The sequence below is a fragment of the Mycobacterium simulans genome (assembly GCF_900232995.1).
Taxonomy (GTDB): domain Bacteria; phylum Actinomycetota; class Actinomycetes; order Mycobacteriales; family Mycobacteriaceae; genus Mycobacterium; species Mycobacterium simulans.
This window is the reverse complement of the sequence record NZ_OCVX01000003.1, coordinates 274,295-374,659: the sequence shown is the minus strand read 5'-3', so window position 1 is coordinate 374,659 and position 100,365 is coordinate 274,295. Positions and strand designations below refer to the sequence as shown.

93 protein-coding genes and 13 pseudogenes (1 of these 106 running past the window's edge) are annotated in these 100,365 nt (G+C 65.4%); 48 read left to right on the top strand and 58 right to left on the bottom strand.

The window, feature by feature from the left end; all coding sequences use genetic code 11:
- The 3 genes from MSIMFI_RS02460 to MSIMFI_RS02450 all read right to left on the bottom strand — a co-directional run.
- Window positions 1-404, bottom strand: a 404-nt coding sequence (locus MSIMFI_RS02460; RefSeq protein ID WP_191495992.1) for a PE family protein, incomplete at its 3' end; no start/stop codon positions are given.
- 529 nt (window positions 405-933) lie between these two features.
- Window positions 934-1,224, bottom strand: coding sequence for a WXG100 family type VII secretion target (locus tag MSIMFI_RS02455; protein WP_186241535.1), 291 nt, complete (start codon window positions 1,222-1,224; stop codon window positions 934-936).
- Window positions 1,217-1,528 carry a WXG100 family type VII secretion target gene (locus MSIMFI_RS02450; RefSeq protein ID WP_186241536.1) on the bottom strand — a complete coding sequence of 104 codons (312 nt, stop codon included), beginning with the start codon at window positions 1,526-1,528 and terminating at the stop codon, window positions 1,217-1,219. The genes MSIMFI_RS02455 and MSIMFI_RS02450 overlap by 8 nt, the downstream gene beginning before the upstream one ends.
- Window positions 1,529-1,597: 69 nt before the next feature.
- Here MSIMFI_RS02450 and MSIMFI_RS02445 point away from each other — a divergent pair, with 69 nt between their 5' ends.
- The 7 genes from MSIMFI_RS02445 (at window position 1,598) to MSIMFI_RS02415 (ending at window position 7,896) form a co-directional block, all read left to right on the top strand.
- On the top strand, window positions 1,598-1,879 hold the full coding sequence (locus tag MSIMFI_RS02445; protein WP_191495991.1) for a glutaredoxin family protein: 282 nt from the start codon (window positions 1,598-1,600) through the stop codon (window positions 1,877-1,879).
- Between the two features lie 78 nt (window positions 1,880-1,957).
- On the top strand, window positions 1,958-3,325 hold the full coding sequence (locus tag MSIMFI_RS02440; RefSeq protein ID WP_191495990.1) for a glutamyl-tRNA reductase: 1,368 nt from the start codon (window positions 1,958-1,960) through the stop codon (window positions 3,323-3,325).
- A 13-nt stretch (window positions 3,326-3,338) separates the two neighbouring features.
- Window positions 3,339-4,289: a hydroxymethylbilane synthase gene (hemC, locus tag MSIMFI_RS02435; protein WP_191497990.1), complete on the top strand. Its 951-nt coding sequence runs from the start codon at window positions 3,339-3,341 to the stop codon at window positions 4,287-4,289.
- A gap of 22 nt (window positions 4,290-4,311) precedes the next feature.
- Window positions 4,312-6,000, top strand: coding sequence for a bifunctional uroporphyrinogen-III C-methyltransferase/uroporphyrinogen-III synthase (locus MSIMFI_RS02430; protein WP_191497989.1), 1,689 nt, complete (start codon window positions 4,312-4,314; stop codon window positions 5,998-6,000).
- Window positions 6,001-6,092: 92 nt separating this feature from the next.
- Window positions 6,093-7,082: a porphobilinogen synthase gene (gene hemB, locus MSIMFI_RS02425; RefSeq protein ID WP_191495989.1), complete on the top strand. Its 990-nt coding sequence runs from the start codon at window positions 6,093-6,095 to the stop codon at window positions 7,080-7,082.
- Between the two features lie 11 nt (window positions 7,083-7,093).
- Window positions 7,094-7,651: a DUF3093 domain-containing protein gene (locus MSIMFI_RS02420; RefSeq protein WP_191495988.1), complete on the top strand. Its 558-nt coding sequence runs from the start codon at window positions 7,094-7,096 to the stop codon at window positions 7,649-7,651.
- Complete coding sequence (locus tag MSIMFI_RS02415) at window positions 7,648-7,896, top strand: hypothetical protein (RefSeq protein WP_191495987.1); 249 nt, start codon at window positions 7,648-7,650, stop codon at window positions 7,894-7,896. Before MSIMFI_RS02420 ends, MSIMFI_RS02415 begins: the two co-directional genes overlap by 4 nt.
- On the opposite strand, the gene MSIMFI_RS02410 is transcribed toward MSIMFI_RS02415, so the two are convergent.
- Window positions 7,880-8,341 carry an STAS domain-containing protein gene (locus MSIMFI_RS02410; RefSeq protein WP_191495986.1) on the bottom strand — a complete coding sequence of 154 codons (462 nt, stop codon included), beginning with the start codon at window positions 8,339-8,341 and terminating at the stop codon, window positions 7,880-7,882. The genes MSIMFI_RS02415 and MSIMFI_RS02410 overlap by 17 nt on opposite strands.
- Window positions 8,342-8,622: 281 nt before the next feature.
- On the opposite strand from MSIMFI_RS02410, the gene MSIMFI_RS02405 reads away from it, so the two are divergent.
- Together MSIMFI_RS02405 and MSIMFI_RS02400 are read left to right on the top strand one after the other, a co-directional pair.
- Window positions 8,623-9,855 carry an acyltransferase family protein gene (locus MSIMFI_RS02405; RefSeq protein ID WP_191495985.1) on the top strand — a complete coding sequence of 411 codons (1,233 nt, stop codon included), beginning with the start codon at window positions 8,623-8,625 and terminating at the stop codon, window positions 9,853-9,855.
- A 134-nt stretch (window positions 9,856-9,989) separates the two neighbouring features.
- A complete protein-coding gene (locus MSIMFI_RS02400) occupies window positions 9,990-10,694 on the top strand; it encodes an Rv0518 family GDSL lipase (protein ID WP_191497988.1) in 705 nt (234 codons plus the stop codon).
- Between the two features lie 239 nt (window positions 10,695-10,933).
- On the opposite strand, the gene MSIMFI_RS02390 is transcribed toward MSIMFI_RS02400, so the two are convergent.
- Window positions 10,934-13,084, bottom strand: a complete 2,151-nt coding sequence (locus MSIMFI_RS02390; protein ID WP_396819318.1) for an acyltransferase family protein — start codon at window positions 13,082-13,084, stop codon at window positions 10,934-10,936.
- A complete protein-coding gene (locus MSIMFI_RS02385) occupies window positions 13,081-13,914 on the bottom strand; it encodes an alpha/beta hydrolase (protein ID WP_191497986.1) in 834 nt (277 codons plus the stop codon). The genes MSIMFI_RS02390 and MSIMFI_RS02385 overlap by 4 nt, the downstream gene beginning before the upstream one ends.
- 255 nt (window positions 13,915-14,169) lie before the next feature.
- On the opposite strand from MSIMFI_RS02385, the gene MSIMFI_RS02380 reads away from it, so the two are divergent.
- Window positions 14,170-14,913: a class I SAM-dependent methyltransferase gene (locus tag MSIMFI_RS02380; RefSeq protein WP_191495984.1), complete on the top strand. Its 744-nt coding sequence runs from the start codon at window positions 14,170-14,172 to the stop codon at window positions 14,911-14,913.
- A gap of 8 nt (window positions 14,914-14,921) precedes the next feature.
- On the opposite strand, the gene MSIMFI_RS02375 is transcribed toward MSIMFI_RS02380, so the two are convergent.
- A complete protein-coding gene (locus MSIMFI_RS02375; protein ID WP_191495983.1) occupies window positions 14,922-16,571 on the bottom strand; it encodes a PPE family protein in 1,650 nt (549 codons plus the stop codon).
- A 214-nt stretch (window positions 16,572-16,785) separates the two neighbouring features.
- Here MSIMFI_RS02375 and MSIMFI_RS02370 point away from each other — a divergent pair, with 214 nt between their 5' ends.
- Complete coding sequence (locus MSIMFI_RS02370) at window positions 16,786-18,204, top strand: amino acid permease (RefSeq protein WP_191497985.1); 1,419 nt, start codon at window positions 16,786-16,788, stop codon at window positions 18,202-18,204.
- 207 nt (window positions 18,205-18,411) lie between these two features.
- Window positions 18,412-18,639, top strand: a pseudogene (locus MSIMFI_RS02365) (DUF427 domain-containing protein); the annotation flags it as partial.
- A 17-nt stretch (window positions 18,640-18,656) separates the two neighbouring features.
- Here the strand turns inward: MSIMFI_RS02365 and MSIMFI_RS02360 are convergent.
- The 4 genes and pseudogenes from MSIMFI_RS02360 to MSIMFI_RS02345 all read right to left on the bottom strand — a co-directional run.
- Window positions 18,657-19,901, bottom strand: a pseudogene (locus MSIMFI_RS02360) (MFS transporter); the annotation flags it as partial.
- Window positions 19,902-19,978: 77 nt separating this feature from the next.
- A pseudogene (locus MSIMFI_RS02355) lies at window positions 19,979-20,687 on the bottom strand (transglutaminase domain-containing protein).
- Between the two features lie 44 nt (window positions 20,688-20,731).
- Entirely contained in the window at window positions 20,732-21,388 is a 657-nt protein-coding gene (locus MSIMFI_RS02350; protein ID WP_191497984.1) for an ArsR/SmtB family transcription factor, read from the bottom strand.
- Window positions 21,389-21,548: 160 nt separating this feature from the next.
- Window positions 21,549-21,956 carry a class I SAM-dependent methyltransferase gene (locus MSIMFI_RS02345; RefSeq protein ID WP_191495980.1) on the bottom strand — a complete coding sequence of 136 codons (408 nt, stop codon included), beginning with the start codon at window positions 21,954-21,956 and terminating at the stop codon, window positions 21,549-21,551.
- A gap of 86 nt (window positions 21,957-22,042) precedes the next feature.
- On the opposite strand from MSIMFI_RS02345, the gene nrtS reads away from it, so the two are divergent.
- The 7 genes and pseudogenes from nrtS to MSIMFI_RS02310 all read left to right on the top strand — a co-directional run bounded on the left by nrtS (window position 22,043) and on the right by MSIMFI_RS02310 (window position 27,539).
- Window positions 22,043-22,366, top strand: coding sequence for a nitrate/nitrite transporter NrtS (gene nrtS, locus MSIMFI_RS02340; RefSeq protein ID WP_191495979.1), 324 nt, complete (start codon window positions 22,043-22,045; stop codon window positions 22,364-22,366).
- 178 nt (window positions 22,367-22,544) lie between these two features.
- Window positions 22,545-23,053, top strand: a pseudogene (locus tag MSIMFI_RS02335) (peroxiredoxin-like family protein).
- Window positions 23,050-23,598 carry a protein disulfide oxidoreductase gene (locus MSIMFI_RS02330; RefSeq protein ID WP_191495978.1) on the top strand — a complete coding sequence of 183 codons (549 nt, stop codon included), beginning with the start codon at window positions 23,050-23,052 and terminating at the stop codon, window positions 23,596-23,598. The pseudogene MSIMFI_RS02335 and the gene MSIMFI_RS02330 overlap by 4 nt, the downstream one beginning before the upstream one ends.
- An 88-nt stretch (window positions 23,599-23,686) precedes the next feature.
- Window positions 23,687-24,589 carry an Rv1678 family membrane protein gene (locus tag MSIMFI_RS02325; RefSeq protein WP_191497983.1) on the top strand — a complete coding sequence of 301 codons (903 nt, stop codon included), beginning with the start codon at window positions 23,687-23,689 and terminating at the stop codon, window positions 24,587-24,589.
- Entirely contained in the window at window positions 24,589-25,710 is a 1,122-nt protein-coding gene (gene fadE16, locus MSIMFI_RS02320; RefSeq protein ID WP_191495977.1) for an Rv1679 family acyl-CoA dehydrogenase, read from the top strand. Before MSIMFI_RS02325 ends, fadE16 begins: the two co-directional genes overlap by 1 nt.
- 9 nt (window positions 25,711-25,719) lie before the next feature.
- Complete coding sequence (locus MSIMFI_RS02315) at window positions 25,720-26,544, top strand: Rv1680 family SBP-like protein (protein ID WP_191495976.1); 825 nt, start codon at window positions 25,720-25,722, stop codon at window positions 26,542-26,544.
- Window positions 26,541-27,539: an Rv1681 family radical SAM protein gene (locus MSIMFI_RS02310; RefSeq protein WP_191497982.1), complete on the top strand. Its 999-nt coding sequence runs from the start codon at window positions 26,541-26,543 to the stop codon at window positions 27,537-27,539. Before MSIMFI_RS02315 ends, MSIMFI_RS02310 begins: the two co-directional genes overlap by 4 nt.
- 14 nt (window positions 27,540-27,553) lie before the next feature.
- Here MSIMFI_RS02310 and MSIMFI_RS02305 read toward each other — a convergent pair.
- The 5 genes and pseudogenes from MSIMFI_RS02305 to MSIMFI_RS02290 all read right to left on the bottom strand — a co-directional run.
- Window positions 27,554-27,783, bottom strand: a pseudogene (locus MSIMFI_RS02305) (2-dehydropantoate 2-reductase); the annotation flags it as partial.
- A gap of 72 nt (window positions 27,784-27,855) precedes the next feature.
- Window positions 27,856-28,071 (bottom strand): annotated as a pseudogene (locus tag MSIMFI_RS27705) (mandelate racemase); the annotation flags it as partial.
- 13 nt (window positions 28,072-28,084) lie between these two features.
- The gene (locus tag MSIMFI_RS02300) at window positions 28,085-28,480 is read right to left on the bottom strand and encodes a nitroreductase family deazaflavin-dependent oxidoreductase (protein WP_191495975.1); all 396 of its coding nucleotides are present in this window, start codon (window positions 28,478-28,480) and stop codon (window positions 28,085-28,087) included.
- A 17-nt stretch (window positions 28,481-28,497) separates the two neighbouring features.
- Window positions 28,498-28,809: a glutaredoxin domain-containing protein gene (locus MSIMFI_RS02295; protein ID WP_191495974.1), complete on the bottom strand. Its 312-nt coding sequence runs from the start codon at window positions 28,807-28,809 to the stop codon at window positions 28,498-28,500.
- Window positions 28,810-28,837: 28 nt separating this feature from the next.
- Window positions 28,838-29,413 carry a peroxiredoxin-like family protein gene (locus tag MSIMFI_RS02290; RefSeq protein WP_224770040.1) on the bottom strand — a complete coding sequence of 192 codons (576 nt, stop codon included), beginning with the start codon at window positions 29,411-29,413 and terminating at the stop codon, window positions 28,838-28,840.
- Window positions 29,414-29,516: 103 nt separating this feature from the next.
- On the opposite strand from MSIMFI_RS02290, the gene hemL reads away from it, so the two are divergent.
- The 7 genes from hemL to MSIMFI_RS02255 all read left to right on the top strand — a co-directional run bounded on the left by hemL (window position 29,517) and on the right by MSIMFI_RS02255 (window position 36,973).
- Entirely contained in the window at window positions 29,517-30,893 is a 1,377-nt protein-coding gene (gene hemL / locus MSIMFI_RS02285; protein ID WP_191495973.1) for a glutamate-1-semialdehyde 2,1-aminomutase, read from the top strand.
- The gene (locus MSIMFI_RS02280; RefSeq protein WP_191495972.1) at window positions 30,893-31,501 is read left to right on the top strand and encodes a histidine phosphatase family protein; all 609 of its coding nucleotides are present in this window, start codon (window positions 30,893-30,895) and stop codon (window positions 31,499-31,501) included. Before hemL ends, MSIMFI_RS02280 begins: the two co-directional genes overlap by 1 nt.
- Window positions 31,502-31,580: 79 nt before the next feature.
- A complete protein-coding gene (locus MSIMFI_RS02275) occupies window positions 31,581-32,198 on the top strand; it encodes a TlpA disulfide reductase family protein (protein WP_191497980.1) in 618 nt (205 codons plus the stop codon).
- Entirely contained in the window at window positions 32,195-32,962 is a 768-nt protein-coding gene (locus tag MSIMFI_RS02270; RefSeq protein ID WP_191495971.1) for a cytochrome c biogenesis CcdA family protein, read from the top strand. Before MSIMFI_RS02275 ends, MSIMFI_RS02270 begins: the two co-directional genes overlap by 4 nt.
- Window positions 32,963-33,075: 113 nt before the next feature.
- Window positions 33,076-34,644, top strand: a complete 1,569-nt coding sequence (locus MSIMFI_RS02265) for a cytochrome c biogenesis protein ResB (RefSeq protein WP_191497979.1) — start codon at window positions 33,076-33,078, stop codon at window positions 34,642-34,644.
- Window positions 34,641-35,618: a c-type cytochrome biogenesis protein CcsB gene (ccsB, locus tag MSIMFI_RS02260; protein ID WP_191495970.1), complete on the top strand. Its 978-nt coding sequence runs from the start codon at window positions 34,641-34,643 to the stop codon at window positions 35,616-35,618. Before MSIMFI_RS02265 ends, ccsB begins: the two co-directional genes overlap by 4 nt.
- Before the next feature lie 119 nt (window positions 35,619-35,737).
- Entirely contained in the window at window positions 35,738-36,973 is a 1,236-nt protein-coding gene (locus tag MSIMFI_RS02255; protein ID WP_224770221.1) for a MinD/ParA family ATP-binding protein, read from the top strand.
- A gap of 6 nt (window positions 36,974-36,979) precedes the next feature.
- Here MSIMFI_RS02255 and MSIMFI_RS02250 read toward each other — a convergent pair whose 3' ends face one another.
- Window positions 36,980-37,138, bottom strand: a complete 159-nt coding sequence (locus tag MSIMFI_RS02250) for a hypothetical protein (protein ID WP_186241558.1) — start codon at window positions 37,136-37,138, stop codon at window positions 36,980-36,982.
- Window positions 37,139-37,184: 46 nt separating this feature from the next.
- Between MSIMFI_RS02250 and MSIMFI_RS02245 the strand changes: the two genes are divergently transcribed.
- Window positions 37,185-37,505, top strand: a complete 321-nt coding sequence (locus MSIMFI_RS02245; RefSeq protein ID WP_186241559.1) for a DUF4229 domain-containing protein — start codon at window positions 37,185-37,187, stop codon at window positions 37,503-37,505.
- Here MSIMFI_RS02245 and MSIMFI_RS02240 read toward each other — a convergent pair.
- Both MSIMFI_RS02240 and MSIMFI_RS02235 read right to left on the bottom strand, forming a co-directional pair.
- On the bottom strand, window positions 37,502-38,509 hold the full coding sequence (locus MSIMFI_RS02240; protein WP_191495968.1) for a beta-ketoacyl-ACP synthase III: 1,008 nt from the start codon (window positions 38,507-38,509) through the stop codon (window positions 37,502-37,504). The genes MSIMFI_RS02245 and MSIMFI_RS02240 overlap by 4 nt on opposite strands.
- A 48-nt stretch (window positions 38,510-38,557) precedes the next feature.
- The gene (locus tag MSIMFI_RS02235) at window positions 38,558-39,442 is read right to left on the bottom strand and encodes a 1,4-dihydroxy-2-naphthoate polyprenyltransferase (RefSeq protein WP_191495967.1); all 885 of its coding nucleotides are present in this window, start codon (window positions 39,440-39,442) and stop codon (window positions 38,558-38,560) included.
- A gap of 34 nt (window positions 39,443-39,476) precedes the next feature.
- Here MSIMFI_RS02235 and MSIMFI_RS02230 point away from each other — a divergent pair, with 34 nt between their 5' ends.
- On the top strand, window positions 39,477-40,253 hold the full coding sequence (locus MSIMFI_RS02230) for an S-methyl-5'-thioadenosine phosphorylase (RefSeq protein ID WP_263597323.1): 777 nt from the start codon (window positions 39,477-39,479) through the stop codon (window positions 40,251-40,253).
- The gene (locus MSIMFI_RS02225; protein ID WP_191495965.1) at window positions 40,250-41,281 is read left to right on the top strand and encodes an NAD-dependent epimerase/dehydratase family protein; all 1,032 of its coding nucleotides are present in this window, start codon (window positions 40,250-40,252) and stop codon (window positions 41,279-41,281) included. Before MSIMFI_RS02230 ends, MSIMFI_RS02225 begins: the two co-directional genes overlap by 4 nt.
- Here the strand turns inward: MSIMFI_RS02225 and MSIMFI_RS02220 are convergent, their stop codons facing one another.
- The gene (locus MSIMFI_RS02220) at window positions 41,282-42,811 is read right to left on the bottom strand and encodes a DUF7937 domain-containing protein (protein ID WP_224770220.1); all 1,530 of its coding nucleotides are present in this window, start codon (window positions 42,809-42,811) and stop codon (window positions 41,282-41,284) included.
- A 389-nt stretch (window positions 42,812-43,200) separates the two neighbouring features.
- On the opposite strand from MSIMFI_RS02220, the gene MSIMFI_RS02215 reads away from it, so the two are divergent.
- From MSIMFI_RS02215 to MSIMFI_RS02205, 3 genes are read left to right on the top strand one after another with little or no spacing between them, the layout of a single operon-like run.
- Window positions 43,201-45,102, top strand: coding sequence for a hypothetical protein (locus tag MSIMFI_RS02215; protein ID WP_191495964.1), 1,902 nt, complete (start codon window positions 43,201-43,203; stop codon window positions 45,100-45,102).
- Window positions 45,103-45,134: 32 nt separating this feature from the next.
- Window positions 45,135-45,791, top strand: a complete 657-nt coding sequence (locus MSIMFI_RS02210) for a glycosyltransferase family 2 protein (protein ID WP_191495963.1) — start codon at window positions 45,135-45,137, stop codon at window positions 45,789-45,791.
- Window positions 45,788-46,450 (top strand): TIGR04282 family arsenosugar biosynthesis glycosyltransferase, encoded by a 663-nt coding sequence (locus tag MSIMFI_RS02205; protein WP_191495962.1) that lies wholly within the window; start codon window positions 45,788-45,790, stop codon window positions 46,448-46,450. Before MSIMFI_RS02210 ends, MSIMFI_RS02205 begins: the two co-directional genes overlap by 4 nt.
- A 90-nt stretch (window positions 46,451-46,540) precedes the next feature.
- Here the strand turns inward: MSIMFI_RS02205 and MSIMFI_RS02200 are convergent, their stop codons facing one another.
- From MSIMFI_RS02200 to fadD8, 12 genes are all read right to left on the bottom strand, one after another.
- Window positions 46,541-47,791 carry an APC family permease gene (locus MSIMFI_RS02200; protein WP_191495961.1) on the bottom strand — a complete coding sequence of 417 codons (1,251 nt, stop codon included), beginning with the start codon at window positions 47,789-47,791 and terminating at the stop codon, window positions 46,541-46,543.
- 7 nt (window positions 47,792-47,798) lie between these two features.
- Window positions 47,799-49,151: a hypothetical protein gene (locus MSIMFI_RS02195; protein ID WP_191495960.1), complete on the bottom strand. Its 1,353-nt coding sequence runs from the start codon at window positions 49,149-49,151 to the stop codon at window positions 47,799-47,801.
- Window positions 49,152-49,162: 11 nt separating this feature from the next.
- Window positions 49,163-50,227 carry an o-succinylbenzoate--CoA ligase gene (gene menE, locus MSIMFI_RS02190; protein ID WP_263597322.1) on the bottom strand — a complete coding sequence of 355 codons (1,065 nt, stop codon included), beginning with the start codon at window positions 50,225-50,227 and terminating at the stop codon, window positions 49,163-49,165.
- A 92-nt stretch (window positions 50,228-50,319) separates the two neighbouring features.
- Entirely contained in the window at window positions 50,320-50,622 is a 303-nt protein-coding gene (locus tag MSIMFI_RS02185) for a DUF3349 domain-containing protein (protein WP_191495959.1), read from the bottom strand.
- 58 nt (window positions 50,623-50,680) lie between these two features.
- The gene (locus tag MSIMFI_RS02180; protein ID WP_191495958.1) at window positions 50,681-50,971 is read right to left on the bottom strand and encodes a hypothetical protein; all 291 of its coding nucleotides are present in this window, start codon (window positions 50,969-50,971) and stop codon (window positions 50,681-50,683) included.
- Window positions 50,968-52,212 (bottom strand): inorganic phosphate transporter, encoded by a 1,245-nt coding sequence (locus tag MSIMFI_RS02175; protein ID WP_186241570.1) that lies wholly within the window; start codon window positions 52,210-52,212, stop codon window positions 50,968-50,970. The genes MSIMFI_RS02180 and MSIMFI_RS02175 overlap by 4 nt, the downstream gene beginning before the upstream one ends.
- Window positions 52,213-52,331: 119 nt before the next feature.
- Window positions 52,332-52,718, bottom strand: a complete 387-nt coding sequence (locus MSIMFI_RS02170) for a VOC family protein (RefSeq protein WP_191495957.1) — start codon at window positions 52,716-52,718, stop codon at window positions 52,332-52,334.
- Window positions 52,719-52,769: 51 nt separating this feature from the next.
- On the bottom strand, window positions 52,770-53,651 hold the full coding sequence (locus MSIMFI_RS02165; RefSeq protein ID WP_186241572.1) for an SDR family oxidoreductase: 882 nt from the start codon (window positions 53,649-53,651) through the stop codon (window positions 52,770-52,772).
- Window positions 53,652-53,742: 91 nt separating this feature from the next.
- Window positions 53,743-54,645 (bottom strand): 1,4-dihydroxy-2-naphthoyl-CoA synthase, encoded by a 903-nt coding sequence (locus MSIMFI_RS02160; protein ID WP_186241573.1) that lies wholly within the window; start codon window positions 54,643-54,645, stop codon window positions 53,743-53,745.
- On the bottom strand, window positions 54,642-55,334 hold the full coding sequence (locus MSIMFI_RS02155) for a hypothetical protein (RefSeq protein ID WP_191495956.1): 693 nt from the start codon (window positions 55,332-55,334) through the stop codon (window positions 54,642-54,644). The genes MSIMFI_RS02160 and MSIMFI_RS02155 overlap by 4 nt, the downstream gene beginning before the upstream one ends.
- Window positions 55,335-55,339: 5 nt before the next feature.
- Window positions 55,340-55,789, bottom strand: a complete 450-nt coding sequence (locus MSIMFI_RS02150) for a nitroreductase family deazaflavin-dependent oxidoreductase (RefSeq protein ID WP_191495955.1) — start codon at window positions 55,787-55,789, stop codon at window positions 55,340-55,342.
- Window positions 55,790-55,823: 34 nt separating this feature from the next.
- A complete protein-coding gene (gene fadD8 / locus MSIMFI_RS02145; protein ID WP_191495954.1) occupies window positions 55,824-57,431 on the bottom strand; it encodes a fatty-acid--CoA ligase FadD8 in 1,608 nt (535 codons plus the stop codon).
- Window positions 57,432-57,802: 371 nt separating this feature from the next.
- Here fadD8 and MSIMFI_RS02140 point away from each other — a divergent pair.
- Together MSIMFI_RS02140 and MSIMFI_RS02135 are read left to right on the top strand one after the other, a co-directional pair.
- Window positions 57,803-58,104 (top strand): annotated as a pseudogene (locus MSIMFI_RS02140) (PPE domain-containing protein); the annotation flags it as partial.
- A 682-nt stretch (window positions 58,105-58,786) separates the two neighbouring features.
- Window positions 58,787-59,389 carry a TetR/AcrR family transcriptional regulator gene (locus MSIMFI_RS02135; protein ID WP_191495953.1) on the top strand — a complete coding sequence of 201 codons (603 nt, stop codon included), beginning with the start codon at window positions 58,787-58,789 and terminating at the stop codon, window positions 59,387-59,389.
- Between the two features lie 18 nt (window positions 59,390-59,407).
- Here the strand turns inward: MSIMFI_RS02135 and MSIMFI_RS02130 are convergent, their stop codons facing one another.
- The 4 genes from MSIMFI_RS02130 to MSIMFI_RS02115 all read right to left on the bottom strand — a co-directional run bounded on the left by MSIMFI_RS02130 (window position 59,408) and on the right by MSIMFI_RS02115 (window position 63,744).
- Window positions 59,408-60,904: a pyridoxal phosphate-dependent decarboxylase family protein gene (locus tag MSIMFI_RS02130; RefSeq protein ID WP_191495952.1), complete on the bottom strand. Its 1,497-nt coding sequence runs from the start codon at window positions 60,902-60,904 to the stop codon at window positions 59,408-59,410.
- Complete coding sequence (locus tag MSIMFI_RS02125) at window positions 60,901-62,262, bottom strand: aminotransferase class III-fold pyridoxal phosphate-dependent enzyme (protein ID WP_191495951.1); 1,362 nt, start codon at window positions 62,260-62,262, stop codon at window positions 60,901-60,903. Before MSIMFI_RS02125 ends, MSIMFI_RS02130 begins: the two co-directional genes overlap by 4 nt.
- Window positions 62,263-62,264: 2 nt before the next feature.
- Window positions 62,265-62,840, bottom strand: coding sequence for a hypothetical protein (locus MSIMFI_RS02120; protein WP_224770039.1), 576 nt, complete (start codon window positions 62,838-62,840; stop codon window positions 62,265-62,267).
- Window positions 62,841-63,459: 619 nt separating this feature from the next.
- Window positions 63,460-63,744: a hypothetical protein gene (locus MSIMFI_RS02115; protein ID WP_191495950.1), complete on the bottom strand. Its 285-nt coding sequence runs from the start codon at window positions 63,742-63,744 to the stop codon at window positions 63,460-63,462.
- A 261-nt stretch (window positions 63,745-64,005) separates the two neighbouring features.
- Here MSIMFI_RS02115 and MSIMFI_RS02110 point away from each other — a divergent pair.
- A pseudogene (locus MSIMFI_RS02110) lies at window positions 64,006-64,245 on the top strand (IS256 family transposase); the annotation flags it as partial.
- 79 nt (window positions 64,246-64,324) lie between these two features.
- Window positions 64,325-64,885 (top strand): annotated as a pseudogene (locus MSIMFI_RS27700) (PE family protein); the annotation flags it as partial.
- On the opposite strand, the pseudogene MSIMFI_RS02100 reads toward MSIMFI_RS27700, so the two are convergent.
- Both MSIMFI_RS02100 and MSIMFI_RS02095 read right to left on the bottom strand, forming a co-directional pair.
- Window positions 64,832-65,452 (bottom strand): annotated as a pseudogene (locus MSIMFI_RS02100) (PE family protein); the annotation flags it as partial. The pseudogenes MSIMFI_RS27700 and MSIMFI_RS02100 overlap by 54 nt on opposite strands.
- A 114-nt stretch (window positions 65,453-65,566) precedes the next feature.
- Window positions 65,567-66,931, bottom strand: coding sequence for an FAD-binding oxidoreductase (locus tag MSIMFI_RS02095; RefSeq protein ID WP_191495948.1), 1,365 nt, complete (start codon window positions 66,929-66,931; stop codon window positions 65,567-65,569).
- Between the two features lie 135 nt (window positions 66,932-67,066).
- Here MSIMFI_RS02095 and MSIMFI_RS29180 point away from each other — a divergent pair, with 135 nt between their 5' ends.
- Window positions 67,067-69,985 carry a helix-turn-helix transcriptional regulator gene (locus tag MSIMFI_RS29180; RefSeq protein WP_191495947.1) on the top strand — a complete coding sequence of 973 codons (2,919 nt, stop codon included), beginning with the start codon at window positions 67,067-67,069 and terminating at the stop codon, window positions 69,983-69,985.
- 3 nt (window positions 69,986-69,988) lie between these two features.
- Here the strand turns inward: MSIMFI_RS29180 and MSIMFI_RS02085 are convergent, their stop codons facing one another.
- The 4 genes from MSIMFI_RS02085 to MSIMFI_RS02070 all read right to left on the bottom strand — a co-directional run bounded on the left by MSIMFI_RS02085 (window position 69,989) and on the right by MSIMFI_RS02070 (window position 74,277).
- Window positions 69,989-70,258, bottom strand: coding sequence for a DUF4242 domain-containing protein (locus tag MSIMFI_RS02085; RefSeq protein WP_191495946.1), 270 nt, complete (start codon window positions 70,256-70,258; stop codon window positions 69,989-69,991).
- A gap of 152 nt (window positions 70,259-70,410) precedes the next feature.
- The gene (locus MSIMFI_RS02080) at window positions 70,411-71,856 is read right to left on the bottom strand and encodes an amidase (RefSeq protein ID WP_191495945.1); all 1,446 of its coding nucleotides are present in this window, start codon (window positions 71,854-71,856) and stop codon (window positions 70,411-70,413) included.
- A 123-nt stretch (window positions 71,857-71,979) separates the two neighbouring features.
- On the bottom strand, window positions 71,980-72,783 hold the full coding sequence (locus MSIMFI_RS02075; protein ID WP_191495944.1) for a mycofactocin-coupled SDR family oxidoreductase: 804 nt from the start codon (window positions 72,781-72,783) through the stop codon (window positions 71,980-71,982).
- 189 nt (window positions 72,784-72,972) lie between these two features.
- Window positions 72,973-74,277 (bottom strand): hypothetical protein, encoded by a 1,305-nt coding sequence (locus MSIMFI_RS02070; RefSeq protein ID WP_191495943.1) that lies wholly within the window; start codon window positions 74,275-74,277, stop codon window positions 72,973-72,975.
- Between the two features lie 111 nt (window positions 74,278-74,388).
- Between MSIMFI_RS02070 and MSIMFI_RS02065 the strand changes: the two genes are divergently transcribed.
- On the top strand, window positions 74,389-75,348 hold the full coding sequence (locus MSIMFI_RS02065) for a DNA polymerase domain-containing protein (protein WP_191495942.1): 960 nt from the start codon (window positions 74,389-74,391) through the stop codon (window positions 75,346-75,348).
- A gap of 6 nt (window positions 75,349-75,354) precedes the next feature.
- Window positions 75,355-75,567, top strand: a complete 213-nt coding sequence (locus tag MSIMFI_RS02060) for a hypothetical protein (RefSeq protein WP_224770038.1) — start codon at window positions 75,355-75,357, stop codon at window positions 75,565-75,567.
- Between the two features lie 14 nt (window positions 75,568-75,581).
- On the opposite strand, the gene MSIMFI_RS02055 is transcribed toward MSIMFI_RS02060, so the two are convergent.
- Window positions 75,582-76,784, bottom strand: a complete 1,203-nt coding sequence (locus tag MSIMFI_RS02055; RefSeq protein WP_191495941.1) for a cytochrome P450 — start codon at window positions 76,782-76,784, stop codon at window positions 75,582-75,584.
- An 82-nt stretch (window positions 76,785-76,866) separates the two neighbouring features.
- Here MSIMFI_RS02055 and MSIMFI_RS02050 point away from each other — a divergent pair, with 82 nt between their 5' ends.
- Window positions 76,867-77,496: a TetR family transcriptional regulator gene (locus MSIMFI_RS02050; protein WP_191495940.1), complete on the top strand. Its 630-nt coding sequence runs from the start codon at window positions 76,867-76,869 to the stop codon at window positions 77,494-77,496.
- On the opposite strand, the gene MSIMFI_RS02045 is transcribed toward MSIMFI_RS02050, so the two are convergent.
- The gene (locus MSIMFI_RS02045; protein ID WP_191495939.1) at window positions 77,468-77,611 is read right to left on the bottom strand and encodes a hypothetical protein; all 144 of its coding nucleotides are present in this window, start codon (window positions 77,609-77,611) and stop codon (window positions 77,468-77,470) included. The two genes, MSIMFI_RS02050 and MSIMFI_RS02045, sit on opposite strands and share 29 nt — an antisense overlap.
- Before the next feature lie 115 nt (window positions 77,612-77,726).
- Between MSIMFI_RS02045 and MSIMFI_RS02040 the strand changes: the two genes are divergently transcribed.
- The gene (locus tag MSIMFI_RS02040; protein WP_191495938.1) at window positions 77,727-79,097 is read left to right on the top strand and encodes a cytochrome P450; all 1,371 of its coding nucleotides are present in this window, start codon (window positions 77,727-77,729) and stop codon (window positions 79,095-79,097) included.
- Here the strand turns inward: MSIMFI_RS02040 and MSIMFI_RS02035 are convergent.
- Complete coding sequence (locus MSIMFI_RS02035; RefSeq protein ID WP_191495937.1) at window positions 79,094-80,260, bottom strand: FAD-binding domain; 1,167 nt, start codon at window positions 80,258-80,260, stop codon at window positions 79,094-79,096. The two genes, MSIMFI_RS02040 and MSIMFI_RS02035, sit on opposite strands and share 4 nt — an antisense overlap.
- A gap of 93 nt (window positions 80,261-80,353) precedes the next feature.
- Here MSIMFI_RS02035 and MSIMFI_RS02030 point away from each other — a divergent pair.
- Together MSIMFI_RS02030 and MSIMFI_RS02025 are read left to right on the top strand one after the other, a co-directional pair.
- Window positions 80,354-81,658 (top strand): annotated as a pseudogene (locus MSIMFI_RS02030) (TIGR03086 family metal-binding protein).
- Between the two features lie 14 nt (window positions 81,659-81,672).
- Window positions 81,673-82,458: a VOC family protein gene (locus MSIMFI_RS02025; protein WP_191495936.1), complete on the top strand. Its 786-nt coding sequence runs from the start codon at window positions 81,673-81,675 to the stop codon at window positions 82,456-82,458.
- 6 nt (window positions 82,459-82,464) lie between these two features.
- Here the strand turns inward: MSIMFI_RS02025 and MSIMFI_RS27685 are convergent, their stop codons facing one another.
- Both MSIMFI_RS27685 and MSIMFI_RS02020 read right to left on the bottom strand, forming a co-directional pair.
- Complete coding sequence (locus MSIMFI_RS27685; protein WP_224770219.1) at window positions 82,465-82,590, bottom strand: SpoIIAA family protein; 126 nt, start codon at window positions 82,588-82,590, stop codon at window positions 82,465-82,467.
- The gene (locus tag MSIMFI_RS02020; protein ID WP_224770037.1) at window positions 82,533-84,740 is read right to left on the bottom strand and encodes an FUSC family protein; all 2,208 of its coding nucleotides are present in this window, start codon (window positions 84,738-84,740) and stop codon (window positions 82,533-82,535) included. Before MSIMFI_RS02020 ends, MSIMFI_RS27685 begins: the two co-directional genes overlap by 58 nt.
- A 192-nt stretch (window positions 84,741-84,932) precedes the next feature.
- On the opposite strand from MSIMFI_RS02020, the gene MSIMFI_RS02015 reads away from it, so the two are divergent.
- Entirely contained in the window at window positions 84,933-85,688 is a 756-nt protein-coding gene (locus MSIMFI_RS02015; protein ID WP_191495935.1) for a Mut7-C RNAse domain-containing protein, read from the top strand.
- A gap of 10 nt (window positions 85,689-85,698) precedes the next feature.
- Here MSIMFI_RS02015 and MSIMFI_RS02010 read toward each other — a convergent pair whose 3' ends face one another.
- The 5 genes from MSIMFI_RS02010 to MSIMFI_RS01990 form a co-directional block, all read right to left on the bottom strand.
- A complete protein-coding gene (locus MSIMFI_RS02010; RefSeq protein WP_224770036.1) occupies window positions 85,699-87,099 on the bottom strand; it encodes an alpha/beta hydrolase in 1,401 nt (466 codons plus the stop codon).
- Window positions 87,100-87,253: 154 nt separating this feature from the next.
- Window positions 87,254-87,739, bottom strand: coding sequence for a hypothetical protein (locus MSIMFI_RS02005; protein WP_191495934.1), 486 nt, complete (start codon window positions 87,737-87,739; stop codon window positions 87,254-87,256).
- Window positions 87,740-87,771: 32 nt separating this feature from the next.
- Window positions 87,772-89,463, bottom strand: a complete 1,692-nt coding sequence (locus tag MSIMFI_RS02000; RefSeq protein WP_191495933.1) for a thiamine pyrophosphate-binding protein — start codon at window positions 89,461-89,463, stop codon at window positions 87,772-87,774.
- 17 nt (window positions 89,464-89,480) lie between these two features.
- Complete coding sequence (locus tag MSIMFI_RS01995) at window positions 89,481-90,164, bottom strand: LpqN/LpqT family lipoprotein (RefSeq protein ID WP_191495932.1); 684 nt, start codon at window positions 90,162-90,164, stop codon at window positions 89,481-89,483.
- 87 nt (window positions 90,165-90,251) lie between these two features.
- A complete protein-coding gene (locus tag MSIMFI_RS01990) occupies window positions 90,252-92,627 on the bottom strand; it encodes a lysylphosphatidylglycerol synthase transmembrane domain-containing protein (protein WP_191495931.1) in 2,376 nt (791 codons plus the stop codon).
- A 64-nt stretch (window positions 92,628-92,691) separates the two neighbouring features.
- On the opposite strand from MSIMFI_RS01990, the gene MSIMFI_RS01985 reads away from it, so the two are divergent.
- Together MSIMFI_RS01985 and MSIMFI_RS01980 are read left to right on the top strand one after the other, a co-directional pair.
- Entirely contained in the window at window positions 92,692-93,645 is a 954-nt protein-coding gene (locus tag MSIMFI_RS01985; RefSeq protein WP_191495930.1) for a class I SAM-dependent methyltransferase, read from the top strand.
- Between the two features lie 289 nt (window positions 93,646-93,934).
- Window positions 93,935-94,180: pseudogene (locus MSIMFI_RS01980) on the top strand (hypothetical protein); the annotation flags it as partial.
- Window positions 94,181-94,218: 38 nt separating this feature from the next.
- Here MSIMFI_RS01980 and MSIMFI_RS27680 read toward each other — a convergent pair.
- The 3 genes and pseudogenes from MSIMFI_RS27680 to MSIMFI_RS01970 all read right to left on the bottom strand — a co-directional run.
- Window positions 94,219-94,335 (bottom strand): annotated as a pseudogene (locus MSIMFI_RS27680) (FIST signal transduction protein); the annotation flags it as partial.
- A gap of 3 nt (window positions 94,336-94,338) precedes the next feature.
- Complete coding sequence (locus tag MSIMFI_RS01975) at window positions 94,339-95,574, bottom strand: ATP-binding protein (RefSeq protein ID WP_191497973.1); 1,236 nt, start codon at window positions 95,572-95,574, stop codon at window positions 94,339-94,341.
- Between the two features lie 159 nt (window positions 95,575-95,733).
- On the bottom strand, window positions 95,734-96,891 hold the full coding sequence (locus MSIMFI_RS01970) for an FIST signal transduction protein (protein ID WP_191497972.1): 1,158 nt from the start codon (window positions 96,889-96,891) through the stop codon (window positions 95,734-95,736).
- A 236-nt stretch (window positions 96,892-97,127) separates the two neighbouring features.
- On the opposite strand from MSIMFI_RS01970, the gene MSIMFI_RS01965 reads away from it, so the two are divergent.
- The gene (locus MSIMFI_RS01965) at window positions 97,128-97,373 is read left to right on the top strand and encodes a hypothetical protein (protein ID WP_186241621.1); all 246 of its coding nucleotides are present in this window, start codon (window positions 97,128-97,130) and stop codon (window positions 97,371-97,373) included.
- A gap of 90 nt (window positions 97,374-97,463) precedes the next feature.
- On the opposite strand, the gene MSIMFI_RS01960 is transcribed toward MSIMFI_RS01965, so the two are convergent.
- Window positions 97,464-98,723: an MFS transporter gene (locus MSIMFI_RS01960; protein ID WP_191497971.1), complete on the bottom strand. Its 1,260-nt coding sequence runs from the start codon at window positions 98,721-98,723 to the stop codon at window positions 97,464-97,466.
- Window positions 98,724-98,817: 94 nt separating this feature from the next.
- Window positions 98,818-99,027 (bottom strand): hypothetical protein, encoded by a 210-nt coding sequence (locus tag MSIMFI_RS01955; protein ID WP_186241622.1) that lies wholly within the window; start codon window positions 99,025-99,027, stop codon window positions 98,818-98,820.
- Between the two features lie 251 nt (window positions 99,028-99,278).
- Between MSIMFI_RS01955 and MSIMFI_RS01950 the strand changes: the two genes are divergently transcribed.
- Entirely contained in the window at window positions 99,279-99,485 is a 207-nt protein-coding gene (locus tag MSIMFI_RS01950) for a hypothetical protein (protein ID WP_191495929.1), read from the top strand.
- Window positions 99,486-99,721: 236 nt separating this feature from the next.
- Here the strand turns inward: MSIMFI_RS01950 and MSIMFI_RS01945 are convergent, their stop codons facing one another.
- Window positions 99,722-100,365: the 3' portion of a metal-dependent hydrolase family protein gene (locus MSIMFI_RS01945; RefSeq protein ID WP_191495928.1), read on the bottom strand. 643 nt of this gene lie beyond the right edge of the window; 644 of the gene's 1,287 nt are visible here — the last part of the coding sequence; its start codon lies off the right edge, out of view — the gene reads right to left on this strand; it ends in the stop codon at window positions 99,722-99,724.

Sequence of the window (100,365 nt, the reverse complement as noted above, 5' to 3'; positions counted from 1 at the left end):
GCCTGGCCGGTCCCCGGTGCCCCGTTGGTGCCGTCGCCGATCAGTGGGCGGCCCAGCAGCAATTGCGTCGGTGCATTGATCGCACCCAGCACCGCTTGCTCCAGCGCCTGCAGCGGCGAGACGTTGGCCGCTTCAGCGGCCACGTAGGCACTGCCAGCACCGGTCAAGGACTGCACAAACTGGGCATGAAACGCCGTTGCCTGAGCACTGAGCGCTTGATACTGCTGAGCGTGGCTGGAAAATAACGACGCGATCGCCGCCGACACCTCATCACCTGCGGCAGCCATCAATGCAGTCGTCGGGACCGCGGCCGCAGCATTCGCCGCATGCAGCGACGAACCGATACCGGCCACATCCGATGCCACCGCCGTCAGTAATTCCGGCGCGATAACCACGTACGACACTGCCGCCTCCTCAGCCGTTCCATTGACAAATCGAAAAATCGGAAGGTGCACCATCGCCTATCCCGGCGCCGGCACCTTCGAAACCATCACTGCGTGGCTTGCTGCGGCCGATGCCAGGAGTTGATCGCCGGTGGCAACACTGAAAACCTCCTCGCCTCGACCATTCTCGACCATTTTCGACCATTCTCGACCAAGCTCGACCAAGCTCGACCAACGACGTTCATGACAACCCGTTCCTGCCGACCTGCAGTGCTCGTCGAGCGGGTCGTAGCGCACAACGGTACGTAGCGGCCCCCGGCTACTCGTGCGCTTTATCGAACCAATATTGTTTCGTTATCAAACTGTAATAATTACATCCACAAGATTTTGCCCCTTTACAGCTGCTTCGTTATTCAGAGCATTGAGTAGCGCGGATTGGCGGTAGCCAAGCAGGGGCAAGACCGCTGCGCGACTCTCTTAGTTTGAATTTGTTGACCGGTGATTTCGAGGCCGTGGACGGGTAGGCAGCACCGCCAGCGGCGCCATTAGGTCATGACCACATATTCAAATTCGTCGACATCGCGCCGGTGTAGTTGGCATGCGCGGTCGCGCCGACGGTCCGCAACCGAGCCAATGCCTCGCGCATCATCGCCTCGCCCGCGGCCCAGTGCCGATGCGCCTCGGCATGGGCGGCCGCGGCTTCCCCTGACCACGTCGTGTGCAAATTGCTGATCAGAGAGTCGATTTCGGTGAGCATGCTTTCGGCATAGCGTTGAAACTCCGCCATCTGCTGCACCGCATCGGCCAACGCCTCCGGATCCACCCGAAAAGCCTCAGGCATCGCCAACCACTCGCAGCGCTTGCTGCGCTGCCGCTTCGTTCTGGCGGTAACCCACACCGGCCTGAGCCAGCGACTGCGCCAAGATCGACAAGCCCAGCTGCACTTCGTCGGCCCCGCGATGCCACAGCTCCCAGGCTGCGGTGTAGGCGCTTCCCGACGCGCCGCGCCAGCCGCCCAGCATCTCGCCGACCCGGCCGTCAAGCTCCGCCAACCGACTCCGCAAATCCGCCGCACCACCAGCCAGCGCCTCGGCAAAACCATGCATCACCAGCGGGTCTACCCGCAGGTTGTCGTCAGCGGCCACAGCGGCAACCTAGCGGCGGCCCGGCACGGCCGCAATTCACCGGCAGACCGCAACTGCCACACTGGTGCCATGAGCCAATCCCAAGGCCGGCCGCAGGTGGAGCTGTTGACGCGCGACGGGTGCGTGATCTGCCGGCGGGCCCACGCCCGGCTGGCCGAACTGGCCGCTGAGCTGGGCTTTGACCTGTCGACAACCGATGTCGATGGCGCGGCGGCGGCGGGCAACCCTGAACTGCGGGCCGAGTTTGGCGACCGGTTGCCGGTGATCCTGCTTAACGGCCGTGAGCACAGCTATTGGGAGGTCGACGAGGCCCGGCTGCGCGCGGATCTTGCCGGCACCGATATTTGGTAGCCCAGCTGACAAACGTCTACCGTAGACACCAGTTCACTTACTGGGAAAAAGCAAGGGAGCTGGCCAGGTGATGCTGCCGTGAGCGTCTTGCTCTTCGGAGTTTCGCACCGTAGTGCGCCGGTCTCCGTCCTCGAACAACTCAGCATCGAAGAGTCCGATCAAGGCAAGATCGTCGACCGGGTGCTGCAGTCGCCGCTGGTAACCGAGGCCATGGTGCTGTCGACGTGCAACCGGGTTGAGGTCTATGCCGTGGTCGAAGCGTTCCACGGTGGGCTGACGGTAATTGGGCAGGTGCTGTCGGAATACTCCGGTATGTCGATGGGTGACCTGACCAAATACGCCTACGTCCGCTACAGCGAGGCCGCCGTCGAGCACCTGTTCGCGGTGGCCAGCGGCCTGGATTCGGCGGTTGTCGGCGAGCAACAGGTGCTTGGTCAGGTGCGGCGCGCATATGCCAGCGCTGAGGCCAACCACACCGTCGGCCGGGTGCTGCACGAGCTAGCCCAACGGGCGCTGTCGGTCGGCAAGCGGGTGCACTCCGAAACCGCCATCGACGCCGCCGGTGCCTCGGTGGTGTCGGTCGCCCTCGGAATGGCCGACCGCAAATTGGGCGGGCTGGCGGGCAAGTCCGCTGTGGTCGTCGGCGCGGGTGCCATGGGTGCCCTGACGGCAGCACATCTGACCCGCGCCGGCATCGGGGGAATCCAGGTGCTCAATCGGTCGTCGTCCCGGGCGTTGCGGTTGGCGCGCAAGATTCGCGAATCAGGTGTGTCGGCCGAAGCGTTGACGCTGGACCGCTTGCCCGACGCGTTGGCCACCGCCGACGTGGTGGTCAGCTGTACCGGAGCAGTGAGCCCGGTGGTGTCGCTTGCCGACGTGCACCACGGGCTCGCCGCCGCACAACGAGATGAGGCAACTCACCCGCTGGTGATATGTGATCTGGGCATGCCGCGTGACGTCGATCCCGCGGTGGCCGGACTGCCCGGTGTTTGGGTGATCGATGTGGACCGTGTGCAGTATGAGCCGTCCGCTCACGCCGCGGCCGCCGACGTCGACGCGGCGCGCCACATCGTCGCCGCCGAAGTCGCTGCCTACCTGGTAGGACAGCGGATGGCCGAGGTCACCCCGACGGTTACCGCGCTGCGCCAGCGCGCCGCCGATGTGGTCGAAGCGGAGCTGTTGCGCCTGGACAACCGACTACCTGGCTTGGAGAGCGCCGAGCGCGAAGAGGTGGCCCGCACGGTTCGGCGGGTGGTGGACAAGCTGCTGCACGCGCCCACCGTACGGATCAAGCAACTTGCCAGTGCCCCCGGCGGCGACAGCTATGCCGAGGCGCTGCGCGAGCTTTTCGAACTAGACCAGACCGCCGTCGATGCCGTTGCGACTGCCGGTGAATTACCAGTTGTATCAACCGGATTCGACAGCCCGAAGACGTCTGCTGAGTAACTGATTGGCCGACGTGATCCGGATAGGCACTCGGGGCAGCCTGCTGGCTACGACCCAGGCCGCGACCGTGAGAGACGCCCTCATCGCCAACGGTCATCCCGCGGAGCTGGTGACCATCAGCACCGCGGGCGACCGATCGTCGGCGCCGATCGCCGATCTCGGTGTGGGCGTCTTCACCACCGCGCTGCGTGAGGCCATCGAGGATGGCCGCGTCGATGCCGCTGTGCACTCGTACAAGGACTTGCCCACCGCGGCCGACCCGAGGTTCACGGTGGCGGCGATTCCCCCGAGGAATGACCCTCGGGATGCCGTTGTCGCCCGCGACGGGCTGGTCCTCGGCGAATTGCCGCCCGGTTCCGTGGTGGGGACATCCTCGCCGCGGCGGGCAGCACAGCTTAGGGCATTGGGTCTCGGTTTGGAAATCCGCCCCCTACGAGGCAACCTAGATACCAGGTTGAACAGGGTAAGCAGTGGTGATCTAGACGCCATCGTGGTGGCCCGGGCAGGTCTAGCCCGGCTGGGCCGCCTCGATGACGTCACCGAGACGTTGGAGCCGGTACAGATGTTGCCAGCACCGGCCCAAGGCGCGCTCGCGGTCGAATGCCGCGCCGGTGACAGCCGGTTGGCGGCAGTGTTGGCGGAGTTGGACGACGCCGACACGCGAGCGGCCGTCACCGCGGAGCGAGCCTTGCTGGCCGAATTGGAGGCCGGTTGCTCCGCACCGGTGGGCGCGATCGCGGAAGTGGTCGAGTCCATCGATGAGGACGGGCGGGTCTTCGAAGAGCTGTCGCTGCGCGGCTGCGTGGCGGCGCTGGACGGATCCGACGTGATCCGCGCGTCCGGCATCGGCACTTCCGGTCGGGCACGAGAGCTGGGGCTCTCGGTCGCCGCGGAGCTGTTCGAGCTGGGCGCACGGGAGCTGATGCGGGGAGCGCGGCAAGACCCCGCGCGAGGAAGTATTTGAGTGAGACGTGGGAGCGACAATGATGACGCGAGGGCGTAAGCCGAGGCCGGGCCACATCACGTTCGTGGGCTCCGGTCCCGGCGACCCCGGTCTACTGACCACCCGGGCCGCCACGGTCCTGGCGAACGCCGCCTTAGTGTTCACAGACCTTGACGTACCCGAGGCGGTGCTGGCGTTGATCGGCAAGGACCTGCCGCCGGTTTCGGGTCCGGCGCCCGCCGCTGCAGCGGCCGAAAACGGCGACGCGTCGGGGGCATCCTCCGACGGAGAGGGCGCTTGCACGGTGGTGTCGGGTGGCCCTGACATCCGTCCGGCGGTGGGTGACCCCGCCGAAGTCGCCAAGATTCTGACCGCCGAGGCCCGTTCCGGCGTCGACGTCGTGAGACTGGTGGCCGGTGATCCGCTGTCGGTGGACGCGGTGATTAGCGAGGTGAACGCCGTCGCCCGCAGCCACCTGCACATCGAGATCGTGCCCGGCCTGGCCGCCACCAGCGCGGTACCGACCTATGCGGGATTGCCGCTGGGCTCTTCGCACACGGTTGCCGATGTGCGCGGCGCCCCCAAAGACACCGACTGGGAGGCGCTGGCAGCGGCCCCCGGACCGCTGATCCTGCAGGCGACCGCATCGCAGCTGGCCGACGCCGCCCGCACCCTGATCGACCACGAGCTGGCCGAGACAACTCCGTGCGTGGTAACCGCACAAGGGACGACCTGTCAGCAGCGCTCGGTCGAAACCACCCTGCAGGGGCTGACCGACCCAGCCGTCCTGAGCGGCGCCGACCCCGTGGCTGCGGCAAACGGACGCGACCCGCAAACCGGGCCGCTAGTGGTGACCATCGGCAAGACGGTGAGCAGCCGGGCAAAGCTCAACTGGTGGGAGAGCCGGGCGCTGTACGGCTGGACCGTACTGGTGCCGCGCACCAAGGACCAGGCCGGCGAGATGAGCGAACGGCTGACGTCATACGGCGCGCTGCCGGTCGAAGTTCCGACCATCGCCGTCGAGCCGCCGCGCAGCCCGGCGCAGATGGAACGCGCCGTCAAGGGCCTGGTCGACGGTCGATTCCAGTGGGTGGTGTTCACCTCCACCAACGCGGTGCGTGCGGTGTGGGAGAAGTTCGGCGAATTCGGTTTGGATGCCCGCGCATTCTCCGGGGTCAAGATCGCGTGCGTTGGCGAGTCGACGGCAGACCGGGTGCGCGCCTTCGGGATCAGCCCCGAGCTGGTGCCCGCAGGGGAACAGTCGTCGTTGGGTCTGCTGGACGAATTCCCGCCCTATGACAGTGTTTTCGACCCGGTAAACCGGGTTTTGCTGCCGCGCGCCGACATCGCAACCGAGACGCTGGCCGAGGGACTGCGAGATCGGGGCTGGGAGATCGAGGACGTCACCGCATACCGGACCGTGCGGGCGGCTCCGCCGCCGGCGACGACCCGGGAAATGATCAAGACCGGCGGCTTCGACGCGGTGTGCTTCACGTCGAGTTCGACGGTGCGAAACCTGGTCGGCATTGCCGGCAAGCCGCACGCGCGCACCATCATCGCGTGCATCGGCCCCAAGACCGCGGAGACCGCCGCCGAATTCGGGCTTCGGGTGGATGTCCAGCCCGAGACCGCCGCCGTGGGCCCGTTGGTTGACGTGCTGGCCGAACATGCCGCCCGGCTGCGCGCCGAGGGTGCGTTGCCCCCGCCGCGCAAGAAGAGCCGCAGGCGCTAGCTAGTGGCTGCCTACCCCCGTGCGGCGAGCGTGCGTGTTTGTACTCCGACACGCCGTCGGGGCTGGCATTTTGCGCACGCTCGCGGCTACGAATGAGCATGGGTGCCTTCCCGCGGCAGCGACCGCGCCGGCTCCGCTCCACCCCGGCTTTAAGGCGCTTGGTGGCGCAAACCTCTTTGGAGCCTAGGCATTTGGTGCTGCCGATGTTCGTCGCCGACGGGATATCGGAATCGCGACCCATCCCTTCTATGCCAGGCGTGGTGCAGCACACCGTGGATTCGTTACGCAGCGCCGCCGCAGACGCCGTCGCCGCCGGTGTCGGCGGGCTGATGCTCTTCGGTGTGCCGCGCGAGGAAGACAAGGACGCGTCGGGCTCGGCCGGCACCGATCCCGACGGCATCCTCAACGTCGCCCTGCGTAACCTGTCCAAGGATCTCGGCGACGCCACGGTGTTGATGGCGGACACCTGCCTCGACGAGTTCACCGACCACGGGCACTGCGGCGTCCTCGACGCGCGGGGCCGGGTCGATAACGACGCCACTGTCAAGCGCTACGTGGAACTGGCTGTGGCCCAAGCGCAATCCGGGGCACACGTGGTGGGACCGAGCGGGATGATGGATGGCCAGGTTGGCGCCATCCGGGACGGCCTGGACGCCGCCGGTTACATCGATGTGGTGATCCTGGCTTATGCCGCGAAGTTCGCCTCGGCGTTCTACGGACCGTTCCGCGAAGCGGTGAGCTCCAGCCTGTCGGGGGACCGGCGCACATACCAGCAGGAGCCAGGCAACGCCAGGGAGGCAGTGCGCGAGATCGAGCTGGACCTCGACGAGGGCGCCGACATCATCATGGTCAAACCCGCCTTGGGGTACCTCGACGTCGTGGCGGCCGCCGCGGAGGTCTCGTCGGTGCCGGTGGCCGCCTATCAAGTCTCGGGGGAGTACGCGATGATTTGCGCGGCAGCGGCCAACAACTGGATCGACGAGCGTGCCGCGGCGCTGGAGTCGCTGACCAGCATCAGGCGTGCCGGGGCCGACGTCGTGCTCACCTACTGGGCCGCGGATGCGGCAAGCTGGCTGTCATGACGGAGGCTGCGATGAGGCCAGGGGACCCGCCAGCGGGGGACACCAGAACCAAGCCGTTGTTCTACGAATGCGGCGCCAGCTGGTATTGGGTGCTGGCCGGGCCGCTGTCGGCGGTGTCGCTGATTTTCGTCCAGAAATCCAGCGGCGCTCCGGTATCGCTGGTGGTTCCGCTGATCTTTCTGGTGCTGGTGTCGGCGTTCGTCGGACTGCAGGTCAAAGCCGCGCGCATTCACACCTCGGTTGAGCTGACCGAGGACGCCCTACGCCAGGGCACCGAGACCGTCCTGGTGTCCGAAATCGTCAAAGTGTTTCCGGAGCCCGAGAATTCGCTGGCTTCCGGCAAGCCGCTGGCGAGGTGGCAGTCGGCGCGGGCGCTGGGCGAACTGGTCGGGTTACCGCGTGGCCGGGTTGGCATCGGTCTGAAGCTGACCGAGGGGCGCACCGCGCAGGCATGGGCGCGTCGTCATCGCCACCTTCGGGCGGCGCTGATGCCATTGGTCGAGGAGCGGGTCCGCCCCGCATCGGAGGTCGCCGATGTCGCCGATAACGAGGAGGACTCACCGCAGTGATCGCCCGCTACCGAGGGCTAGTTGAGCTTGGCTGCGCCGGTCTCGCGCTGGTCGCCACCGCGATCAGTTGGTTGTACACGCGTAGCACGGTGGTAGTCGCGCCAGTCGTCGACGGGCAGCCGGCCACCACATCGGTGGTCTACCATCCGCAGCAGCTAGTGCTGACCCTGATGCTGGCAACCGTCGCCGGGGTATTCGCGGTGGTGGGGATGACCCGGCTGCGCCGCTCTAGGCCGTCTTCCTGATGAGCGGTAACACCAGCTGACGGCGGCTGGCGATGGCGTCGGCGAGGTTGTGCAGCGCATCGTGTACTGAGCGCGCGGTCGGAAACATGGGCTCGGCTCCGTCGGCTTCCGGGTCACCTAGCCGCTCCATGACCGGAGGACTCGCCACCAACGTCCATTCGACCCCGACGGCGGCACACTCCTCATCGAGCATGTACAGCAGTGAGATACCGGCGGCACCGAAGTGACTCACGTCACTCATGTCGAGGATCACGGGATTACTTCCGAGGACGAAACGCCGAATGTATTCACTGACCCGCTCGACATTGACGGCGTCGACAATTCCTCGGACGGTCACCACGGTTGCTAGGTGGCGGCAGTGAGCCCGAACCTGAGCGCCACTGCAGTCGTATATGCCGTTTCCGTGCCGAGCCATGGCGCTCGACGTGGTGATCGCGATGCTCATGAGCAGCCCCATTCCCCTTGGCGTAACGCCGACCAGACTTGTCGTCAACGGTGCCCGCAAAATCTAAGGAGACCGAAAACCGCGTCTAACTCTTTGCTAAGAAGCGGCTTTGGGGGTGCTCGCGCGCGCGTGAGGCGATTCGGGTGGTGGTGCTGTTAGGCTGCGTTGGCTGCCGGTTGCTATGTCGGGGGGCTTGCAAGAAGGCCAGATTGCCCGGTCAGCCGAACTGATGGTGGACCAAATAGCAGAGCCCGAAACGGGCTGAGCCCGGAAAGAGCATTGTGCGCACCGGAGAAATCAAGGGAGAGATCAAGGCCCTGACCGGACTTCGCATCGTGGCCGCGGTGTGGGTGGTGTTGTTTCACTTCCGGCCGATGTTGGACGATGCGTCGCCCGATTTCCGTGAGGCCCTCGCGCCGGTGCTGAACTGTGGCGCGCAGGGCGTCGACTTGTTCTTCATTCTCAGCGGGTTTGTGCTGACCTGGAACTACCTCGACCGCATGGGCCGGTCGTGGTCGGCGCGCGCCACCCTGCACTTCCTGTGGCTGCGGCTGGCCAGGGTGTGGCCGGTGTACCTGGTCACATTGCACCTCGCCGCGGTGTTGGTGATCCTCACCCTCCACGTCGGTCATGTGCCGCTGCCCGAGGCGAGTCAGCTCACCGCGACCAGCTACATACGCCAGGTCCTGCTGGTGCAGTTGTGGTTTCAGCCGTATTTCGACGGGTCCAGCTGGGATGGGCCGGCCTGGTCGATCAGCGCGGAATGGCTGGCGTACCTGCTCTTCGGTCTGATCGTGCTGGTGATTTTCAGGATGATGCATGCTACGAGGGCGCGGAGCCTGATCTGGCTGGCCATAGCGGCGTCGTTGCCGCCAGTAGTGCTGTTGTTGGCCAGCGGCCAGTTCTACACACCGTGGAGCTGGCTGCCGCGAATTGTGACGCAATTCATCGCGGGCGCGTTGGCCGCTGCCGCCGTGCGCAGGTTGCGGCTGACCGATCGCGCTCGGCGCATCGCCGGGTACTGTTCCGCACTGCTGATCGTCGCCGTTGTGGGAATCCTCTACCTGTTTGACACATATCCGATCACCGGAGTCGTGGACAGCGGGGGAGTGGTTGACGTCCTGTTCGTTCCGTTGGTGATAACGCTGGCGGTCGGGGTGGGCAGCCTGCCCGGGCTGCTGTCGACACGGCTCATGGTTTACGGCGGGGAGATTTCGTTCTGCCTCTACATGGTGCACGAGCTGGTGCATACCGCTTGGGGATGGGCCGTAGCACAATTCGAGCTCACGCCGCATGACAACCCGTGGAAGTGGAATGTCGTTGGTCTGCTCGCGATCGCGGTCGGTGCCGCGATCCTGCTGTATCACTTCGTCGAAGAGCCCGCCCGGCGTTGGATGCGCCGGATGGTCGACGTCAGAGCCGTGGACTCCAGGGCCGAGCCAGCGGAGTCGGGCAATACCAAGCTGCACCAAATCGATGGTGGGCTGGAAGGGGTTTCGGCCCGCGCGGTGTGACCAGCTGCTGGTGTAGATCACACGCGTTGACGGCAATTTCGTGTCGGTTTCCTCGTACGATTCCGTTGATTTGGTTGCCGCCACGTTTCCCGTCAACTGTGGAGCCGTTCACCGTGGAGGTGGTAGTGAGTCGTCTGGCCCGACTTTCCGGGTTCGTCATGGGTCTCACTGTGCTGGCCGGCGTGGTCTTGCAATATCCGCCGCACCCGGGGCGCGTGCGCGGCTACGACGCACTGACCCTGGATTACCGGCTAAACCACGTCGCAGTGATCGGCGACTCCTATACAACCGGCACCGATGAGGGCGGCGTGGGCCCGCAATCATGGACCGCTCGCGCCTGGCAGCGGCTTGATGCGCGGGGCCTGCGGATCGCGGCCGACGTGGCAGCCGAGGGCAGAGCCGGCTACGCCGTGCCCGGTGATCACGGCAGCGTCTTCGAGGATCTGACGGCCAGGGCGGTCCACCCCGACGACGTGCTGGTGGTATTTTTCGGCTCCCGCAACGACCAGGGCTTGCATCCAATAGATCCCGAGCTACTGGCCGAAAGGGCCAGCGCGACCTTCGATTTGGCTCACCGTTTGGCGTCGACCGCGAAGATCCTGGTGATCGGACCGCCATGGCCAACCGCTGACGTGCCTGGCTCCATGCTGCAGATTCGCGACGTCCTCAACGCCGCGGCCCGAGCAGCACGAGCGGCGTTCGTCGATCCGATCGAGGACCGATGGTTTGTCGATAGGCCCGACCTGATCGGCGCTGATGGGGTGCACCCCAACGACGAAGGGCACGCGTATCTGGCGGACCGGATCGCACCGCTCATTCGCAAGCAGTTGTCAGGGTGAGTGTCTGGGCGAGGTTGAACAGCCAGGCGCACAAGGCGTTTGGCGGATAGCTTCAGTCTTCTGCGTGCCGCTCGTAGTCCCAACGTTCAAGGCGCGCTTGCAATTGCATGAGACCAAGTCCGGCGAGTGGTGCGGCCACCGAGAGGAAGGCCAGCAGCATCGGACTCATCTCAAACCTCCAAAGCTCTTTCATTCCTAACACGTTCGTCGTCGCCGCGAGGTTCATTTCGCGAATAAATTCACTCTGACAGGGCGCGATCGGCCAGCGCGCCGATAACAGGTGCCAGCAGCTGTGCGTACTCGGTCGTCACGTGGTTGTCATCGCGGAACACCAGAGTGTTGCCGACGATCACTGGACAGCGGTCCGGACTGCAGAACAAATCGGTCAGGTCCGCATAATGACCGCCGCCCGCGGCGGTCGCGGCTTGCTCTGCGGCGGTGCCGTCGCCGTTGACCGCAACCGACCGGGCCGGCGCGCAGGCGGTGGCATCGTCTAAGTGGGCCGACAGGCAGGTGGGCACCGACGATTGAGGATCGGCGACCGGGCCCAGGATCAGAACCCGCGCACCGATGCTGCGCAGCTGCGCGACCGTCTTGGTCAAGGTCTCGATCCATGCCGGGTCGTAGGACGCGAAGCTGAAGTCGGCGTGGTAGCGACGGCTCATGCTCAACACCACCAGCCGCGGCGGCGCGGCCTGCAGGCGGCTGATGATCTGGCTGCGCCACTGTTCGCACTCGGTGTACCTGCGGCCCAAATACGGGCTGACGATCGGCAGATCCTGCAGCGGGCAGGTCACCTTGGCCATCGTCTCCAGCCGCCAGTGCCGCTGCTCGGCGACCTGTTGGAGGGCCGGGTCCCACATGGCGGCGTGCGAGTCGCCGATCAGTGCCACGGTCGTCGGCGAGGCGGTATCGCCCGAGGCGCATTCGCTTTGCCCGACGTCGCGCCAGGAACGCATGCCGCCGTTGACGAATACCGGCGCCTTGTCGCCCGGTGCCGCGCCCAGCGGTGGGGTGAGGTTCGACGGGACGGCGCGCAGGCCGGCGGATGCGGCCACCGCGGCGCGCGCTTGCGCGAACGCAGTTTGCACCGCGGCTTCTTGCGGACTGATCGCTGGCGGGACGGCGGTCGTGGGTAGCGCGACGATCTTCGCCTCGGGGGCGGCCGCCCCGTGGCCCACCGGCACCGGTATCGCCGTGAGCAGCGGCGCACACGCGCACGCGGCGACGGCGCTGGCGGCGCCGGCCACAACCAGGCTGGTCTTCGCCGATCGGCGCAGGGCCGCGGCGAACCGACCCGGATTCTCCACCAAATGCAGGGTGATCACCGCGAATCCGGCGGAGACCGTCGTCGCGGCCAGCCGGCCCGGCAGGCCCGCGGGATCACCCAGCAGCGGCGGCATCAGCAACAGCACCGGCCAGTGCCAGAGGTACCACGAATACGACACCCGGCCAATCGCGCGCATCACCGGCGGGCACAGCACGCGACCAACTCCCATGCCGCCGGTGACGGTACCGCTGCCGATCACCAGTGCGGTGCCCAGCACCGGCAGCAGCGCCGAGGTTCCGGGGTAAGGAGTGTGCGGGCCCAGTTGGGTGCAGGTCAGCAGGATCAGCGCCAGACCACCCCAGCCGGCGACCGCCGCGGGCAACAGCGGCAGCCGGCGCCATTGGCCGATCGACAACGCAACCAGACCGCCGGCGGCCAGCTCCCAGGCGCGGGTGGGCAGCGAAAAGAACGCCCACGTCGGCGACGTGCGGGTCCACACGACGGCCGCTGCCAGCGACGCCGCTGCCACGAGTGCCAGGACCACCACATACGGCACGGTGCCCTTGGTGTCCTTGCGGACCCGTCGTACCAGCCAGGCCGTACCGATGATCAGGGCCGGCCACACCAGATAGAACTGCTCCTCGACCCCGAGCGACCAGTAGTGCTGGAACGGCGACGGCGGCAGGTCGGAGACCAAGTAGTCGGTGCCCTGGGTGGCGAACCGGTAGTTGCCGACATACAGGGCGCTGGCGATGCCGTCCACAAAGACGCGCCGCGCTTGCAGCGGCGGTAGCACGACCGCCGCCGCGATCGCGGTCACCACGCCGACGGTGGCCGCGGCCGGCAGCAGGCGGCGGGCGCGGGCGGCGTAAAAGCGGCCCAGCGCAACGGTGTTGGTGGTTGCCACCTCCCGCCAGAGCAGGCCGGTGATCAAGAAGCCAGAGATGACAAAGAAGACGTCGACACCGATGTAGCCGCCGCCGACGCCGGGTATGCCCGCGTGATAAAGGACGACGGCGATGACCGCGACGGCGCGCAACCCCTCGATGTCCGGGCGGAACCCGGTCCGCGCTATGCGCCGCTCCGCTGGGCGGGGCGGGTTGGACGGGTCCACCGTCAAGACGCCATCCAGGCCAGTTCGCCCGGTAGTTGTTGGCGCCAGTAGTCCACGTCGTGCCCGCCGGGGGAGAAGCTGCCCGCCGGCCGTTTCTTCAGCTGGCTGACGAATTGGCTCGAGGCGAAGAAGAAGCGGTCGGCCAGGCCGCAGTCGACCCGGATGGGGATCGAGTTGAGCACCGGCAGGCCGAACACGGTGTTGCGGTTCCAGTCGTCGACACTGTCGAAGGCGCCGGGCGCGCTGCCGATGTAGGTCATGTATAGCGCGGGGCTGACCGCGCAGATCCCGGCGGTGCGGTCCGGACCCAGCCGGGCACCCAGCAGCAGTGCGCCGTATCCCCCCATCGACCAGCCCATGAATCCGACCCGCGAGGTGTCCATGCCCATCGAGGTCAGCATCGGCAGCAGCTCTTCGAGCACCATGGTGCCGGAGTCTTGACCGCCTGCGCGCCGGTGCCAGTAACTGCTAGGCCCGCCGTCTACACCCACCACGGCGAACGGCGGTTTGCCCTCGCGGACCAGTTGGGCCAGCGCGTCCTCAACACCGAGGTCGAGCATCATGTTGGCGTCGCCGTCCTTGCCGTGCAAGGCGATCACCGGGCGCAGCATCTTGGTTTGGCCCGGTGGCATGGCTATCACCCAGTTGGTCTTGATGCCTCCGCGTGCCGCGGAGATGAACGATCCGGTCAGCTTGGTGGGCAAGGTTTTACCCGCGGTCGGCGGCTCGAACGGGGCGGGACTTTGCGGCGCTGGCGTCGCATGCGGCTTCACCGGGTCCAGCAGCGCGCTCAGCGCCCACACACCGGCTGCTCCAACACTGGCGCTGGCGCCCATCCGGAGCACGGCGCGGCGGGGCAGCAGGTCAGCCACGAGCGTCAATCATGCCGCGCCGACGGGGGTTTGACGCCCTGCCACGCCGGATCGCAAGGGACTCGTAATGACGGCGTGACACGCGGGGCTGCTGACCCGGCAATCCGACGGAACTAGGTCGCCTTTTTCTAGTAGACGATTGTGTTCCTTGACGGGCTCGGCTACGCTTGGTTTTTAGTGAACTAATACGTCTACTATCGCGAGGAAGCGAGGCGAACAATGACTACTGACGCGAGTGTGGCGGGTTTCGAGCCGCTGTACGGCGACGCAACGGCGGCCGATGGGCTGATCCCGTGGGATATCGGCGGGCCACAGCCGGTTGTGCAACAGCTGGTGGCATACGGCGCGATACGCGGCGAGGTGCTCGACCCCGGTACCGGACCGGGTTACCACGCGATTCACTATGCGGCGCATGGGTATTCGGCCACCGGTATCGATGGTTCGCCGTCGGCGATCGAACGGGCCAAGCGGAACGCCGCGCGTGCCGGGGTGCAGGTCGACTTTCAGGTCGCCGACGCCACCAAGCTGGAAGGGTTCGAGGGACGCTTCGACACCGTCGTGGACAGTGCGTTCTACCACGTGTTCATGGGCGACGAGGGCATCCAGACCCGGTATGCGCAAGCGCTGCACCGCGCCACCAAACCCGGCGCACGGTTGTACATGTTCGAGTTCAGCCCGCACAACGTCAACGGCATCCAGTGGGCGGGCATCCCGGCCGACAACTTCGAGCGGGTGCTCGGTGCGGGCGGCTGGCGGGTGGACTACCTGGGCGGCACTACCTACCAGGCCCGCTTCCTTCCGCAGACGTTCGAAGCCATGAACAAGGTTGTCGCCGAAAACCAGGATGAGATGGTCGGGCGGATGCAACCGTTGTTCGAGCAGTTGCAGACCATTGGCCCGCTGCTGCAGGACCACCGGGTGCATCTGCCGGTGTGGGCCGTGGTGGCTACCCGCCTGGACTGACAGCCCGGTTAGCGGCGACCGAAGCCTGCCAAGAAAGTGCCGATGTTGTAGACGCCCGAGTTTCCGAAGCCCGAGTTTCCGAAGCCCGAATTGAAGAGGAAGCCTGAGTTGAAGAAACCCGAGGTGTTCCCGCTCGAATTGAGGTATCCCGAGGCGGGGGTCGAGTTCCTGATGCCCGAGGCGTCGACGTCTGCGTTTTGGAAACCTGAGCTGCCATTGCCCATGTTGTAGAAGCCGGAGCTGCCCGAGCCACTGTTGAAGAAGCCCGAGTTGGGGCCGATGCCAATTGCGGTATATCCGAAGCCGGTGTTGAGATTGCCCGCGTTATAACCACCCGTGTTGGTGTTACCCGAGTTTCCGAATCCGGTGTTGACGTTGCCCGCGTTGTAGCTGCCCGAGTTAGAGCTGCCCGAGTTGAAGCTGCCGGTGTTGAACGTGCCCGAGTTAAAGCTGCCGGTGTTGCAGTTGTCCGAGTTCCCGATGCCGGTGTTCGCGGTGGCCGAGTTTGCCCAGCCTGTGCTGGAGGCTCCCGAGTTGTATAGACCGGTGTTGTACTCGCCCGAGTTGCCCACGCCCCAGCTTCCGGAGCCCGAGTTGAAGAAGCCGGTGTTTCCGGTGTTTGCGTTGAAGAAGCCGGTGTTGCCGTTGCCCGAATTGAACAGGCCGGTGTTTCCGGTCCCCGAGTTCAGGCCGCCGATGCCCACCTGGTTGTCGCCGGTGAGCCCGATGCCGATGTTTCCGTTGCCGGTGTTCCATAAGCCGATGTTGCCGCTGCCGGTGTTCGCAATGCCCTTGTTGGTGCTGCCGGCGTTTCCCCAGCCGATGTTGTCGTGGCCAAAGTTCCCGGAGCCGAAGTTTGAGTTGCCCCTGTTGCCGTCGCCGACGTTGCCGTTGCCAAAGTTCCCGGAGCCGTTGTTTGCATTGCCCCTGTTGCCTATGCCGAGGTTTTGGCTGCCGGCGTTTCCGCCGCCGAAGTTTCGGTCACCAGTGTTTCCGCCGCCCACGTTGGAGTTGCCGTGGTTTCCGCTGCCGATGTTGGTATTGCCAAGGTTTCCGTTGCCAAAGTTTTCGAGGCCGTTATTGCCGTTGCCGACGTTGAAGTTGCCGATGTTGCCAATGCCGAGATTGAGGCCGGGCAGGCTTGTCAGTGCTTCCCATGGCGTCAACTGGGTTGCCGCCGCCGAAGCGCCGCCGTGATAGCCCACCATCGCGGCCACATCCGCGGCCCACATCTGTTCATAGACGGCCTCGGCGGCCGCAATCGAGGGGGCGTTGAGCCCCAACACATTCGACCTCACTAGCGAGACCAGCTGAGCACGATTGACCGCCACCACTGCCGGATGCACCGTGGCCGCCCGCGCGGCCTCAAACGCGGTCGCCGTCGCCCGTGCCTGCCCGCCCGCCGCTTGCGCCTGGGCGGCCACGGCAGCCAACCACCCCGCATAAGGGGCCGCCGCGGCCGCCATCGCCGCCGATGCTGGTCCCTGCCACGCCGCCTCGATCAGTGCAGCGGTCGCCGCGCCGAATGATGCGGACGCGGCGCTCAACTCGGCGGCCAGCTCATCCCAGGCCGCCGCCGTGGCCAGCATCGGTTCCGACCCGGCACCGAGATACATGCGCGCCGAATTGATCTCAGGTGGCAACACCGGAAAGTCCATCACGTCAATTCTTTCTCAGCCGTCGTTTTCCCATACCTGGCCCGGGGATCCTGGGGTGAGCCTGTCCGGCAACACAGACGCTAGAACATTTCCCGGATAAGAACCGGTGTTTTCCGGCGAAACAGCAACTGGGGCTGGCAGGCATCCAGGCCGCACTTTCATCGCCGGCGCGCCGGCGAGCGGCAGGAGCTGCTAGCGTCCGGTCATGCGGCGCATGCAAAGCCGAGCTCATCCCCGACCTGGGTCACACATTCCAAGTGGTCCAGAGCGCCCCGGGCCAAGTTACACTTCGCAGCTGCACCAAGGACTGTCGCTGCGGCAGCTGAACATGATCGCCATCGGCGGTGTCATCGGTGCGGGATTGTTCGTCGGTTCTGGCGTGGTGATCCATGAGACCGGGCCCGCCGCATTCCTGACCTACGCCGTCTGCGGCCTGCTGATCGTTCTAGTCATGCGGATGCTGGGCGAGATGGCCACCGCGAATCCGTCGACCGGATCGTTCGCCGACTATGCGGCCCAGGCACTGGGTGGTTGGGCCGGGTTTTCGGTTGGCTGGCTGTATTGGTACTTCTGGGTCATCGTGGTCGGTTTCGAGGCGGTGGCCGGCGCGAAGGTTCTCAGTTACTGGTTCGCTGCGCCGCTGTGGTTGCTGGCGTTGTGTCTGATGGTGTTGATGACGGGGACGAATTTGTTCTCCGTCACCTCCTTCGGCGAGTTCGAATTCTGGTTCGCTGGAATCAAAGTCGCGACCATCATGATCTTTCTCGGCGTGGGGGCGGCTTTCATCCTCGGGTTCCTCCCCGGCCACGACATGGACCTTTCCAACCTGCACTCGCACGGCGGATTCTTTCCCAACGGCGTCGGGGCGGTGTTCGCCGCGATCGTGGTGGCGATCTTTTCCATGGTCGGTGCCGAGGTCGTCACGATCGCGGCTGCCGAGAGCCGGAACCCAGGGCATGCCATCCAGCGAGCGACGAACTCGGTGGTCGCGCGGATCGTGATCTTCTTCGTCGGTTCGGTCTTTCTGCTTGTCGTTGTGCTGCCGTGGAATTCGTTGGAACTCGGTGCTTCGCCGTATGTCGCGGCACTCAAGCACATGGGTCTTCGTGGTGCGGATCAGATCATGAACGCGGTGGTGCTCACGGCAGTGCTGTCCTGTCTGAACTCGGGCCTATACACCGCCTCGCGGATGCTCTTCGTGCTCGCCGGCAGGCGCGAGGCGCCTGCCCAGCTGGTCAGGGTCAGCCGGCGCGGGGTTCCCTCAATCGCGATCTTGTGCTCGTCGGCGGTGGGCTTTGGTTGTGTCCTCATGGCCTGGCTCGCACCGGGCACGGTGTTTCTGTTTCTGCTCAATTCGTCGGGCGCCGTCATCTTGTTCGTCTACTTGCTGATCGCGCTGTCGCAGATTGTGCTGCGCCGCCGGATGTCTGCGGACAAGCTGCGGGTGAAGATGTGGTTCTTCCCGGTGCTGTCGATCCTGACCGTCGCCGGAATCACCGCGGTGCTGGTGCAAATGGCGTTCGACCGCGCCGCGCGTACCCAGCTGTGGCTCAGCCTGTTGTCCTGGGTGGTGGTGGTTGTGCTGCATTTTGTCGCCAAAGTGGTGAAGCGTCCAGACGTGGCGCGCAGCTAGTGTCCTGCACCTGGAAGCTGTTGACTTCGATCAACCCACCACGTCACCGTGCGCCCGCTAAGCGGTGGGCGAATGTCAGTCGGCGAACAATCCGCCGATGATCCGACTGATCGTGTCACCACCATGACAGTTCGGCTGTGCAGCGCACGCCCAGCGAGTGCACTATCGACAGTGAAATGTTCGGCAGGACCTGAGGAGACCGAGTCCATGATTCGCGCTGTGTGGAACGGGACCGTGATAGCCGAGGCGCCGCGCACCGTGCGGAGGGCAATCACTACTTTTCCGCCCGAGTCGTTGCACCGGGAGCATCTGATCGAAAGCCCAACCACGTCGATATGCCCGTGGAAAGGTTTGGCCCATTACTACAACCTCATCGTGAACGGCGATGTCAACCCGGACGCCGCCTGGTACTACCGGCGGCCCAGCCCACTGGCGTTGGGCACCTTTGCATAGCTGCAGGCCGCTGCGGTGGCTAACACCGCGGCGACGGTAAGCAGAGCGAGCTGGTAGCTGCCGGTGGCGTCTTTGAGGTAGCCGGTGGCGTAAGGACCGGCAAAGCTTGCCAGGCTGGCTACAGCATTGACCGCTGCGATGGCCACGGCGACCCGGGGACCGGCCAGCGCTGCGGTGCAACGGCTCCAAAAGGCGGGCATGGCTGCAAGGATTCCGGCGACGGCGATCGTCAGCCAGCTCAGCGTCACCATCGGTGACATCGGGCTCAAAGCCGCACCGAGCGCGGCGATGCCCGCGGCCAACGTCGGTACCGTGATATGGCCGATTCGGGCGCCGGCGCGGTCGATGCTGCGGCGACTCCAGACCAGCATGGCCACAGCCGCGACACCATAGGGCAGAGCCGACAGGGTGGCGGCCGTCAGGGTGGATGTGCGGTGTGCGAGCGAGGCAACCAGCTGGGGCATGAAGAACTGCAACGCATACAGCGCGAAATACAGTCCCCCGTAGACGACGGCGTATACGACAAGCCGCCAACCGGCTCCGCCCGGCCGGTCGGCCGAGTCGGGGGTGTCCTCGGACAGCTGGGCCGACAACTCCGCGCGCTCCTGCGCGGTGAGCCAGCTTGCCCGTCGAGGGCTGTCGGGCAACAGCCGCCGAAGAAGCGGCGCCAGCACCAGTGCGGGCAGCGCCTCGATCAAAAACATCGCCCGCCAGCCGGGTAGCTCGGCCAGATGGACGTGGTCGACGATAAGTCCGGACAGCGGCAAACCGACCGCGTTGGCGACCGGAATCGCCAGCAGGAAGGTAGCTACGGCGCGGGCTCGCTGGGCGCAGGGAAACCACACGGTCAGATACGCGATGACGCCGGGGAAGAAGCCGGCCTCGGCGACCCCGAGGGCAAACCGCGCCACATACAAGGTGTGCGCGCTGGTGACAAAGGCCGTGGCCGCCGAGCACACACCCCAGGCCAGGACAACCGTGGTGAGCGTGCGACCGGCGCCGAAGCGCGCCAGCGCCGCGTTGGCGGGAACCTGGAATAGGACATAGCCAAGGAAGAAGACGCCGGCGGCGGTACCGTACGCGGTGGCGCTCAGGTGCAGGTCGGCGTTCATCGCCAGGGCGGCGATGGAGATGTTCGCACGATCGACGAAGTTGATCACGTACAGCACGAACAGCAGGGGCAGCAGCCGTCGCGCGGCCTTGCCTAGGGCATTGTGCGCGGGGCTCGCCGCAATTGTCGCCACGTGCGGTTCCTTCCTTCGGCCTGTCGGTCGATGTCTACCAATCACAGTCGGTCGATCAAATTCAGCCGCCCGACCGGTTACGGCAGTGCGGTGAAACGGATTTGGCGTTGCACCGGATGGGTTTTACCGTCAACCTCGGCGAAGGGGCCGGCGAAGAACAGGTTCCGGCCAGCGCGCTGCGGCCGGGCCAGCACGATGTCAGGGCCGGTCGACCAGGCGATGCGGTTTGCTTCCAGATTCGCGAACAGGCCGTGGGTGCCGTACTTCGTTGCGCAGGAGGAGTCCGCGGGTAGCCGGCCGTGGCCGGCGACGAAGAACTCCGTCCAGCAGTGGTAGCCGCACACCTCGCAATCCTGGGCACCGGGCTGCGGTTGCTCGAGGGCCTCACCGAGTACGAACCGAGCCGGGATTTCGATCGACCTACACAGTGCGACGAAGTGAACAATTGCGCGGTGCCCAAGGGGCGGGCCCGTGCCGGGTCCGGTGCATGCCCGATCGCCCGCCGTTCCACGACATAGCGGATGAACCAACTCGCTGCTTTCGCCGAGCGTAGCCGGCTGTACAACGTCAGGTTTCCGAACTCCGGCTCACGCGTGAGGTCATGGGGATCTTCGCTGGTCACCTCCACGTCCAGGACGCGCTGAAAAGCGCCGTCGCCGATGACGGGCACCACAGGTCGACGGTCCGGGCGCCTTCGGTGAAATCGATCGTGATGTGATCGGTGATTTCGAACAAGCTGCTCGCGGCCGCTTCCTGTGCGGATACCGCGGGGTCGGTGATGGTCATCGGATCGAACCTTTCCGTTGACGAGTGATTGGTGTCTTGCTTGGTTACGATCGAACGACCGGCAGATCGGCGGCCAGCCATTCGGAGAACCCGCCGTCGAGGCGGCGGGCGGCAAATCCGTTGGGGCGCAGCAGTTCCAGCGCGTCATAGGAATATACGCAGTACGGTCCTCGGCAGCAGGCGACGATGTCCACGCCGGACGGGAGTTCGTCGAGCCGCTCGGCTAGTTCGTCGTGGGGAATGCTGACCGCCCCAGGCACGTGCCCGGCGGCGTATTCCTCGGCCGGACGCACGTCGAGGATCAGCACGGCCCCGGCGGCCACCCGGGCCCGCAACTCGTCTCGGCCGACCGGCTCCAGGCTGTCTCTGTCGGTGTAGTACTCGCGCACCAGGGAGTCGACCTCGGCGAGATTACGTTCGGCCGCCCCACGCACCGCGCGCACCACATCCCACACCTGCGGGTCCGAGAGTCGATAGATCACACGTTTGCCGTCTCGGCGGCTGGTCACCAGACCGGCGCGCCGCAGCTGCAGCAGGTGCTGGGAGGCATTGGCCAACGTCAGCCCCGCCGACCGAGCCAGTACGTCCACACTGCGTTCACCCTGCACCAGCAGATCCAGCAACTCCAACCGGTGACCGCTGGACAACGCCTGCCCGACCAGCGCGAACTGCTCGAAGATCAGCTTCTTCGCACCATGCATGCCGGTGCCCCAGTCCTCAGGTCCAGACATCCGTATGCTCAATAGATTGTTTGATAATGTCAACCCGACGCGCCGCCGTCTCAGGGTGTTGCTCTCGTCGCCGGGTGACCGCGAAGGTCGTTGACGCCGACACCACGCCGCATGCCAGCATCGCGGGCAGTTACCGTCCGCCCGATCGTGGGCGGCGAAAGGTGTTGGTAGGAGCGATGTTCCAGATTCCATCGCCGCATAGCCGTTCGTTGGTGAGCGTACGGGATGCCACGGTGTCGACCTGGACAACCCACGGCCGGGGGACGATGGTGGGAGCTGTGACTGCGGATTCCAGCAGTTCGGTGATTGTGACATCGGTGATGCCGGCCAGGCCACCGGGACGCGGGATTCGAGCGAACTCGTGGGCGGCGGCGTTCTTATCCGGGAAGGTGCACACCGCACATTCGCACACTAGAGCGTCAAATATGTTGTCCAGCAGCGGAAGTTCTTCGGCATTGCCGCGGTGGTATTCGACGCCGGCTATCGGATCCAGAATATGGTCGCCCTGATCGGCTATCCTACGTTCGTTATCGAACACCTGATTTTCGGCGCAACGCTAGGTGTGCTGCTGATGCAAGCCCGTCTTGCGCGGCGCTGATAGCGGCCAACCGGTGGTGACCAGAGATGCCTCGACACCCGCACGCAACGTGGTCGCGCCCCAGCGAGGCCACGCGGATGTTCCTGCGCGGCTACACCGTTCGCGCCGCGTCGCCCATCGCGCTCGTCGTCGGCACGTTGCTTTCGGCGGTCAACCAGGGATCGGTTATCGCCGGCGGCCAGACTGACACCAGCACTTGGTTGCGGGTGGCCTTCAACTACGCGGTGCCGTTCGTGGTAGCTAGCCTAGGCTACCTATCAGCCCACCGCAGCCACGGTGACGAACACACCGACCGCGCAGTCAATCTACGTACCGGGAGCGAGACGGGCGGCGTCGGCCGGGAGCAGTGACGAGGTTGCACGCCGTGACGGTATGCCGATCAACTGTCATCGTTCGGCGCGGCGAATCTGCCGTCGCGACCGTGGCCGTCGGATCTGGTAGTTCGTTGGTGCGGCAGCCTTTCTCAGGCAATGTCAGCATGCCGACAAACTAGTTCGTGTCGGGCACCACCACCTGTACGGTGCTTTCATGCCTACTCGATTGACACGAGGCGCGACCGTTCCGAGCCGTCGCCTGCAGGACATCAACGGCCAGGCGGTGGACGTGCCGGCGGAGACCGGAAGAACACACCTGCAGTTTCGACGATTCGCAAGCTGCCCGATCTGCCACCTGCATTTACGCAGCTTCGCCAATCGGCATCAGGAGGTTGCGGACAGCGGGATCACCGAAGTGGTGTTCTTTCACCCGACCGGGTGCATTACCGCGAGTTCGGCGTGCAGACAAGCTTGGGCGCAATCACTCATCCACGGGCATTGTGGGCTGCCATTCGCGGGGCAGGGGCGATGTTGCATCGCAACGATCCCGATCGCGCGGGCGTCGGACTCGGTGACGGCACAACGCATCTGGGCTTGCCCGCCGACTTTCTCATCGATCGCGACGGAACCGTCGCGGCTCTGCACTATGGGCGTCACGCCGACGATCAATGGTCGGTCGACGAACTAATCGAGATCAACCGCTCGTTGGGACGCACGCGGTGACTCATCACCGCTTGATAGGCGCACTTACGGTTGTGGCGGTGATCGCCGCCGCGTGTGGTTCGCAGCCGAAATCCCTACCCACATTGGCGCCGTTGGGAAGCCCAGCGGGAGCGAGCCAGGTGCTGGCAGGTGAAACCGTACCCGCTCGGCTGCAGTTCACCGCCAAAACCATTGATGGGCAGGACTTCCACGGAGATAGCCTATTGGGCAAGCCCGCAGTGCTGTGGTTCTGGGCGCCCTGGTGTCCGACATGTCAAGGCGAAGCCCCGACAGTCGGCCAGATCGCCGCGTCACACCCGGAAGTGACCTTCGTCGGGGTGGCCGGACTGGACCAGGTGCCGGCCATGCGGGAGTTCGTCGACAAATACCCGGTGAAAGCATTCACCCAACTGGCCGACACCGACGGGGCGGTCTGGGCGAAATTCGATATCACCCAGCAACCCGCGTACGCGTTCGTCCGCCCGCACGGCAGCATCGAAGTCGTAGCGGGTCGGATGCCTGAGGCCGAACTGACCCGGCGGGTCACGGCGTTAACCAACCAGTGATCGACGCCGCGCCGCGCGGCTTCGCTGGCCGCCGGACTGGTGGCCGCGCTCAAATTGTTGCCTCGCGTGTGATACTGCCCGAATGACGATGGCTCGTGTTCGCCGCGGCACGGATTTGTTGTTCTCTCCCACGGCGCCTCCGGCAGCGAGCGGCCTGATCGCGTTGGCCGGTCTGCGGCTACTGGTCGGGTTGATCTGGCTCTATAACGTCGTCTGGAAGTTGCCTCCGGATTTCGGGGAACGCAGCAACAGTGGGCTATACCACTTCACGCATCTTGCGATCGAACATCCGGTGTTCAAACCGTTCAGCTGGCTGGTCGAGCACCTCGTGCTCCCGAACTTCACCGCATTCGGTTGGGCGGTGTTGTTCGCCGAGTCCGCGCTGGCGGTGTTAATGCTGACGGGGACGGCAGTGCGGCTGGCTGCATTGATCGGAATCGGGCAGTCACTCGCGATAGGCCTGTCGGTGGCGGAGTCGCCCGGGGAATGGCCCTGGTCGTACGCGATGCTGATCGGCATCCACGTCGTTTTGCTGCTCACGGCGTCTACCCGCTATGCCGCCGTGGATACCCTGCGCGCCGCAACCAGTCCATCGGTCGCCCGGTCTACGGCGCGGCGACTGCTTGCTGGGTGGGGGATCGTGCTTGGGCTGATTGGCCTTATCGGCGTTTGGCACAATCCGGGCGGCGGTCAGTCCGCGAACGTCGGCGTAAGGCCGTTGGAGTTCTCGCTCGGCGACTACAACCTCCGCGGCGCCGTGTTATTGGTGGCCGTCGCAGTGGCAATGCTGGCAGCGGCGAAAGTCGGCTTGCGCGTACTCGTGATCGCCGCGGCGGTGGTAGCGGCGGTGGCCGCCGTCTCCATCTATCTGCAAGTCGGCAGGACCGGGGTGTGGCTCGGTGGGACGAACACCACTGCGGCTGTTTTCGTTTGCGCCGCGGTGGTAAGCGTGACAACAGGATTCGGTATCGGACGCACGAAAGGGGCGTAATGGCCGCACCGGAGGTTTTGCAGGAGGTTCTCTCCATCGCTGCAGAACACGCCGAGCGGGTGGACACCGATGGCGTATTCCCGGCTGAGGCTGTCGATGCGCTGCGCAGGAGTGGTCTTCTAGGTCTGGTGCTGCCCTCCGATATCGGCGGAATGGGTGCGGGCCCTGTTGAATTCACCGAAGTGGTCGCCCAGCTTTCGGAGGCCTGCGGATCGACCGCAATGATCTACCTGATGCACGTAGCAGCGGCTGTCACCGCCGCGGCGGCGCCCCCGGGAGGACTACCGGATCTAGTGGCGGACATGGCTTCCGGAAAGCAACTCGGCACACTGGCCTTCAGTGAACGGGGCTCCCGTTCGCACTTCTGGGCACCGGTGTCCACCTCGTCGGTCGACGGTGACGACGTCGTCGTGCGGGCTGACAAGAGCTGGGTGACCTCGGCGGGGTTCGCCGATGTCTATGTCGTGTCTGCCGGTTCGGCAAACGGTGTCGCGGGAGACGTCGACCTCTATGCGGTTCCGGCCGACACAACAGGTCTGCGGGTGTCGGGCACCTTTATCGGGATGGGTCTGCGTGGGAATGCCTCTGCGCCAATGTCTGTCGATATCTGCGTTCCGGCGTCGTATCGCCTGGGCGCGATGGGCGGCGGACTCGGCACGATGATGGAAACAGTGCTGCCGTGGTTCAATCTCGGAAATGCCGCTGTCTCATTGGGTCTGGCTACCGCCGCCACCGGTGCCGCGGTCGAGCACGTCGCGACTGCCCGGTTGGAACATCTCGGTGGGAGCCTGGCCGAGCTACCGACGATCCGTGCTCAGATCGCCCGAATGGGCACCGCCCTGGCCGCGCAGAAGGCTTATCTGACGTTGGCCGCCAACAGCGTGAGTTCGCCCGACGACACCACATTGGCAAATGTGCTGGGCGTGAAGGCGTCGGCCAACGACGCCGCACTGACCATCACCGAGTCGGCGATGCGAGTGTGTGGCGGTGCGGCATTCTCCAAGCAGCTGCCCATCGAACGCGCGTTCCGTGACGCTCGGGCAGGATCGGTAATGGCACCAACCGCCGATGCGTTGTACGACTTCTACGGCAGAGCCCTTACCGGGCTGCCCCTGTTCTAGGAGGTGATCGTGTCACGCGAACCGCTGATCGTCGGGGCCGTCGCATACACGCCCAACATCGTCGGAATCTGGGAAGGAATTCGAAGCTACTTCCAAAGCTCCGAAAGCCCGGACACGCAAATGGATTTCGTGCTCTACTCCAACTATGGGAGGCTGGTCGATTCGCTGATCGCTGGCCACGTCGACATTGCCTGGAACACCAACCTCGCCTATGTGCGGGCCGTGCTGCAAACGGGTGGGCACTGCACGGCACTAGCCCAGCGCGATACCGACGTGGACTACACCACCGTGTTCGTGGCACGTCCAGGCAGCGGGATGCAGGCACCCGAGGACATCGCTGGGAAGCGCCTTGCGCTCGGGTCCGCCGACTCCGCGCACGCCGCGATCTTGCCGCTCTATTACCTGCGCCGAGCGGGGATAGCCGAGTCGGACCTGCACGTCATCCGCTTCGACACCGACATTGGCAAACACGGCGATACCGGCCGCAGTGAACTCGACGCGGTGGACGCCGTGATGGCCGGTGAGGCCGACGTGGCGGCGATCGGCAGCTCCACGTGGGTGGCGATGGGCGCCGAGGAGCTGATGGGGGATTCGCTGGCCGAGGTGTGGCGCACCGACAGCTATTGCCACTGCATGTTCACCGCACTGGACACGCTGCCCGCCGCCCGGTACCAGCCGTGGCTCGACCGGTTGCTGGCGATGAGCTGGGATGACCCCGAGCATCGAAAGATCCTCGAACTCGAGGGTCTACGGCGCTGGGTGCCTCCTCACCTGGACGGGTATCAGCCGCTGTTCGAGGCCGTCGAGGAGCAGGGTATCGACCCACGATGGTGATTCTGGATCTGATGCGCCGGGTGGGTGGCCTTGTGCAGGGAGCCACCGCCGAGGTCGCTGTCTATGGTGATCGGGACCGTGAGCTCGCCGAGCGGTGGTGTGTGCAAACCGGAAACACCGTTGTGCGTGCCGACGTGGACCAGGCGGGAGTCGGCACCCTGGTGGTCCGACGCGGCCACCCGCCCGACCCCGCGAGCGTCCTCGGCGCCGACCGGTTGCCCGGCGTGCGGCTGTGGCTGTACACCAACTTCCACTGCAACCTGTCCTGTGATTACTGTTGCGTCGCCTCGTCGCCGCAGGCCCCGCACCGCGAACTCGGCGCAGACCGAATTGCCCGGATAGTCCGCGAAGCAGCGGACTGGGGAGTGCGCGAGTTGTTCCTCACGGGTGGTGAGCCGTTTCTGCTGCCCGACATCGGCACGATCATCCAGACCTGTGTCGACACGCTGCCCACGGCTGTCCTGACGAACGGCATGGTGTTCACGGGCCGGGCGCGGCGCGTACTCGAATCGCTACCCAGGTCTGGGCTCGCCTTGCAGATCAGTCTGGACTCGGCGACACCGGATCTGCACGACTCCCACCGGGGTGCCGGGTCGTGGGCCAAAGCCGTTGCCGGGATCCGCTTGGCATTGTCGCTGGGCTTCCGAGTACGCGTGGCCGCGACGATCGCCGCACCCGGCCCAGGAGAGCTGGCCACATTCCATGGCTTCCTGGACGAACTGGGGATTCCCGCCCAGGATCAACTCGTCCGGCCGATCGCGCTAGAGGGCGTCGCCTCCGAAGGGGTGGTGCTCACTCGCGAATCGCTCGTTCCGGAGGTGACGGTCACCGCCGAGGGCGTGTATTGGCATCCGGTGGCGGCCACGGACGAGCGGGCCCTGGTTACCAGGGCTATCGAACCGCTGTCACCCGCGTTGGACACCGTGTGCCGACTATTTGCCGAGCAATGGGCGCGCACCGCCGTGGCGGCGGCCGCACTGTTCCCATGCGCGTAGTTGCTGGTTCGGAGTCATTCGGCACCTAATTCGCTTGTATCCCAGCGTCTTTCGATGGATTTGACCAGCGCGGTCAGAGTCGCGTTCACCGGCGCGGCAACTCCGACCCGCGCTCGGCCGACGGCTTGGCGTTGGGCATTCCGGCGCCGAAGGCCCGGACATGCGCGACGGGATCGGAGACGGCGACGGCGATGCCGGACGCCCTGGCCACCGTCCATGCTTCTGTTGCCGCTGCCTGACTGACCCGTTGCGCCGCAGCCGATTATCGCGATCTTCATGGCGTGCTCCTAGGCCGTCAATTCGGTGATCAGCTAGGCGAGTCCGGAGTCGCCGCGAGCACGCGTGGGATCATCCGGTCGCGCAGGATCCCGCTCTGGGCAAACCGCCCGATCGAGTCGAACGCCACCCTGACCACGGGCTTTCCGTCCCGGATCACATTGCTGATCAGTGCGACCAGCGAGACCGTGTGGCTCGCGAAGTTGACGACAGCGTTGGCCGGGCCGCCGTGCAGTCCGACGGCCCGCTCCCGGATCGCGGTGAGCGCGTCACCCGGTCTGGGTGAACAGGATCGCCTGCTCGAAGGGCAGCCGAGCGAAGATGCGTCGCCAACCCGGGGTGACCTGCGACGCCGCTTCGGCCTTGGTCATGATGTGCGGGTCGGTGATCCCGATCGTCCTACCTTTGCGGCGCATCCGTCCGCCGCCGGCGGCGGTCAGGTTTTTCAGCCAGTCGCGGTCGGGCCCGTAGGTCAACAGGACCGCCACACCGGGCTTGCCGTCGACGGCGGTGGGGAACGCGTTCACCGGTGTTCGGTACTGCTTTCCGGACCGTCGTCCCACGTGCTCGATGATCGCGAAAGCTGGGAACCAGCCGGCCCACAGCCGCTGAACGGGGTTGGTGACGTGGCGATTGAACCGGGCCAACCCTTGCGGAAGTTGCATGCAACCATCCAACTCGATCAGTGGCGAAGTCGCGAGCGGAGAACGGACCACCAGGTCCCGGTTTGCTGGTCAAGCAGCTCTGGTGCCTCGACGCGGACGGCGTCGATCACCTGAGCGGCGGTGGGGTTGACCATGGCGATGTCGCCGACGACCACGGTCGGCACGGTCTCATTGCCGTCGGCGATCGAGCGGACCACGGTGGCCGCGTCCGGATCGGTCCAGATGTTGACCTCCCTCGTCGGCAGCCTTCGTCGTCGTAGCCCCTTGCGCAACCGCCAACAGAACGGGCAGCCTGGCCGCCAATAAACCACCACTTCGTGTTTGCTCATCGCCGCCACCCCGCTGTGTTATGTCGCTCTACCCGAGTGAGCGATGGATATCCAGCAGCTGGTCGACGGACCATTGATCGTCGGCGTGACGCCCATAGTGCACGGCCACAACCGTTCCGTTCGGATCGATGAGAAAATCCGCCGGCAAACCTAAATGCGTTGTCCCGTCACTAGCTCCGACGCCTGCGTAATTCGGGTCCGCACGACGCTTCGAGGCGGCGCGTTGCCCGCGCAACCCCGACAACAAGGCGCGGGGACTGACAAGGGCCCGCAAGCCGGCCTCCACCCCAAATTGGCGGTAGTGCACCTTGTCCGGGTCGGCGACCACCGCGAACGGCAGCAAAGTCTGGTAGCCGCGCAGCGAGTCGGCGCTCGAGTGAAAGAACACGACTTCGTTGATCCCAGCATCAGCCAGCTGCTCGTGCCGGTCAGCGAAGGCATGCAGGTGCAGGCTGCAGATCGGGCACCCGGCAAACCGGCGAAACTGCAGGTGCGTCCGGCCGGCTGGTGCCGGCACCGACACGTGCCTGCCAGTGATCGTCTCCAGCTCGCGTGCCGGAATGATTGCGCCGGTCGCCAATTTGTTGGCCTTCGTGTGCGGCATATACCTAGTACAGCCCGCCGGTGGTACTCCAGCCAAGCCGTTTAGCAGAGCGGTCTGACACCCTGTAGTTGAGCGGCCCGCCAAGGCTGGGACACTGGTCGGCATGGGCAGCACTGACCAGGCGACCGCGCAGGTCAAAGTCTCCGCGAAGCTGTTCAAGGATGCCTGCGCGGTCATTCCCGGTGGGGTTAACTCCCCGGTTCGGGCCTTTTCGGCGGTGGGCGGCACTCCGCGCTTCATTACCGAAGCGCACGGCTGCTGGCTCACGGATGCCGACGGCAACCGCTACGTCGACTTGGTCTGCTCGTGGGGCCCGATGATCCTCGGCCATGCGCACCCCGCCGTCGTTGAAGCCGTCGCCAACGCCGCCGCCAACGGCCTGTCGTTCGGGGCGCCGACCCCCGCCGAGACCGAACTGGCCGCCGAGATCATCGGGCGGGTGGCACCCGTCGAGCGGATCCGGCTGGTGAACTCCGGCACGGAGGCCGCCATGAGCGCCGTCCGGCTGGCCCGCGGGTTCACCGGCCGGGCCAAGATCATCAAGTTCTCCGGCTGTTACCACGGGCATGTGGATGCGCTGCTCGCCGACGCGGGTTCGGGGGTGGCCACGCTGGGCTTATGTGACGACCCGCTGCGCCCGGCTTCGCCGAGCTTGCGATCGTCACGGGGGCTGCCGTCCTCACCCGGAGTCACCGGCGCCGCCGCCGCCGACACCATCGTGTTGCCCTACAACGACATTGACGCGGTGCGGGAGAGTTTTGCGCGGTACGGCGAGCAGATCGCCGCGGTGATCACCGAGGCCAGCCCGGGCAACATGGGAGTGGTTCCACCGGCGCCCGGCTATAACGCGGCGCTGCGCGCCGCCACCGCCGAACACGGCGCACTGCTGATCGTCGACGAGGTGATGACGGGCTTTAGGGTCAGCCGAAGTGGTTGGTATGGAATGGATCCGGTTGCCGCCGACCTGTTCATATTCGGCAAGGTGATGAGCGGTGGGTTGCCGGCCGCCGCGTTCGGCGGGCGGGCCGAGGTGATGGAGCGGCTGGCGCCGCTGGGGCCGGTGTATCAGGCAGGCACGCTGTCGGGCAACCCGGTGGCGGTCGCCGCGGGACTGGCGACGCTGTGCGCCGCCGATGACGCGGTCTACACCGCATTGGATGGCAACGCCGACCGGTTGGCCGAGCTGCTAGCCGAGGCGCTGACGAATGCCGGTGTGCCACACCAGATTCCACGAGCCGGCAACATGCTCAGCGTGTTCTTCGCGGACCGGCCGGTGACCGACTTCGCGTCGGCGCGGGCCAGCGAAACGTGGCGCTATCCGGCGTTCTTTCATGCCCTACTGGACGCCGGTGTCTACCCACCATGCAGTGCCTTCGAGGCGTGGTTTGTCTCGGCCGCTTTGGACGACGCGGCGTTCGACCGGATCGCGGCCGCGCTTCCGGCCGCCGCTCGCGCCGCCGCCCGGGAGGATCGACTCTGATGGGCGAGCAGACCCGGGTCCACGTCGTGCGCCACGGCGAGGTGTACAACCCAACCGGCATCCTCTACGGACGGCTGCCCGGATATCACCTCTCGCAGACCGGCGCGACGCAGGCGGCCGCGGTCGCCGACTTCCTTGCCGACCGTGACATTGTCGCGGTGATCGCCTCGCCGCTGCAGCGGGCCCAGGAGACCGCCGCGCCGATCGCCGCGAAGCACGACCTGTCGGTGGACACCGACCCCGACCTGATCGAATCGGCCAACTTTTTCGAGGGCCGGCGCATCAGCCCGGGCGACGGCGCCTGGCGCGATCCGCGGGTGTGGTGGCGGCTGCGCAACCCGTTCACTCCGTCGTGGGGCGAGCCCTACGTCCAGATTGCAGAGCGGATGACGACCGCTGTGGACAAGGCCCGCGCCCGCGCCGCCGGCCACGAGGCGGTATGCGTGAGCCACCAACTGCCGGTATGGACACTGCGGCGACATCTGACCGGTAAACGGCTCTGGCACGACCCGCGGCGCCGGCAGTGCGGCCTGGCGTCGGTGACCTCGCTGATCTACGACGGCGACCGCCTTGTCGACGTCGTGTACTCCCAACCGGCGGGCGCTTGACCGCGCCGGCGACGATGCAGAGCAAAAGAGCGATGTGGGGCACCTCCCGCTTGCGGGGGAGAGGGGCGGCGCTTTGATTATGTGGCGGTTGGTGATCACCGGGGCGGTAGTGGCGGGCCTTCTCACGGGCTGTTCCGGGCGCGACGCCGTCGCGCAGGGCGGCACCTTCGAATTCGTCTCGCCCGGAGGGAAAACCGACATCTTCTACGATCCGCCGGCCAGCCGCGGTCGCCCCGGACCGCTGTCCGGGCCGGATCTGGCTGATCCGGCGCGCACGATCGCGCTGGACAACTCGGGGCCATTTCGAGGTCAGGTCGTCGTCGTCAATGTTTGGGGTCAGTGGTGTGGGCCCTGTCGGGCGGAAGTCGCCCAACTGCAACGGGTCTACGACGCCACCCGAACTGCCGGGGTGTCATTTCTTGGGATCGATGTCCGTGACAACAGCCGGCAGGCGGCGCTGGACTTTGTCAACGACCGCCACGTGACGTTCCCGTCGATCTACGATCCGCCGATGCGCACCCTGATCGCGTTCGGCGGCAAGTACCCCACCACCGTGATCCCGTCCACGCTGGTGCTGGATCGCGAGCACCGGGTCGCCGCGGTATTTCTGCGCGAACTGCTGGCCGAGGATCTGCAGCCGGTGGTCCAGCGGGTGGCGGCCGAACAACCCTCGACCCCGCCGCCAGGACGACAATGACCGGTTTCGCCGAGATCGCCGCCGCGGGGCCGCTGTTAGTGGCTTTGGGGGTGTGCTTGCTGGCGGGGCTGGTGTCGTTCGCCTCGCCGTGTGTGGTGCCTTTGGTGCCGGGCTACCTGTCGTATCTGGCGGCCGCGGTTGGGGTCGACGAGGCTGACGGTGCGGTCAAGGCCCCGGCGCGATGGCGGGTGGCCGGATCGGCTGCGCTATTCGTGGCCGGGTTTACCACGGTGTTCGTCCTCGGCACGGTCGTGGTCCTTGGTATGACGTCCACGTTGATTACCAACCAGCTGGTGTTGCAGCGGGTCGGTGGGGTGCTGACCATCGTCATGGGGTTGGTATTCGTCGGCCTCATTCCGGCCCTGCAGCGTCAGGTGCGGTTCAGCCCGCGGCAGTTGACGACGGTCGCGGGGGCGCCGCTGCTCGGCGCGGTATTCGCGCTCGGCTGGACGCCGTGCCTGGGGCCGACGCTGACCGGGGTGATCACGGTGGCTTCGGCCACCGACGGCGCCAACGTGGCACGCGGAATCCTTTTGGTGATCGCCTACTGCCTAGGATTGGGGATTCCGTTCATCCTGCTGGCGTTCGGTTCGGCCGGGGCGGTGGCGGGCCTGGGCTGGCTGCGCCGGCATACCAGGGCCATCCAGGTGTTCGGCGGCGCGCTGCTGATCGTTGTCGGTGCGGCGCTGGTCACCGGAGTGTGGAACGACTTCGTCTCCTGGCTTCGCGACGCGTTCGTTTCCGACGTGAGGTTGCCGATTTGACGGCGCGAGAGGTGGCGCGAGCAGACGCAAAAGCACCCCAAAATGGGCCATTTTGGGGGCTATTGCGTCTGCTCGCGGCAAAAGCGCGCAACACCTGGCGCTCGCTGACGTCGATGGGCACCGCGCTGGTGCTGCTGTTTCTGCTCGCGCTCGCCGCGATCCCCGGGGCGCTACTGCCGCAGCGCAGTCTCAACGCCGGCAAGGTCGACGAATACCTGAAGGCTCATCCGTTGATCGGCCCGTGGCTCAACGAGTTGCAGGCCTTCGACGTGTTCTCTAGCTTCTGGTTCACCGCCATCTACGTGTTGTTGTTCGTTTCCCTCGTCGGCTGCCTGACCCCACGGTTGATCGAGCATGCCCGCAGCCTGCGTGCCACGCCGGTGGCCGCGCCGCGCAACCTCGCCCGGCTGCCCAAGCACGCCCGCTCCCAGCTCGTCGGCGACCTAGACGACTTAGCGACCACGATCACCGGCAGGCTGCGTGGCTGGCGCACGGCGGTACGGCATCAGGGCCAGACCGTCCCGGAAACCATCGAGGTGTCCGCCGAAAAGGGCTACCTGCGCGAATTAGGCAACCTGGTGTTCCACTTCTCGCTGCTGGGCCTACTGGTCGCCGTAGCCGTCGGCAAGTTGTTCGGCTACGAGGGCAACGTGATCGTCATCGCCGACGGCGGCCCGGGCTTCTGCTCGGCATCGCCGGCCGCGTTCGACTCGTTCCGCGCCGGCAACACCGTCGACGGCACCTCCTTGAACCCAATTTGCGTCCGGGTCAACAACTTTCAGGCTCACTACCTGCCGTCAGGACAGGCCACGTCGTTCGCCGCGGATATCGACTATCAAGCCGGGAACGATCTGACGTCCAACAGCTGGCGGCCCTACCGGCTGGAGGTCAACCACCCGTTGCGGGTCGGCGGCGACCGGGTGTACCTGCAGGGCCACGGCTACGCGCCCACTTTCACGGTGATCTTCCCGGACGGACAGACCCGCACCTCAACCGTGCAATGGCGACCCGACAACCCCCAGACCCTGCTGTCGTCGGGCGTGGCAAGGATCGATCCGCCCGCCGGCAGCTATCCCAATGCCGACGAACGTCGTAAACACGAGATCGCCATCCAGGGCCTGCTAGCGCCGACCGAGCAGCTCGACGGCACCCTGTTGTCGTCGCGCTTCCCGGCCCTGAACGCCCCAGCGGTGGCCATCGACATCTACCGCGGCGACACCGGCCTGGACAGCGGGCGGCCACAGTCGTTGTTCAACCTCGATCCCCGGCTGATCCAGCAGGGCCGGCTGACCAAGGAGAAGCGGGTCAACCTGCGCGCGGGCGAGCAGGTCCGCCTCGACAGAGACGGCACGGTCGTCCGCTTCGACGGCGCCGTGCCGTTCGTCAACCTGCAGGTCTCCCACGACCCAGGCCAATCCTGGGTGCTGGTTTTCGCGATCACAATGATGGCCGGACTGCTGGTGTCGCTGCTGGTGCGCCGACGCCGGGTGTGGGTTCGCCTCACTCCGGCTACCGCACCGGACACCGAGGCGCCAGGTACGGTGAACGTCGAGCTGGGCGGCTTGGCGCGCACCGATAACTCCGGGTGGGGTGACGAGTTCGAGCGGCTGACCGAGCGGTTGTTGGCCGGGCGCGCGGAAACGACAGCCGAGCCTAGAAGGAGCCCTCAGGACGTCACATGAACACCACGCACATCAACCTCGGCCTGGCCAGATACTCCGACTGGGCGTTCCCCTCGGCGGTGGTGGCGCTGGTCGTCGCGCTGTTGCTGCTGGCCGTCGAGCTGGCTTACGTGCGTGGCCGCAAACTGGTCGACCGCGAGCAGGTGTTGGCCGGATCCGTTGCGACCGACAGCACAACCCCCGGGATCGGGGTGGATGGTCCGCAGCGGCCGTTCGACGAACGCGTCGGACGAGCCGGTCTGGCGGTGGCCTACCTCGGCATCGGGCTACTGCTGGCGTGCATTGTGCTGCGCGGTCTGGCCACCATGCGGGTGCCGTGGGGCAACATGTACGAATTCATCAATCTGACCTGCTTGTCCGGGTTGGTTGCCGGTGCGATCGTGTTGCGTCGCCCGCAATACCGCCCGCTGTGGGTTTTCCTGCTCCTTCCGGTGCTGATTTTGCTCACGGTGTCCGGACGCTGGCTCTACGCCAACGCCGCGCCGGTAATGCCCGCGCTGCAGTCCTACTGGCTGCCCATTCACGTGTCGGTGGTAAGCCTCGGCTCGGGAGTGTTCCTGGTCGCCGGCATTGCCAGCATCCTGTTCCTGCTGCGCACCTCGCGGCTGGGCGATCCCGACACGCAGGGCACGCTGGCGCGGATGGTGCAGCGGTTCCCCGACGCGCAGACCCTAGACCGGATCGCCTACCGAACCACGATCTTCGCGTTCCCGGTGTTCGGTTTCGGAGTGATTTTCGGGGCCATTTGGGCCGAGGAAGCTTGGGGCCGGTACTGGGGCTGGGATCCCAAAGAGACCGTTTCATTTGTCGCCTGGGTGGTATACGCGGCGTATCTACACGCAAGGTCAACCGCGGGTTGGCGGGATAGGAAAGCTGCCTGGATCAACGTCGCCGGATTTGTGGCCATGGTCTTCAATTTGTTCTTCGTTAACCTGGTGACTGTCGGCCTGCATTCCTATGCGGGTGTGGGCTGACCGTTCGTCAGCCGACCCGAGCAACGCAACAAGGGGGAGCGCACGTGTCAGAGCATCCAACGACGGGCGTGGGGGCGCCCCAAGGCTATGCGGAAAAAGGGGCCACGGACCATCCGACCATGGAGTTGCCGCCCCAACCGCACCACAGCGAAGCACCCGCGGACTCCAGCGGCGAGACACCGACTCGTAGCTTCGCGGGATTCCGCACCGAGCGGCGCAAGCCCGGGCCCGACACCGCCGCCGCGCCGACGGCGGCACCCGGCGAGGTGCCGCAGTGGGACTCCGCACCAGATACCGGACCGCTGACCGGCATTCCGCGAGTCGACCCGACGGCATACGGCGCGTACTACGGGGGCCCTGCCGAAACGCGGGTAGAGCCCCAATACCGCCCGGAACCCCTGCCACAAACGCCGTATCCGGAGCTATCCACGAGCGTGCTGCTGCGGCCGGTCAAGCCGCCGCCGTCGGAAGGTTGGCGCCGGTTGCTGTACGTGATGTCGGGTCAGCTGATCAACGTGGGTGAGGGCCCGCGGGCGGCCCGATACAACAACCTGGTAGCGCAGGTCAATCGGCCGCTGCGGGGCTGCTACCGCATTGCGCTGCTGTCGCTGAAGGGTGGTGTCGGCAAGACCACGATTACCGCGACTTTGGGCGCCACCTTCGCCTCGGTGCGCGGCGACCGGGTGGTCGCGGTGGACGCCAACCCCGACCGCGGCACGCTGAGCCAGAAGGTCCCGCTCGAGACACCCGCGACGGTACGGCACCTGTTGCGCGACGCCGAAAGCATCCAGCGCTACAGCGATGTTCGCGGCTATACATCACAGGGCATGAGCGGGCTGGAAGTGTTGGCGTCGGACACCGACCCGGCCGCATCGGAGGAGTTCAGTGCCGACGACTACACCCGCACCCTGGAGATCCTGGAGAGGTTTTACGGGCTGGTGCTGACCGACTGCGGCACCGGGCTGCTCCATTCGGCGATGTCGGCGGTATTGGCCAAGTCCGATGTGCTGATTGTGGTCAGCTCGGGATCCATCGACGGAGCCCGTAGCGCCTCGGCGACGCTGGACTGGCTAGAGGCGCATGGCCACGAAGACCTGGTGCGCAATTCGATCGCGGTGATCAACGCGGTGCGGCCACGGACCGGCAAGGTCGACATGGGAAGGGTGATCGAGCACTTCGCACGGCGTTGCCGCGCGGTCCAAACGGTGCCGTTCGACCCGCATCTCGAGGAAGGCGCCGAGATCTCCCTGGACCGGTTGAGGCGGGAGACCCGTGAAGCGCTTACCGAGTTGGCGGCAGTGGTCGCCGACGGGTTTCCCAGCGACCAACGGCGGTCAAATCCGAACTTCGTATAGAAGGGTCTAGCGAGGCCCGTCGCCGTGGCCCAGTCGACGCAAGAACTCTGGATCGTCGTCGGGTCCGATAACGCGAGTCTTGGGTCGGTTCGCCTGCAACCGCGCCGCGCGCCAGCCGATGTAGATCAGCGTCCCCAAAACCAGGACGATGAGCAGGTAAAGCACTCGACACCTCCTTTGACCGAATATACCCGCGCCGTAGGCTCAGCCTGTGTCAGAAGCCCCTAGCGACAAGACCACCGCGACCCGCGGCGTTATCGACGTACTGGTGTACGCGATAGCCCGGCTGCTGCTGGTCGTCGTGGTCAGCGGCGCCATTTATGGGGCGGCGCGCCTGGTTGGTGTGACCGAATTCCCGGTAGTCGTTGCCGTGCTGTTCGGTCTGATCATCGCGATGCCGTTGGGTATTTGGTTATTTGGTCCGTTGCGCCGACGCGCTACCGCGGCGTTGGCGATAGCAGGTGAGCGCCGACGCGCCGAACGTGAACAGCTGCGGGCCCGGCTGCGCGGTGACGAGCCTCCCGACGTTTAGCCAGGCGGCATCCGGACGACCTGTGCGGCGTAGCTCAGGCCTGCGCCGTAGCCGATCAGCAGCGCCAGATCGCCGGGCTTGGCAACGCCGGTCGCAAGGAGTTCCGCCATCGCCAACGGAATGGAAGCCGCCGATGTGTTTCCGGTGTGCTCGATGTCGTTGGCAATTATCGCGTCCGGCCGCAGCTGTAGGTTCTTGGCCAGGATTTCGTTGATTCGGCTATTGGCTTGATGAGGGATGAATACGTCGACCTCATCTGGCCGGACGCCGGCGGCGTCCATTGCCTGCCGGCCGACTTTGCCCATCTCGAATGCCGCCCAGCGGAAAACCGCGGTGCCTTCGAGTCGCAGGAATGGGCGCGGGCCGGCTGGGTTCTCCGCGTGGGTGATCCAGTCGATGTCCTGACGGATAGCGGTGGCCTGTTCGCCGTCGCTGCCCCAGACGGCCGGTCCAATGCCTTGAACGGGCGTCTCGCCCACCACGACCGCGGCGGCGCCGTCGGCAAAGATGAAGCAGTTGCTGCGGTCGTACATGTCGACCGTGGGGGACAGTTTCTCCGAGCCGATCACCAGCATGGTTCGCGCACTTCCGCCCCGGATCATGTCGGCTGTGATGCCGAGCGCGTATCCGAAGCCGGCGCACCCCGCTGAGATATCGAACGCGGGCACGCCTTGGGTGCCCAAGCCCGCTGCGACGATCGGGGCACACGCCGGGGTCTGCAGGAAGTGGGTGCTGGTAGCGACGATGACGCCGTCAATGTCGGACACGTCCACAGCGGCCTTTGAGATTGCCTCGCGACTGGCCTCGATCGCCATGGAGGCGGCGGATTCTTCCTCAGCGGCGAACCGTCGTGTCTTGATTCCGGTTCGCGTGTAGATCCATTCATCCGAGGAATCGATGTTCTGACATATCTCGTCGTTGGTCACCACACGCGCTGGGCGATACGCCCCGACACTGAGCAGTCCGACGCTCTTAGCCCCACGGGTAGTGGCGATCTCCGTCATAACCGTCCTATCTGTTCACGTCGAGTGTGCACCCACGGCGACGACACGTCACCCAGCCGGGGCTGGGGCCAGTATCAGGGCTGTTGCCACCGCGATCGACCACACCACCATCGCCAGCCCGGTGTCGCGCAGCACTGGGATCAACTCCGGACCGCCGCGGCCGGTTCGCACCGGACCCGCGGCCCGCAGGGCAAGCGGCGTGGCCAGCAATCCTACGGCGCACCACGGTGTTGCCGTCATCAGCACGATAGTCAGAATTCCGGCGGTGGCTAGCAGCGCGTGGTAGAGCACCCGGGTGCGGGAGTCGCCCAAGCGCACCGCCAGCGTGATCTTGCCGGTTTGCGCATCGGTGGGGATGTCCCGCAGGTTGTTTGCCACCAACACCGATGACGACAACGCGCCCGTTGCCACGGCGAGCACCAGCCCCACCCAGTCGACCCGCAATGCCTGGGTGTACTGGGTGCCGAGCACCGCGATCAGGCCGAAGAAGACGAACACCGCAACCTCGCCGAAACCCGCATAGCCGTAGGGTTTCGATCCGCCGGTATACAGCCAGGCTCCGGCGACGCAGAGTACGCCGACCGCGATCAGCCACGGCGCGGTGGCCAGCGCCAGGGCAAAGCCGGCCAGCGAACCGACCGTCAGGCCCGCAAGAGCAGCTATCAGCACCGCCCGTGGGGTCGCCAGCCTCGAGCCGACCAGCCTTATCGGGCCGGCGCGGTTGTCGTCGGTGCCCCGGATGCCGTCGGAGTAGTCGTTGGCGTAATTGACCCCGATGATCAGCGCGACCGCGACAACCAGCGCCAGTAGCGCTTTCCACCACACGGCGGCGTGCAGCCATGCCGCAGCGCCGGTGCCGGCGACGACCGGCGCCACCGCGTTCGGCAGTGTCCGCGGACGGGCGCCCGAGATCCACTGCGTCAAACTGGCCACGAGGGCATCCTGCCTTATGCACAACAATGGGCAGATGCTCGGAGTCATCGGCGGCAGCGGCTTCTACACGTTCTTCGGCTCAAAAATGCACACCGTCAACCCGGACACGCCGTACGGCAAGCCCAGCGCCCCGATCACGATTGGCAGTGTCGGCGCGCACGAAGTCGCGTTCCTGCCCCGGCACGGTGCAAATCACCAATACTCCGGCCACACCGTGCCGTACCGGGCCAACATGTGGGCGTTTCGTGCGCTCGGTGTGCGGCGGGTGTTCGCCCCGTGCGCGGTCGGCAGCCTTGATCCCGAACTCGGCCCGGGCGCGATCGTCGTGCCCGACCAGTTGGTCGATCGCACCAAAGGCAGAGCCGATACCTATTTCGACACCGGTGGTGTCCATGCCAGCTTCGCCGATCCGTACTGCCCGACGCTGCGCAGCGCGGTGATCGGTCTGCCCGATGTCGTCGACGGCGCCACCATGGTGGTGATCCAGGGTCCGCGGTTTTCCACCCGCGCGGAAAGCCAGTGGTTCGCCGCCGCCGGCTTCAGCCTGGTCAACATGACCGGCTATCCGGAAGCGATACTCGCCCGTGAGCTCGAACTATGCTATGCCGCAATCGCTTTGGTGACCGACCTGGATGCCGGTGTCACTGTCGGTGATGGTGTGAAAGCCGCGGATGTATACGCCGGATTCGGGGAGAACATCGAGTTGTTGAAGGAGTTGGTGCGGGCGGCGATCGACCGGGTCGCCGATGAACGCACCTGTACGCACTGCCGGCACCACGCCGGTGTCCCGTTGCCGTTCGAGCTGCCATGAGGGTGCTGCTGACCGGTGCGGCCGGTTTCATCGGGTCCCGGGTGGACGCGGCGCTGCGGGCCGCGGGGCATGAAGTGGTCGGCATCGACGTGATGCTGCCCGCCGCGCATGGCCCGAACCCGGTGCTACCGGACGGATGTCACCGGGTCGACGTGCGCGACGCCGACGCACTGGCCCCGTTGTTGGTCGGTGTCGATGTGGTGTGTCATCAGGCGGCGATGGTGGGTGCCGGAGTGGACGCCGCGGACGCGCCCGAGTACGGCGGCCACAATGATTTCGCCACGACCGTGCTGTTGGCGCAGATGTTCGCTGCCGGGATCCGACGTCTGGTCCTGGCGTCGTCGATGGTGGTCTACGGGCAGGGCAGCTACCGCTGTCCCGACCACGGCCCGGTGGACCCGCTACCGCGGCGTCGCGCCGACCTGGACGCCGGGGTGTTCGAGCACCGCTGCCCGGTCTGTGGGGAGCCGGTCAGGTGGCAGTTGGTCGACGAGGGTGCCGCCCTACGGCCGCGAAGCCTGTACGCGGCCAGCAAGACGGCGCAGGAGCATTACGCGCTGGCGTGGTCGGAGGCGACGGGCGGTTCGGTGGTGGCGTTGCGCTACCACAACGTCTACGGCCCCGGCATGCCGCGTGACACACCGTATTCGGGGGTGGCGGCGATCTTCCGCTCATCACTGGAAAGAGGTGAGCCACCACGGGTCTTCGAAGACGGCAGTCAGATGCGTGACTTTGTTCACGTCGACGACGTCGCCGCGGCGAATCTTGCGGCAGTCAGTGCCGGCCGCGGCGGCTTCACCGCGGCCAACGTCTGCTCGGGACGCCCCATCTCGATCCTGCAGGTGGCTACCGCACTGTGCGAGGCGCGCGGCGACGCGGTGTCTCCGGTCGTCACGGGCCAGTACCGCAGCGGCGACGTGCGCCATATCGTCGCCGATCCGGCTCGAGCGGCCGATGTGCTGGGGTTCCGCGCGGCCATCGATCCGAGCGAGGGCTTGCGCGAATTCGCGTTCGCCCCACTTCGGTAACTACGACGAGCCGGGCGGCCGGAAGATCTTCGGACGCAGTTGCTGCGTCGTCTCGGATGATCGGAAGATCCGGGGAGACGGGGCCGGCCGGGACAGGTCGCTGGTGGGCGCATCGTCGTCGACCGCGTTCACGACTCCGAATTGGGTTGTCTTGGCGTCCGACGGCCGGGGGGCGGCGGCGCGCGGCCGGCGCGGGTGTCGCGGTGCTCGTCGGGGTCGACGCAGGCGTCCGGTGATGATGGCGGCGACCAGGATGCACAGGGCCAGCCCGCACAGCACCACGTCGAAGGTGCTGGTGATCTGCTGGGCCAGATTGTTCCCGTACACCGGGTTTGAAAACACATTCGGAGACTTTTCGAATCGCGGAGCCAGCGCGATGCCGAGAATGACACGACAGACGGTGAGACTGAACAGAAATCCGCACAACGACGCGATCAGCCTCGGGCGCAGCGCCGCGTTGGCCGCGTTGAACAGAAGCCACAGCGCAAGAACCGCGGTGCCCAGATCGAACGCGGCCAACGTCATGGTGTCGTAGCGGGAGTACGGGTAGTTCAAAATCACCGCAACCACCAGATCGGTGATCCGCATCAGCACCGAGCTGAACGCCCATACGGTGATTAGCAGCAGGCCCTTTCGCATCGCGCTGTGCCAGACGTCCTTATCGGTGCGTGCGTTCGGGGAGCTGAACACCGTCAGCGGGGCGAACAGGGCCGCGGCCGCCGCCCACGCCAGATAACCCTCGTACCCGACCCCCGCGGTCGACGTGTTCTGCGCAATGCCGTGGAAGGCGTCGATCTCGCGGCCGATGGGAAGGCTCCACACGATGATCCCGGCGACCAGGGTCGACAATCCGAGCGCGAAGGTGGCGAGCCGGGAAGGCTTGTCCCCCCGAAGAATCCAGCGTGACGCTACGAGGACGGCCGCGAGTGCCACCACGCCGTACACCACGGCGGCAAGCAGGACGGTGATGTTTTGTGTACCGAACTCGACCGGTCCGCCGTCGGAGCCCTGCAGTGCGAACCGCACCCGCCAGCACAGGTTGAAACCGGAGCTGAGCGCTGCCCCGAACATCGACGCGTAGCCGAGGATCCGGGCTGTTCTTAGCCACTTGCGGTAGTACCTGTCATCGTCGGCGGCTGGGCCGGTAATCACCGGTTGTGCGCTCAACAACGAGCCGGCGATCCCCAGCCAGCCTCCTGGCCCAACGCCGCCGGGTACGTGGACGGTGCCGCCGGATCGGATTGTCTGAAACGCGTCGTAGCCGACGAACGCCAACACCAGCAGCAGATACGGAATGTTGAGCGCGGTTCGAAGCCGGCCGGCCATGACACGGTCGAATCGCACGCGGGACACGACGAGCGACGCCAACGACAGCAGCGTCACCAGCAATAGGGCCAGCCATATCCATCTGTTGCTGCCCGGGATTCGGAAACCGAAGTAGAGGTTCCACGGGAACAACAGCGCAATCACGACCAGGACGCCGGCGGTCACGTCGCGGATGATGTTCTGCCTTCGGACCGAATCCGGCATCGGTTCCCTGGCCGGGGCGGGGGGTGCCTGCTGCGCCCACCCGCCCGCGATGGGGCCGGTAGGCATGTCGTCGCTGTTCAGGCTCACGATGCCCCCCAAGGATCAAGGTCGGCTACTGTTGCCGCAGGTTCGCTCGTGCGGCAAGGGAACCCCCTGCCGGAGCCGCTGCGTTGTTCGGTTGCGAACATATTCTCCGTTCGGACGACGCGTCAGTGGCTGTGAGCAGGTTATGAACGCGCGGTGACTGTTTCCGCAGGTTGAGAATCCGGTTACGCTGCGCTCATAGAGGAACCTTGTCGCCCGAACGACGATTACTGCCGACGGTATCGCAGTGTAGTGATGCTGGGACATTGCTGGTTGTGGGGTAGCCAGCCGAAGGAGAGCCGTAAATGGAAGTCGTCTTGGGGGTGGCGGTCACGGGTCGGGTCGCGCGCTTGGCGCTGGTCGACCCGGCCGCCCGCAATGGTGACGCGATCGACCAGTACTCGGTCGATTTGGGGGAGAACCCGGTTGGGGTACTGACCGAAACCGTCGTTGGCACGAATCGGTTGTTGGCCGACGACCGTCACCGGCTGGTCGCCACCCGGCTGTGTTGGTCGGACCAGGACAAGGCCCACCAGCTGCAGCAGGCGCTCACCGACTCGGGTGTCATCAACGTCGAGCTGCTGTCGGAATCGCAGGCGGCTACGGCGTTGCTGGGCACGGAAGGCTCTGGTGCCGCTGTGCTGCTGGTCGGTGATCAGACGGCGAGTTTGTCCGTGCTTGGTTCTGAGGACGCGCCACCGACCTTGCTCGCCGCGGCGCCCGTTGCGGACGCTGAGGCCACGGGAATGTTCGACACCATGGTGGCCCGCCTGGGCGACCAGGCCGGCGCATCGGGCGGTGTCTTTGTGTTGGGCACCTCTGCCGAACACACGACGGCCCTTGCCGACCAGGTTCGCTCCGCGTCGACGATGAACGTGCAGATTCCCGACGATCCCACTTTTGCGCTGGCACAGGGCGCGGCGAAGGCGGCGAGTTCGACGATGGCTGCGCCGGCCCTGTCGCCCGATGCGACGATGGCTGCACCCGCGGCGGGAGATGCCACCGCTTATGTCTCCTCCGCTGCTGCTGGGCAACCGAATCCCGAGGATGAGCAGCTGGCGTACTCGCAGGCCGGTGACTACGAGCCGCTTCCGGTTGAAATGGACGGCTACGACGAATATGACGACGGCTTCGACGACGAAGAGGTCGACGGTCCGGCGCGGCTTAGTTCACGGTCTTTGCTGATCGGCAACGCCGTTGTCGCCTTCGCCGTCATTGGATTCGCTTCGCTGGCTGTCGCTGTGGCGGTCGCCGTCCGGCCGACCGCGGCTTCACAGCCGGTTGCGGGACACCAGAACGCCCAGCCGGGCAAGTTCATGCCGCTGTTGCCGACGCAGCAGCAAGCGCCGGTGCCGCCGCCTCCGGCCAACGAGCCGACCGCAGGGTTCCAGGGCGGAACCATTCCCCCGGTCGAGGGCATGGTCCCACGGCAGGCCCCAGCACCGGCTGCTCCAGTCCCGGCGCCGGCTCCGGGTGTCGTGCCCGCCCCGGTGCCGGTCCCGGTGCCGGTGCCGATCATCATTCCGTACCCGGGTTGGCAACCTGGGATGCCGACCATCCCGACCCGGGCGCCGACGACGCCGCCGACCACGCCGCCGACGACCCCGCCGACCACGCCGCCGACCACGCCGCCGACGACCCCGCCGACGACGCCGCCGACGACGCCGCCGACCACCCCGCCGACGACGCCGCCGACGACCCCGCCGACGACCGCGGTTACTACGCCGCCCACCACCGTGGCCCCGCCGACCACGACCGTCGCGCCGACCACCGTCGCGCCGACCACTGTGGCCCCGACCACCGTGGCCCCGAAGCCGACGCAACAGCCGACCCAGGAGCCGACGCAAGCACCGACGCAGCAGGCACCCACCCAACAGGTACCGACCCAGCAGGCACCAACCCAGCAGCAGACCGTGGCCCCGCAGGCGCCGCAGACGGTGGCCCCGGCTCCGCAGCCGCCGGTTGGCGGTGGTGGTAGTGGCGGCACCGGTGGTGGTAGTGGCGGCACCGGTGGTGGTAGTGGTGGCGGAAGCAGCGGTGGCAGCGGTGGCGGAAGCAGCGGTGGCAGCAGCGGCGGCAGCAGCGGCGGAAGCAGCGGTGGAAGCAGCGGTGGAAGCAGCGGCGGCAGCATCGGCGGAAGCAGCGGCGGTAGCAGCGGCGGTAGCAGCGGCGGTAGCAGCGGCGGCCACTCCGGCTCCGGCCACTAGTTCGCCGGCGACACGCTCTAAGGTCAGGTGCCATGGCCGGGGATGCGGTGACGGTGGTGCTTCCCTGTCTCAATGAGGAGGAGTCGCTACCGGCGGTGCTGGCGTCCATTCCGGCCGGCTATCGCGCGCTGGTGGTGGACAACAACAGCACCGATAACACCGCCGCCGTCGCCACGCAGCACGGCGCGCAGGCAGTCGCCGAACCGCGGCCCGGATACGGCTCGGCGGTACACGCCGGCATGGTCGCCGCGACCACGCCCATCGTGGCGGTCATCGATGCCGACGGCTCGATGGATGCCGGTGACCTGCCCACACTCGTCGCCGAACTCGAGCGCGGTGCCGACCTGGTGACCGGCCGGCGGCGGCCGGTGCCCGGACTGCATTGGCCCTGGGTCGCCCGGGTGGGCACGGTGGTGATGAGTTGGCGGCTGCGCACCCGTCACGGCCTACCGGTGCACGACATCGCGCCCATGCGGGTCGCCCGACGCGAAGCACTGTTGAATCTGGGTGTGGCCGATCGGCGCTCGGGGTATCCGCTGGAACTGCTGGTTCGCGCCGCGGCGGCCGGCTGGCGCGTGGTCGAACTGGACATCCGGTACGGTCCGCGTACCGGCGGCAAGTCCAAGGTCAGCGGATCGCTGCGGGGTAGCATCACCGCGGTTCTGGACTTCTGGAAGGTGATCTCTTGAGCGACCTTCCCGTCACTGTGCTGGTGGTCGCCAAGGCGCCCGAGCCGGGTCGGGCCAAGACCCGGCTCGCGGCGACGATCGGTGATCACCTTGCCGCCAACATCGCCGCCGCGGCACTGCTCGACACGCTGGACGCGGTGGCCGCCGCGCCGGTCGCAGCCCGAGTGGTGGCCCTCACCGGCGACTTGGACGCCGCCGCCGGCGCCGACGACATCCGGCGGCGACTCGAGGCCTTCACGGTGATCCCGCAGCGCGGCGACGACTTCGCCGACCGGCTCGCCAACGCACACGCCGACGCCGCAGACGGCTACCCGGTGCTGCAAATCGGGATGGACACCCCGCAGGTGACCGCCGAGCTGTTGGCCGACTGCGCCCGACGATTGCTCGAGACGCCGGCGGTGCTGGGCATGGCGTTCGACGGCGGTTGGTGGGTGCTCGGTCTGCGCACCCCGGCCGCGGCGCAGGTCCTGCGCGGTATTCCGATGTCCACGCCAGACACCGGCAGGCTTACCCTGAAGGCCTTGCGTAACAACGGAATTGACGTAACTAGGTTATCGCCACTTGTCGACATCGACCTCATCGAAGATATCGCGGCGGTGCGCGATGCCTGCGGTCCGGAGAGTCGCTTCGCGCGGATCACCCGCGCGGCCGGGATCTAGCGCCGTACCGAGTGTGCGGTCGCGGCTTTCACTATGCATCCAGGGCGGAAAAATCGCCGGATCCCCGCCCTGTGTGCACACCCGAAGCCCTCAGCGCACACTCGATGAGCGCACCACGAAAGCGCGCCCGGCGATCCCGACGGCGAACACGCCCAGCCCGATGACGACCGATTGCCACGGCAGCGTGGCGACCAATACGAGACAACCGGCCAGTCCGCAGACGGTCACCACACGAAGCCAGCCGCGCCCCGGCAGGGTGTAGGCGGCCGCGTTGGCGATCGCGTAGTAGATCAACACCCCGAATGACGAAAAGCCGATCACCCCGCGCAGGTCGACCGTGGCGGCCAGCACGCAGACCACCGCGGCCAGCGCGACTTCGGCGTGGTGCGGTACCTGGTAGCGCGGGTGGACTGCGGCCAGCCACCCCGGCAAGTCGCGATTGCGAGCCATCGCCAAAGCGGTGCGCCCGACTCCGGCAATCAGAGCCAGCAGCGCACCCATGCTGGCCACCGCGCCGCCGATGGCAACAACAGGTACCAGTCGTGCAGCGCCGGTGGCGCGCAGAGCTTCGGCCAGGGGTGCTGCCGCGCTGGCGAGTCGGTCCGGGCCCGCGGCCAGCAGCACGGCCACGGCGACGACCAGATAGATCGCCACCGCGATCGCCAGCGCGATGGTTATCGCCCTGGGGATGGTGCGCGCCGGGTCACGTACCTCTTCGCCCATCGTTGCGATCCGCGCGTAACCGGCGAACGCGAAAAACAACAGCCCCGCCGACTGCAGGACCCCATAGACGGTGGTGCCCGACCATGTGGTCAGGTGTGTGGACCCTGGCTTCGTCACGGCGATGCCGATCGCCACCGCAGCGAGCGCAATCAGAGTGCACGCCAACAATATTCGGGCCAGCATCGCGGTCTTGGTGACGCCGCGATAGTTGAGTGCGGCCAATGCCACCACGGCGGCGACGGCGATGGCTCGCTGCACCCAGCCGGGACCCGCAATGGTGTAGGAGGCCACCGTCAGCGCCATCGCCGCGCACGACGCCGTCTTGCCGATTACGAATCCCCAGCCGGCGATAAAGCCCCACCACGGCCCCAGGCGTTCCCGGCCATAGATGTACGTACCGCCCGATGTCGGATACACCGCAGCGAGCTGCGCCGACGCGGTGGCGTTGCAGTACGCGATCACCGCGGCGAGCGCCAACCCGATCAGCAGGCCGGCACCGGCAGCCCGGGCGGCCGGACCGAACGCCGCGAACACACCGGCGCCGATCATCGAACCCAACCCGATCGTCACCGCGTCGGCCGTGCCGAGCCGACGTGCCAGTGGCACCTTGTCTCCCATGTCCGCCTTACCAATTCGTGAAGATGATGCTGTTCAGTAATAGGGCCCCGACGGCGTTCACCGACAGCCACACGCGGTGCGAACTTGGCGGCAATAGTGCGGGCGCCGCGGTCAGCCAGACAGTGAAGGGCAGCCAGATCCGTTCCGTCTCGGCCTTGCTCAGCATGCTCAAGTCCGCGCAAACAATGGCGGCAACCACCGCCAGCAGCAGCAGGTGGAAACCGGACCGGCGACGGATGGCGTCGACGTCGAACACCCGGCCGATACCGGCGACACTGCCCAGCCCGATAGCGCAGACCGCACACGCGAGGTTGGCCCAGCTCCAATACTGGAACGGACGGTCAGCCGCGATTCCCTGCCAATAGCGTTGCTGTACAAGGGTATAGCCGTCAAACCAGTAGAACCCGGCAGTAGCGAAAGCCGTCGCGACCGCCACGGCGGTGAGCACGGCTGGCCCCAAAGCCCGCATAGCCACCCGCCAGTCCGCCGCTGATATCAACACCGCCAAAACCGGCAACCCCATGAGCAACAGGCCGTAATTGAGGAACACGCCCCAGCCCAGCAGCAGCCCGGACCCGGCGGCTACCAGCGCCGGGAACCGAGACGAACCGTGCACCGCCACCGCCAGCAACGCGACGCCCCACGCCGCCACCCCGGCGAAGTAGCCGTCGGCCGAAACCGCGATCCAGATCGCCGTCGGCGCCACCGCCACGAACGGCGCGGCCCGGCGCGCGGTCTGCTCGCCGGCCAACGCCCGCACGGCGATCACCACGGCCATCGCCGCGCTCGAGCCGACCAGCAGGCACAGCAGCCCGGCCCACGCGCCGCCATGCAGACCCAGTCGGTCAAGCCAAACGAAGGTCAGCAGGGCACCGGGCGGATGGCCGGAGACATGAGTGACCCAGGAGTTGGGCTGGAAGTCGAGAATCCGGCTCGAGAACGTACGCAACGTGGTCGGGATGTCGGTGATGCCCGGAACCTGCCACAGATACTCGTCCCGGGTGGTCAAGCGGCCGGAGAAGCCGCGCTGCCAGCCGTCGATCATCGCCAACGAGAACGCCCACGCGCAGGCGGTGGCCCAGATGCCCAAGCCCAGCGCTCGCCACGAAAGCCGTTGTGCCACAACGGGGCCCCACGCCACGACAATCACCGCAATGACAATTGCGGGCACGGTGCCCCAGCCGGCGTGCAGGTCCCAGTAGCCGAAGATCGGTGCCGCGCCGGCATGCGTGGCGAAGCGTTCCAAGCCGGTATCGCGTCGCGGGTTGATGCCCAAATGCACTCGCGGCAATACGAACGCGGCGGCCACCAGGACCAAGCCGACGGCCACCGCCAACGTCTCCCGCCGAGCAATCCTCACGATTGAGCAGCCTATTGATCGCGTCCGGCAAACCGGCGCACCAACGCCATGCGGTCGAGCTTGCCGATGCCGCGTCGCGGTAGCACGTCGACGATATGGAGTTCGCGGGGTGCGGCGGTGGCGTCCAGGGTGGCTGTGACGTGTGCCCGCAGTACTTCCAGCGTCGGCGCCGCGCAGCCGTCGCTGACCACGCCCGCGGCCACCACCCGCTGGCCGAGCCGGTCGTCGGCAAGCCCGAAAACCGCACAAGCGCGCACCGCGGGATGGGTCGACAGGGCGGCCTCGACAGGCTGGGGCAGCACGGTCAAGCCGCCCGTGCTGATCGCGTCGTCGGCGCGGCCCAGCACGGTCAGGACACCCGAATCATCCACGGTGCCAAGGTCGTCGGTGAGAAACCAGCCCGGTTCGGCGAATGGATCCGGATCGACCGGATTGCGATAGCCCTTGGCCAGCGTCGCGCCACCCAGCGCTATGCGCCCATCGGCGGTCACGCGCAGCCGGACCCCATCAAGCGCAACGCCGTCGTAAACGCAGCCTCCCGCCGTCTCGCTCATCCCGTAGGTGCGAACCACCGTGATGCCCGAGGCCGCGGCGGCCTGCAGGATTGGCCGGGGAGCCGGTCCGCCACCGATCAGCACCGCGTCCAGCTCGGCCAGCGCGTCCGTCGCGGCCCGGTCGGTGAGCGCCTTGGCCAACTGGGCCGCGACCAGCGACGTGTAACGCCGGCCAGGACCCAATCTCCTTACGGCGCTGGGCAACTCGGTGATGTCAAAGCCCTTGGAAGCCTTTGTGACATCCAGCTCGACCGGCGCGGTACCGGCGAGCACGCTGCGCACCAGCACCTGCAGACCGGCGATGTGATACGGCGGTACGGCCAGCAGCCAGCTGCCCGGTCCGCCGAGACGGCTGTGGGTGGCCGACGCGCTAGCGGTCAACGCGGCAGCCGTCAGTAACGCGCCCTTGGGAGCACCGGTGGTGCCGGATGTCGTCACCACCAGGGCGACATCGTCATCGATCTCTTCGCCCACGCGTAAGGCACGCAGCGCGGAGTCATGGTGGGGCGGCGCCGCGAACATTGCAGAATCACGGCCATCCAGGACCCGCTCCAGTGCCGGCAGCAGCAGCGGGACGGCCGAACCCGGCGGGACGCTGAGCGCATGCAGGACGGCTATGTGTGGTCCTCGCTATCGCGGGCGTTATCGAGGGGCCAGCCCTTGGTGGCCAACCGGGCGCGCACTCGCTCAATATCTTCCGGTGATGGCAGATCGTCGGTGAATTGGGTGATCACCACGCCGATGTCGATCTGGTCGAATTCGCCCCGCTGCATCAATTCGTTGGCCACGGCTAAGACTTCATCGTTTGTCAGGCGGCGTGCCAGCAGGGCAAGCACTGCAAAGGAATCCGTGGGCGGAATGCCCTCCGGATATCCCGCGCGCAGCCACGACACGATCGAGGTTAGGAATCGATTCACGCTGCTACATCTTCCCGTCGGGGCCGTTGACAAACTCTATGTCACGACTTAGTCGACGTTACTTGGGTTTCGCTCCGAGGAAGGCCCAGCCGGTGTGATGCGCAATGAAGTCGCGGGCGATATACAGCACTCCCATGATGACCACAGCAAGAACCAGCGCGTAGATCACCCAGGCGATCGCAACCAGCACCGGGTTCCGGTGCGGTCCGGCGCCGTCAGTGCTGAAATCACCGGCGCCGTCGGCTTGCAGCCGGACCCCGATCGCGAACAGTCCTGGCAGTGCGGCCCCGGCCAGCAAGCTGAACAGCAGGATTTTCAGGGTGGCCTCGTAGTTGAACCAGTCGCTCATGATGCGTTCCCCGCAGTAACCGTGTCGTCGTCGGAGCCGAACTGCGGTGACCGGCTCCCGAATTTAGGGCCCGGACTGGTGGGCGGCTTGTATTCGTCCGAACCTTCGAGCCCGGCCGTCAGGTTGCCTTCCCAGTCGGCGTTGACGTTGTGGTGGTCGACCTTGACCCTGCGCGACCGGATGTAGATGGCAGCAGAGACCGCGACCAACAGCGAGAAGCCGATGATCGCGCCGGGATAGCCGCCGATGAGGTGGACGATCCAATAAGTGATCGCCCCGACAAGGCCGGCCAAGGGAAGCGTGACCAGCCAAGCGGTCGCCATCCGGCCCGCCACGCCCCAGCGCACCTCCCCGCCGGGCTTGCCCAGCCCGCTGCCCAGCACCGAACCGGTGCAGACCTGCGTCGTCGACAGCGCGTAACCGAAGTGCGCGGATAGCAGAATGACCGCGGCAGAGGACGATTCGGCGGACATGCCCTGCGGCGGATGAATCTCCACCAATCCCTTGCCGAGCGTGCGGATGATCCGCCAGCCGCCCAGGTAGGTGCCCAACGCCATCGCGATTGCGCAACTCACGATGACCCACAGCGGCGGCAACGAAGCCGTCCTGCTGACCGCACCGTACGACATCAGCGCCAGGAAGATAACGCCCATCGTCTTTTGAGCGTCGTTGGTCCCGTGCGCCAGCGACACCAGCGACGCCGAGCCGATCTGACCCCGTCGGAACCCGGCGGCGGTGCGCTGTTCAGGGACACCGCGGGTAATCCAGTAGACCAGCCAGGTGGCCGTCGCTCCGACAACCACGGCCAGGAGGGCGGCAATGATGGCCGGAATGATCACCTTGGACACCACGCCTTGCCAGATCACCCCCCGCGCGCCGACGGCGGCGATCGTGGCGCCGACGATGCCGCCAATCAGAGCGTGCGAGGAACTCGAAGGGATACCGAGGAGCCAGGTCAGCAGGTTCCAGACGATGCCGCCGACCAGGCCGGCGAAGACCAGTTCCAGAGTTACCAGGTTGGCGTCGATCAGACCCTTGGCGATGGTGGCCGCAACGGCTGTGGACAAGAACGCGCCGACCAGGTTCAGGACCGCCGAGAGTGCCACCGCTGCCTTGGGCGCGAGCGCACCGCTGGCGATGGAGGTCGCCATGGCATTGCCCGTGTCGTGGAACCCGTTGGTGAAGTCGAATGCCAATGCCGTGATCACAACGATGATCAAGAGGAACAAGTCTATGTTCACAGGCCCTGATTCTGGTGGTAGGGGTATTCCGTTGTCGAACAAAGAAGTAGGCGAAATGCAGGTGTATCGCGACTCGTCGCCAGATGTTACCTATCCGTTCATCTTAGGTTCGTTCGCGTTCACTGTCGGGTGTCCACGCGCAGCGGGTGACCCTTGGGAACCTCGATAAAAATCAGCGTGACGCCGTCCGGATCGGTCACGTGCATCTCGTGCAGACCCCACGGTTCGCGGCGCGCCGCGCGGGCGATCGCTACCCCTCGGCCCTGCAGCTCCGCCTGGGTGGCCTCGAGGTCGCGCACCTGCAGCCACAACGCTCCGGGAAACGGTCCCCGGGAGTGATCCGGCTCGCCGTAACCGGCCAGTTCGAGCAGGGACTGGCCGGCGAAAAATACTGTGCCCGCACCATATTCACGGGCAATTGCCAGTCCGATCTGGTCGCGGTAGAAAATCAGCGATTGTTCATAGTTTGCCGGCCGAAGCAGCATTCGGCTGGCCAAAATCTCCATGATCTCGTGTCTATCACGTCGGACTGCGGCGACCACGTAGGCTCGGCACGCCTATCCGGCCTGGTTGCCACGCCGTCCGAGCAGCGCGTCGACCCACCGCGGACCTACGGTGTTCATCGCCTTGGCCGCAAGAGCGATCCGCGGCGCGATCCGCACCGGCCGGGTACGCGCGGCGGTGATCATCCACTCCGCGGCTTCTTGCGGCGTCAGAGCGGGCAAGCCCTCGTAGGCCTTCGTCGGCGCAATCATCGGAGTCGCCACCAGCGGGTAGTACAGGGTCGTGGAGTGCACGCCCTTTCGGCCCCATTCGGTTTCGACGATCCGGCTCACCGAGGACAGCGCGGCCTTTGATGCGTTGTAGACCGAGAACAGGGGCGAAGCCTCCGACAACACCCCCCAGGTCGCGACGTTGATGATGTGGCCATCGCCGCGCTCGAGCATTCCTGGTGCAAATCCGCGGATCAGCCGCAGCGGGGCGTAGTAATTGAGCACCATGGTCCGCTCGACGTCGTGCCAGCGTTCCAGCGATTCGGCCAGCGGCCGCCGGATCGAGCGGGCGGCGTTGTTGATCAGGATGTCGACTCCGCCTATGCGCTTTTCGACGTCGGCGACGAGCGCGTCGACAGCCTCCATGTCCGAGAGGTCGCAGGGAACCGACATCGCCGTGCCGCCTGACGTCGTGATCCGGTCGGCCACCTCGTCCAGCAGATCCTGTCGACGGGCAACGGCGACCACGGTGGCACCGCGTCGCGCGAACTGCTCGGCGGCGGCCTCGCCGATGCCCGACGATGCGCCGGTGAGCAGGACGCGCTTGCCGGCGAGTTCGATCGGTTTGATGGCGGGTCGATTGATCAGCAGCTGCGGCGAGGCCGGGGGTCGCATGCTGGCCAGCGTGATCTGATCGGCCAACCGACGCAGCGGACTCTTGCTCACGTGGGGAGTCTAAGCGCGGCGCTCTCGCTGAGCGTCACGCTGGCGTGGCGCGCAGCGTTCGGCGCCACGCTGGCGTGACGCTCGGTGGGGCTTAGAAGTACCGCGGGAACGGGCTCCAGTCCGGGGGCCGCTTCTCCAGGAACGCGTCGCGGCCCTCGACGGCCTCGTCGGTCATGTAGGCGAGCCGGGTGGCCTCACCGGCGAACAGCTGCTGGCCCACCAGGCCGTCGTCGAGCAGATTGAACGCAAACTTCAGCATCCGTTGTGCCTGAGGCGATTTGGCGTTGATTTCCGCCGCCCACTGCAGGCCTACCGTCTCCAGTTCGGCGTGCTCGACGACCTCGTTGACAGCGCCCATGCGGTGCATCTGCTCGGCGGTATACGGGCGGCCCAGGAAGAAGATCTCACGGGCGAACTTCTGGCCGACCTGACGAGCTAGATACGCGCTCCCGTAGCCACCGTCGAAGCTGCCGACGTCGGCGTCGGTCTGTTTGAAACGGGCGTGCTCACGGCTGGCCAGCGTGAGGTCACACACCACGTGCAGGCTGTGCCCGCCGCCCGCGGCCCACCCGTTGACCAGGCAGATCACCACCTTGGGCATGAACCGGATCAGCCGCTGTACCTCCAGAATGTGCAACCTGCCGGCGCGGGCGACGTCAACCGTGTCCGCGGTCTCGCCGGAAGCGTATTGGTAGCCGCTGCGCCCGCGGATGCGTTGGTCGCCGCCCGAGCAGAATGCCCAGCCGCCGTCTTTGGGCGACGGACCGTTGCCGGTCAACAGCACCACGCCCACATCGGGAGACATCCGGGCATGATCGAGCACCCGGTAGAGCTCATCGACGGTGTGCGGCCGAAACGCGTTGCGCACCTCGGGGCGGTCGAATGCCACCCGCACCGTGGCGTCGGTGACGTGCCGGTGGTACGCGATGTCGGTCAGATCGGCGAACCCGTCGACGAGTCGCCATTTAGCCGCGTCAAATGGGTTGTCGCTCAAGGCTCTTGGACTCCGTCCTGGTCGATGGTGAGGTTGCCGCAGCTGATCGTCTGCGCGGAGGTCACCGCTGGGTCCTGCGCGGACGTAGCGGTAAGGGTGTCGGACCGCCCAGTTGTTGCCCGGATACCGGTCAAGTCGATTTCGGTGCGTCGCACTGTCCATAGTCTCGTGTTTGCAGGGTCGGGTAGAGCCTGCAGGCCGACCAGGCGGCGGCCGTCGCCGAGATCGCTGCACCCGATCCCGGTGCCGTTACCCGCCAGGTTTTCCAGATCGAACACAAACGGCCGACCGTAGTGGCCGTCGACGACCGTTTGCAGCCGGCAGTCGGCGAACACGTAAAGCCGTGCGCTGCGACCGTCGCTGACGATGACCTGATGACCACCGTTGTCTTGCGCGTCAATAGCCAACGCGCGCATGGGTATTGGACTCGCCGACGAGATTTCCACCGAGGTGTTGTCGCCGCTGGCGGTGGTGATGCCGACGATCCGGTTGGCGCCGTCAGCCCCACGAAACTGCCCGATCCACAGGGTGTCCGGACGGCCGTCGCCGTCCAAATCACCGACTTGCCGCTGGGATACGCCGGCTGGGGGCGCCGCACCGCCAGGCGGGCAGCCGACATCGGAGCGCGCTACCGGAGCCAGGGTCACCCAGGCGGCCGACAAAAGAACCGCTAGCAATATCCGGCGCATTCGAACTACGTCGGATCGAAACGGAAGACGGCGCACCGTCCGGCCAACGCCTCGAACTCTTCGGGGCGACCGTCGCGGACCAGTCCGGCGCGCTTCATGAAGCCGACGCCGGTGGGCACTTCGGTGGGGTATGCGCGCAGCAGCGGCTTGGCATCCTCGGCGGAGAGTTCCACCATCCGGACGCTCTCCTTGGTCCGGCCGCGGGTCAACGTGACTTCGCCTGCCGCCCTGACGTTTTGCACCCAATCCGCGCCCGGAAATCCGCCGACGACATAACGCTTGCCGTCCACCGTCATCGGTGTGATCGGCGTCGACCGGGGAGTACCGGACTTGCGGCCCGGGACCGTCAACACGACGGGGCTTTCACCGCCGAAGCTGATGCCAAGCCGCGACAACTGAATGAAAACCTTGTTCATCGGCTTGAGCCACCATGGTGGTCTGATCCGTTCAGCCATGCTTGCCACAGTAGTCAAGCCCGGCTCGCGCCACCTAGCCCACGGCGCGCTCGGCGCCCTCCCAGAACTGTGCGCGCACCGCCTTCTTGTCCGGCTTGCCCAGCCCGGTCAACGGCAGCGAGTCGACGACCACCCCCCGCTTGGGCGACTGCACCGAACCCTTGCGTTCTTTGACCGCGGCCTGGATCTCGGCGGTCATGGTCGCGATCGAGGCCTCGTCACGGGCAGCGTCGGCACGCAACACCACCACCGCGGTGACGGCCTCACCCCACTTGTCGTCCGGCGCCCCGACCACACACACCTGGGCGACCGCCCCGTGCTCGGCGACAACATCTTCGACTTCGCGGGGGAACACGTTGAAGCCGCCGGTGACGATCATGTCCTTGACCCGGTCGACGATATAGAGGAAGCCGTCCTCGTCCTCGCGCGCCATATCGCCGGTGTGCAGCCAGCCGTCTCGAAACGTTTCGGCCGTTGCTTCCGGCAGATTCCAGTAACCGCCGGCCAATAACGGTCCGCTGACACAGATTTCGCCCGGCTCACCCTGGGGCACCGGTTTGCCATCCTCGCCCAGCAACGCGACGCGCGCGAACAGTGTCGGACGCCCGCACGAGGTCAGTCGCTGCTCGTCGTGATCGCCCTTGGCCAGATATGTGATCACCATCGGTGCCTCGGATTGCCCGTAGTACTGGGCGAAGATTGGGCCGAACCGCCGGATCGCCTCGGCCAGCCGGACCGGATTGATCGCCGAGGCTCCGTAGTAAACCGTCTCCAGCGACGACAGGTCACGGGTGTGCGAATCGGGGTGGTCCATCAACGCATATAGCATCGACGGCACCAACATGGTGGCCGTAATGCGTTGCTCTTCAATGATTCTCAGCACTTCCGCAGGGTCGAACTTGGCGAGCACGATCATTTCGCCGCCCTTGATCACCGTGGGCGTGAAAAACGCCGCACCCGCATGCGATAGCGGCGTACACATCAAGAACCGCGGGTGCTCGGGCCATTCCCATTCGGCTAGCTGGATTGACGTCATGGTGGAGATCGACTGCGCGGTACCCATCACGCCCTTCGGCTTTCCGGTGGTGCCGCCGGTGTAGGTCAGGCCAATGACCTGATCGGGCGGCAGGTCGGCGGCCGCCAGCGGCTGCGGCTCGTACTTGGCCGCCTCCGCCGCTAGGTCCACTACTTGCCCTTTTAGATCAATCAGCGCCTGCGGCACCGGACCGATGGTTAGGATCTGCTTCAGCGAGTCCACCTTCTCCAGCAGTCCCAGCGCGCGCTCGACGAACATCGGGTTGGGGTCGATGATCAGCGAGCTGATGCCGGCGTCGTTCAGTACGTAAGCGTGGTCGTCCAGCGAACCGAGCGGGTGCAGCGCGGTGCGCCGATACCCCCGGGCCTGGCCGGCGCCGATGATCATCAGCACCTCGGGCCGGTTGAGCGACAGCAAACCGACCGCGACGCCGGTCCCGGCGCCCAGTGCCTCGAATGCCTGGATGTACTGGCTGATCCTGTCAGCCAGCTGACCACCGGTCAGAGTGGTGTCGCCGAGGAACAACACCGGCTTGTTCTTGTGCCGCTTGAGCGCGCCCACCAGCAGATGGCCGTTATGAGTCGGATTACGCAGTTCGTCACCCATGAGGGCAAGACTAGAACGTGTTGCAATTTGGGTCGGGCGCGGCCTCGGCTACCGCCACCTCGCTGCCCTGTTCACGCCCGCGATTCCGCGGAAAAGACCAAGATTGAAGGGTCGGGTTCCACGGGTCTACCGGTAGTCACCACACGCCTGGACGGTTTGGACTACTGCGAGCAGCCGCTGTAGGGCGCTGCCGCGGAGATCATCGCGGCCAAATTGCGCACCTTGCATCTTCAAACCGCGACACGTCGCCACAGCTGGTATATGGCCGCTCACTGACGAGCGCTATTGGGAGACGGCCGATTTCGGTTGCGGAAGTGCACCTGGCTGCAATGCTCGCTGATGCGGCGCTTCGGCTAAAGGGGATTGTGGGAATGAATTATCTGGCGCTCCCCGAAGTCAATTCTGTGCGAATGTTCACCGGCGCGGGGTGGGGTCCGATGCTGGCGGCAGCGTCCGCCTGGGGTGGGCGTGCCGATGAATTAAGCTCGGCGGCAGCATCGTTCGGCTCGGTGACCTCCGGTTGACCGCTCAGGCGTGGCAGGGTCCGGCGTTGGTGGCGATGGTGACAGCGGCGGCACCGTACACCGCGTGGTTGAATGCCGCCGCAGCACAGGCTTCGGGGGCGGTAGCGCAGGCCAAAGCGGTGGTCGCTTTTGAGTCGGCGGTAGCAGCGCATCGGAGGAGTCGATTCGCTGTGAATCCTGACCTTTGAGGGTGAATTCAGGGCGCGAAAACCGGCCGGATCCCGTCCTGGACACACGCTGAAAGCCGTGAATTCACATTCGATCTCGAGGCCGGGGTCGATGCTCGAATCGCAAACGATCTTCTGAGGAGGCCGCTACGCGAGATAGGCAATGGTCCGAAATGCATTGTACAGCCGCATAATTGGCAGATCGATAGACTGTCGGCTTGGTGTTGGGATCACTCATCGAGACGGCGGACCTGGCCGATTCGAGTCGCCCGGCGTGCGCTTGTCTCGGCAGGTGTGAAACGCCATTCGCGTCGATCGCGTTACTTTGCCATTTGAGGTAGTCCAGGTCATCAGTGCTGGCATCCATTTGGACCCCACCGCCAGCCCAACTCGAGCATAGCTGCTAGCCGCAATGTCGCTCGACATCCGCACCGGTAGGTTGGTCCGTGGCGCTTACCCAAAATTCCCCTGCGTTGGTTAGTCATTAGCAATGCGACCGCCAATGGCAGCGACAGAAAGAACGTTCAATGCCTTTGTGGTGCATCCGTGCCCGTTGAGCGGCGCTGGTGCGAGGCGGCGGCCGCTTTGATGCGGGCCGAAATCGCAGTCACCGGTCGCGACCGCGTTACCACGCAGGATGGATTCTGCTGCAACGTCGTACGACATGGTGGCGGATGTGCCTCGGCCCGTTAATACCGAGTCTCGCGCCAAACTCCTTGCCGCGGGTCTTCGACTAATCTGCCAGAACGGGGTCAACGCAACCTGCGTCAAGGAGGTTGCTGAGCAGGCCGGTGTACCCAAGGGCTCCTTCTACAGTTATTTCGCGAGCAAGGATGACTTCGTTGTCGGCGTGCTCGAACACTACTGGGCGGAGATGGAACGCCGGTTCGGGCACCTTCTGGATGACGGGCGCCCTCCGTTGGAGCGACTAACGATGTACTTCCGATCCATTGCAGATGATCACGAACGTAACGCGTTCACCATTGGCTGCCTCCTGGGCATTCTCGGACAAGAGCTGGCGGGCTCGAAACCCATCGTGGCCGAGCGCTTACGTGCGATCCTGCTTGGGTGGGAAATCCAACTTGCTTCCGTGTTTGTCGATGCCGACCAGCGTCAAGCGCGCGAGGTGGCCGCGTCGATCATCGAGGCGTGGCAGGGGGCGGTGTTTCGCGCGAAGACCGACATCTCCCGCAAACCGTACATGCGATTCGAGGAGGTCACTCTTCCGCTGCTCGTCGCAATCTGCGATGTCACCACCTTGGCGTAAAAGTGTAGCGTTCGCGGGTCAGAGGCACCCCACCGGTGCAGCTGCGGCAACAGCATTGCCGCAGTGCGCGATTCGCGCTACTAGTTTTCGAGCGGCCGCAGGGGTACACACGGGGTTGACGAAGGTGAGCTTTAGCGCAGCTTCATCGCCGACTCGGGTTCTCCCGACTAGGGCATGATCGGCGCTGGCCAAGCGCTGGCGGATCGCAACGTTGACGAACTCGCGCTGGAGTGGCGAGCTATCTGAGCTTACCCACCGTAGCAGTACGGTATTGGTGGTACAGGGACTAATCAATTCCAGATTAGGATGAGCAGCCACCGCCTCGGCCGCGTCACGTGCCGTCTGCAGGGTGCGCTCGATCATTGCAGAAACGGTGTCCAGACCCAATGAACGCAGTGTTACAAGCACCTTGAGCGCGTCGAATCGACGTGTTGTTTGTAGCGATTTTCCGACATGGTTCAGGGTGTCTAGCAAGTCATCATCCGCGGGATTGAGATAGTCGGCGTGGCTGCCCATGATGTCCAGGTCACTTCTCCTGCGAACCAACAGGGCTCCGCAACTGATCGTCTGGAACAGCAGCTTGTGGAAATCGACACTGATCGAGTTCGCGGCGCTGATGCCGTCAAGCAGGTTGCGGTGATGCTCGGTCAACATCAAGCAGCCTGCGGCAGCAGCATCGACGTGGACCCAAATATCGTGTTCGGCAGCGATTTCAATGGCATCCGCGAGCGGGTCGACTGCGCCGCGGTTGGTTGTTCCCGCGGTCAATACCAGCGCAATTACCCGTTCGCCACAGGCCTGGGAAGCTTTGAGAACCTGCTGCAGTGACCGCGGGTCGAGACGGCCGGCGCTGTCGATGCCGACACGAACGATCGCGTTCGTTCCCAGGCCGAGCAACCGCGCGGCGGTTGCGATACTGAAGTGTGTCTCCTCCGTGCAAGCGATCCGCCAGTTACGCGACTCGAGCGGCAGGCCGTCAGTAGCGATGTCGACCCCCAGCACGCGTGCGGCCAAGTTGTCGCGCGCCAACATCAGGCTCTGCAAATTGGATTGCGTTCCCCCACTGGTGAAAACACCGTCGCCGTCGTGCAAGCCGTAGACGTCGCACAGCCAATCGATGATGGATTGCTCGATGACTGCGGCCGCTGGGCCCTGGTCAAAGGAGTCCATCGACTGATTCAGCGCGCATACGATCGTTTCCGCGGCCAGGCTTGAAATCGCTGGGGGGCAATGCAAATGGGCGACATAACGGGTGTCGGACACCGCGGTCGAGTATGGCACTACTAGCGCGGCAACCTCTTCAAGTACCGGTGACAATCCCAGCCCGCTGCGCGGGATCACCGATAGCGATCGAACAATTTGCCGCAGGGCTTGGGCTCCGTCGATGAGCCCGGGCCGAACGGGGCGTACAGCACTGGCCACGACGTGCGAAGCCGCCTCGTTGACCGATTTGAGGTAGTGGGCGGCCCCAATTTGGGTTAGAAATTCACGCTGGATGGCGACATCGCTGATCATGCAAACTCCGTGAGGCTGTGGGAATCGACGCGACTCTGGACTCGCTGGACAGCGGTGTGGAACCGATCCAGGACATCGCTAATCTCGGCATCGGTTATGGTCAGCGGCGGGAGAAACCGCACCACATTGTTGTACTCACCGCCGAGTTCGACGATCAGTCCCTCCGCCAGACATGCTTGCTGCGCCGCGGCGGCAAGCCACGGGGCGGGTGCGGCGACGCCTCGCGCGTCGTTACCCGCATCGGGGTCAACGATTTCCACTCCAGCCATCAGTCCGATCGTTCGCACGTCGCCGATGATGGCGGCTTCCGTCGCAATGGCGCACAAACCCTGGCGGAGCTGGGCGCCCATGTCGGCAACGTGCCCGGCAAGTCCCGCGCTGGCCGCGTAGCGCAGCACCGCGCTGGCTGCGGCGAACGCCAGCGAATTGCCGCGGAAGGTTCCGGTGAACGCACCCTCGCCCCAGACATCGAATTGGCGCCGGATAACTAGCACAGCAATCGGCACTCCCGAGCCGAGTCCCTTGGAGATCGCGATCATGTCGGGTTCGACATTGCAGTGCTCGAACGCCCATGGCCGACCCGTGCGGTACATGCCGGCTTGCACCTCATCGGAAATGAGGGGTATCCCCCGAGTCGTGGCGGCGCGCCTCAGTGCCTGCGCCCATGCCGGCACTGCCGGGATTACGCCACCTTCGCCCAAGACGAATTCGGTGAGCACAGACGCTGGAGCGCGCAGGCCGCTGTGTGGACTGCCGAACAGATGCTCGAGCGCCGAAATCGCCAAGGCAGTCCCTTCGTTTCCGCCAAGGCTGAAGGGACACCGGTATTCCTGAGGAAACGGCAGAAAGTGGACAGCTGGCGACAAGGCGACCGGTTGATCGCGTAGTCCGCCGCCCGAGCTGACACCGCGGGCCGCCCTGCTGCAGCCATGAAATCCGCCCTGCACCGCGACATGGTCGCGACCACCGGTCGCGATTTCCGCCAGCATCAACGCAGCCTCCACCGCGTTGGCTCCACTTGGCGAGCACAGGTGAACCACACAATCGTCAGCCAGGCCGCGCGGCAATATGGCCAACAAATCCTGCACAAACGCATCGCGCAGGGGATGATGGAAGTCCAGAGTCAAAAGCGGTGCGCCGGAACTCAATGTGCGTTGGATGGCCTCTGTCACCACCGGGTGATTCCAGCCCAACGACATCGCGCCGGCAGCACACAGACAGTCCAGATACCAACGACCGTCAGCGTCACGCACGCGTACCCCTTGAGCCTCTACAGGAATGATCGCCAACCTCCTGGAATAGGTGGAGGCCGAAGACTCGTGACATGTTCGCGTTGGCGACAATGTGGTGTGGGTCATCCTCATTCCTTCCTGTGTCGTGAGCGAGATATCGAATCGCGGCCGGGATAGCTTGGGGCAGCGCGGATGTCGGGTCGCACGAGCAGACCGCCGAACTTTTCGTAGCTGAAGATCGCCAACAGATAGAACACGGCGTCGGAAATCACCTTGGCGGCCACCCATCCGGCGACCGCGTTGCCGAGCATGGTCGGAAGAAGGTAATAGGCAACCGGCCGTACCCCGAGACTGTCAACAAACTCAGCCAGACCAAACTCGACAGCCACGCTGCGTAGTGCAAGTGCGTTGGCCACGACTACCCGCATCGACCCGACGCGCTCATTTAGCTGGCGATACGCCTGTCGGACCGCGGCGAGAAATGCGGTCGCGTAGTACCCGATCGCAGCTCCGAGCGTGCCCGCGAGCGCGCCGGCGACCAGGGAATGGGTGATTGCATAAGCCAGCGCCACTCCGCCGAGTTCTCCTGCGGCACTGACGATCTCGTACGGTAAGTATCGGATTATCCATTCGCGAACCGGATGTCGCGCACCGGGCTGTGCGGCGTCGGATATAGCACGGTGCTCGTTGGCGTCCATGGACATTGCAGCGTCATTCACCAACGACCGATCAATTGCGAACTTGTCACTGAAGTCATACCTCCCCATTGAATGCATGAACCGTCATCCGATTTCGCATCGACGCCAATACAAGCTATATAGAATCACCTTTCCGAGTTTGATTGATCGCGACAAAACAGCGTCGCGTCAAAGATACCTTCTTGGCGGCACCGAATAAATTGGATTTCAACCCTAGTTGGACATCGACTTCCTCAGGCACTCACCATCAATCGCGATCGAGGTACACCGCAACCTGCTGCGATGTCAAAACACGTCAACTAAAAGTTGAATAGCGTTCGGGCGCACACGATTCCGAATGCCACGGTGCGCGAATGAGAGCTGGCTAATACCGACTAGCCCCCGGGCGCCGGCGACGCAAGGCCCCGGGCCTGCGATCAGATGCAACATCGTGTCACCCTCGCCCTCCATGCATCAGAGTCGTTGAACTTAACCGTTTAGTGCTGGTACACCAAGGTAATCTAAACGTCCCATGATCATCAAGGGCCTATCGCCGAAATAAATATTAAGGATGCCGCGAAGGGCCCTAACCATGTCGCCTCGTTGAGGCGCGTCGAGTATGTGAAATAGATAAGCAATCGGTCAACTATTTTCCACCGCTCGATTCGCCACCCACCGGGAGTATCGAGTTGCTAGTGTCGCGTGTTGTTGATTGACTTACGTTTGATTTGCCGAGGAGTTCGTCGGCGGTCTTGGTACAGGTGAACGGCTTGGCGCGGTCGTTGTAGCTATCGATGTAGGTGCGGATCGCGGTTTCGAGCCCGCTGAGGTCAGTGAACGCGCCGCGGCGTGGCTTGGCGTTTCCAGGCTGCGTTCGGCAGGGGTAGAGCTTGTGGATGGTTTCGCTGATGTGAATATCTATGGTATGCAATGCCTTTCATAATGGCGGCAAGGCCGGCGGCTGGTCGATCCCGAGCAGCAGCAAGGAGGCGTTCAAGGCGGTGTTGCAGCCGAAGCTGGCCAAGCCCCGGTCACCGCCGAGGTATGGATCGAAAGTCGTTGCAGCGCTGGTCTTCTGCCGAGCAGTCCTGGCCATGACTGCGGGTAAGCGACTGGCACCGATGCTGGGCGAGCTGGTGGCGATTTTGCGGCGGTTTGGTGAGCTGGTCATCGATGACGGCACCGCCGCCGCATCCTCAGCCGCCAACTGCCCAAGGTGGAAACCTCGCTGCGCGAGGCCGCCGAGGACATCATCGCGTTCGCCGATTTCCCTGTGCTGCAATGGAAGAAAGGCTGTCTGGGTGCTCGTCGAAGCCCACGATGAATGGCAAGTCGCCGACAGACGCTGCCTCTCCGAAAGCACCCGGGTCCTGCTCCAGTCAAATAACAAACCGGTGAAACCGTTGCAGCCACAGCCGTTCTCACGGCATAGTGAACAACCACAGAGCTTCAGGCGAAACGCCCGCTCGACTAACACCATTCCACGGGACGCGACCAGTAGGGAGCCGCAGATGGCGTCTTTTGTCTTCGTTACACCTGATGCTGTGACCGCAACCGTGCGGGATTTGACCGGTATTGGATCGGCGATCAGCGCGGCCAACGCGGCAGCTGCGAGCTCCACGACGCACGTGGTGGCTGCGGCTCAGGATGAGGTGTCGGAGGCTATCTCGGCGTTGTTCGGCACCTACGGCCGGGAATATCGAGCGGTCACTGCGGACGTGGCGCTGTTTCATGAGCGCTTTGTCGGGGCGTTGACGTCCAGCGGGGCAATGTACGCGGCCGCCGAGGCCGCCGGCGCATCCCCGTTGCAGGTGTTAGAGCAGCAGTTTTTGGCGTTGATCAATGCGCCCACCAACGCTTTATTCGGGCGTCCGCTGATCGGCGATGGTGCCGATGGCGGGCCCGGGACCGGGCAGGCCGGTGGTGCGGGTGGGATCCTGTTTGGCAACGGCGGTAACGGAGGTTCGGGGGCAGCCGGACAGGCTGGAGGGGCCGGTGGCGACGCTGGCCTGTTCGGTAATGGCGGATCTGGCGGGGCCGGTGGCGCCGGCGCTGCCGGCGCGGTGGGCGGGGGCCCCGCCAGCCTTGCCCGCGGTTGTTGCTGTGCCGCCGGCCCCACCTGCACCGCCGCTACCGAACAGCCCGGCAGCCCCGCCGGCACCGCCCTTCCCGCCGTCGGCGCCGGCGGTGGAGGTTCCGGACCCGCCGGCCCCGCCGTTGCCGATCAGCCATCCGCCGGCACCGCCGTTTTGCCCCGTCCCCGGGGCGCCGTTGGCGCCATTGCCGATCAGCGGTCGCCCGGTCTGTGCCACAAACTGCGCGTTGACCACGTCGAGCAGACTCTGTAGCGGCTGCGCAGCGGCGGATTCGGCCGTCGCATACGAGCCCGCGCTCCCGGTCAAGGTCTGCACGAACTGCTGATGAAACGCCGCGGCCTGCGCGCTCACGCTCTGATACGCCTGGCCGTGCGCCCCGAACAGTTGGGCGATGGCGATCGAAACCTCATCCTGGGCGGCGGATAGCAGACCCGTTGTCTGGTCCGCCGCGGCGGCGTTGGCCGACTCGAGCGTGGAGCCAATACTGGCCAAATCCGAAGCGGCAGTTGCTAATACGTCCGGCACCGTGCTGACGAACGACATCTTTGGACCTCTCTATGAGTCATGGTTTGATCGCCAGACCGCCGTCGATCTGGTGAGCTTTGGAGAAATGGGCGTTATAGCCCGACCGGCAGCGGACTGCCTTGGTTCAGGTCGCTATGACGCTGGACGAATGTTCTGGTTGATGTGGAACACGTTGCGCGGGTCGTATTCCGCCTTGATCTCGCTGAGTCGGCGGTAGTTCGGGCCGTAGCTGGCGCGGACTCGTTCCTGCCCCTCGTCCATCATGAAGTTGACGTAGGCGGCGCCCGCCGAGTACGGGTGGGTCGCGTCCCAGTACTCGCCCGTCCAGCGCTTCAGCGTCTCCGCGTTGGCCGGGTCGGGATCGACCCCCGCGATGACTTGTGAGAAGTTGACGTCCCGGTGTGCGAACGCGGTGTCGGTTTGCCCGACTCGATGGACCGCGCCGTCGATTGGATACAGATGCATCGTGGAGTGCATGGTGGGCAGTTCTTCGCTGAAGCGGGCGTGGGCCGCCACGGCACCGTCGGCGACAGTCCGGAAGAAGTCACCGCGCCAATACCATTGCAGCCCTTTGGGATACAGGGCATCAAAGCTGGACTGCAGCGCGGGATAGGGAGCCACACCGACGCCGTCCCAGGCCGGCTCCATCTGCCGCACTGGTGCGAATACTTCGTCGGCGCGTGCGGGATCGCCCGTGTAGCACCACACCACAGCGCACGCCTTGTGTAGGTGGAAGGCCTCGGGGAAGGGCGGCGCCGGGGGGACGGTCATGGTTGCGAAGAATCCATACAGATCTTCGTCTTGCGCTGGCATGAAATCCCGGTACCAGCCGAGAATGTCGGTGGTGGCCGAGACCGGCCACGCCGTGGGGCCGCAGATCACGCTCTGCACGGGATGCAGGCGGAACGTAAACGAGGTGACCACACCGAAGTTGCCGCCGCCGCCGCGCAGCGCCCAGAACAGGTCGGGATGCTCGGATTCGGACGCCGTCACCTCGCGGCCGTCGGCCAACACGACCTCGGCCTCCAGGAGGTTGTCGATGGTCAGGCCGTGCTTGCGGGACAGATATCCGTGGCCACCCCCCAGGGTGAGGCCACCGACCCCGGTGCTGGAGATGATGCCGCTCGGTGTCGCCAGACCGTGCGCGTGGGTCGCGGCGTCCACCTGACCCCAGGTCGCACCGCCTTGCACCCGGGCGGTGCGGCGCTCGGGGTCCACTTCGATCCGGTTCATCGGCGACAGATCGATGACAAGGCCGCCCTCGACAGACCCGAAACCGGGGCCGTTGTGGCCGCCCCCTCGCACGGCCACAACTAGGTTCGAGGTCCGTGCGAATTCCAGCGCACCCGCGACGTCGGCGGCGGTTACGCAACGCGCGATCAGTGCCGGCCGCTTGTCGATCATCGCGTTGTGCAGCGCTCGGGCTTCGTCGTATCCGGGGTCATCAGGCAGGATCACCTCTCCGCCCAGCTGGCCCCGAACCTCCGCTGTCGCCATGCGAGTCATCATGCACTGAAGCTATGGGGCGAGGCAGTGGCACGTCATGACCACAACTAGGCATCTTCGGTGGGGCCCGGCAATAGTCAAATCTGACTATCGACCAGTCGACCGCGCCGCGGCTACGTTGTGCTCATGGCGCAGTGGGTGCCGCCGCCCCTTCCAGCAGAACTGACCGCTCGTCGGGGTGGTCCGCTGGTGGGTCGCGCCGCCGAACTCGCGGCGTTCGAGCAGGCCTGGGAACGGGTCGAGGGCGGCAAGCGCCAGGCGGTATTCGTCGGTGGTGAGCCCGGCGCCGGAAAGACACGCCTGGCCGCCGAGGTAGCAGGGAGGCTGGCCGATCATGGTGTCGCGGTGCTTGTCGGAAGCTCGACGGCCGACGCCAACGTCCCGTACGCGCCGTTCGCCGAGGCGTTGGATCGCCTGTTGATTGCGGCTCCGCCGGGTTCGCTGGCGGATGCGTTGGCGGACGCGGGACCACAGCTAAGGCGGCTGACAGCCCAGGTCGATCGGCACCTGCCCGAGATAGTCCCGGCCGACGATGTCGACGCGCCCCGGCGCGCCCTCTTCGACGCGATGACGGGTTTTCTGCGGCGGCTGGCGATCGATCGCCCACTCGCGGTGGTCCTCGAGGACATGCATTGGGCTCAGGTGCCGACCCTGGCCATGCTCGAACACGTGGTCATCGGCTGCATGGATGTGCGCATGCTGGTGGTCGCCACCTTCCGCACAACCGAACCGGATCGCTCCGAAGAGCTCGCGACCCGGCTGGCCGAGCTGCACCGGTTCGAGGGGGTGCGGCGTCTCGATCTCGGAGGTCTGGACACCGAGGCGATCGCCGAGTTCGTCGGCCAAACCCAGCAGCTGCGCCCGCCGTCGGCGCGCACGGCCGCGGCGTTGCTGCGGGATAAGACCGGCGGCAATCCGTTCTTCCTGACCGAACTCTGCAACCATCTCGAAATCCGGGGTGGGTCGGATGGGTTCGCCGCGCTGAGTTCACACCAGACCGTTCCGGCGTCGATCGGGGATGTGATCGCCCGTCGGCTCGGCGGACTCGGGGCCAGCGTACGCACAGTGATCGAACAGGCGGCGGTGCTGGGCGAAACGTTTGATCTGCCGGCGCTGATCGCCACCAGCGAGACCGATCTCGCGGCGACGCTGGCGGCGGTCGATTCGGCCGAAGCCGTCGGGCTGATCTGTGCAGTTCCCGGCTCTGACGGCGAGTTTGCGTTCGTGCATGCGCTGACCCGTGAGGCCACTCTCAACGGCATGGCGGCGTCGCGGCAGCGGATCATGCACGCTCGGGCCGCCGAAGCGTTGGAGGGGCGTGCCGACCCGACGGTTGTTCCCCGTGTGGCCAACCACTACCTGCTTGCGCATGTGTTGGGCTACCACGATGAGGCATTGCGTTACGCGCGGAAAGCGGCCGAAGGAGCCGAGCGGAGCCTGGCTTACGAGGATGCGGCGAAATGGTTCGAGCGGGCTGCGGCACTTCCCGAACTGGGTCCAGAGGATCGGGCGCGGCTGAATTTCGGTGCGGCCACAAACCACGTGCGCTCTGGCGATTTCGCCCGCGGCCGGGCCATTTACGAACGCATCAGTGCGATGGACGATCCGCTCATCCGGCTAGAGGCGGCCGTCGGCTACGAGGACGCAAGTTGGCGTCCCGGGCTGGCTGACTCGAAAGCGGCCGATCTGCTGGCCTCGGCGCTGGAAGGGTGTGGGTTGAGCACCGAGGATCCCCGCTATGTGCAAGCCCTCGCGAGTTTCGGACGCGCGCTGGCGTTTGCCGGCGAGGCGGTACGTGCCCGAGAAGTCGGTAGCCGCGCCATCGATAGCGCGCGGGTCATCGGCGATTCGACGGCAATACTGCACGCGCTGCACGCCAGCCTGTGGCACGGATTGAGCCCGGAAATGTCTGACATCCAAGTGGAGCGGTCGGCCGAGCTGCTGAGTGGGTTGCAATCACTCCGCGACTACGTCGCGCTCGGCTCGTCGTCGCATTTCCGCGCCTTGGTCAGCTACTTAGTCGGCAGGCCCGACGACCTGGCCGCCTCGTCCGCCGAGTTGCAGCGAGCGATCCAAGCCAGCGGACAGCCGTTCTTTGGCTTCATCAGCGCGTGCGTCAACCAGGCGCTGACGTATCTGCGCGGCGACTTCGGCGGTGCGGAACGGTGGGCCGACATCGCCCTGCGCACCGGAAGCAGGTTCGGCGCAGACGGGACGGAAGGCTCGCACGGCGTTCAGATGTTCATGATTCGCCGTGAAACGGGGGACCTGAAGAGGTTCGCCGGGTTCGTGGACGGCAGCGAGACGTTCGCCGGCCGTTGGGTGCCCGGCTTGCTAGCGCTGTACACCGAGCTCGGCTGCGAACCTGGCATGACCCGCGCGCTGAACCACCTGCTCAATCGCACTCTCGGCGACCATACCGAGGAGGCGCAGTGGCCGATGGAGCTGGTATTCATGCTGGAAGCGGCCTTGGAGCTAGGTAATCGGGAAGCCGTGCACGCGTTGCGGCCGTACGTCGCCCGCTATGCCGGCAAGAACCTGGTGGCCGGACAGTTCGTAGCGCTGTTCGGCAGTGCCGACCGGTATCTCGCCCGGATCGCGGCACTCGGCGGCGACACTGATGCCGCCGAGTGCCATTTCGCCGCGGCGCTGGAGATGGACCGGAAGATGGGCGCAGTGGTTCATGTCGCGGAGACACTGGCCCGACACGCGCTCTTTGCCGCATCTGGCGGTCGCACCGACGAGGCGCGACGCCTTGCCGACCGGGCCCGCGAGATCGCCGCGCCGATCGGCCAAGCCCGGGTGCTTGATTTGGTGGATGAACTGCTCACATCGGTTCCGCAGGGGCCGGATGGTCTGACCGACAGGGAGATTGAAGTGCTTCGGCTACTGGCCGAAGGGCTGAGCAATCGCACGATCGGCGAGCGCCTCTACATCAGCACCAACACGGCTGCCAACCACGTTCGCAGCATCCTGATCAAGACCGGTGCTGCGAATAGAACGCAAGCGGCGATGTACGCCACCGAGCACGAGCTGCTCGAGTGACGATCAAATAGCCGAAAATGCGCCGTCCGGCATGATGCGATCGGTTACCTGGACGATGACATCGGCGGGGGGACCGGCACGCGCGGCCGCGGGTCTGATCGCCTCCGGCGATGGCGCCTCGTAGAGGCAATAGGTCTTTCGCTTGTCCGCGGACAGAAACGAATACAGCCAGCGAACGTCCTCCTGCGAATTGATGCGATTGATCCCATCCACAGTGTCGAGGGTGGGTTCCAGCGCCTCCGCGTAGTTGCGCTCGATCATGAATATCGGCACGGTGAACTCCTATTGATCGTCTCGTCTTGACGGGGAACCTACGCCGACGATGACGCCGGGCGGTGACGAACCAAAAACATTTGGAGCGTTGCGGCGCTTCTCAAAACCTAAAAGGCTTTTGCGGACGTCACTGCTGCGTCCCGAGCCTTGGTTCAGCAAGGGATCGTCGGGTGATCGGACGACCAGGGCTGGGCGGATTCCAATTGCGCGGCAACGCGGATGAGTATGTCTTCGCGTCCGTAGGCGCTGGCCAGCTGTATGCCGATGGGCAGGCCGTCGGCGTTGCGGTGCAAGGGCAGGCTGATTGCGGGCTGGCCGCTCATGTTGAACGGGGGCGTGAACGCGGCGAACTGGCCGCCGCGACGCATCGGTGCCGTTGGATGTTGGGGATTGTTCTCGAACTCGCTCAGCGGCGGCGGTGGTTCGGCCACCGTCGGCGTTAGTAGCAGGTCCCAGCCGTCGGCCCACCACTGTTGGAGCGCCCGCCGAAACGCCCACACCTCGGCTTGTGCCGCCGCGTAATCAACGGCGCTCAATCGCTGCGCGCGCTCGATCAGCACCCAGTTCACCGGCTCGATGTCGTCGGCGGTCACCTCGCGCTCGAGAGTCCCGCTGAACCCGCGTGACGCCATTGCCAGCTGCGTCGCCCACAGCGCCATGAATTTCTTGGTCAGCGTGGCATCGGCCAGAGCCGCCGGCCACGCCGGCACGACGATGTGACCGAGTTGTTCGAGCAGCGACGCCGCCGCCCGTGCCGCCGAAATACAGTCCTGGTGTAAGAATTCGCCGCGCGGATGCACGTCGAGCAGTCCGATGCGCAGCCGGCCGGGATCGGCGCCCACCTCTGCGACGTACGGCCGCCGCGGCGTGGGCGCGATAACGCTGTCGCCGACACCGGGACCGCGCACCGCGTCGAGCAGGCCCGCAGTGTCTCGCACGGTACGGCTCACACACAGTTCCACTCCCAGCCCCGTCTCGGCGCGCGCGGGCCCGACCGTGATTCGACCCTGGCTCGGCTTGAGTCCCACCAGTCCGCAGCACGATGCCGGGATGCGGATGCTCCCACCCCCGTCGGAGGCGTTGGCGAACGGGACCATTCCGGCCGCCACCGCCGCGGCGGCGCCACCACTGGATCCACCCGCCGTGCGGTCCAGTGCCCACGGGTTGCGGGTCGGTCCCCAGGCCAGCGGTTGTGTGGTCGGCAGGCTGCCCATCTCGGGGCTGTTCGTCCGTCCAGCAATCCCCAACCCGGCCGCCTTGAACCGGGCGACCAGCGTGGTATCGGCGGCGTCGATCTTGCCCGCCTCTTTCAACGCCACATTGCCGTTGGACAGCGTCTGACCGGCGAAGCTGGTGTAAAGGTCCTTGAGCAGAAACGGCACGCCGCGAAACGGGCCGTCGGGAAGATCCGGGTCCGCGGCGATTGACCGTGCGTGATCGAACCACTCGATGACCACGGCGTTCAACGCGGGGTTGGACTGCTCGATCCGTTCGATTGCGGCCTCCAGCAGCTCGCTGGCGGTGACCTCACCCGTGGCGACCAAGCGCGCCTGATCGGTGGCGTCCATCCATCGTGTCTGTTCGGCAAGTTCACTCACGATCTTGGGTCTAGCACCGTCCGCGGTGAAATGAAAAGCTTTGCGGAGATGACCCATTGCGCCGGCAGCGTCAGTGGATGCGGACGCTGCCGCCCTGGCCGATCAGTCCGGAAGATCACCGCCTCAGTGAATGCGTGCGCTGCCTCCGAGGCCGATCTCGAGGACACTGCCGGTGATGACGCCGGGGTCGGTCACCAGATAGACCACGCCACGGCTGACGTCCTCGGGTTGTAGCCACGGTCGCGGTATCGGATTGGCTTTCATCATGCGGCGCACCAAGTCGTCGGGAACGTCGTCTCCGCCCGCGGGCTGCACCATCGGAGTCTGCGTAGTGGTCGGACAGATGACGTTGACCGTGATGCCCTCTTTGGAGACCTCCAGCGCTACCGATTTAGCCAGCCCGATGATTCCCCACTTGGTGGCGTTGTATGCCGCCAGCTCCGGGATGCCCAGTCGACCACCCATGGAGGATGTCACGACGATCCTGCCGAACTGCTGCCGTCGCATGACCGGTATGGCCGCCCGAAGGGTGTGAAATACGCCTGTCAGGTTGGTGTCCACCAGCTGCTGCCAAACCTGATCGCTCACCTGGTCCAAAGGGCCGGTGCTGACGATGCCGGCATTGGCCAGCACGATGTCGAGGCTGCCGAGGTCGGTTACCGTCTGTGCGACCGCGGCGTCGACCTGGGCTGAGTCGCGTACGTCGAGGGCTATCGGCAGACAGCGTCGGCCGAGCTCGTCAACGAGCTTGGCCGTCTCTCGTAGGTCGTCCTCGGTAGCGAGCGGGTAGGTCAGGTCAGTCATCGGACCGGGCGCATCGGCGGCGACGATGTCCGCTCCTTCGGCCGCCAAAGCCAACGCATGCGCGCGCCCTTGCCCTCGAGCTGCTCCGGTGATCAAGGCGACACGTCCATCCAAAGCACCCATAGACGGACACGTTAGCAGGCTTACGAAATGAATTGCGGCGGAGCCTATTTCGGTGAGGAACTAGGTACGCAACGAGAGCGCCACCCGTGCACCTGTCGGTGCCACCGGTGCCAGTGAGCCCGCCGCACTACCGCAGCCGCCAGCATCTTGGGTGCGATCAACTAGCTCGCGAGGTCGTTTCCGCCCACGTCAGAACCATGGGCCGGGATAGTGGCCGTCCTCATCTCGCACCAAAAGGATCTCCCGGCATTCTCCGCCCGAGGACGCAGCAGTCTCGCCGCGGCATACCAGCGTCCAACCGGATATCCGCCCGAATGGCCGCATGGCCCAGCTCGACGTAACCGTCTCGCCGGCAGGCAACGCGATCGCCGAAAACTTGCCGGAGGTGTTCGTGATATAGAGATGGCCGCCAAAGTATGTCACCTTGGAAATCGATGACTTTTTGACCTCATCTCGATTCTTCAGAAAGTCCCAATGCTGCGTTCGCAGATTCCAGACACCGAACCCGAACTGCGAGGTGTCGGACGCGTGACCGTCGATGAATAGCTCCCCATCCGCCAACGTTGCGCCCAATCCATCACCGGAAACACGTTCGGAATCACCAATTTTGACAAGGGATCGGGAGTTGAGGTCGAAGAACATGGTCGACACGATTCCAGGGCCATCCGAACGCGTGAGCTTTAGCAGCCGGTCGGGCCCGTCGGCCATTTCAGCGTCGACGGTCCGGATGTCGTTGTCCTGAAATATTGGCTCGCCCGACGGCAGTCGCAGCTCGGCACCCGATGTCTGGCCATCAACGGTGTTCCGCTGGAAGGCCAGAACGTCTTGCCAGGCCCGCCCGGGCTGTGGGTCGTCCCACATAACCGATAGGTCGGCATTCGAAAGTACAACGGTCCGTGGCGGTTTCAGGCTGTGGCCATCGAAGAAGGCGTTCGTCCAGGCCACGCCGGATGCGGTTCCGGCGAGCCCCCAGTTCTTGGATGCTGCCAGTTGCAGGTTGGGGTCGGGGGGTTGCAGTTCCCTTGTTGCCAACGGCTGGCTCGATCGGAGATCGAACACATAGACGGTCGCGGACCTGACGCTCGCTACCAAGTAGGCGACCTTCGGATCTTCCGCGGTGCCCGACAGCGCGCATGCGGCGCCTGTTATGTCTACACCGGCGGGAACAGCGGGAACAGCCGGCGTTACCCACTGCCCTGTTTTTGTGTCAAACACTTTGGGGCGGATGCTGTCCAGTGCCGACCTGCCAGGTGTGAATTTCTCGGGACAACCGTAGTAGACGGTTCCGCCGTAGCCCTTCCAATCTTTCGCCAAGACACTTGCGTGGGAAGGTGGCGGGACAACCGTACTGGCTGCGGGTTTCGACGTCGAGATAGCGGGATGAGCCCCCGGTGGGGACGCGGTCGTTGAACACGACGAAACGCCCAGGCAGACCACCGCCGCGAACGCCGCGACCGCGCGCTCGGACGCACGCCTCCCCGTGACCAGACTCATCAGCGAATTCCCCCCGCTAAAGTCCTCTGACCAATGAGCGTAAAGCCGGCCGGCGCATCTGGCGACCCGAGCAACCCGCCGATCCCGCCGGAGCCCGCATACGCTAACCAGATGAGCGCCGCCGAACAGCGTGCGGGAATCGACCTGACCAACCTCGACCAGCCGCTGAGCCCGGATGCCGGGGCCACCAAGCGCGACCTGGTGGATTACCTGGACGCGGTGGCCGACAGGATGTTGCCCGGACTGGTCGGCCGGCCGCTCACGGTGCTGAGGGTCCTGCGCGGGAGCGCGCCATTCATGCAAAAGAACGTGCCCAAATACACCCCGGACTGGGTGCGAACGGTTCCGATTTGGGCGGAAAGCTCCCAACGAATGGTCCATTACCCGCTGTGCGACGACCGGCGCACGCTGCTTTGGCTCGCCAATCAGCGCGCCGTGGAGTACCACCCGACGTTGGGCTTGGCCGACAACGTCTACCGGCCGACTCACCTCGTCCTCGATCTCGATCCACCCGCGGAAAACGACTTCACCGCGGTGGTCAACGTTGCCCACCTGGTGCGTCAGGCGCTCGCGGACTGCGACCTTGCCGGCGCGGTAAAGACCAGTGGCGCGAAAGGCCTCCACGTGTTTGTCCCCATCGACGACAGTGCGCCGGTCGAGGATGTCGCGGCGGCCACCCGCGCGCTGGCCGCTCGAGCCGAAGCGCTCGATCCCGACTCGGCGACAACGGCTTTCATCGTGGAGGACCGCGCCGGCAAGGTGTTCGTCGACGCTACCCGTGCCGGGGGAGCGACGGTCGCCGCCGTCTACAGCCCACGATTGCGCCCGGGCACTCCGGTGTCATTCCCGTTGGATTGGTCGGATCTGGACCGCGTCAACCCCGGTGATTTCACCGTGCATACGGCAATCGAGGCCCTTTCCGGATGCGACCCGTGGGCTGAGTCGATGCCCGAACCACAGTGCTTACCAAGCGATCTCATCGAGCAGGGACGCACCATTCCGGTTGCTCGCGTTGCGGCAATGCATGAAGGAAAGCGACGCGCCCGGGCACGACGGGCCCGCGACAATTGACTAGCGATGGGAGATGACGGATTGTCCACCTTCAAGAGGTACCTCGGATTCCAGCTGATGATGTTCGTGTTCGGCATCGTCGGTCCGATCTTTCTGATCATGTTCTTTGTGTCGCAACCTGATCCGACCATGAAGTGGGCGTACTGGGTAGGGCTCTTCATTACCTACGCCGACATACAGATCGCGCTCGCGCTCACGAAATCAGCAGGCGGCGACTAACAGCCGGCATCCACTCATGACACGACCATTCGCAGCCGCTCCCAGCCGCGGACGGTTGATGTCGGCGCAAGCTTGAGGCTGTCGTAATCGATATTCCATTCGGGCCACCGGTTGAGCAACTCGTCCAGCGCGACTCGGCCCTCGAGGCGAGCCAGATTTGCCCCGAGGCAATAATGCACGCCCTTGCCGAAAGTGAGATGAGAAATGTTGTCGCGGTGGATGTTAAAGGTGTCGGGGTCGGTGTACCGTCGCGGATCGCGGTTGGCGGCACCGAACAGTAACAGCATGGCGCTGCCGGCGGGCACGGTAGTGTCGTAGCACTCGAAATCGCGGATGGTGTAGCGAGCGACATGCGGACCCGTCGGTTCGAACCGCAGGGTCTCGTCGACCGCGCGCGTCAAAAGTGTTCTGTCTTCGGCGATTTCCCGGCGCTGGTCGGGATGTTCGGCGAGTACCTTGGCCAGCCAGCCGATCAGCCGGCCGGTGGTCTCGTTCCCGGCGCCGGCCACAACTTGGGTGTAGTGCAGAATCTCCTTGCGGGTCAGCTTTCTGGTGACGCCGTACTCGTCCTCGAACTCGACATTGAGCAATGCGGTCATCAGGTCATCGGAAGGATTCTTGGCGCGCCAGTCAACGTATTCGGCGTAGATGCGTCCGTCGGCGATCGCATCGGGATCGGCCACCTTCATCGGTGTGCCGGGCTTGGTCCGAAGGTTGGCGTCGTTGGCGTCTCGAACACCTATCTGGTCATCCTCGGGGATGCCGAGCAGCATGCCGATGACACGCATCGGCATCATCGAGGCCAATTCGGCAATGATGTCGAAGCTTTGCGCACCGACCAGCGGATCCAGGCAACGCACACAGTACCGCCGGATCTGGTCCTCGATTTCGGCCATCCGCCTCGGCGTGAAGACCCGGGACATCACCCCACGCAACATGGTGTGCACCGGCGGATCCTCAAACATCATCACGCCCGGGGGCATATCGAAGTCGGACTTCACCAGTTCAAGAATGTCGCTTCGGCTGTTGGAGAAGGTCTGCCAGTCCGCAAGTGCCTTTTCGACGTCGGCGTGGCGCGAGATCGCCCAGAAGTCGTAGCGCTCGTTGTAATAGATCGGCGCTTCGTCACGAAGCCGGGCAAAGGTCGGATAGGGGTTGGCGGTGATGTTGATGTCGTAGGGGTCGTAGTAGACCTCGGTGTCGTGCGCAATCGTCATGCGGCCGTGGTCCCTTCATGTAACCGCGTTACACCGAGTACAGTAACCGTGTTACTCACCGACGGCAAGGGTGGTCTGCTCAATGGCTCAAGACGACCGGATCCTGCGCATCGTGGTGGACATTCTGGAAACCGAGGGCTACGAAGCGGTGCAATTGCGGGAAGTCGCTCGCCGCTCGCGAACCTCACTGGCCACCATCTATAAACGCTATGCGAACCGAGACGAACTGATTCGCGCGGCGCTACAGACCTGGATGGAGGAGAACCCGTACTCGACGCTGTCCCGGCAATCGCATCAGCCCGATGAGTCGCTCTACGCCGGCATGATGCGGGTCCTTCGGACCGTCTTCGAACCGTGGGAGCAGCACCCCCGCATGCTCACGGCCTACTTTCGTGCCAGGGTCGCGCCCGGTGGACAGCAACTCGTCAGTCGCGGCCTCGATGTCGTCGTGCCCGCCGTTCTGGAAGTCCTCGGTGACGTCGACGACCGTTTCATCGCCGACCTCGACACCATCATCTCGAGCCTCGTTTACGGACTCCTGGGCCGCTTCGTCGCCGGCGAGATCGCGGTGACCGACATCCTGTCCATCCTCGAACGCAACGTGTTCTGGCTGACAAGAGGCTACGAGGCGCGGCACGGAGCCGGGGATCGGAATCAGCCAGTCGGAAGGTCGCGGTCCGGCTCTAATTGCCCTGTGGATCCAAGCTGTTGAGGGTTGTCACCACCTCGTCGTACTCGCCGCGGGCCTCGGCGTAACGGAGGAACTTCGCCCGCCCCACCTGAATCTCGTTCGCGTCGGGATCGTTTTCCAGCAGCTGGATCACCATTGCCGGTGATCTTCATGTAGCTGGACGTCTTACGAAATACATTGCTGCAGTGAGTATTTGCGGCTTCAGGTTGGTGGACCGGGCCCGTCTCGACACCGATCGTAGAATGGCGTCCATGACTGACACCACCACGTCGTTCCGGCTGCCGCCCGGACGTCGGCTGTCGCGCTGGTTGCAGGTGGTGTTCACACTGGGCCGCTGGACGCAATTTGTCGATGCCTGTCATCGGCGCTACGGCAACGTTTTCACGTTGCGCGTCCCCTGGATGGGCACGCTGGTGTATTTGGCCGATCCGGCCGATATCAAGACGGTGTTTGCCGGCGATCCAAGCGTCTTTCATGCCGGCGAGGCAAACACCATGCTGCGCGGCTTGCTTGGGGACACTTCCCTGTTGGTGATCGACGACGAGTTGCATCGGGATCGGCGCCGCCTGATGTTGCCCCCGTTCCACCGCGATGCCGTTGCGCGCCAAACCGGGTTGATGGCCGAGATCGCTGCGGAGAACATCTCCGGGTGGCCAGTAGGCACGCCGTTCCCCGCGGCGCCGAAGATGTCTGAGATAACACTCGAGGTGACCTTGCGGATGGTCATCGGCGCCACCGACCCCGCCCGGTTGGCCGCGCTGCGCAAGGTGATGCCCAAGCTGCTCGACTTGGGGCCGTGGCAGATGCTGGCAATCGCCAACCAGAACCTGCTGCGCCGCCGTCCCTGGCGAGGATTGCAATGGCGAATCGCAGAGGCCGACAGTCTGCTCTACGCGGAAATTGCCGACCGACGCGCCGATCCGAATCTGGATTCACGCGCCGACACTTTGGCCATGCTAGTGCGCGCCCAACCCGCGATGAACGACCGCGAACTGCGTGACCAGCTGATCACGCTGCTGGTGGCCGGTTACGAAACCACGGCGACGGCGCTGTCCTGGGTGCTGGAGCGCCTAATTCGCCACCCGGACGCCCTGCAGAAGGCGATACGGGCGGCCGAGGCCAGCGCGGCTGGCGATCCGGCCGGCGACGAGTATCTCGAGGCGCTGGCGAAGGAGACGTTGCGGATCCGCCCGGTGGTCTACGAGTTGGGCCGGGTGTTGACCGAGCCGGTCGAAGTGGCCGGCTATCGGTTGCCAGCCGGCACGATGGTGATGCCGTCGATATCGCTGGTGCACGCGAGCGCCGCGATCTACCCGGATCCGGATCGGTTTGACCCGGACCGGATGCTGGGCGCCACCCTGAGCCCTACCACCTGGTTGCCGTTCGGCGGCGGCAACCGACGCTGCCTCGGCGCTACCTTCGCCATGGCCGAAATGAGGGTTGTGCTGCGCGAAATCCTGCGCCGGGCCGAATTGAACACCACGACCTCGGCCGGCGAACGGCAGAAACTCAGGCACGTCATCCAGGTGCCCGGCCGCGGCGCTCGCATCAGCGTTCGCGCGATCAAGGACGTGCCGTCAGCAGCGCCGCCAGCGTGCCCGGCCGCTCGGCAGACGGGCTAGATCCCATAGTCGGGTAGCTCGATGTCGTCGCGCACATTGCCGGCAATAAGCGTTGCCAGCGGTCCAAAGTTCATCGTGCGCAGCGCCAGGTTGCGGAACCACAGGCCGAATCGGGTTCGCGCGGCAAAGAATCCGATGAATCTCGCCGCACCCGCTTGCTTGCTCTCGATGAACGGATGCAGCAGCGCCTGGTACGCATCGAAGGCGCGGCGGTGGTCACCGTCGGCGCGCTGCAGTTCGCCGGCCAGCACGTAAGCCTCGGTGATCGCGAGGCCGGTGCCCTCGCCGCCGAGCAACGAGATGCAGCCAGCCGCGTCGCCGATCAGTGCGACCCGGCCGCGTGACCAGCCGTCCATGCGGATCTGGCTGACCACGTCGAAGTACAGGTCGTCGATGTCGTCCAGCGTCGCCAGGATATCGTGGCATTCCCAGCCGGCATCGCCGAACTCGTTGCGCAACTGAGCTTTTGGTGATTCGTCGGTGTCGTCGTGCTCGGCGCGAAAGATGAACAAAAACATGGTGCGGTCGCCGCGCAGCGCGAAACGCCCCACCTGTCTGCCTGGCGTGTTGTAGAGGACATAGCTCAGGTCGTCGCGGGGCCGGTAGCCGTCGACCACGCAGGCTGCGACCTTGCAGCCGAGATAGTGCTCGAAATTGCGGTCTGGCCCGAAGATGAGACGACGCACGTTCGAGTGCAAGCCGTCCGCGCCGACGACCAGGTCGAAATCACGCGGCGGGCTCTGCTCGAAGGTCAGATGGACGCCGTCGCTGTCCTGGTCGATGGTGGCGATGCCGTCGCCAAAGATCGTCTCGACGTTGTCTTCGATGCTGGCGTAGATCGCGTCGGCCAGATCACCGCGAGGCAGGCTGGTGAAATCGTCGCCGATTATGCGGCGCAAGACATTGACGTCCATGTCGGCTTTGACCTCGCCGTTGGAGCCGACCGAGCGCAGGCGTTCGATCTGGTAACCGGCGGTGCGGATCCGATCCTCGATGCCCATGCGTTTGGCCACCTGGTAGCCGACGCCCCAGAAGTCGATCATGTAGCCGCCGGTGCGGAATTTCGGCGCCCGCTCGATCAGCGTCGGGGTGTGGCCGGTGCGGTAGAGCCAGTGGGCGACCGCCGCTCCTGCCACGCCGGCGCCGCTGATCGCTACTTTCACACTGCAATTGTGCCCTTAGGCATGTGTCGGCGGCTACATTGGCCATATTGCTCAATGCGTTAGCAAGCGCTAACGTATCGACGTGTGCTCGACCTGCTGGAAGTCGCAGCAGAGCCAACTAGGCGCCGACTGCTGCAGCTCCTGGCGCCGGGCGAACGCACCGTCACCCAGCTCGCATTGCAATTTCCGGTTACCCGTTCGGCGATATCGCAGCATCTCGCGATCCTCGCCGAGGTTGGCCTGGTCACTGCCCGCAAACAGGGACGGGAACGGTATTACCGCCTCGACGAGCACGGGATGCGTCGGCTACGTGCGCTTTTCGCGTCGTTCTGGACTGATGAGCTGGACCGCCTCGTTGCCGACGCCACCGATTACGAACTGTCGTGAGGAGAGTGCGCCATGCCCTTCGAAAAAGCAGTCGTCGTGCCCTTGGATCCGGCCAGCACGTTCGCGCTCATCACCCAGCCGGAGCGGCTGCGGCGTTGGATGACAGTCACCGCCCGTGTCGAGCTGCGGGCGGGTGGTGCTTACCGATGGACGGTGACCCCGGGGAACATCGCGGCAGGAACCGTCGTGGAGGTGGATCCCGGCAAGCGGATGGTGTTCTCCTGGGGGTGGGAGGAGCACGGCGATCCACCTCCGGGTGGTTCAACCGTCACCGTCACGTTGACGCCGGTCGACGGCGGCACCGAGGTCCGGCTGGTTCATGATGGGCTGACAGACGAGCAGGCCGCCCGGCACGCCGAAGGCTGGAATCACTTCCTCGACCGGCTCGTCGCCGCCGGCCAGGTCGGTGACGCCGGTCCTGACGAATGGGCGGCAGTGCCCGACCCGCTCGACGAATTGTCCTGCGCCGAAGCAACATTGGCGGTCCTGCAGCATGTGCTGCGCGGGCTGGGCTCCTCCGACCTGTCCAAGCAGACGCCGTGCAAGGAATATGACGTGTCGCAGCTGGCGGACCATCTGATGCGATCCCTCACGATCATCGGTGGTGCCGCGGGCGCCCAGCCGCCGCCCCGCGACTTGGACGCACCGCTGGAAACCCAGGTGGCGGACGCGGCGCAGGCCGTGCTCGAGGCGTGGCGGCGACGAGGTTTGGATGGCACCGTCGAGTTGAACGCGAACGAAGTGCCTGCCGTCATGCCTGTCGGCATCTTGTGCCTCGAATTCTTGGTCCACGCTTGGGATTTCGCGATCGCCACTGGTCGTCAAGTGGTTGTGTCCGAGCCTGTGTCGGAGTACGTTCTGGGGGTGGCCGGCAAAGTTATCACCCCGGCGGCGCGTAGCTACGCGGGCTTCGCCGAACCGGTGGCAGTCGGGTCTTTTGCCCCGGTCCTGGATCGACTGATCGCCTTCACCGGCCGCGGGCCGACCGGCATCTCCGCGGCCACCAACTAACTGAAAGGTCAATCATGCCCAAGAGAACCGAATACGCACAGGGCACACCGAACTGGGTCGACCTGCAGACCACTGATCAGTCCGCTGCCAAACAGTTCTACTCGTCGCTATTGGGCTGGAGCTATGACGACAACGAGATGCCCGGCGGCGGCGGTGTATACGCAATGGCCACATTGAACGGAGAAACCGTCGCAGCCATCGCGCCGATGCCGCCGGGTGCACCCGAGGGGCGGCCGCCTGCGTGGAACACCTACATCGCTGTGGACAATGTCGACGCGGTGGTTGATGAGGTGTCGATCGCAGGAGGGCAAGTGTTGATGCCGGCGTTCGACATCGGCGATGCGGGTCGGATGACCTTTGTCACCGATCCGACCGGCGCGGCGGTGGGACTATGGCAGGCTAACCAGCACATCGGCGCGACTTTGGTCAACGAGACAGGCGCCGTGATATGGAACGAATTGATCACGGACAAGCCGGATTTGGCGTTGGCATTCTACGACGCGGTGCTAGGCCTGACCTACACCACGATGGAGATGGCTCCCGGTCAGAACTACCGTGTGCTCAAGGCCGGCGGAGCGGATGTCGGCGGCTGTATGGAACCGCCGATGCCCGGCGTGCCGAACCACTGGCATGTCTATTTCGCGGTCGACGACGTCGACGCGACGGCGGCCAAGGCGCGTGCCGAGGGTGGCCAGGTTCTCGCGGAACCGTTCGATATTCCGTCGGTAGGACGGTGTGCCGTCCTGTCCGACCCGCAGGGTGGGGCATTCAGCTTGCTGAAGCCCGCGCCACAGCAGTAGGTCACGCTAGGCTCGCACCCACTGCCAAGCCGCGGCCAAGCTATCGCGGTCGAATGTCCGCAGCTCGCCGGTCATCACAAGGGCCGCGGCCACATTGACGCACCATTGCTCCCATCGTGGTGCGCCGACGATGGCGACTTTGTCAAAGTCTCGGCGGTGCTCAGCTTGAGGCCGGCATCCGCGCCCAGGTGGGCAGCGGCTGCGATGATTGCCCGTTCGATCCGGCGCAGCGAATGCAACGCGGTGAGGAGTCGTCGCGTATTGTGCGGTGGCTCTGCCTGATTGGACGTGCCGTCCTGCTGCCTGGCTAGGGTTTCGGCGGTGTCGAGCAGATCGGCCGCGGGGCTGACCGTCACGGCGTGGGCTCCGTCGAGTGCGGCAACCAGCGCGTCGATGTTGCGTTGCGTCTGCGCTGCTGCGGCGGACACGGCATCCGACAACTCTTGAGGGCAGTGCGGGTCGTGATACTGCTCGCTGCTGCGGGCCAGGTTGCGTGCGTATCGGTCGCAGGCGGTGAACAGGTGCAGGCTCCTTTGAATGCTGCGTCGGCCGGCGAACCCGGCAACCCCGGCGAGCAGCGGCTTGGCGGTTTCCCGGAACTGTTGCAGGTGTCGGTCGAGTTGACGCGCCTGCTCGGTCGGGCTCGCGGCGTCGTCGTCATCGAACATGCTCGCGATGGAGGTCTGGATCAGTGCGGACAAGGACATCAGGAAGGCGCGGGTGTCGTTGCGGATGGTCGTTCTGATGTTGGTCGGCAGTACCAGGATCGCGACGGTGACGCCGATGACGGCGCCGATGGCGGTCTCCTCGATGCGCAGCAGCAGCACGTCGAAGCTGAAGTTCCCGAGCAGCCCATACAACAGCGCCAGCATCGTGGTGATCCAGAACGTCATAAGGCTGTAGGTGACCTTCATGAAATAGAAGGCGCAGAACAGGCATACGAAGATCATGACGAGCGAAGCGGCCTTGTCCCCGGCGACCAGCGTGGCGATCAGCATGCCGCTCGGCACGCCGAGTGCGGTGCCAAGCAGGCGCTGCCAACCCTTGGTCAGGGTTTCGCCCCAGGAGTTGGTCCCGGCGAAGATCACAAACGCCGCGATCACCGCCCAATACCAGCGCTCCGGCGATACCAACTCGCCAGTCATGATGGCCAGCGATGCTGCGATGGATACCTGGATTGCTTGACGGGTCGTTGGCAACAGGCCCGCTGGTTCGCTCGCGGCGCCGGTGTTCACACCATTGTCGTCCGATGCCGGTGTGCTTTCGCCGTGTCCGGCAGGTACCGCGTGCTCGACCAGTGCCCGGACTTCGGCAGTGGCCTTCGCCGCGGCGATTATCGCTAAGGCAAGTCGGCGCACCGCGGGTTCGCTGTCGTGATCGGTTGAGGTGGGCTGAGGTTCCTTGTCGAGTACGGCTTGAGCCAGGTTCGCGGCTTGTTGCAGCCCGTCGGGTTGGGGGACCCTTATCGCCCAGGCGAGTTTGGTGAGCGCGCCAGCCAGTTCGGTGCGGGTGGCGACGGGTATTTCCGCCGCGTCGGCCGCGGTCCGCTGACCCGCGATCGCGACCCACTCGACGGCCAGTTCGGCGTCGAATAACCACGGGGCAAGATGTTCGGCGCTGACTCCAGGCGCCAGCGTGGCCGGGTTGGACGTGTCCTCGATCTGGCTTTGCACCATCAGTGCGGTGGCGTTGAGCCGGGTAATCCGCGCGCGTATGCGGCGCCGCCGACGCTCGTCGAATCGGCCCGCCCGGATCGCGTCGGCGGTGGTGTCGACGACGATGGCCATCCGCGCTCGCAGCGAGCGAATCGTGGCTCGCAGCACGCGTTCTGGTCGATCGGGCATGACGTAGGTGCTCATGACAAACGTGCACAGCGTGCCCACCAGAACCGCGCCGATCAGCCACGGCAACTCAGCCAGGTTTGCCCGCAGGTACAAGGTGAAGAAATAGGCCATGAACGCGACCATGCCCAGCGCCCGCCCGCGGGCATCGAAGCGGCGGATATAGACCGCGATAAAGACGATCACCACGAACACGATTTCGGCGGCGATCTGGTGGGGCGCGAGCAACGTGGCCGCGGTGATGCAAAGCGCGGCCGGCACCGGCAGCAGAGCCATGGTGATCCTTTGCTGCTGCGGATCCGGTTCGGTGACCGATCGCGCCGCGATCATCGTGATAACGACGCCGAGCAGAGCGACCGTCAGGGACTGCCCGGTCGCCCTGGTCAGCGCGTATAGCACCAGCAGCGAGCAGGCCAAGGCTGCCGTGGTCCGGATTGCCATCCGAAGGCGCAGCAGCCCGGGATCCGAGCCGATCGTCCAGATTCGCGCGCGCTGATAAAGCGCCGCTACCGAGGTGAAAAGTGTTGCGGCTGAGTCAGAGTCGGGACGCCGATCGGACCCCCGCGACCGCCTCTCTTGTCGTGATTCCCCTATATCTTGCCTCCGGGCGATTCCGTCGGTGACCATGAGCAGATGACCGGCGATGTCGGCCATGTAGAGGTGCGCGCATACGCCGAGCTCAACGACTTCCTAGAGCCCGGGTCGCGCGGTCTGACCGTGCGCCGTCCGTTCCGTAGTCATCAGACGGTGAAGGATGTGCTAGAGGCAATGGGCATTCCGCATACCGAGGTCGACCTCATCCTGGTGAACGGCGATCCCGTGGACTTCTCCCACCGGCCGACCGCGGGGGACCGTATCGCCGCCTACCCGATGTTCGAGGCGGTCGACATCGGGGCGACGGCGAAGCTGAGGCCGGTGCCTCTGCGTAATCCGCGGTTTGTCGTCGATGTCAACCTCGGGCGGCTGGCGAGGCTGCTTCGATTGCTGGGGTTCGACGTGTGGTGGTCCAGCGACGCCGACGACCCGACGCTTGCCGACGTCAGCCTCGATCAGCAGCGGATCCTGCTGACCCGAGACCGCGGCCTGTTGAAGCGCCGGTCCATCACGCATGGGCTGTTCGTCCGCTCACAAGACCCCGAAGAGCAGACGCTCGAGGTGATACGGCGATTGGACCTACGCCAACGGTTGGCGCCGTTCACCCGGTGCTTGCGGTGCAACGGCGGGTTGGCCGTGGTAACCAAAGACGAGGTGCTCTCCCAGCTTCAGCCGTTAACCCGCAGGTACTACCAGGAATTCAGCCGGTGTGTGGAATGTGGGCAGATCTACTGGGCCGGTTCACATCACGCGAGGATGGTCAGTCTCGTCGAAAGACTCTGCGGCCAACTCTGATCGACATGCTTCAGGGAACGCTGAACGTGGGGAACTTGGAGAGCGCGATACAGGACTGATCGACATCGACGCTCGGGTTGTTGAGGAATGCCGTCATGATCGACTGGGCGCAGGAGGAAGTCGGGAGCACTCCATGACCCACCCCGGGGAAACGCAAAGCCAGGGAGTTGTTGAGCCTGGGGGTGATCTCCCTGACCCATTGCGGCGCGGTGCTGGAGTCGAACGAGCCCGACAGGATGAGCGTGGGAACCTTGCTGAACACCGGAAGGGCATCGGCGGTATCCGACCTGCCCAGTCCCCAGGCGCCGCACTCCCGGAAGATCCAGCTGCCGGTCGGAGTAATCCGCAGGACCGAATCGGGTAGCAGCGGCATCGCCGACCGCGCCTTGGATAGGGCCTGGTCCGGCGTGGTCCAGTTCGCCATCTCCTGGCAGTACGCCCCCAACGCCAGCCCGGCGCCCAAGAGACCGCGTTCTGGCGGCGGTGGCACATTCGCCGCGATCCCAGCGCCTGCCAGACTGCCGTCACCCTTGGAGAGGGCGAAGATCATCCGTGGAATGTCGGTCACTTTGGCGGGATCGGCGCTCCAGTCGATCAGCAGAGTGACCAGCTTGGAGCCGTCGATGGTGACCTTCAGCACGTCGTCACCGTTTGGGGCGGTGGTGGTGGCCTCCAGCGGTTTCTGGCTCAACTTGTTGACGGTGTTGAGGAATACCGTCGGCAGGTCCGGGTAGGCGGCGGCGCAGGTAGGTTGGTCGGCACACGCCGCGAAGATCGCGGCCAGGCCGCTGGCGGGAGCCTCCCACCAGTGCTCGACGAGGTTCAGGTTTGGCGGCACCACCGAATCCAGGACCACCGACCGGATGCCCTGCGGATGATTGCGCAACAGCTGCTGCGCCAGATCGGTGCCGTAGGAGACGCCGTAGACGTTCCATTGCTCGATGCCCAATTTCACCCGTAGGTCGGCGATATCGGCCGCGTTCTCCCGGGTGTCGTAGGACGCGAAATGCACACCGGTCGAAGTCAGCCGCGTCCGGCAGGCGGTGACCGCTGCCGCGTCCAGGTCTGCGGTCGACTGAGCCTGGAAATCCAATTGCACTGCTGTGTCGGCGAAGTCGTCCATTTCGGGGCAGCTCAGGTGCGGATCGCTATGAACGGTGCCACGCTGGTTGACGAAAATGACGTCGCGGTCGGCGTTCATTCCGCCGGCGACCACTCCCAGCGCACTGAGCGTGCCGGCACCACCGGGACCGCCGGCCAGGAAGACGATGGGGTCCGGCTTCGGCTTATCGCTGGCGGCCTTCACCTTGGCGACGAGGATCCGGATCGTGCGACTTTTCGGATCGTCGCGGTTCTCGGGCACCGTGAGGTACCCGCAGCTGTAGTTCGAACCCAAATCGGCCTGCGGCACGCCGGGAAAGTTCGGCTGTGGACAGGGTGCGGCCGCGTACGAGGTGCGGTCTAGGGGCCCGCGGGAACACGCGACGACAAGGCCCGCAGCAATGACCGCTGACAGCAGGCAGGACAGCGCTGTGCGCAATTGATTCGCGATGTCGGCGTAGGAGTTATGTTGCCGCAGTCAACCGGATGGCTACCAGTTTCAACCGGTCAATCGCCTCGGCGAACTCCTCCCGCGTCGGTATGCGGTCGTCGCGGAATTTCAATCCCATCATGCGTTGTGCGCGCTTGACGCCATAGGACTGGGCGCAGCGCTGGTAAAGATCGGGAACGATCGCGGAGTCCCGGACGAGTTCGCCGCGCATCGCGGTCGTCTTACCGTCGTAGTTGACCTGGGCGTCCCCACCGTCGCGGAAGTTCGCCTTCCATGCCGCGCTGGTCAGCGTATAGAGATCGCCGTCGATCACGTGGGCGCTCAACGGAATTGAGTACTGCCGCCCCGATTTTCGCCCGGTGAATTTCAACACCATCAGCTGCTTACGCAAGGGGCCCGCGAGTGGAGTACCCAACAGGAGGACTAGCCCCGGGTTGATGAGGCGAAGTAGCGCCGAAGGTGGATGTCCGATGTCGACCGCATACGACTGTTCTGTCATGCCAACACCGTATGACCAAATCGGTCCGCCAGCTACGGGTTGACCAAGACGTCGAGCAGAAAGGTCTGGCCAACGGCCACGACGTCAAGTGCGCGCTGCAGGGCCGGTCGCAGCATGGCAGCTGCGTCCACACGCTCGCCGTCCCCGCCGTAGGCTTGCGCGACCTTGACATAGTCGGGTGTGGGGCTGATGACGTCGCCCACGAAGTTGCGGTCGCGAACGGCTTCGCTGTCGGGGAAGTAGCGCAGGACGTTCCACGTCTGCGACGCCAGACCTCGGTTGTTGCAGAGCACGATCAGCAGCGGGACTGAGTACTCCTGGCTGAATCCCAGTGCCGCCGGGACTGGGTTGTAATGCCAGGCCCCGTCGCCCAACACCGACACGACGAGCTGTTGGGGCTGTGCGAGTTTGATTCCCAGTGCGGTACCCAGGCTGGTCCCCAGCGCCCCGGCCCAGCCGCGGTACTGCCGAATGGGCTTGTGCTCGAATAAAAACTGAATCATGTGCGGCACCTGGGCGATGATCTCGTCGACGCAGATCGCATCATCGGGCAAGGCGTCGTGCAATTGCCGGAAAAGCTCGGCCGCCGGTACGAAACCCGTTGGCTGCGAGCGTGATTGACGGGAGTCGTCGAGGTCCTTGGCGCGAACCGCCTGGGAGTGGCGCGACCAGCGTTGCACGGCATCGGGCCGGGGGGTCGACCGCATGCCCAGGTTGGCGGCCAGCGCGCGGAGGTTGCGGGCGAGGTCTCCGGGGATGGTGTGGGTGGTTGGGTAGCCCCAGTACGCGGCCCGCGGGCGCAGCGGGTCCTCCTCGGCGTGGATGACGGCGCACCCCGGGCGCAGCGCCGGATGCGGCGGATGCCACGGCGCGTTGCAGCCGGCCAGCAGAATGGCGTCGACCTCACTGGCCTCACCCAGCACCGCCTCGACCGGTCCCGCGCCGTAGAGCGGATGACTGCGCGGGAAGTTGTGATAGGCGGGACTCATGAACTCAAAGACCGGTGCTGACAGTGCTTCGGCGATCCTCACCAGGGCGTCGCGTGACTCGTCGGTGCGACCGCCGTGTTCGGTGATGACGAGTGGGCACTGTGCGTCGGCCAGAATCTGAGCGGCTTGATCGATCTGTTCTTCGCTGGCCACAACCGGGGCCGGCGTGACCCAGTCCGGAATCTCGTCGTGACCCGTGCCAACCAAGAGGTCGAATGGGATCTCCAGCAGCGTCGGACCGCGCGGCACCGACTCGGCGATGAGGCAGGCGCGACGCAGTTCGTGCACAAGTTCGGAAGCGGTTCGTGCCCGTTTCGCCCATTTGACAACGGCTTCGGCGTTGCGCGCTGGACCGACCAGATCGACAAGCAGGGAGGGCCACTCGGGACCGGGGTCGGCACTGGGATCCTCGCCGTAGCTAAGTGTGTCCGGTGCCAGCACGGTCATCGGGGTCCGTTCCTGCAGCGCGGTGTGCAGGCCCATGGAACCGTTTTGGACCCCCAGTGACGACGGCAAAAACACGATCTGGCTTCGGCCGGTGGCCTTGTAGTAGCCGGAGGCCAGACTGACCGCCAGAAGTTCATGGCGGCACCGGAAGTAACGGGGTTTCCGGTCGTCGGCCCTGCGGGCCAGCACTTCCCAGATTGGCGCCATGACCGCGATCGGAGAGGCGAACACGCAGTCCACACCTTGGGCTTCCAACTGCCCTAGAAGGACCTCGGATCCGTTCGGCATGGGATCGCGGTTTTGCGTCAGGGCGTGATGGTCGTCTGCTCGTCGATGACGTTGGTGGCATCCATCAATTCGCCCGTCTCGGCGTCGAGGGCGTCGGCGTCGAGCTGCAGCACGTACACGCCGTTGGGGCCGGTGATCACCACCGTCTTCTGTGCGACGGTCCGCTTCTTGCCGTTCTTGGTGTAGGAACCACCAAGCTGCCATGCCTGAAACCCGCCGAGCGTGGACGCGCTTCCGTCGCCGGAGCCCTCGTATCCGGGCAGGTTCTTCAGTTCACCCGGAGCGAATTGGATGATCTTTGCCGGGTCGACGTCACCGGTCAGCTTGGAGACTAGCGCCACGATCGTCGGTGGATCGTTGGGATCGCCAGGCTGTGTGAAGACGATGCCGCCGTAGGGCGCGTTGGAGCTTTCGGGGAGTAACTTCCACCCGTTGGGCACCGGCAGGTTGATGGTCGGGGAGCCGGGATCGCCGTGATGGACCGGGGTCTCCTGAATGTGGTTGTCCCTGATGTAGTCGGCGATGGTGTAGTTGGCCTGCGGGCCCGCCGTGCCGCTGGTTGTCGGCGGTGCGGTTGTCGATGTCGAGGTCGACGTGGTTGTGGACGTTGTTGTCTTGGTCTCGCTCTTGTTGTCAGAGCCGCAACCAACCAGCGTCAAGCTCAGCGCCACAGTCGCGACAACCGCAGTGAGGTCCTTCATCTGTTGCACTCCCGAAACTAATGGCCCCGGTACCAGCGCCGGCGACGTCGGACTGAGACTAGCCGAAATGACACAGCTCGGACGCAGTTAGATCATCTCGTTTGCGGTGAACCAGCGCATCACCAGCCAGCCGAGGAATACCGGAAGCCAGCACGTGAGCACCCGGTAAAGCAGCACCGAGGGCACGCCGACGGCCGCAGGCACACCGAAGGCGGCGAGCCCACCGATCAGCGCCGCCTCGACAGCGCCGACGCCGCCGGGTGTCGGAGCCGCGGAGGCCAAGGTTCCGCCCACCATCGTCACCACGGTGACCGTGACAAACGTCGTGCCGCCGCCAAAAGCCTCGACACTAGCCCACAATGCCAACGCGGCACCGAGAGTCGTTCCGGCGCAACCGAGCAGGATCAGCGCCAATCGTTTCGGTTCGCGGGCAAGCTCGATGAGGTCGCTCCACACCTCCCTGAGCCTGGGGCGCACCGCGGTCGCCAGCCAGCGCCGCAGGTTGGGCACCATGACAAAGGTGCCGACAATACCCAGCGCCACCCCGGCGATCAGATACAGCACGGTGGCATTCGGGACGAAATGGGAAAGGTCGGTCGACGTCCCCGCAACAGCGCTGAACAAGATCAGCAGCACAATGTGGACGATTACTTGCACGGCTTCCAGCAGCGCCACCGCCGCGGTGGCCCGCAGCGCACTCAGACCCGCCTTCTGCAGGAACCGAGTGCTCAGAGCGAGCCCGCCGACACCGGCCGGGGTGGTCGTCGCGGCAAAAGTGTTGGCCACCTGCATGAGTGATAACTTCCAAAAGCTCACCAGCCCGTCGGCGCAGGCCCACAACGCCCCTGCCGCACCGAAATACGTCAGCGCCGATACCGCCAGGCCCAGCAGCGCCCACCACCAGTTGGCGGTCCGCAGCTCGGAGAAGAACGTCGGCACTGTGCTGATGAAGGGATATGCGACATAGACCAGCGCGCCGATGAGCACCAGTTGGATGACCTGACTTCGGCTGAACCGGGTGATCGTTTCGGTCTCGATCTGATCTGCACCGGTTTGGCGCATCACCTCCGTGCGGGCGCGGGCGATAGTGTCCGACGCGTTGGCCACCGATGCGCGGATCCGTTTTGGCACAGCCGATTTGGTGAGCCGACGAGAGGCGATCAGGATGGCGTCTTTGCCAAACGCGTCGATCGCCGCGCCCACCGCGGACTCCGCGTCATACAGCGCTGACGTGGTCACCAGCAGTTGGGCGATGTCGGATTGGAGTTGGGCTTCGGTAGCGCCGTATTCGGCGCTACCGAAGCCGCCGAAGAGTACGGTCCCGTCGTCGACGGTGATCTCATGGCAGCGCAGGTCCCCGTGCGAGATCTGATGGTCGTTGAGGGTTCGCAGCGATTCCCACACGCGGGCAACCGGCGTCTGGATTGCGCATTCGTCGAGCGGAATGCCCCGAACGGGCTTGTGCGCGTACAACGTCCAGCCCCGCTCGAGCGTGGCGACGGCGATTGACGACGTGTTGGCGACGCCCACCTCACCGATGGCGATGGCCATCAGTGCGCGATGCTCGACGGCGCGGCGCATCGACGCCTGCAGGGGTGCTGTCTCGGAGCCGCGCAACCGCAGCTTCCACCAGAGCTGTCGCAGTGCGCCGCCGCTGCGTTGATGCGGCCCGTACAATTCGACGGCCGCCCTGGACTCGGGATCCGTTGACATAGCAGACAATACGAGCGGCCCGGGCCCGCCGGGCCGGACCACGGTGAGCATTGACGCAACGAATCCGCGTTTGGTCAGCGCGCGAACCGCACCATCGAGCGGCACTTCAAGAGCGGGTGTGCCGACGACCAGGACCACGAAAGCGCCAACAAACCACCCCACGGCCAGCCCCACCAACGAACGGGCCGGCACGATGGCGCTGACGACGAGGTGGATCGGGACGAAGGCCAGCAGCAGCGCCCACCACCAACGTCGCCAACGCGCGGGCAGCCAGGGACCCGACACCGTGAGCACCGCCGCGAGCATCGCGATCCACCGCGGGTCGTCGAGGAACTGGGCCGGCAGGGTGGTGAGCTTGTCCGAGAGGTCGAAATGCCATCGGGGCGCTGCGATGCGATTGCTGCTGATCGACAAGGGCAGAACGGCCATGAGCCCGGCGGCCGCATAGGCGCCCAACAGCTTCCACTGCCGGGAAATGATCAAGCCGATCAATATCACGAACGGCAACGCCAGGATGGCGATGCCATATGCCAGATAGACCAGATCGGATTGCTTGGGGGTGAGGACACCGACGATCTCCGAGATGGATTTCTCCAGCGCCACCCACCGCGGCCGGGTGATCAGCGAACTCGTGATCACCACTACGAGGAAAATCGCCGCCAGCACGAGCCGGATGATGTCGTTGGTCCGCCGGGTCAGTGGTTGCAGCAAGCTGCCGGACACGGCGATGTCGCGCCCGTCAACTCGCATGTCGCAAACTTAACCCGCGACTTGCGGCGGATTCCGCACATCTAACTCACGTAGGGTCGCCACTATGGCGCGAACCGATAACGACAGCTGGGAGATCACCGAGAGTGTGGGGGCCACGGCCCTGGGCGTGGCAGCGGCTCGCGCCACGGAAACCGAGAGTGAGAATCCGCTGATCAGTGACCCGTTCGCACGGGTTTTCCTCGACGCCGCGGGCGACGGAATTTGGAGCTGGTTTGCCGCTCCCCAGCTGCCCGACGAGGTTCTCGAAGCCGAGCCCGAACTGCCGATGCAGATGCAGTCGATGGTCGGCTACATGGCGTCGCGGACGGCGTTCTTCGACGGTTTCTTTCTGGATGCCGCCCGGGAAGGGGCGAGTCAGGCGGTGATCCTGGCGGCCGGCTTGGACGCGCGGGCGTGGCGGTTGCCCTGGCCCGGCGGCACCACGGTCTATGAACTCGACCAGCCCAGGGTGCTGGAGTTCAAGGTCTCGACTTTGCAGGAATATGGGGCCGAACACGGGGCCGAGCCCACGTGCAACCGGGTCAGTGTGCCGGTGGATCTGCGCCAGGACTGGCCCGCGGCGTTGCAGCGGGCCGGTTTCGATCCCTCGGCCCCGAGCGCCTGGTCCGTCGAGGGTCTGCTGCCCTACCTCCCTGCGAGCGCTCAGGAATTGCTGTTCGACCGGGTTCAAAGCCTCAGTGCTGCCGGCAGCCGGATCGCCGTCGAGGCGCCCGGACCGGACTTCCTCAACGCCGATGTGCGCGCGCAGCGGCGCGAACGAATGGATCGGATTCGCACGGCGATGGCCAAAGCGGACCCGCAGCGTGAGATACCCCGCACCGACGAGTTGTGGTACTTCGAGGAGCGCCATGACGTGGGCGACTGGTTGCGTCAACACGGCTGGAATGTGACGGTGACGCCGTCCCACGAGCTCATGGCGGGGTATGGCCGCGGCGTTCCCGAGGGAGTTGAGGACACGTCGCCGCGCACCCTGTTCGTGTCTGCGGTGCGCGCATAGCGGCATTCGTCGGCGACTTGCTGCTTGGTGGGTGGCTGTTTGGTCGCGTTATCGACGGCGTCCTGGGCTGCAATCACATCCGCCACACACGTCCGCCTGCGTCCTGGGGACCGACGACGGGTCGAGCGTCTGCTCGACGTGTGGGACGGTGCTACACCGGCTGCATGCCCCGTCCGTCGGGTCGTTCGTCGGCAAGCTGGGCAAAGCCGATCGCGATCCGTCCAACTCGACTACGCTTGTCCGACATCGAGCGTAGCCTCTGCGTGGAGGTGCAGCATGGGGACTTGCGATGGCAAGCGATCGGGGCGCTGACCCCAGCCCGGCAAACGCAACTCCAGGCGCGGATGACCGTAGGCGGGAGGCTTCGCCGGCAGTCCTATGTCCCAAGGGCCACGTGAACGCGTGGGACTACAAGTTCTGTGAGCGGTGCGGCTCACCTATCGGCGTGGTGCCCTGGCCATCGGACGAATTACGCGCACCCCCGACGACGCCCGCGCGATCTCGCGTCTCCCTCGTCGTCGTCGCGGCGACACTAGCCGGCAGCTTTGACTTCTCGGCGGAGCAGGTCCTCGTCGGCCGGCAGCCCTGCGACACGATCGGAACACTGTGCGTTCCGGGCAGCCGCACGCCCACGACACCGGAGGCCAGCACGTCGTGGCCGCGGGTTTCCTCACCGGCGCCGCGTCTGCGAATTCAGCTGGTCCACAGCGCGCTGACCGGTAAGGCCGCAAGCTTCGGGCCGAACGGCGTGGCCTCGGGCGCGGCGGTGAGCAGGACGCCGAATTGAAACCGGTCACCGAGCCTGTCGGCGAGATAGCGCAGACCGCGCAGGTCCTCGGCTCGCGGCGTGCTGGTCGCCTTGACTTCGATGCCGCAGACCCGCCCGGCGGGGTGTTCGAGTACGAGATCGACTTCGGCTCCGCCGCGATCGCGAAAGTGCCAGAGACTCGCCCGCTCGGCTGACCAGGTGAGTTGCTTGCGGATCTCGTTGGCTACGAACGTCTTCAGGAGCGGGCCGAGCGGGCCACCTCGACGATCCAGCGTCGTGCCCGTAACCCCGAGCAAATGACAAGCCAGGCCACTGTCGGACACGACCAGCTTGGGCCTGCGAATTACCTTGCGGCTCAGGTTGGTCGACCAGGCCGGCACCCGGTAGATAAGGAAGGCCGCTTCCAGCAAGGCCAGATAGCCGTCGGTGGTGCGGACCGGAATCGACAGCTCGCTGGCCAGCGCACTCACGTTGAGTTCAGCACCGGTCCGCGCCGCGCACAGCCGGAGCGGTCGGGGGATTTCGGCAAGCCGCTCGATCGCCGAAAGCTCGCGGATGACCGATTGCGTCGCGGTGGTGAGATAGTTGTCAAACCATGGGCGGCGCCTCGACGGTGACCGGGCGACGATGTCGGGAAAGCCACCGGTGGCGATCCGTTCGACCAGGTCGGCGCGCCGCATATCCGAGCCGTGGATCAGCTCGCGTGGGGCGGTGAACAGCAGATCGACGAAGTGGTCCGCGAAACCGGCACGCTCGCCTTGTGAGAACGGCCAGAGCTCGATGATCTCGACCCGGCCGACCAGCGCGCTGGCCATGTCAGGGGCGGAGAGCAGTCGCGCCGATCCGGTCAACAGGAAGCGGCCGGGCCGGCGATCCCGGTCAACCTCGGCTTTGATCGCCCGGAACAGTCCGGGTTCGAGCTGCACCTCGTCGATAACCAGCGTGTCCACCGGCCGGGATACGAATGCGCGGGGATCGTCACGAGCAGCATCACGGTTGGCGGCGTCGTCGAGGGAGACGACTTCACTGGACCTCGGATAGTCAAGTCGCGCAACGAGTGTGGTTTTTCCGACCTGACGCTCGCCGTTGACGACGACGACCGGGGTGTCGGCGAGAGCGGCCAGCGCGACGGCTCCAATCGCGCGTTCGACGACGGCCAGCCAGACAGAATACATTGCTGATCTGTCCACATATGTGCTGCTGATTCGTCCTATATAGCACTACGGATTTGTCCGCTTAGCTGTTGCGGATCCGTCCGAGGTCGAGGACCAAGGATCTGGACGCCCGGCGTGGGGCTGGGAACCGTCCCGATTGCTTATTTACGTGTCTTCGACGAACAGCGCCATCGACGCGGTAAATCCGTGCAACGCGTTGCGGCCAGCGATCGGACCGATCTCCCCGGCCGCGAAGAAACCGGCAAGTGGAATCCCGCCAAGCAGGTCTTCGATCGTCGACGCGTCGTGGTCGGCGACCCCGAACATCCGCCGCCCGCGCCCATTGCAGGTGAACAACAGCGCGCCAACCGGACGCCCGGGCAGCTCCGCTTCCGCACGTTCCACGGCCAGGCGCAGATCCTTGTCGGCACCAACCGCGTCACGGACCTGGAACTGCGCGGTCGTGCCCACCTCGACAACCTCGCCGATCTCGATCGCCCCGGTCGAAGGATCGGCGCCGAGCAGCCCGCGGATCATGAAGTCTCCCTGACCCGGAGCCGCCAGACGCTCGTCGACGACGATCCCGATCTGCAGGCCGCGGGTGACCAGTTCCTGCTCGTCGGGCGGCAGTCCCACGACGATCTCACGGAGGCGCTGTAACGGCGACCGGCCGCCGAGCTCGGTGATCAGTGCGCCGTCCGCGGCGGTGACGATGTAAGGGTGGCCGATCGGCCGACAGCCCTGCGACACGATCGGAATACCGTGCGCGCCGGGCAGGCGCACACCCACGACCCCGGAGGCGAGCACGTCGTGGTCGCGGAACAGCCGGGTGTATCCCGGCCCCATCCCACCGCTGACCACGCCGCCGACGACGGTCGTGCCCGGTAGGTCGGTGTTGAGGTGCTCGATGAGCAGGTTCGACGGGAAGGTGTACGGGTCGGGCAGCAGCAGGTGCAGATCGTGCGCGGTGCGGTCGAACCGGTAACCGGTGAGCAGGGCGCCCGAGTCGGTGCGGACGAAGTCCAGCTGGAACGTCTCGGCGGCCAGGCCGGACGCCAGCCACACCGCCACCGCGGGCTCGTTCTCCATTTCATGGCGGCCGGCGACGATTCCCTGGGCGACGCAACCGATCAGCGCGGGCGGCTCGACCGTCTCCTGCACAGCGTCGAGGACGTCTACAGCCTGGTCGGTGTGTGATCGCGATCCGAGCAGCACGGCCAGCGACGGCGCCTCGCCCGCGAGCTCGTCGCGCGCGTGCGCTGCAGCCTCCACCGCGGCCTGCCGTGCGTCCGGCGCGGTGGAAACCCCGACTCCGATCCGCATACTTCCATGATGCGCCGCCCCGGGGCGAAACGATGCGTTCCGGACCGCGAGCGTTGCGCGGCGCGCGGCTTGCCCGATGGCGTCCTGTCTGCGCGAGCAGCGCGGCACCCCGCCTGGATTGGTGTAGGCATCCACGCACGCTCCAACTTCGATCAGGCAGGGCTTGTCGGGCTTCATTTTGATCTCGATATGGCCTGCGCCGAAGCAGATTTCGACGGCATCGAGCATGCCGCGAGTTGGTCGGGGGGACCTCGCTGGTGGACGGCGACCTGACGGGCGACCACCAAGCCGGCTACCCCGTTGGCGTTGATGTGGTGTGTCTTCGAGATGTCGCAGACGTGGTGCAGACTATCCGGGCTCACAGTGTCGACAAGGAATCCGACATTCAAGCTGTGTTGCGAGACGTGCCGCCGTACATCAGCGCGCTGACAATCTTCGTGGTCGGTGTGTGGTCACCGGCGGCGAGGATCGGATGCCGCTGACCCAGGAGTGGGAAGTGCCGCGCGAACAGGCCGTCCCCCTCCGCCGGTTCGCGCCGCGCACGGATCGGCGGCCACCTTACGGGCGACCGGTTAGGACAGTGCCCAGTTTTTGGTTTCAGGTAGGAGGTAAACGGACGTCAGGCTGGCGAGTGCGAGCACTGCCATCATGGTCCCAATAGCCCAGCTGCCGAATGTCGCGAGCAGCGTGCCGGAGATGAGCGGTGGGACGGCGCCACCGACAACGCCACCGAGATTGTAGGCAAGTCCCGCGCCGGTGTAGCGGTAGCGGGTGGGGAAGATTTCCGGGATGAACGTGCCCACGGGCCCGTAGGACACGCCGAGGATCACATAGGTTCCGACGATCCCGACCGCGAACAGGGCGGGCGCGCCGGTGTTGAGCAGGGGCATGACGGCAAACGACCATGGTAAGGCCAGGGCGAATCCGCACAGGATGATGCGCCGCCGGCCCAGTGTGTCGCACAGGCTGGCCGATGCAACGGTGACCGTCATCAACATCAGCCCACCGAGGATGCCGACCCCGAGGATCAGGTCGCGTGAATAACCGAGCTGCGTGTTGGCATAGCCCATCAGACAGGTGCCTGCCATGAAGCCGAACGTGAAAGGGGCGAACATGACTCCGGTTGCGAGGAAGACCAGGCGCAGCTGGTTACCCAACAACTCCCCTAGGGGCACTTGGGGCGCGACTTTGCGATTCTTCTCGGCAACGAACACCGGTGTTTCGACGATGTTGAACCGCAGGTAGAGCGCCACCACCACCAGCGCTGCGCTGAACAGGAATGGCAGTCGCCAGCCCCAGGCCATGAACGTCGGACTCTTCTCACCGATGGTGGAGTTGACCGACAAAAAGACGGCGCTGGCCAGTACGGTTCCAGCGCCGACACCGAGTTGAGTGAACATCCCGTATCTGCCACGCTGGCCGTCGGGCGCGTATTCCGCGCTTAGCAGTGCTGAGCCGGCCCATTCACCGCCGACGGCAAATCCCTGCAGCAGCCGCATAATAACCAGGATGAGGGGCGCGGCGATTCCGATCGACGCGGCCGAGGGAACCAGCCCGACAGCGACCGTCGACAAGCCCATGACGAGCAGGGTGACCACAAGGGTCTTCTTGCGTCCGATCCGGTCGCCGAAGTGTCCGAAGAAAGCAGCCCCCAGCGGGCGTGAGACGAAGGCCGTGGCGAACATCGCGAACGCGGCGACTGTCGCGATGTTCGCTCCCAGACTCGGGAAGAACACCCGGGGGAATACCAGCGCCGCGGCGGTGCCGTAAATGAAGAAGTCGTAATACTCGATCGCGGTTCCGACAAAGTTTGCCAGCGCTACGCGCAGCATTGGCGCGGGCGGGCTGGGCTGGTCCACCCACCCTTGCGAGCCACCAACACTTGCGATGCGATCAATCCATCGGTCACGTCCCGGCTTCTCCCGGTCAGCTGCGCGACTCAGCGCCGTTGGCGAACGTCGGAAAAGTCCACTCCAGAATGGGAGTCCGTCGGCGGCGCGCCGTGCCGTCCGCGAACGACCGACAATTGCCGACACACGCCATTTGGGCGGACTCCACGCTCACCACACCGACCTTGCCGACGGTGCCCTCGGCTGCCACTCGCCGATTCAACGCGATAGTCAACTTCGTGGTCACATCCTGACGGTAGAGGTGTTGAACTGCGCAATCCTCCTGAAATTGGCTCTAAATCAGGACCGTCGTGGCTCAGGCGATTGGGGGACACGGCAACGCCGCGGTGCAACTCGATGAGCTCCTGACGTGCGACCAGCACGGCTTGCAGCGGTCCATTGTGAATAGATTCCGAAATCCGGCTGCAAATCTTCCGAGGCCGTCGTCGTCTGGCAAGCAGCTCTTCGCGCGGCGCTCAGACGCGCCACCGAGCGGACATGCTGTTCCTCGATGCGGAGCACCGCCAGGGCCGTGCCGCGCAGAAACGCGTACAGCGCGAAGAGAAATGCGGCGTCCGCCCATCCGCTCGTCAGTATGTGGTCTTGAATCCCGGCCACCACGAACCCGACGAGCGTGAAGGCCAGCACCGCCCGCCGCGCGTCGCGACGACACATGCGACAGCGCAACTGGTGGGACCGAAGTGATCAAACCCGGCCGGATCCCGACGTGCCCACGTCATCTTGGTATCCACGCCGCGTAGCGAGCACGCCGACGATGGCGGCCACGCACCACGCCACCAACGCCCAGCATGCCGACTGCGACTGCAGATCCCAATTGCGGCACCCGGCGCGGTTGTAGACGAATGCGCGCGAAGCGAACTGATAGGCGTACCAAAGGTGTTATGCCACAACGAAATTACGCATGCTCGCAACGCATCAGTTCAGCGTGCTTCCGAGGTAGGTGGACTCTGGGCACTGTTCTTGACCAGGCGGCCGTCCTTGATGATGGCGGTGAACGCTTCGTCGGGACGTGCTATCAGCGATATGTCGGCAACCGGGTCGCCGTCGATGAGAACTAGGTCGGCCAGGGCCCCTTCGGCCACCACACCCAAGCGTCCCGGGTACGGGTTGCGGGGGCCGGACATGGCCAGCAGCTCGGCATTGCGGATCGTCGCCTGCTGCAGCACCTCGGCGGGTGTGAACCAGCGGGTGAGCTTGGCGAGCATGGCGCCTTGGCGGCTGGCGAGCTCGGGGGCGAACAAGATATCCGTGCCGAACGCGATCTTGACCCGATGCTTAATGGCGAGCCGATACGCGGTGTCGGTGCCGACCGTCATCTCCCGTAGCTTTGCTTGGTTTTCGGGAGGCAGCGGAATCGTGTCCTCGTCGCCGAGAAACGGTTGCAGACACCACCAGATGTCCCTTTCGGCGAGCAACGCCGCGGTGTCTTCGTCGATGAGTTGGCCATGCTCGATGCAACGGACGCCGGCGGCGACGGCGGTTCGGATCGCGCGCGGCGTATAGGCGTGCACCGTGACGTAGGTGCCCCAGTTCTCGGCGGCCTCCACCGCCGCGCGCATTTCGG

What these genes read in the sequence shown, in the direction of transcription:
- MSIMFI_RS02170 (WP_191495957.1), bottom strand. Translation starts at nt 52,718, where the DNA reads ATGGAGATTTTGGCCAGCCGAATGCTGCTTCGGCCGGCAAACTATGAA.
- MSIMFI_RS02130 (WP_191495952.1), bottom strand. Translation starts at nt 60,904, where the DNA reads ATGATCAGCGATGTCGCCATCCAGCGTGAATTTCTAACCCAAATTGGG.
- MSIMFI_RS02025 (WP_191495936.1), top strand. Translation starts at nt 81,673, where the DNA reads ATGCCCAAGAGAACCGAATACGCACAGGGCACACCGAACTGGGTCGAC.
- MSIMFI_RS02135 (WP_191495953.1), top strand. Translation starts at nt 58,787, where the DNA reads ATGGTGGCGGATGTGCCTCGGCCCGTTAATACCGAGTCTCGCGCCAAA.
- MSIMFI_RS02060 (WP_224770038.1), top strand. Translation starts at nt 75,355, where the DNA reads ATGGGAGATGACGGATTGTCCACCTTCAAGAGGTACCTCGGATTCCAG.
- hemB (WP_191495989.1), top strand. Translation starts at nt 6,093, where the DNA reads ATGAGCATGGGTGCCTTCCCGCGGCAGCGACCGCGCCGGCTCCGCTCC.
- MSIMFI_RS02070 (WP_191495943.1), bottom strand. Translation starts at nt 74,277, where the DNA reads ATGAGTCTGGTCACGGGGAGGCGTGCGTCCGAGCGCGCGGTCGCGGCG.
- MSIMFI_RS02300 (WP_191495975.1), bottom strand. Translation starts at nt 28,480, where the DNA reads ATGCAACTTCCGCAAGGGTTGGCCCGGTTCAATCGCCACGTCACCAAC.
- MSIMFI_RS02005 (WP_191495934.1), bottom strand. Translation starts at nt 87,739, where the DNA reads ATGACAGAACAGTCGTATGCGGTCGACATCGGACATCCACCTTCGGCG.
- MSIMFI_RS02095 (WP_191495948.1), bottom strand. Translation starts at nt 66,931, where the DNA reads ATGGCGACAGCGGAGGTTCGGGGCCAGCTGGGCGGAGAGGTGATCCTG.
- MSIMFI_RS02280 (WP_191495972.1), top strand. Translation starts at nt 30,893, where the DNA reads ATGGGCGAGCAGACCCGGGTCCACGTCGTGCGCCACGGCGAGGTGTAC.
- MSIMFI_RS01985 (WP_191495930.1), top strand. Translation starts at nt 92,692, where the DNA reads ATGGCGCGAACCGATAACGACAGCTGGGAGATCACCGAGAGTGTGGGG.
- MSIMFI_RS02120 (WP_224770039.1), bottom strand. Translation starts at nt 62,840, where the DNA reads ATGTCCATGGACGCCAACGAGCACCGTGCTATATCCGACGCCGCACAG.
- MSIMFI_RS02240 (WP_191495968.1), bottom strand. Translation starts at nt 38,509, where the DNA reads ATGACGGAGATCGCCACTACCCGTGGGGCTAAGAGCGTCGGACTGCTC.
- MSIMFI_RS02055 (WP_191495941.1), bottom strand. Translation starts at nt 76,784, where the DNA reads ATGACGATTGCGCACGACACCGAGGTCTACTACGACCCCTACGACATC.
- MSIMFI_RS02255 (WP_224770221.1), top strand. Translation starts at nt 35,738, where the DNA reads ATGGAGTTGCCGCCCCAACCGCACCACAGCGAAGCACCCGCGGACTCC.
- MSIMFI_RS02225 (WP_191495965.1), top strand. Translation starts at nt 40,250, where the DNA reads ATGAGGGTGCTGCTGACCGGTGCGGCCGGTTTCATCGGGTCCCGGGTG.
- nrtS (WP_191495979.1), top strand. Translation starts at nt 22,043, where the DNA reads ATGCCTCGACACCCGCACGCAACGTGGTCGCGCCCCAGCGAGGCCACG.
- ccsB (WP_191495970.1), top strand. Translation starts at nt 34,641, where the DNA reads ATGAACACCACGCACATCAACCTCGGCCTGGCCAGATACTCCGACTGG.
- MSIMFI_RS01970 (WP_191497972.1), bottom strand. Translation starts at nt 96,891, where the DNA reads ATGCGGATCGGAGTCGGGGTTTCCACCGCGCCGGACGCACGGCAGGCC.
- MSIMFI_RS01960 (WP_191497971.1), bottom strand. Translation starts at nt 98,723, where the DNA reads ATGCTGCGCGTAGCGCTGGCAAACTTTGTCGGAACCGCGATCGAGTAT.
- MSIMFI_RS01950 (WP_191495929.1), top strand. Translation starts at nt 99,279, where the DNA reads ATGCTGTTCCTCGATGCGGAGCACCGCCAGGGCCGTGCCGCGCAGAAA.
- MSIMFI_RS02385 (WP_191497986.1), bottom strand. Translation starts at nt 13,914, where the DNA reads ATGGGCGCCAGCGCCAGTGTTGGAGCAGCCGGTGTGTGGGCGCTGAGC.
- MSIMFI_RS02410 (WP_191495986.1), bottom strand. Translation starts at nt 8,341, where the DNA reads ATGAGCATCGCGATCACCACGTCGAGCGCCATGGCTCGGCACGGAAAC.
- MSIMFI_RS02445 (WP_191495991.1), top strand. Translation starts at nt 1,598, where the DNA reads ATGAGCCAATCCCAAGGCCGGCCGCAGGTGGAGCTGTTGACGCGCGAC.
- MSIMFI_RS02050 (WP_191495940.1), top strand. Translation starts at nt 76,867, where the DNA reads ATGGCTCAAGACGACCGGATCCTGCGCATCGTGGTGGACATTCTGGAA.
- menE (WP_263597322.1), bottom strand. Translation starts at nt 50,227, where the DNA reads ATGTTCGCGGCGCCGCCCCACCATGACTCCGCGCTGCGTGCCTTACGC.
- MSIMFI_RS02210 (WP_191495963.1), top strand. Translation starts at nt 45,135, where the DNA reads ATGGCCGGGGATGCGGTGACGGTGGTGCTTCCCTGTCTCAATGAGGAG.
- MSIMFI_RS02045 (WP_191495939.1), bottom strand. Translation starts at nt 77,611, where the DNA reads ATGGTGATCCAGCTGCTGGAAAACGATCCCGACGCGAACGAGATTCAG.
- MSIMFI_RS02290 (WP_224770040.1), bottom strand. Translation starts at nt 29,413, where the DNA reads ATGCCGCACACGAAGGCCAACAAATTGGCGACCGGCGCAATCATTCCG.
- MSIMFI_RS02455 (WP_186241535.1), bottom strand. Translation starts at nt 1,224, where the DNA reads ATGCCTGAGGCTTTTCGGGTGGATCCGGAGGCGTTGGCCGATGCGGTG.
- MSIMFI_RS02270 (WP_191495971.1), top strand. Translation starts at nt 32,195, where the DNA reads ATGACCGGTTTCGCCGAGATCGCCGCCGCGGGGCCGCTGTTAGTGGCT.
- MSIMFI_RS02015 (WP_191495935.1), top strand. Translation starts at nt 84,933, where the DNA reads ATGACCGGCGATGTCGGCCATGTAGAGGTGCGCGCATACGCCGAGCTC.
- MSIMFI_RS01995 (WP_191495932.1), bottom strand. Translation starts at nt 90,164, where the DNA reads ATGAAGGACCTCACTGCGGTTGTCGCGACTGTGGCGCTGAGCTTGACG.
- MSIMFI_RS02295 (WP_191495974.1), bottom strand. Translation starts at nt 28,809, where the DNA reads ATGAGCAAACACGAAGTGGTGGTTTATTGGCGGCCAGGCTGCCCGTTC.
- MSIMFI_RS02275 (WP_191497980.1), top strand. Translation starts at nt 31,581, where the DNA reads ATGTGGCGGTTGGTGATCACCGGGGCGGTAGTGGCGGGCCTTCTCACG.
- MSIMFI_RS02200 (WP_191495961.1), bottom strand. Translation starts at nt 47,791, where the DNA reads ATGGGAGACAAGGTGCCACTGGCACGTCGGCTCGGCACGGCCGACGCG.
- MSIMFI_RS29180 (WP_191495947.1), top strand. Translation starts at nt 67,067, where the DNA reads ATGGCGCAGTGGGTGCCGCCGCCCCTTCCAGCAGAACTGACCGCTCGT.
- MSIMFI_RS02020 (WP_224770037.1), bottom strand. Translation starts at nt 84,740, where the DNA reads ATGGCAATCCGGACCACGGCAGCCTTGGCCTGCTCGCTGCTGGTGCTA.
- hemL (WP_191495973.1), top strand. Translation starts at nt 29,517, where the DNA reads ATGGGCAGCACTGACCAGGCGACCGCGCAGGTCAAAGTCTCCGCGAAG.
- fadE16 (WP_191495977.1), top strand. Translation starts at nt 24,589, where the DNA reads ATGGCCGCACCGGAGGTTTTGCAGGAGGTTCTCTCCATCGCTGCAGAA.
- MSIMFI_RS02180 (WP_191495958.1), bottom strand. Translation starts at nt 50,971, where the DNA reads ATGAGCGACTGGTTCAACTACGAGGCCACCCTGAAAATCCTGCTGTTC.
- MSIMFI_RS02325 (WP_191497983.1), top strand. Translation starts at nt 23,687, where the DNA reads ATGGCTCGTGTTCGCCGCGGCACGGATTTGTTGTTCTCTCCCACGGCG.
- MSIMFI_RS02125 (WP_191495951.1), bottom strand. Translation starts at nt 62,262, where the DNA reads ATGACCCACACCACATTGTCGCCAACGCGAACATGTCACGAGTCTTCG.
- MSIMFI_RS02075 (WP_191495944.1), bottom strand. Translation starts at nt 72,783, where the DNA reads ATGGGTGCTTTGGATGGACGTGTCGCCTTGATCACCGGAGCAGCTCGA.
- MSIMFI_RS02375 (WP_191495983.1), bottom strand. Translation starts at nt 16,571, where the DNA reads ATGGACTTTCCGGTGTTGCCACCTGAGATCAATTCGGCGCGCATGTAT.
- MSIMFI_RS02370 (WP_191497985.1), top strand. Translation starts at nt 16,786, where the DNA reads ATGCAAAGCCGAGCTCATCCCCGACCTGGGTCACACATTCCAAGTGGT.
- MSIMFI_RS02040 (WP_191495938.1), top strand. Translation starts at nt 77,727, where the DNA reads ATGACTGACACCACCACGTCGTTCCGGCTGCCGCCCGGACGTCGGCTG.
- MSIMFI_RS02265 (WP_191497979.1), top strand. Translation starts at nt 33,076, where the DNA reads ATGGGCACCGCGCTGGTGCTGCTGTTTCTGCTCGCGCTCGCCGCGATC.
- MSIMFI_RS02150 (WP_191495955.1), bottom strand. Translation starts at nt 55,789, where the DNA reads ATGGCTGAACGGATCAGACCACCATGGTGGCTCAAGCCGATGAACAAG.
- MSIMFI_RS02215 (WP_191495964.1), top strand. Translation starts at nt 43,201, where the DNA reads ATGGAAGTCGTCTTGGGGGTGGCGGTCACGGGTCGGGTCGCGCGCTTG.
- MSIMFI_RS01990 (WP_191495931.1), bottom strand. Translation starts at nt 92,627, where the DNA reads ATGCGAGTTGACGGGCGCGACATCGCCGTGTCCGGCAGCTTGCTGCAA.
- MSIMFI_RS02380 (WP_191495984.1), top strand. Translation starts at nt 14,170, where the DNA reads ATGACTACTGACGCGAGTGTGGCGGGTTTCGAGCCGCTGTACGGCGAC.
- MSIMFI_RS02350 (WP_191497984.1), bottom strand. Translation starts at nt 21,388, where the DNA reads ATGCATGGTGCGAAGAAGCTGATCTTCGAGCAGTTCGCGCTGGTCGGG.
- fadD8 (WP_191495954.1), bottom strand. Translation starts at nt 57,431, where the DNA reads ATGGGTGACGAACTGCGTAATCCGACTCATAACGGCCATCTGCTGGTG.
- MSIMFI_RS02220 (WP_224770220.1), bottom strand. Translation starts at nt 42,811, where the DNA reads ATGCCGGATTCGGTCCGAAGGCAGAACATCATCCGCGACGTGACCGCC.
- MSIMFI_RS02420 (WP_191495988.1), top strand. Translation starts at nt 7,094, where the DNA reads ATGAGGCCAGGGGACCCGCCAGCGGGGGACACCAGAACCAAGCCGTTG.
- MSIMFI_RS02230 (WP_263597323.1), top strand. Translation starts at nt 39,477, where the DNA reads ATGCTCGGAGTCATCGGCGGCAGCGGCTTCTACACGTTCTTCGGCTCA.
- MSIMFI_RS02430 (WP_191497989.1), top strand. Translation starts at nt 4,312, where the DNA reads ATGACGCGAGGGCGTAAGCCGAGGCCGGGCCACATCACGTTCGTGGGC.
- MSIMFI_RS02000 (WP_191495933.1), bottom strand. Translation starts at nt 89,463, where the DNA reads ATGCCGAACGGATCCGAGGTCCTTCTAGGGCAGTTGGAAGCCCAAGGT.
- MSIMFI_RS02155 (WP_191495956.1), bottom strand. Translation starts at nt 55,334, where the DNA reads ATGCGCCGGATATTGCTAGCGGTTCTTTTGTCGGCCGCCTGGGTGACC.
- MSIMFI_RS02065 (WP_191495942.1), top strand. Translation starts at nt 74,389, where the DNA reads ATGAGCGCCGCCGAACAGCGTGCGGGAATCGACCTGACCAACCTCGAC.